The organism is Bradyrhizobium sp. USDA 336 (genome assembly GCF_044908355.1).
Taxonomy (GTDB): Bacteria; Pseudomonadota; Alphaproteobacteria; order Rhizobiales; family Xanthobacteraceae; genus Bradyrhizobium; species Bradyrhizobium yuanmingense.
This window is the reverse complement of the sequence record NZ_JBIYDC010000002.1, coordinates 1-115,343: the sequence shown is the minus strand read 5'-3', so window position 1 is coordinate 115,343 and position 115,343 is coordinate 1. Positions and strand designations below refer to the sequence as shown.

Annotated in this window: 102 protein-coding genes and 3 pseudogenes; 30 read left to right on the top strand and 75 right to left on the bottom strand. The window is 63.0% G+C overall.

Annotation, left to right across the window (positions count from 1 at the left end; translation table 11 throughout):
- Positions 1–69 precede the first annotated feature (69 nt).
- Positions 70–534 carry a group III truncated hemoglobin gene (locus tag ABIA45_RS01245; protein WP_275515370.1) on the bottom strand — a complete coding sequence of 155 codons (465 nt, stop codon included), beginning with the start codon at positions 532–534 and terminating at the stop codon, positions 70–72.
- 139 nt (positions 535–673) lie between these two features.
- The gene (locus tag ABIA45_RS01240; protein ID WP_404650916.1) at positions 674–1,525 is read right to left on the bottom strand and encodes a 3-hydroxybutyryl-CoA dehydrogenase; all 852 of its coding nucleotides are present in this window, start codon (positions 1,523–1,525) and stop codon (positions 674–676) included.
- Positions 1,526–1,839: 314 nt separating this feature from the next.
- On the opposite strand from ABIA45_RS01240, the gene ABIA45_RS01235 reads away from it, so the two are divergent.
- The gene (locus tag ABIA45_RS01235; protein WP_036007971.1) at positions 1,840–2,538 is read left to right on the top strand and encodes an ABC transporter permease; all 699 of its coding nucleotides are present in this window, start codon (positions 1,840–1,842) and stop codon (positions 2,536–2,538) included.
- On the opposite strand, the gene ABIA45_RS01230 is transcribed toward ABIA45_RS01235, so the two are convergent.
- Positions 2,512–3,321, bottom strand: a complete 810-nt coding sequence (locus tag ABIA45_RS01230) for a substrate-binding domain-containing protein (RefSeq protein WP_404650915.1) — start codon at positions 3,319–3,321, stop codon at positions 2,512–2,514. The two genes, ABIA45_RS01235 and ABIA45_RS01230, sit on opposite strands and share 27 nt — an antisense overlap.
- A 457-nt stretch (positions 3,322–3,778) precedes the next feature.
- Between ABIA45_RS01230 and ABIA45_RS01225 the strand changes: the two genes are divergently transcribed.
- Together ABIA45_RS01225 and ABIA45_RS01220 are read left to right on the top strand one after the other, a co-directional pair.
- A complete protein-coding gene (locus ABIA45_RS01225; protein ID WP_404650914.1) occupies positions 3,779–4,912 on the top strand; it encodes a hypothetical protein in 1,134 nt (377 codons plus the stop codon).
- A 268-nt stretch (positions 4,913–5,180) separates the two neighbouring features.
- Positions 5,181–7,190, top strand: coding sequence for a putative bifunctional diguanylate cyclase/phosphodiesterase (locus ABIA45_RS01220; protein WP_404650913.1), 2,010 nt, complete (start codon positions 5,181–5,183; stop codon positions 7,188–7,190).
- A 7-nt stretch (positions 7,191–7,197) separates the two neighbouring features.
- Here the strand turns inward: ABIA45_RS01220 and hutU are convergent, their stop codons facing one another.
- From hutU to hutI, 3 genes are read right to left on the bottom strand one after another with little or no spacing between them, the layout of a single operon-like run.
- Positions 7,198–8,868: a urocanate hydratase gene (gene hutU, locus ABIA45_RS01215; RefSeq protein ID WP_404650912.1), complete on the bottom strand. Its 1,671-nt coding sequence runs from the start codon at positions 8,866–8,868 to the stop codon at positions 7,198–7,200.
- A gap of 10 nt (positions 8,869–8,878) precedes the next feature.
- Positions 8,879–10,438 (bottom strand): histidine ammonia-lyase, encoded by a 1,560-nt coding sequence (gene hutH / locus ABIA45_RS01210; RefSeq protein WP_404650911.1) that lies wholly within the window; start codon positions 10,436–10,438, stop codon positions 8,879–8,881.
- On the bottom strand, positions 10,435–11,649 hold the full coding sequence (gene hutI, locus ABIA45_RS01205) for an imidazolonepropionase (RefSeq protein ID WP_404650910.1): 1,215 nt from the start codon (positions 11,647–11,649) through the stop codon (positions 10,435–10,437). The genes hutH and hutI overlap by 4 nt, the downstream gene beginning before the upstream one ends.
- An 87-nt stretch (positions 11,650–11,736) precedes the next feature.
- Between hutI and ABIA45_RS01200 the strand changes: the two genes are divergently transcribed.
- From ABIA45_RS01200 to ABIA45_RS01170, 7 genes are all read left to right on the top strand, one after another.
- The gene (locus ABIA45_RS01200) at positions 11,737–13,095 is read left to right on the top strand and encodes a formimidoylglutamate deiminase (RefSeq protein ID WP_404650909.1); all 1,359 of its coding nucleotides are present in this window, start codon (positions 11,737–11,739) and stop codon (positions 13,093–13,095) included.
- Complete coding sequence (gene hutC, locus ABIA45_RS01195; protein WP_404650908.1) at positions 13,092–13,817, top strand: histidine utilization repressor; 726 nt, start codon at positions 13,092–13,094, stop codon at positions 13,815–13,817. Before ABIA45_RS01200 ends, hutC begins: the two co-directional genes overlap by 4 nt.
- Before the next feature lie 105 nt (positions 13,818–13,922).
- Complete coding sequence (locus ABIA45_RS01190; RefSeq protein WP_271544085.1) at positions 13,923–14,867, top strand: ABC transporter substrate-binding protein; 945 nt, start codon at positions 13,923–13,925, stop codon at positions 14,865–14,867.
- A 61-nt stretch (positions 14,868–14,928) separates the two neighbouring features.
- Positions 14,929–15,702 (top strand): ABC transporter permease, encoded by a 774-nt coding sequence (locus ABIA45_RS01185; protein ID WP_404539217.1) that lies wholly within the window; start codon positions 14,929–14,931, stop codon positions 15,700–15,702.
- A complete protein-coding gene (locus ABIA45_RS01180) occupies positions 15,699–16,484 on the top strand; it encodes an ABC transporter ATP-binding protein (protein WP_036041970.1) in 786 nt (261 codons plus the stop codon). The genes ABIA45_RS01185 and ABIA45_RS01180 overlap by 4 nt, the downstream gene beginning before the upstream one ends.
- Positions 16,477–17,709: a Zn-dependent hydrolase gene (locus ABIA45_RS01175; RefSeq protein WP_404650907.1), complete on the top strand. Its 1,233-nt coding sequence runs from the start codon at positions 16,477–16,479 to the stop codon at positions 17,707–17,709. The genes ABIA45_RS01180 and ABIA45_RS01175 overlap by 8 nt, the downstream gene beginning before the upstream one ends.
- Before the next feature lie 117 nt (positions 17,710–17,826).
- Positions 17,827–18,987, top strand: coding sequence for an MFS transporter (locus tag ABIA45_RS01170; protein ID WP_404650906.1), 1,161 nt, complete (start codon positions 17,827–17,829; stop codon positions 18,985–18,987).
- Positions 18,988–19,057: 70 nt separating this feature from the next.
- Here ABIA45_RS01170 and msrA read toward each other — a convergent pair whose 3' ends face one another.
- The 5 genes from msrA to ABIA45_RS01145 all read right to left on the bottom strand — a co-directional run bounded on the left by msrA (position 19,058) and on the right by ABIA45_RS01145 (position 23,145).
- Positions 19,058–19,573 carry a peptide-methionine (S)-S-oxide reductase MsrA gene (gene msrA / locus ABIA45_RS01165; protein WP_036008049.1) on the bottom strand — a complete coding sequence of 172 codons (516 nt, stop codon included), beginning with the start codon at positions 19,571–19,573 and terminating at the stop codon, positions 19,058–19,060.
- Positions 19,574–19,700: 127 nt separating this feature from the next.
- Positions 19,701–20,123: an OsmC family protein gene (locus ABIA45_RS01160; RefSeq protein ID WP_036029314.1), complete on the bottom strand. Its 423-nt coding sequence runs from the start codon at positions 20,121–20,123 to the stop codon at positions 19,701–19,703.
- Between the two features lie 21 nt (positions 20,124–20,144).
- Positions 20,145–22,466: a molybdopterin guanine dinucleotide-containing S/N-oxide reductase gene (locus ABIA45_RS01155; RefSeq protein WP_404650905.1), complete on the bottom strand. Its 2,322-nt coding sequence runs from the start codon at positions 22,464–22,466 to the stop codon at positions 20,145–20,147.
- Positions 22,467–22,647: 181 nt separating this feature from the next.
- Positions 22,648–22,827 (bottom strand): hypothetical protein, encoded by a 180-nt coding sequence (locus ABIA45_RS01150; protein WP_036008060.1) that lies wholly within the window; start codon positions 22,825–22,827, stop codon positions 22,648–22,650.
- 123 nt (positions 22,828–22,950) lie between these two features.
- Positions 22,951–23,145, bottom strand: a complete 195-nt coding sequence (locus tag ABIA45_RS01145) for a hypothetical protein (protein ID WP_404650904.1) — start codon at positions 23,143–23,145, stop codon at positions 22,951–22,953.
- 87 nt (positions 23,146–23,232) lie between these two features.
- Between ABIA45_RS01145 and ABIA45_RS01140 the strand changes: the two genes are divergently transcribed.
- Positions 23,233–23,748: a ferritin-like domain-containing protein gene (locus ABIA45_RS01140; protein WP_036008066.1), complete on the top strand. Its 516-nt coding sequence runs from the start codon at positions 23,233–23,235 to the stop codon at positions 23,746–23,748.
- A gap of 64 nt (positions 23,749–23,812) precedes the next feature.
- Here the strand turns inward: ABIA45_RS01140 and ABIA45_RS01135 are convergent, their stop codons facing one another.
- The 4 genes from ABIA45_RS01135 to ABIA45_RS01120 all read right to left on the bottom strand — a co-directional run bounded on the left by ABIA45_RS01135 (position 23,813) and on the right by ABIA45_RS01120 (position 29,371).
- Positions 23,813–24,670, bottom strand: coding sequence for an SDR family oxidoreductase (locus tag ABIA45_RS01135; protein WP_157283994.1), 858 nt, complete (start codon positions 24,668–24,670; stop codon positions 23,813–23,815).
- A gap of 105 nt (positions 24,671–24,775) precedes the next feature.
- Positions 24,776–24,934 carry a hypothetical protein gene (locus tag ABIA45_RS01130; RefSeq protein ID WP_271544068.1) on the bottom strand — a complete coding sequence of 53 codons (159 nt, stop codon included), beginning with the start codon at positions 24,932–24,934 and terminating at the stop codon, positions 24,776–24,778.
- Between the two features lie 280 nt (positions 24,935–25,214).
- Positions 25,215–28,319 (bottom strand): efflux RND transporter permease subunit, encoded by a 3,105-nt coding sequence (locus ABIA45_RS01125; protein WP_404650903.1) that lies wholly within the window; start codon positions 28,317–28,319, stop codon positions 25,215–25,217.
- The gene (locus ABIA45_RS01120; protein ID WP_404650902.1) at positions 28,316–29,371 is read right to left on the bottom strand and encodes an efflux RND transporter periplasmic adaptor subunit; all 1,056 of its coding nucleotides are present in this window, start codon (positions 29,369–29,371) and stop codon (positions 28,316–28,318) included. Before ABIA45_RS01120 ends, ABIA45_RS01125 begins: the two co-directional genes overlap by 4 nt.
- Positions 29,372–29,660: 289 nt before the next feature.
- On the opposite strand from ABIA45_RS01120, the gene ABIA45_RS01115 reads away from it, so the two are divergent.
- Both ABIA45_RS01115 and ABIA45_RS01110 read left to right on the top strand, forming a co-directional pair.
- Positions 29,661–30,389 carry a response regulator gene (locus ABIA45_RS01115; RefSeq protein ID WP_271544063.1) on the top strand — a complete coding sequence of 243 codons (729 nt, stop codon included), beginning with the start codon at positions 29,661–29,663 and terminating at the stop codon, positions 30,387–30,389.
- Positions 30,386–31,636, top strand: coding sequence for a sensor histidine kinase (locus tag ABIA45_RS01110; protein ID WP_404650901.1), 1,251 nt, complete (start codon positions 30,386–30,388; stop codon positions 31,634–31,636). The genes ABIA45_RS01115 and ABIA45_RS01110 overlap by 4 nt, the downstream gene beginning before the upstream one ends.
- A gap of 31 nt (positions 31,637–31,667) precedes the next feature.
- Here the strand turns inward: ABIA45_RS01110 and ABIA45_RS01105 are convergent, their stop codons facing one another.
- On the bottom strand, positions 31,668–32,909 hold the full coding sequence (locus ABIA45_RS01105; RefSeq protein ID WP_404650900.1) for a patatin-like phospholipase family protein: 1,242 nt from the start codon (positions 32,907–32,909) through the stop codon (positions 31,668–31,670).
- A 221-nt stretch (positions 32,910–33,130) separates the two neighbouring features.
- Positions 33,131–33,955: a DUF3313 domain-containing protein gene (locus ABIA45_RS01100; protein ID WP_271544057.1), complete on the bottom strand. Its 825-nt coding sequence runs from the start codon at positions 33,953–33,955 to the stop codon at positions 33,131–33,133.
- A 410-nt stretch (positions 33,956–34,365) separates the two neighbouring features.
- Between ABIA45_RS01100 and ABIA45_RS01095 the strand changes: the two genes are divergently transcribed.
- The gene (locus ABIA45_RS01095; protein ID WP_271544055.1) at positions 34,366–35,088 is read left to right on the top strand and encodes a response regulator transcription factor; all 723 of its coding nucleotides are present in this window, start codon (positions 34,366–34,368) and stop codon (positions 35,086–35,088) included.
- A 51-nt stretch (positions 35,089–35,139) separates the two neighbouring features.
- On the opposite strand, the gene ABIA45_RS01090 is transcribed toward ABIA45_RS01095, so the two are convergent.
- The 20 genes from ABIA45_RS01090 to ABIA45_RS00995 all read right to left on the bottom strand — a co-directional run bounded on the left by ABIA45_RS01090 (position 35,140) and on the right by ABIA45_RS00995 (position 54,401).
- The gene (locus ABIA45_RS01090) at positions 35,140–35,385 is read right to left on the bottom strand and encodes a hypothetical protein (protein ID WP_271544053.1); all 246 of its coding nucleotides are present in this window, start codon (positions 35,383–35,385) and stop codon (positions 35,140–35,142) included.
- Between the two features lie 109 nt (positions 35,386–35,494).
- Positions 35,495–36,082 (bottom strand): hypothetical protein, encoded by a 588-nt coding sequence (locus ABIA45_RS01085; RefSeq protein ID WP_404650899.1) that lies wholly within the window; start codon positions 36,080–36,082, stop codon positions 35,495–35,497.
- A gap of 664 nt (positions 36,083–36,746) precedes the next feature.
- Positions 36,747–37,730, bottom strand: coding sequence for a dihydroxyacetone kinase subunit DhaK (dhaK, locus tag ABIA45_RS01080; RefSeq protein WP_271544048.1), 984 nt, complete (start codon positions 37,728–37,730; stop codon positions 36,747–36,749).
- Between the two features lie 36 nt (positions 37,731–37,766).
- Positions 37,767–38,180, bottom strand: coding sequence for a hypothetical protein (locus ABIA45_RS01075; protein ID WP_271544302.1), 414 nt, complete (start codon positions 38,178–38,180; stop codon positions 37,767–37,769).
- Between the two features lies 1 nt (position 38,181).
- On the bottom strand, positions 38,182–39,801 hold the full coding sequence (ptsP, locus tag ABIA45_RS01070) for a phosphoenolpyruvate--protein phosphotransferase (RefSeq protein WP_271544046.1): 1,620 nt from the start codon (positions 39,799–39,801) through the stop codon (positions 38,182–38,184).
- A gap of 1 nt (position 39,802) precedes the next feature.
- Positions 39,803–40,105, bottom strand: a complete 303-nt coding sequence (locus ABIA45_RS01065; RefSeq protein WP_063710681.1) for an HPr family phosphocarrier protein — start codon at positions 40,103–40,105, stop codon at positions 39,803–39,805.
- A gap of 31 nt (positions 40,106–40,136) precedes the next feature.
- Positions 40,137–40,529, bottom strand: coding sequence for a dihydroxyacetone kinase phosphoryl donor subunit DhaM (gene dhaM, locus ABIA45_RS01060; protein WP_036041954.1), 393 nt, complete (start codon positions 40,527–40,529; stop codon positions 40,137–40,139).
- On the bottom strand, positions 40,526–41,149 hold the full coding sequence (gene dhaL / locus ABIA45_RS01055) for a dihydroxyacetone kinase subunit DhaL (protein ID WP_271544042.1): 624 nt from the start codon (positions 41,147–41,149) through the stop codon (positions 40,526–40,528). The genes dhaM and dhaL overlap by 4 nt, the downstream gene beginning before the upstream one ends.
- Positions 41,150–41,162: 13 nt before the next feature.
- Positions 41,163–42,185: an ABC transporter ATP-binding protein gene (locus tag ABIA45_RS01050; protein WP_128263255.1), complete on the bottom strand. Its 1,023-nt coding sequence runs from the start codon at positions 42,183–42,185 to the stop codon at positions 41,163–41,165.
- Positions 42,178–43,275: an ABC transporter ATP-binding protein gene (locus ABIA45_RS01045; RefSeq protein ID WP_404650898.1), complete on the bottom strand. Its 1,098-nt coding sequence runs from the start codon at positions 43,273–43,275 to the stop codon at positions 42,178–42,180. Before ABIA45_RS01045 ends, ABIA45_RS01050 begins: the two co-directional genes overlap by 8 nt.
- Before the next feature lie 10 nt (positions 43,276–43,285).
- A complete protein-coding gene (locus ABIA45_RS01040) occupies positions 43,286–43,489 on the bottom strand; it encodes a hypothetical protein (protein ID WP_157284013.1) in 204 nt (67 codons plus the stop codon).
- Positions 43,486–44,448: a carbohydrate ABC transporter permease gene (locus ABIA45_RS01035; RefSeq protein ID WP_404650897.1), complete on the bottom strand. Its 963-nt coding sequence runs from the start codon at positions 44,446–44,448 to the stop codon at positions 43,486–43,488. The genes ABIA45_RS01040 and ABIA45_RS01035 overlap by 4 nt, the downstream gene beginning before the upstream one ends.
- Positions 44,445–45,368, bottom strand: a complete 924-nt coding sequence (locus tag ABIA45_RS01030) for a carbohydrate ABC transporter permease (RefSeq protein ID WP_404655596.1) — start codon at positions 45,366–45,368, stop codon at positions 44,445–44,447. The genes ABIA45_RS01035 and ABIA45_RS01030 overlap by 4 nt, the downstream gene beginning before the upstream one ends.
- Before the next feature lie 123 nt (positions 45,369–45,491).
- On the bottom strand, positions 45,492–46,850 hold the full coding sequence (locus ABIA45_RS01025; RefSeq protein WP_404650896.1) for an ABC transporter substrate-binding protein: 1,359 nt from the start codon (positions 46,848–46,850) through the stop codon (positions 45,492–45,494).
- Between the two features lie 490 nt (positions 46,851–47,340).
- Positions 47,341–47,976 (bottom strand): pyridoxamine 5'-phosphate oxidase family protein, encoded by a 636-nt coding sequence (locus ABIA45_RS01020; protein ID WP_271544035.1) that lies wholly within the window; start codon positions 47,974–47,976, stop codon positions 47,341–47,343.
- A gap of 39 nt (positions 47,977–48,015) precedes the next feature.
- Positions 48,016–49,311, bottom strand: coding sequence for an ArgE/DapE family deacylase (locus tag ABIA45_RS01015; RefSeq protein WP_109142916.1), 1,296 nt, complete (start codon positions 49,309–49,311; stop codon positions 48,016–48,018).
- Positions 49,308–50,996, bottom strand: coding sequence for a dipeptide ABC transporter ATP-binding protein (locus ABIA45_RS01010; protein ID WP_404650895.1), 1,689 nt, complete (start codon positions 50,994–50,996; stop codon positions 49,308–49,310). Before ABIA45_RS01010 ends, ABIA45_RS01015 begins: the two co-directional genes overlap by 4 nt.
- Entirely contained in the window at positions 50,993–51,826 is an 834-nt protein-coding gene (locus ABIA45_RS01005) for an ABC transporter permease (protein WP_271544031.1), read from the bottom strand. The genes ABIA45_RS01010 and ABIA45_RS01005 overlap by 4 nt, the downstream gene beginning before the upstream one ends.
- A complete protein-coding gene (locus ABIA45_RS01000) occupies positions 51,826–52,827 on the bottom strand; it encodes an ABC transporter permease (protein ID WP_271544029.1) in 1,002 nt (333 codons plus the stop codon). The genes ABIA45_RS01005 and ABIA45_RS01000 overlap by 1 nt, the downstream gene beginning before the upstream one ends.
- Positions 52,824–54,401, bottom strand: a complete 1,578-nt coding sequence (locus ABIA45_RS00995; protein ID WP_271544027.1) for an ABC transporter substrate-binding protein — start codon at positions 54,399–54,401, stop codon at positions 52,824–52,826. Before ABIA45_RS00995 ends, ABIA45_RS01000 begins: the two co-directional genes overlap by 4 nt.
- 211 nt (positions 54,402–54,612) lie before the next feature.
- On the opposite strand from ABIA45_RS00995, the gene ABIA45_RS00990 reads away from it, so the two are divergent.
- A complete protein-coding gene (locus ABIA45_RS00990; RefSeq protein WP_057026658.1) occupies positions 54,613–55,473 on the top strand; it encodes a helix-turn-helix domain-containing protein in 861 nt (286 codons plus the stop codon).
- Here ABIA45_RS00990 and ABIA45_RS00985 read toward each other — a convergent pair.
- Positions 55,403–55,747, bottom strand: a complete 345-nt coding sequence (locus ABIA45_RS00985) for a hypothetical protein (RefSeq protein ID WP_404650894.1) — start codon at positions 55,745–55,747, stop codon at positions 55,403–55,405. The genes ABIA45_RS00990 and ABIA45_RS00985 overlap by 71 nt on opposite strands.
- Positions 55,748–56,026: 279 nt before the next feature.
- On the opposite strand from ABIA45_RS00985, the gene ABIA45_RS00980 reads away from it, so the two are divergent.
- Positions 56,027–56,881, top strand: coding sequence for a L,D-transpeptidase family protein (locus ABIA45_RS00980; RefSeq protein ID WP_404650893.1), 855 nt, complete (start codon positions 56,027–56,029; stop codon positions 56,879–56,881).
- 264 nt (positions 56,882–57,145) lie between these two features.
- On the opposite strand, the pseudogene ABIA45_RS00975 reads toward ABIA45_RS00980, so the two are convergent.
- Together ABIA45_RS00975 and ABIA45_RS00970 are read right to left on the bottom strand one after the other, a co-directional pair.
- A pseudogene (locus tag ABIA45_RS00975) lies at positions 57,146–57,576 on the bottom strand (type III glutamate--ammonia ligase); the annotation flags it as partial.
- Positions 57,577–57,704: 128 nt separating this feature from the next.
- Complete coding sequence (locus ABIA45_RS00970) at positions 57,705–58,931, bottom strand: aminotransferase class III-fold pyridoxal phosphate-dependent enzyme (RefSeq protein ID WP_128263212.1); 1,227 nt, start codon at positions 58,929–58,931, stop codon at positions 57,705–57,707.
- 273 nt (positions 58,932–59,204) lie between these two features.
- Here ABIA45_RS00970 and ABIA45_RS00965 point away from each other — a divergent pair.
- Positions 59,205–59,909: pseudogene (locus tag ABIA45_RS00965) on the top strand (GntR family transcriptional regulator); the annotation flags it as partial.
- 109 nt (positions 59,910–60,018) lie between these two features.
- Here the strand turns inward: ABIA45_RS00965 and ABIA45_RS00960 are convergent.
- The 13 genes from ABIA45_RS00960 to ABIA45_RS00900 form a co-directional block, all read right to left on the bottom strand.
- Complete coding sequence (locus tag ABIA45_RS00960) at positions 60,019–61,695, bottom strand: N,N-dimethylformamidase beta subunit family domain-containing protein (protein WP_271544021.1); 1,677 nt, start codon at positions 61,693–61,695, stop codon at positions 60,019–60,021.
- 80 nt (positions 61,696–61,775) lie between these two features.
- Positions 61,776–64,037 (bottom strand): N,N-dimethylformamidase beta subunit family domain-containing protein, encoded by a 2,262-nt coding sequence (locus tag ABIA45_RS00955; RefSeq protein WP_404650892.1) that lies wholly within the window; start codon positions 64,035–64,037, stop codon positions 61,776–61,778.
- Positions 64,027–64,377, bottom strand: a complete 351-nt coding sequence (locus tag ABIA45_RS00950) for a hypothetical protein (RefSeq protein WP_128263209.1) — start codon at positions 64,375–64,377, stop codon at positions 64,027–64,029. The genes ABIA45_RS00955 and ABIA45_RS00950 overlap by 11 nt, the downstream gene beginning before the upstream one ends.
- Positions 64,378–64,425: 48 nt before the next feature.
- The gene (locus ABIA45_RS00945; RefSeq protein WP_271544018.1) at positions 64,426–65,493 is read right to left on the bottom strand and encodes an ABC transporter substrate-binding protein; all 1,068 of its coding nucleotides are present in this window, start codon (positions 65,491–65,493) and stop codon (positions 64,426–64,428) included.
- A gap of 22 nt (positions 65,494–65,515) precedes the next feature.
- Positions 65,516–66,322: an ABC transporter permease gene (locus ABIA45_RS00940; RefSeq protein ID WP_128263207.1), complete on the bottom strand. Its 807-nt coding sequence runs from the start codon at positions 66,320–66,322 to the stop codon at positions 65,516–65,518.
- Positions 66,319–67,197 carry an ABC transporter permease gene (locus tag ABIA45_RS00935; protein WP_404650891.1) on the bottom strand — a complete coding sequence of 293 codons (879 nt, stop codon included), beginning with the start codon at positions 67,195–67,197 and terminating at the stop codon, positions 66,319–66,321. The genes ABIA45_RS00940 and ABIA45_RS00935 overlap by 4 nt, the downstream gene beginning before the upstream one ends.
- On the bottom strand, positions 67,194–68,303 hold the full coding sequence (locus tag ABIA45_RS00930) for an ABC transporter ATP-binding protein (RefSeq protein ID WP_275511678.1): 1,110 nt from the start codon (positions 68,301–68,303) through the stop codon (positions 67,194–67,196). The genes ABIA45_RS00935 and ABIA45_RS00930 overlap by 4 nt, the downstream gene beginning before the upstream one ends.
- A gap of 98 nt (positions 68,304–68,401) precedes the next feature.
- Positions 68,402–69,190, bottom strand: coding sequence for a shikimate dehydrogenase family protein (locus tag ABIA45_RS00925; protein WP_404650890.1), 789 nt, complete (start codon positions 69,188–69,190; stop codon positions 68,402–68,404).
- A gap of 13 nt (positions 69,191–69,203) precedes the next feature.
- Positions 69,204–69,851 (bottom strand): class II aldolase/adducin family protein, encoded by a 648-nt coding sequence (locus ABIA45_RS00920; protein WP_404650889.1) that lies wholly within the window; start codon positions 69,849–69,851, stop codon positions 69,204–69,206.
- Complete coding sequence (gene otnK / locus ABIA45_RS00915; protein WP_404650888.1) at positions 69,848–71,134, bottom strand: 3-oxo-tetronate kinase; 1,287 nt, start codon at positions 71,132–71,134, stop codon at positions 69,848–69,850. The genes ABIA45_RS00920 and otnK overlap by 4 nt, the downstream gene beginning before the upstream one ends.
- A gap of 201 nt (positions 71,135–71,335) precedes the next feature.
- Complete coding sequence (locus tag ABIA45_RS00910) at positions 71,336–71,926, bottom strand: NADPH-dependent FMN reductase (RefSeq protein ID WP_404650887.1); 591 nt, start codon at positions 71,924–71,926, stop codon at positions 71,336–71,338.
- A gap of 70 nt (positions 71,927–71,996) precedes the next feature.
- Entirely contained in the window at positions 71,997–72,662 is a 666-nt protein-coding gene (locus ABIA45_RS00905) for a VOC family protein (protein WP_404650886.1), read from the bottom strand.
- A gap of 40 nt (positions 72,663–72,702) precedes the next feature.
- Positions 72,703–73,737: an alpha/beta fold hydrolase gene (locus ABIA45_RS00900; RefSeq protein ID WP_275511540.1), complete on the bottom strand. Its 1,035-nt coding sequence runs from the start codon at positions 73,735–73,737 to the stop codon at positions 72,703–72,705.
- Between the two features lie 321 nt (positions 73,738–74,058).
- Here ABIA45_RS00900 and ABIA45_RS00895 point away from each other — a divergent pair, with 321 nt between their 5' ends.
- From ABIA45_RS00895 to ABIA45_RS00885, 3 genes are all read left to right on the top strand, one after another.
- Complete coding sequence (locus ABIA45_RS00895) at positions 74,059–74,907, top strand: enoyl-CoA hydratase/isomerase family protein (protein ID WP_275511541.1); 849 nt, start codon at positions 74,059–74,061, stop codon at positions 74,905–74,907.
- A 71-nt stretch (positions 74,908–74,978) separates the two neighbouring features.
- Positions 74,979–75,242 (top strand): hypothetical protein, encoded by a 264-nt coding sequence (locus ABIA45_RS00890; protein WP_404539145.1) that lies wholly within the window; start codon positions 74,979–74,981, stop codon positions 75,240–75,242.
- A 15-nt stretch (positions 75,243–75,257) separates the two neighbouring features.
- The gene (locus ABIA45_RS00885) at positions 75,258–75,974 is read left to right on the top strand and encodes a hypothetical protein (RefSeq protein ID WP_275511542.1); all 717 of its coding nucleotides are present in this window, start codon (positions 75,258–75,260) and stop codon (positions 75,972–75,974) included.
- A gap of 8 nt (positions 75,975–75,982) precedes the next feature.
- On the opposite strand, the gene ABIA45_RS00880 is transcribed toward ABIA45_RS00885, so the two are convergent.
- A complete protein-coding gene (locus ABIA45_RS00880; protein WP_404650885.1) occupies positions 75,983–78,868 on the bottom strand; it encodes an ATP-binding protein in 2,886 nt (961 codons plus the stop codon).
- Positions 78,869–79,312: 444 nt separating this feature from the next.
- On the opposite strand from ABIA45_RS00880, the gene ABIA45_RS00875 reads away from it, so the two are divergent.
- The 7 genes from ABIA45_RS00875 (at position 79,313) to ABIA45_RS00845 (ending at position 85,037) form a co-directional block, all read left to right on the top strand.
- Positions 79,313–80,614, top strand: a complete 1,302-nt coding sequence (locus ABIA45_RS00875) for an epoxide hydrolase family protein (protein ID WP_404650884.1) — start codon at positions 79,313–79,315, stop codon at positions 80,612–80,614.
- Between the two features lie 59 nt (positions 80,615–80,673).
- On the top strand, positions 80,674–81,087 hold the full coding sequence (locus ABIA45_RS00870; RefSeq protein ID WP_157284049.1) for a cupin domain-containing protein: 414 nt from the start codon (positions 80,674–80,676) through the stop codon (positions 81,085–81,087).
- Between the two features lie 119 nt (positions 81,088–81,206).
- Complete coding sequence (locus ABIA45_RS00865; RefSeq protein WP_404655594.1) at positions 81,207–82,157, top strand: alpha/beta fold hydrolase; 951 nt, start codon at positions 81,207–81,209, stop codon at positions 82,155–82,157.
- Between the two features lie 57 nt (positions 82,158–82,214).
- Complete coding sequence (locus tag ABIA45_RS00860) at positions 82,215–83,021, top strand: SDR family NAD(P)-dependent oxidoreductase (protein WP_404650883.1); 807 nt, start codon at positions 82,215–82,217, stop codon at positions 83,019–83,021.
- Between the two features lie 28 nt (positions 83,022–83,049).
- The gene (locus ABIA45_RS00855; protein WP_271543990.1) at positions 83,050–83,583 is read left to right on the top strand and encodes a YkgB family protein; all 534 of its coding nucleotides are present in this window, start codon (positions 83,050–83,052) and stop codon (positions 83,581–83,583) included.
- Positions 83,584–83,671: 88 nt separating this feature from the next.
- Positions 83,672–84,610, top strand: a complete 939-nt coding sequence (locus tag ABIA45_RS00850; RefSeq protein WP_404650882.1) for a hypothetical protein — start codon at positions 83,672–83,674, stop codon at positions 84,608–84,610.
- A 4-nt stretch (positions 84,611–84,614) separates the two neighbouring features.
- Positions 84,615–85,037 carry a hypothetical protein gene (locus ABIA45_RS00845; RefSeq protein WP_404539122.1) on the top strand — a complete coding sequence of 141 codons (423 nt, stop codon included), beginning with the start codon at positions 84,615–84,617 and terminating at the stop codon, positions 85,035–85,037.
- A 617-nt stretch (positions 85,038–85,654) separates the two neighbouring features.
- Here the strand turns inward: ABIA45_RS00845 and ABIA45_RS00840 are convergent.
- The 11 genes from ABIA45_RS00840 to ABIA45_RS00790 all read right to left on the bottom strand — a co-directional run bounded on the left by ABIA45_RS00840 (position 85,655) and on the right by ABIA45_RS00790 (position 98,054).
- Positions 85,655–86,362 carry an ABC transporter ATP-binding protein gene (locus ABIA45_RS00840; RefSeq protein WP_271543986.1) on the bottom strand — a complete coding sequence of 236 codons (708 nt, stop codon included), beginning with the start codon at positions 86,360–86,362 and terminating at the stop codon, positions 85,655–85,657.
- A gap of 1 nt (position 86,363) precedes the next feature.
- Positions 86,364–87,107 carry an ABC transporter ATP-binding protein gene (locus ABIA45_RS00835; RefSeq protein ID WP_275511549.1) on the bottom strand — a complete coding sequence of 248 codons (744 nt, stop codon included), beginning with the start codon at positions 87,105–87,107 and terminating at the stop codon, positions 86,364–86,366.
- Positions 87,104–88,147, bottom strand: coding sequence for a branched-chain amino acid ABC transporter permease (locus ABIA45_RS00830; protein WP_404650881.1), 1,044 nt, complete (start codon positions 88,145–88,147; stop codon positions 87,104–87,106). Before ABIA45_RS00830 ends, ABIA45_RS00835 begins: the two co-directional genes overlap by 4 nt.
- Complete coding sequence (locus ABIA45_RS00825; RefSeq protein ID WP_271543981.1) at positions 88,140–89,030, bottom strand: branched-chain amino acid ABC transporter permease; 891 nt, start codon at positions 89,028–89,030, stop codon at positions 88,140–88,142. The genes ABIA45_RS00830 and ABIA45_RS00825 overlap by 8 nt, the downstream gene beginning before the upstream one ends.
- A 77-nt stretch (positions 89,031–89,107) precedes the next feature.
- Positions 89,108–90,418: an ABC transporter substrate-binding protein gene (locus ABIA45_RS00820; RefSeq protein WP_275511551.1), complete on the bottom strand. Its 1,311-nt coding sequence runs from the start codon at positions 90,416–90,418 to the stop codon at positions 89,108–89,110.
- Entirely contained in the window at positions 90,372–91,178 is an 807-nt protein-coding gene (locus tag ABIA45_RS00815; protein WP_271543978.1) for an enoyl-CoA hydratase/isomerase family protein, read from the bottom strand. Before ABIA45_RS00815 ends, ABIA45_RS00820 begins: the two co-directional genes overlap by 47 nt.
- A 28-nt stretch (positions 91,179–91,206) precedes the next feature.
- Positions 91,207–92,751 carry an AMP-binding protein gene (locus ABIA45_RS00810; RefSeq protein ID WP_275511552.1) on the bottom strand — a complete coding sequence of 515 codons (1,545 nt, stop codon included), beginning with the start codon at positions 92,749–92,751 and terminating at the stop codon, positions 91,207–91,209.
- Positions 92,744–93,262, bottom strand: coding sequence for a (2Fe-2S)-binding protein (locus tag ABIA45_RS00805; RefSeq protein WP_404539112.1), 519 nt, complete (start codon positions 93,260–93,262; stop codon positions 92,744–92,746). The genes ABIA45_RS00810 and ABIA45_RS00805 overlap by 8 nt, the downstream gene beginning before the upstream one ends.
- Entirely contained in the window at positions 93,259–94,074 is an 816-nt protein-coding gene (locus ABIA45_RS00800; RefSeq protein ID WP_271543971.1) for a xanthine dehydrogenase family protein subunit M, read from the bottom strand. Before ABIA45_RS00800 ends, ABIA45_RS00805 begins: the two co-directional genes overlap by 4 nt.
- Positions 94,071–97,082, bottom strand: a complete 3,012-nt coding sequence (locus ABIA45_RS00795; protein WP_404650880.1) for a molybdopterin cofactor-binding domain-containing protein — start codon at positions 97,080–97,082, stop codon at positions 94,071–94,073. Before ABIA45_RS00795 ends, ABIA45_RS00800 begins: the two co-directional genes overlap by 4 nt.
- A gap of 132 nt (positions 97,083–97,214) precedes the next feature.
- Positions 97,215–98,054, bottom strand: a complete 840-nt coding sequence (locus ABIA45_RS00790; protein ID WP_271543967.1) for an AraC family transcriptional regulator — start codon at positions 98,052–98,054, stop codon at positions 97,215–97,217.
- A gap of 488 nt (positions 98,055–98,542) precedes the next feature.
- Between ABIA45_RS00790 and ABIA45_RS00785 the strand changes: the two genes are divergently transcribed.
- On the top strand, positions 98,543–99,736 hold the full coding sequence (locus ABIA45_RS00785; protein WP_404539105.1) for an FAD-binding oxidoreductase: 1,194 nt from the start codon (positions 98,543–98,545) through the stop codon (positions 99,734–99,736).
- Between the two features lie 169 nt (positions 99,737–99,905).
- Here the strand turns inward: ABIA45_RS00785 and ABIA45_RS00780 are convergent, their stop codons facing one another.
- From ABIA45_RS00780 to ABIA45_RS00740, 9 genes and pseudogenes are all read right to left on the bottom strand, one after another.
- Positions 99,906–101,228: an NAD(P)/FAD-dependent oxidoreductase gene (locus ABIA45_RS00780; protein WP_404650879.1), complete on the bottom strand. Its 1,323-nt coding sequence runs from the start codon at positions 101,226–101,228 to the stop codon at positions 99,906–99,908.
- Positions 101,229–101,640: 412 nt separating this feature from the next.
- Positions 101,641–102,321, bottom strand: a complete 681-nt coding sequence (locus tag ABIA45_RS00775; protein WP_271543961.1) for an aspartate/glutamate racemase family protein — start codon at positions 102,319–102,321, stop codon at positions 101,641–101,643.
- Positions 102,322–102,713: 392 nt separating this feature from the next.
- A pseudogene (locus ABIA45_RS00770) lies at positions 102,714–104,177 on the bottom strand (aldehyde dehydrogenase family protein).
- Positions 104,178–104,199: 22 nt separating this feature from the next.
- On the bottom strand, positions 104,200–105,369 hold the full coding sequence (locus ABIA45_RS00765) for an alanine racemase (RefSeq protein ID WP_404655593.1): 1,170 nt from the start codon (positions 105,367–105,369) through the stop codon (positions 104,200–104,202).
- 26 nt (positions 105,370–105,395) lie between these two features.
- Entirely contained in the window at positions 105,396–106,268 is an 873-nt protein-coding gene (locus ABIA45_RS00760) for a GNAT family N-acetyltransferase (protein ID WP_271543957.1), read from the bottom strand.
- Positions 106,269–106,789: 521 nt separating this feature from the next.
- Positions 106,790–107,668 (bottom strand): ABC transporter permease, encoded by an 879-nt coding sequence (locus ABIA45_RS00755; RefSeq protein ID WP_128263189.1) that lies wholly within the window; start codon positions 107,666–107,668, stop codon positions 106,790–106,792.
- A gap of 31 nt (positions 107,669–107,699) precedes the next feature.
- Positions 107,700–108,650, bottom strand: a complete 951-nt coding sequence (locus ABIA45_RS00750; protein WP_128263188.1) for an ABC transporter permease — start codon at positions 108,648–108,650, stop codon at positions 107,700–107,702.
- A 74-nt stretch (positions 108,651–108,724) separates the two neighbouring features.
- Positions 108,725–110,392, bottom strand: a complete 1,668-nt coding sequence (locus ABIA45_RS00745; RefSeq protein ID WP_275511561.1) for a peptide ABC transporter substrate-binding protein — start codon at positions 110,390–110,392, stop codon at positions 108,725–108,727.
- A 37-nt stretch (positions 110,393–110,429) separates the two neighbouring features.
- Positions 110,430–112,094 (bottom strand): ABC transporter ATP-binding protein, encoded by a 1,665-nt coding sequence (locus ABIA45_RS00740; protein ID WP_404655592.1) that lies wholly within the window; start codon positions 112,092–112,094, stop codon positions 110,430–110,432.
- Positions 112,095–112,750: 656 nt separating this feature from the next.
- Here ABIA45_RS00740 and ABIA45_RS00735 point away from each other — a divergent pair.
- Both ABIA45_RS00735 and ABIA45_RS00730 read left to right on the top strand, forming a co-directional pair.
- Positions 112,751–114,076 carry an NAD(P)/FAD-dependent oxidoreductase gene (locus ABIA45_RS00735; RefSeq protein WP_404650878.1) on the top strand — a complete coding sequence of 442 codons (1,326 nt, stop codon included), beginning with the start codon at positions 112,751–112,753 and terminating at the stop codon, positions 114,074–114,076.
- A 113-nt stretch (positions 114,077–114,189) separates the two neighbouring features.
- Positions 114,190–114,666 (top strand): Lrp/AsnC family transcriptional regulator, encoded by a 477-nt coding sequence (locus tag ABIA45_RS00730; RefSeq protein WP_027544593.1) that lies wholly within the window; start codon positions 114,190–114,192, stop codon positions 114,664–114,666.
- A gap of 30 nt (positions 114,667–114,696) precedes the next feature.
- Here ABIA45_RS00730 and ABIA45_RS00725 read toward each other — a convergent pair.
- A partial coding sequence (locus tag ABIA45_RS00725; RefSeq protein WP_404650877.1) for an aminotransferase class III-fold pyridoxal phosphate-dependent enzyme occupies positions 114,697–115,343 on the bottom strand: 647 nt, incomplete at its 5' end.

Genomic DNA, 115,343 nt, shown 5'->3' with positions numbered 1-115,343 from the left:
AGATCCGATGATGGAGGAATTGCTGCGATGCCACGACGGATGCGGAATCCCACCCAGGCATCGTGTCCTTCACGACCTGAGCACGTGACGCGGCGAAGCGATGCGGCCCGCAAGTGTTGCCGACGCCATCTCAAAGCTGTCGGCGATACGACGCGCCTTGTCGATGAACAGCGCAGCCGCCGCCGGCGGGCAGACCTCGCGCGCGGTCTGCTCGAACAGATCGAGCCAGCGATCGAAATGGCCGCCGGCCAGGCTGAGCGGCAGGTGTGCCCGCATCGGCGAGCCATGATAGCGGCCGCTCATCAGCACGACCGACGACCAGAAATCCCTGAGCTTGGCGAGATGCTCGTCCCAATTCCGCACGACGCCGAAGACGGGCCCCAACAGCGCGTCCTCGCGCACGCGTCCGTAGAAGCGGGTGACGAGTTCTCCAATCATCTCCTCGGTGATTCCGGTGCGCTCGATCGCATCCTGGGTCAGCAGGCTCCGCCGCGCGGCCGCAGCTTCCCGCTCGGCCTTCAGTCGATCCGACATGATCCTTTGCTATCCGTTCCGTTGTTCCCGCGAGCCGCCCGTCCGACATTGTCAGGCCTATCGCACGCGGCGTCTTTGTCGCAGCGCAAATTGCGGGATCTGGCGACGGACGCCAAGGCGCCCGCCGCCAATGCCTTCATCAGGCGGTATAAGTGTAGAAGCCCTGCCCGGTCTTGCGGCCGAGATGGCCGGCATCGACCATCTCTTTCAGCAGCGGCGCTGGCCGATATTTAGGATCGTTGAAGCCCTTGTAAAAGACCTCCATCACCGAAAGCATGGTGTCGAGCCCGACGAGATCGGCAAGTGCGAGCGGCCCGATCGGATGGTTGCAGCCGAGCTTCATGCCCGCGTCGATCTCTTCCGCCGTCGCGATGCCCTCCTGGAGCGCGAAGATCGCCTCGTTGATCATCGGACAGAGGATGCGGTTGACGGCGAAGCCCGGGCTGTTCTTGGCCGTGATCGCCACCTTGCCGACGCGCTTGGCGAAATCCAGCGCCTTGGCATGGGTGTCGTCCGAGGTCTGCAGGCCGCGGATGAGCTCGAGCAGCGCCATCACCGGCACCGGGTTGAAGAAGTGCATGCCGATGAAGCGGTCGGGACGGTCGGTCGCGGCGGCGAGCTTGGTGATCGAGATCGAGGAGGTGTTGGTCGCGATCAGCGTGCGCGGCGACAGGGTGGCGCAGAGATCCTTCAGGATCTCGACCTTGAGCTCCTCGTTCTCGGTCGCGGCCTCGATGACGAGGTCGCAATCCGACAGCTTCGCCCGGTCCGTGGTGCCGGTGATGCGCTTGAGCGTCGCCTCGCGGTCGGCCGCCGACATCTTCTCTTTTTTGACCAGCCGCTCGAGGCTTCCGCCGACGGTCGAAAGGCCGCGGTTCACCGCCGCATCGGAAATATCGACCATTACGACCGAGAGGCCGGCGGCCGCGCAGACCTGCGCGATGCCGTTCCCCATGGTCCCTGCCCCGATGATGCCAACGGTCTGGATCATTGCGTCACATCCTTCATCCTTGCGGGCGCGCCAGTCGCAGCCCGGCTCCATTGTTCCTGCATTAGGGTCTAGCACCGCCATTGGGCCGGCGCGACCCGATCCTGTTCCTTAGCGCATCCGAGGCCGGAAGAAAGCCGCCCGCGGGGCCGCCAGGTGCCTCGATTATGGGTCCTTCGCGCGTTTACCGATCATCCTGAGCCCTTCTCCAACGGCTCCGGCGGGGCTGCCCCCCCCTGGCCCCTTGATTATGGCAGCGGCAGCAGCGAGAAGGGCGGCGCGGGGCTACCGCGGAACAGGGGCTTGCCCGAGACCGGATGAACGATTTCGCACGATCCATCGGTGCCGCCTTTGCGCTGATCGGCGACGCCGACACCGAGCTATTGGGCATCGTCGCCCTGTCGTTGCGGGTCAGCCTGACCGCCAGCATCCTGGCGCTCCTGATCGGCGCCCCCTTTGGAGCCCTGCTTGCGATCACCCGCTTCCGGGGACGCCAAATCATCATCATTCTGACCAATGCCCTGCTCGGGCTTCCGCCGGTCGTGGTCGGGCTCGCGCTCTATCTCTTGCTGTCGCGGTCCGGCCCGTTCGGGGCGGCGGGCTTGTTGTTCACGCCGGCCGCCATGGTGATCGCGCAGACGCTGCTGGCGACGCCGATCGTGGTGGCGCTGGTGCACCGGCCGGCAAGCCTGTTGTGGGCGGAGTATGGCGACCTGGCGCGGATCGACGGGCTGTCGGCCCTGCGCAGCATGGCCCTGCTATTCGCGCTCGGCCGGACCTCGTTGCTGACGGCCTTTCTCGCCGCGTTCGGGCGCGCCATTGCGGAAGTCGGTGCCATCATCATCGTCGGTGGCAACATCCGCGGCTTCACCCGCACGATGACGACGGCGATCGCGCTGGAAACCAGCAAAGGCGAGCTGCCGCTGGCGCTCGGGCTCGGGCTGATCCTGCTCGCTCTCAGCGTCGCGGTGTCGACCGTCGCCTTCGTCCTAGTTGGGCGCGTTGGGGAAAAATAGCTGCTCGCCGCCAATCTTGTACCCGGCGATCGCTTGCTGCCCTTGCGGCGAAACCAGCCAGTCGACGAAGGCCTGTCCCTCCTTTGCCTTCACGTTCGGATGCTTTGCAGGATTGACTAGCATGACGCCGTACTGGTTGAAGAGCCGCTTGTCACCCTCGGTCAGGATGGCGAGTTCGCCACGGTTCTTGAACGACAGCCAGGTGCCGCGGTCCGACAGGAGGTAGGCATTCGACGACGAGGCCATGTTCAGCGCCGGACCCATGCCCTGGCCGATCTCCCGGTACCAAATGTCCTTGCCGGCACTGAGGTCGACGCCAGCCTCCTTCCACAGTCTCAGCTCGGCCGCATGCGTGCCGGACTTGTCGCCGCGCGAGATGAACGGCGCCTTCGCCGTCGCGATCTTGCGCAGCGCCTCGGCCGCGTCCTTGCTGCCTGAGATCTGCGCCGGATCGCTCTTGGGGCCGATGATGACGAAGTCGTTGTACATGACGTCGAAGCGCTTCACGCCCTGCCCTTCGGACATGAACCTGTCCTCGGCAGGCCTGTCATGGACGAACACCACGTCGGCGTCGCCGCGCCGCCCGATGTCCAGCGCCTGGCCGGTGCCGACGGCGACGACCTTCACGCTGATGCCTTCGGCCTTCGCGAACAGCGGCAGCAGATGACCGAACAGCCCCGACTGTTCCGTCGAGGTGGTTGAAGCTACGGTGATGGTGCGATCCTGTGCGGATGCGATTGTGGACCAGAGCAGGACCGCTCCGATGGCAACAAGCTTCCTCATGCGACGTCCTCGGCCAGACAATGACGGTTCTGAATAGCGACTCGCGGCGACGACGGGAACCCCAAGCTTGGATTGCAACGAGAGTTGATGCGCGCGGTGCACCTCGTCTGGCAAAAAAAGCGCGCCGGCGCGCGCTAGGCACGCCTGCAAAACAAGAAGTGAAAAACAACCCCATGCACAGTAGCGATGGGGTTGAAAGGCTTGAGTATTTTCGGTGTTACCGAAGACGCGCTTGCGGCGTCGGGCAAAACAGGGGTATTATTGCATCATCGGCTGCTGTGCGGGTTGCGTAACTCGGGCGGATGCGCGCTGGATGCGCGGATGTTCTGCAATTGGTCCACCTTACATTGACACGGATGTGACGGCCGGGGCAGGTTTTCACATTGCTGACGAATCAGCGATTGCCTCACGCCGAGCACCTCTTGGACAACTCCCAGTGCTTTCGAGACTGATATCGTTGCTGCGCCGCATCCCTGCGGTGAACTGGGCGTTTTCCCGACTCCGGCCTGTGCCGCACAGCGGCAACATTGAGGTCGCGCCGACCGCCACGGACGCTTCGCCCGCCATCATCGAAGACGTCGAGGTCCCGGCTCAAGCTCCAAGCGCCGAGATCAGCACCGCCCCGGTGCGCGACGACGCTGCCCCCGCCACTAAGGCTCTGGTCGCGGAGAACGATGCGGCTGTGTCTGTCGTCGCTGAGAATCCGTCCGACGAAATCCGTATCAGCGGGGACTCCTCTCCGGCGACGGTGCCGGAAATCGAGGCGCCCGCGACGCCGCCAACCTCCGAGGAGGTGCTGGCTGCATCGGCCGGTGCGGAGAGCGAGCCAGTTGCAGCCTCTGATCTCGCCATCGTTGACGATGATGCATCGCCTGCTGAGATTCCTGCAGAGGTCGACTCCGCCGTCGTAGAAGAGGTTGTGATTTCGTCGGCGGAGGTCGCGACCGCCTTGACTGATGTCCCTGATGTCATCATCGAGGCAGCCTCCTCGCCCGACGTTTCCGCCGCCGTCGATCCGGTCGCCGTCGAAGAAGTCGAGCTTCTCCGCGCCGAGGCCGATAGCGTCACGACTGATGCCTCCGAAGCCAGCGCCGACAGCGAACCGGCGCTCGTTGTCGAAAGCCCGCAAGTCCCTACAAACGATGTTCCGCTCGCTGCGGCGACTAACAACTCCTTGAGCGGTGTCACCGACATCGAGCCGGCTCCGGCTCTCGCGTCTCCTTCGCCAGAGATCCGCAACGTCCCGAAAGTTCGCGCGAGAGCCGCAGAGCCCGCCGACCGCGCGGCGCTGATCCGGCAGCGCTGGGCGGAGAGCGGAATCAGGATGTGGAATCCGCGGCTGCACGGCACCGGCGAAGCCGCGCTGAACATCCAGGGAAGCATCGGGCTGCTGCCCCCGGCACCCGGCGAGACAATGCCGCGCTACGACAAGCTGGAATTCAGGATGCTCGGCGGACAGATCGTCTGTGAGGGCGTGATCGTCGAGGCACCGGTTCAGGCGAGCCATCGGAGCTTCACGCAGCTTGCCGAGCCGCGGACGAGCGAGCGCGTCCGCGAACCGGCGCGCGAGCGCCAGGCCGTCCTCGCCTGATCCGACCGTGGCCATGTGCTAGGCTGATGTCGCGCATGGGCGATAGCAGGCGGTAGCTGCAGCGATTTCGGGCGATCTGTGCCTGAGACGTGCGCACGCTGCGGCCGGATATCCTTAACGGGACCTCACCAATGCACGCGATCGGAAAATCGTAAGGCAGCGCGCAACCAGTGCTGGCCTGCCCGGGCCAGAATTGATCTAACGGGCCCTTTACCCCTGCCGTGCAAGATTGCCCACGTTTTTCAGGGGGTCTGGGGCTCGTATTGCAATGCCTATTGCCGATTTGAAATCTCATCTTGCCGCCGCGATGCGATTGTTTCGCGTTCCTGCCGACAATCCGGACTTGACGCGGGCGCAATTCGACGCCTTCTCCAAGCAGATCCCGCTGCTCTACTTCATCCTCATCAGCAACACGATTGCGGTCGCCTACACCTATGTGAACGTGGCGCCGGACTGGCTGACGATGATCGTGCCGGCCGTGTTGACGGTGCTCGCGGCCTTACGGACTTTCTGGTGGCTACGCCAGCGCCGGCTGGTGCGCAGCGATGCGGACATCCTGCGCAATCTGCGCGCCACCAACTGGCTGACCCTGCCGATCGGTGCCGGCTTCACCGCCTGGTCCTTCGCGCTCTACCCCTACGGCGATCCCTTCGCCAAGAGCCAGGTCGCGTTCTACATGGCGGTCACCGTGATCGGCTGCATCTTCTCGCTGATGCATCTGCGCTCGGCGGCGCTGATCGTGACGCTGATCGTCGACGTGCCCTATGTGCTGTTCTTCTTCGCCACGGGCGAGCCGACGCTGAAGGCGATCGCGGTCAACAACCTCCTGGTTTCCGGCGCGATGGTGACGGTGCTGTTCATCTACTATCGCGACTTCGCCGATCTCGTCGCCAGCCGCAAGTCGCTGCTCGCGCAACAGGCGGCAACGCAGGCGCTCTCTGACGAGAACTTCCGCCTTGCCAATCTCGATTCACTCACCGAGCTGCCGAACCGCCGCCGCTTCTTCGCCGAGCTGTCGAGCGCCTTCACCGATGCCGAACGCAGGAACGTTCGGATCGCGGTCGGCATCATCGATCTCGACGGTTTCAAGCCGATCAACGACAATTACGGCCATTCGGTCGGAGACCGCGTCCTGATCGAGGCCGGCCGCCGCATCCGCGAGGTGTGCGAGGGCTTTGGTCCGCAGCGGGTCGAATTCGCCCGATTAGGCGGCGACGAGTTCGGCCTTGTCGTTTGCGGCGACCCCGACGATGCAGACCTGCTGCGGCTGGGCCAGCGCATTGGCGACCAGGTCAGGCTTCCCTACCAGCTCGACACTGCCCATACCGGGCTGTCCTGCTCGATCGGCTTTGCCTCGTTTCCCCAATCGGCAACGACCGCGGAAGCACTCTATGAATGCGCCGACTATTCACTTTATCACGCCAAGCGCCATCTGCGCGGCCGCACCGTGATCTTCTCGAGCGAGCTCGAGGCTGAGATCCGCAGTCGCGGAGTCATCGAGAATCTGCTGCGCACCGCCGATTTCGGCACCGAGATGGACCTGGTGTTCCAGCCGATCGTCGATGCTATGAGCGAGCACACCGCCGGCTTCGAGGTCCTGGCGCGCTGGCGCAACGCCCGCCTCGGCCTGGTCTCCCCGGCCGATTTCATTCCGGCCGCCGAGCGCATCGGACTGATCCGGCCGCTGACGCAAGCGCTGCTGGTGCGCGCGCTCGCCATCGCCAGGACATGGCCCGATCACATCCGCCTGTCGTTCAATCTCTCAGCCCACGATGTCTGTGCGGCGGAGGGCATCCTGCCGCTGATCTCTATCATCGAGAAGAGCGGGCTGCCGCCGCACCGGATCGATTTCGAGATCACCGAGACCGCCGTCACCTTCGACTTCGTCCGCGCACAGCAATCGATCGCAACGCTGAAGGCAATGGGCTGCGGCATTTCGCTGGACGATTTCGGCACCGGCTATTCGTCGTTGAGCCACGTGCACCGGTTGCCGCTCGACAAGATCAAGGTCGACCGCAGCTTCGTTTCCGACATCAACGAGAATCCCGTCAGCCACAAGATCATCAAATCGCTCACCGGTCTCTGCGACGACATGGAGATCGCCTGCGTCGTCGAGGGCGTCGAGACGCGTGCTCAGCTCGACACCTTGCGCCGCCTGGGATGCGACTTCATCCAGGGCTACTATTTCGCCAAGCCGATGCCGGCCGATGCGATCGGCGACCATCTTGCGAAGGAGAGCCGGCGCCTCGACGGCACCGGGACCAAGGTCGTGGCCTGAGCCTCGTCTACTCCGCCAGGCTCGGCAGATCGAGCCCCTTGTCGCGCGCGCACTCGATCGCGATGTCGTAGCCTGCATCGGCGTGGCGCATGACGCCGGTGGCGGGATCGTTCCACAGCACGCGCTCGATCCGCTTCGCAGCCTCGGGCGTGCCGTCGGCGACGATCACCATGCCCGCGTGCTGCGAATAGCCGATGCCGACGCCGCCGCCATGATGCAGCGACACCCAGGTCGCTCCGCTGGCGCAATTGAGCAGCGCATTGAGCAGCGGCCAGTCGGAGACGGCATCCGATCCGTCCTTCATCGCCTCGGTCTCGCGGTTGGGGCTCGCCACCGAGCCGCTGTCGAGATGATCGCGGCCGATCACGATCGGCGCTTTCAGTTCGCCACGCGCCACCATCTCGTTGAAAGCAAGGCCGAGGCGATGGCGATCGCCGAGGCCGACCCAGCAGATGCGTGCCGGCAGGCCCTGGAATTTGATGCGCGCCTTTGCCATGTCGAGCCAATTGTGCAGATGCTTGTCGTCAGGCATCAGCTCCTTGACCTTGGCATCGGTCTTGAAGATGTCCTCGGGATCGCCCGACAGCGCGGCCCAGCGGAATGGCCCGACGCCGCGGCAGAACAGCGGGCGGATATAGGCGGGCACGAAGCCGGGAAAATCGAACGCGTTCTTCAGGCCCATATCTTGCGCCATCTGGCGAATGTTGTTGCCGTAGTCGAGCGTCGGAATGCCCTGGGCGTGGAAATCCAGCATGGCCTGGACATGCTCGACCATCGATGTCTTCGAAGCGCGCTCCACTGCCTTCGGATCGGACGCGCGCTTGGCTTCCCATTCGGCAAGCGTCCAATCCTTCGGCAAGTAGCCATTGATGGGATCGTGCGCGCTGGTCTGGTCGGTGACGATGTCGGGCTTGACGCCGCGGCGCACCAGCTCAGGGAAGATCTCCGCGGCGTTGCCGAGCAGGCCGACCGAGACCGCCTTGTTCGTCTTCGCGGCGTCCGCCATGATCGCGAGCGCTTCATCAAGCGTTGCGGCTTGCCGGTCGAGATAACCGGTCCGCAGGCGCATCTCGATGCGGCTCGGCTGGCATTCGACCGCAAGCATCGAAGCGCCGGCCATGGTCGCCGCCAGCGGCTGCGCCCCGCCCATGCCTCCCAAGCCGGCCGTGAGAATCCATTTGCCGGCGAGGCTGCCGCCGTAATGACGCCGACCGACCTCGACGAAGGTTTCATAGGTGCCCTGCACGATGCCCTGGCTGCCGATATAGATCCAGGAGCCCGCCGTCATCTGTCCGTACATCATCAGGCCCTGGCGATCGAGCTCGTTGAAATGATCGAGCGTCGCCCAATGCGGTACGATGTTGGAATTCGCGATCAGCACGCGCGGTGCATCGGCATGGGTGCGGAACACGCCGACCGGCTTGCCGGACTGCACCAGCAGCGTCTGGTCGGCTTCGAGCTTGCGCAAGGCCGCAACGATCCGGTCAAAACTCTCCCAGTCGCGCGCGGCGCGGCCGATGCCGCCATAGACGACGAGCTCGCTCGGACGTTCCGCGACGTCAGGATCGAGATTGTTCATCAGCATGCGCAGCGGCGCTTCCGTGAGCCAGCTCTTGGCGCTGATGTCGCTGCCGCGGGGAGCGCGGATGGTGCGGTCATTGTCCAGTCGGCGGTTCATGTGGGCCTCTTCAGACGAGTCTCGGAAACGGATCGGTGGGAAGCTGGGCGAGCGCGGCAGCTGGAAGCGCATCGGCCTCGATCAATGCAGCGGCCTTGGCGAGATCGCCGGCCATGTAGCGATCGGCGCCCAGTGCGGGCACCTGCTCGCGCAACGCGGCAATGACGGCGACCAGTGGCGCACTGGTTGCATGCGGCGCGCGCAGCGTGATGCCCTGAGCCGCGACCAGAAGCTCGATGCCGAGGATGGCGGCGAGATTGTCGGCCATGTCGGACAGGCGCCGCGCAGCATGCGCGGCCATCGAGACATGGTCTTCCTGATTGGCGCTGGTCGGCGTCGAATCGATCGAGCAGGCGAGCGCACGCTGCTTGTTCTCGGCATAGAGCGCGGCCGCCGTCACCTCGGCGATCATGAAGCCGGAATTGATGCCGGGATCTGGCGTGAGGAACGGCGGCAGTCCGAAATTGAGCGCGGGATCGACCAGCGTCGCGATGCGCCGCTCGCTGATCGCACCGATTTCCGACAGCGCGAGCGCGATGGCATCTGCGGCAAACGCCACCGGCTCGGCGTGGAAATTGCCGCCGGAGACGATCTCTCCGGTCTCGACCAGCACCAGCGGGTTGTCGGTGACGGCATTGGCCTCCACGATCAGCGTGCGCGCCGCCTGCGTGATCAGATCGAGCGCGGCACCGGCAACCTGTGGCTGGCAGCGCAGGCAATAGGGATCCTGCACACGCTCGTCGCCTTCCAGGTGAGAGAGGCGGATGTCGCTGCCGTCGAGCAGCGCGGTCAGCGTCGCGGCCGCCGCGATCTGGCCGGCATGGCCACGCAGCGCCTGGATTTCGGGGCGGAACGGTGCCGTTGACGCCATCGCCGCATCCACCGACAGCGCGCCGGTCACGAGTGCGGCGCGGGCGAGGCGATATGCACGCAGCACGCCCGATAGCGCGTAGGCGGTCGAGAATTGCGTGCCGTTGATCAGCGCGAGGCCTTCCTTGGGCCCAAGGGTCAGCGGGGTGAGGCCGGCGGCGGCGAGTGCCTCGCTGCCGGATACGATCTTGCCTTCGATGATCGCCTGCCCTTGGCCGATCATCACGGCCGTCATATGCGCAAGCGGTGCCAGATCGCCGGAGGCGCCGACCGAGCCCTGCTGCGGCACCAGCGGATAGACGCCACGGGCCAGCATGTCCTGCAACTGCTCGATCACCGCGCGGCGCACGCCGGAAGCGCCGCGGCCGAGCGAGACGATCTTAAGCGCCATCATCAGGCGGACGATGGGCTCCGGCGTCGGCTGGCCGACCCCGCAGCAATGCGAGACGATGAGGTTGCGCTGGAGCAGCGCGGTCTGGTCCGGCGGAATGCGCTTGGACGCCAGTTTCCCGAAGCCGGTGTTGATGCCGTAGACGGGGACGTCGGCCTGCGCGGCCTGCGCAACGATCAGCGCAGCCGCATCGACACGTGGCCAGAACGAAGGATCGAGCACGACGGGGGCGCCTTCGAGCACGCGTGAGAGATCGTCGAGGCTCACCGTTCCCGGCTTGACGACGATCGCCGTTTCCTGCCTCGTCATTGCCCCCTCCATACCCGCTTGTGCAGCGGATTGAAGCCGATGCGGTAGACCAGCTCGGCGGGCCGCTCGATATCCCAGATCGCGAGATCGCACCATTTGCCGGCATCCAGTGTGCCGGTCTCATGCAGGAGGCCGAGCGCCCGCGCGCCTTCACGGGTGACGCCGGCGAGGCACTCGGCCACATTCATCCGGAACAATGTCGCGCCCATGTTCATCGCGAGCAGCAGCGAGGTCAGTGGCGAGCTGCCGGGATTGCAGTCGGTCGCCAGTGCCATGGCAACGTTATGCTTGCGGAACGTCTCGACCGGGGGCTTCTGCGTCTCGCGAATGAAGTAGAACGCGCCGGGCAACAGCACCGCCACCGTGCCGGCCCTCGCCATTGCGGCAGCACCGGCCTCGTCGGTGTGCTCGAGATGATCGGCCGAGAGCGCCGAGAATTTCGCCGCAAGCGCAGCGCCGCCGAGATTCGAGAGCTGGTCAGCATGGAGCTTGACCGGCAGTCCAAGTCCCCTCGCCGTTTCGAACACCCGCGCAGTCTGTTCGGCGGAGAATGCGATGCCCTCCATGAAGGCATCGACGGCATCGGCGAGGCCCCCGTTTGCGACCGCCGGCAGCATCTCCTTGCAGACGAGATCGATGTAACCATCCTTGTCGCCACCCGCCTCGACCGGCAGCGCATGCGCGCCCAAGAACGACGTGCGGATCGTAACCGGCCGCTCACGGCCGAGGCTGCGCGCAGCCGCGAGCTGGCGCATCTCGGTTTCTGTGTCGAGGCCGTAGCCGGACTTGATCTCGACGGTCGTGGCGCCCTCGCCGATCAGCGCGTCGAGCCGCGGCAGCGCGCCTGCGACGAGCTCGGCTTCACTCGCCTTGCGCGTTGCCGCCACGGTCGAGACGATGCCGCCGCCGACGCGCGCGATCTCCTCGTAGCTTGCCCCCTTCAGGCGCAGCTCGAATTCGTGCGCGCGGTTGCCGCCATAGACAAGATGAGTATGGCAGTCGACGAGACCGGGCGTGATCCAGCGCCCCTCGCAATCGATCCGCTCGATCGCGTCAGCGTCGAGCGGAAAGTCCGCTTTCGCGCCGGCATAGGCGATGCGGCCGCCGCGTGCGGCGATGACACCATGCTCGATCTCGCCAAGATCGGGACGATCGACCCGCATCGTCGCGAGGCGGGCATTGTGCCAGATCCGGTCGAAGCGCTCTGCCATGCGGGTATCCATTCGCCCAGGGGATGCTTGACTTATATGTATAGACATATAATCGTAAGACGGTTCTGTCCAGCCGGCGTGTAGATCATGACCCGACTGCATTTCGCTTCCGCGCTCCTGCCTTCGGGCTGGGCCAATGACGTGCAGGTGGTGATCACCGCCGGCGCGATCGCGGCGGTGACACCGGGCGTGGCGCCGGCCGCGGGCGACGAGCGCCATGCCATCGCGCTTCCGGGACTTGCGAGCCTGCACAGCCACGCGTTCCAGCGCGGCATGGCGGGCCTTGCCGAATTGCGCGGCGATTCCACCGACACCTTCTGGACATGGCGCGAGACGATGTATCGCTTTGCGCTGGCGATGACGCCCGACGACGTCGCGGCTGTGGCGACGCTGCTCTATGTCGAGATGCTCGAGCAGGGTTTTACCCGCGTCGGCGAATTCCATTATCTGCACCACGATCGCGACGGCTCGCCCTACGCTGACCCCGCCGAGATGGCCGCGCGGATTGCACAGGCGGCCGAAGCCTCGGGCATTGCGCTGACGTTGTTGCCGAGTTTCTATGCGCATGGCTCGTTTGGAGGCGCAGCGCCGCATGCCGGGCAGCGCCGCTTCATCTGCTCGGTCGATCAGTTCGCCGCATTGATGACGGCGTCGCGCCAGGCGATCAGCGCCTTGCCCGGCGCCAATATCGGCGTCGCGCCGCACAGTTTGCGCGCGGTGACGCCGGACGAGCTCGCCGCCATCATTCCACTCACCGAGGGCGGGCCGGTGCACATCCATGCCGCCGAGCAGGTGAAGGAGGTCGAGGATTGCCTCGCTTGGTCGGGCCGCCGTCCGGTGCAATGGCTGCTGGAGCATGCGCCCGTCGATCAACGCTGGTGCCTCATTCACGCGACCCACATGACGAGTGAGGAAGTGACGGCGTTCGCCAAGACCGGTGCGGTGGCGGGCCTTTGTCCCATTACGGAAGCGAGCCTCGGCGACGGCACTTTTTCGGCGCGGGAGTTTGTCGACGCCGGCGGCTCTTTCGGCGTCGGTACCGATTCCAACGTGTTGATCGGCGCCGCTGACGAATTGCGCCAGCTCGAATATGGTCAGCGGCTCAAGCACCGCCAGCGCAACGTCCTCTCCGGCGGCGCAGGCCGCTCGACGGGACGCTCGCTGTTCGACGGGGCGCTCGCCGGCGGCGCGCGAGCGCTGGCACAACCGGCCATCGGCCTTGTGCCCGGCGCACGCGCCGACATCATCACGCTCGACACGGCGCATCCATCGCTGGCGGGACGCGCGCAGGATGCTATCATCGACGGCTGGATCTTCGCCGCCGGCGGCGCCGCCGTGGATTGCGTCTGGGCCAGCGGCCGCAAGGTGGTCGAGGGCGGTCAGCATGGATTGCGCCAAGCCGCACGCGAACGCTTCAACGCATCGATGCGGAGGCTCGTCGCATGAGCCTCGTCACCGATGCCGACAAGCCGACGCTCTATAAGCGCATCCGCGCCGACATCGAGCAGCGGATCCTGACCGGCGAGTGGCCGCCCGGCCATCGCATTCCCTTCGAGCACGAACTGGTCGCGCGCTACGGCTGCTCGCGCATGACCGTGAACAAGGCGCTGTCTGAGCTGGCGCAGGCCGATCTGATCGAGCGGCGGCGGCGCGCCGGCTCGTTCGTGCGCCGGCCGCAGCATCAGTCGGCGGTGCTCAAGATCGCCGACATTCGCGCCGAGATCACCGCGCTCGGGCGCAGTTACGGCTACGAGCTGATCGGCCGCAAGCTGCGCGCGGCGACGGCCGCCGATCGCGACCGGCTCGGCGTGAAGAAGGCCAACAAGGTGATCGCGATCACCTGCCGGCATAGCGCCGACAAGGTCCCGTTCGCGGTCGAGGACAGGCTGATCGATCTCTCGTCCGTTCCTGACGCCGCAACCGCGGATTTCTCGCGCGAGCCGCCCGGCTCCTGGCTGCTTCACCATGTCCCATGGACCGAGGCCGAGCACACGATCAGCGCCATCGTTGCGGACTACCGCGCGGCGGAAGCGCTCGCGATCGCCGTCGGCGCCCCCTGTCTCGTGATCGACCGCTATACCTGGCGCAGCGCACGCACGATCACCGCCGTGCGCCTGCTCTATCCCGGTGACTCTCACCGCCTTGTCGCGCGATTCAAGGGAGGCTGAGAGGATATGTCGGCACAAATCGTGCAACGCTTCGCGGAACCGCCCATATGGGCCGGCAGAGATCAACAGGACGTCAAACCATCGATCGGCAAGAGGACGATAATCATGCGTAATTCGACAGTATTTGCGACAATCATTGCTCTCGCGGCCTCCACTCCGGCGCTCGCCCAGGACGTCAAGGTCGGCATCGGCATTTCCGGATGGACCGGCTTCGCGCCCCTGACGCTGGCGAAGGAGGCCGGCATCTTCAAGAAGAACGGCCTCGACGTCACCATCAAGAAGATCCCGCAGAAGGACCGCCATCTCGCCATCGCCTCCGGCGACATCCAGTGTGCGGCGACCACGGTCGAGACCTGGATCTCCTGGAACGCCAACGGTGTTGCGACCAAGCAGATCTTCCAGCTCGACAAGAGCTACGGCGCCGACGGCATGGCCGTGCGCAACGACATCGCCGCGATCAAGGACCTGAAGGGCAAGACCGTCGCCGCCTCCGCGCCGGGCACCTCGCCTTATTTCGCGCTGGCCTGGATGCTGAAGAAGAACGGCCTCACCACGAAGGACGTCACCGTCGTGAACCTCGAGCCGGCGGCGGCCGCGCAGGCCTTCGTCTCCGGCCAGAACGATGCAGCGATGACCTATGAGCCATATCTGTCGACCGTGCGTGCCGCGCCGGACAAGGGCAAGATCATCGCCACCACGCTGGATTATCCGATGGTCATGGACACGTTCGGCTGCACGCCGAAGTTCCTGACGGAGAATGCCAAGGCGGCCAAGGCGCTCGCCGACAGCTACTTCGAGGCGCTCGAGATGATCGCCAAGGACCAGGCCAAGTCCTACGAGATCATGGGCGCCGACGTGAAGCAGACCGCCGAGCAGTTCGGCAACTCGGCGAAATACCTGCGCTGGCAGGACAAGGCGGCGAACCAGAAGTTCTTCGCCGGCGACTTCCTGACCTTCAACAAGGAGGCCGCCGAGCTCCTGCTCGAGATCGGCATCATCAAGGCCGTGCCGAAGGTCGAGGACCTCTACGACGCGAGCTTCATCAAGTAACTTTCGCCAAGCTGCCGGTTCCGCCTCAGGCGGAGCCGGCGCACCATTCGGATACAGTTTGATGCGTCCCCTGGATCCCGTGACATCGAAGCAACGTGCGGCATATGGCCTGGCGTTCTTCGTGCTGTTCGTCGCCCTCTGGTCGTGGGCGACGTTCGGCGGCCATGTGTCGAAGACTTTCCTCGCCAATCCGCTCACCATGGTGCAGGAAGGCCTCGAGCTGCTCACCAAGCACGGCTTCCTGTTCGACATCGGCATGACGATCTGGCGCGTCGTCGGCGGCTTTGCGCTCGCGGCGATCATTGCGGTGCCGCTCGGCGTGCTGATGGGCGCCTACAAGCCGGTCGAAGCCTTCCTCGAACCCTTCGTCTCATTTGCACGCTATTTGCCCGCCTCGGCCTTCATCCCGCTGCTGATTCTGTGGGCCGGCATCGGCGAATTGCAAAAGCTGCTCGTCATCTTCATCGGCTCGGTGTTCCAGGTCATCCTGATGGTCGCGGTGACGGTCGGCGCCACGCGGCGCGATCTGGTCGAGGCCGCCTACACGCTGGGCGCCAGCGACCGCGGCATCATCCGCCGCGTGCTGCTGCCTTCCTCCGCGCCGGAGATCGCAGAAATCCTGCGGCTGGTGCTGGGCTGGGCCTGGACCTACGTCATCGTCGCCGAGCTGATCGGCTCGTCCTCGGGCATCGGTCATATGATCACCGACAGCCAGGCGCTGCTCAACACCGGCCAGATCATCTTCGGCATCATCGTGATCGGCTTGATCGGCCTGATCTCGGACTTCCTGTTCAAGGCGTTCAATGCCTGGCTGTTTCCCTGGAAGCTCGCATGACGATTCTTAGGATCGAGCAGGTCTCGCGCACCTTCCCCGCGCGCCACGGCAACGCGCCGACCAGGGCGCTGGAGCCGACCGACCTCACCATCGGCAACAACGACTTCGTCACCATCCTCGGTCCCTCCGGCTGCGGCAAGTCCACGCTGCTGCGCATCGTCGCCGGCCTCGACCGTCCGACCGGCGGCCGCGTCACGCTCGACGGACGCGAAGTGACCGGCCCGGGCGCCGATCGCGGCATGGTGTTCCAGTCCTACACGCTGTTCCCCTGGCTGACGGTGCGCGAGAACATCGCCTTCGGCCTGCGCGAGCGCGGCGTGTCCGAGGCGGAGCGACACAAGATCGCCGATGCCTTCATCCGCCAGGTCGGGCTGTCCGGCTTCGAAAACCATTGGCCCAAGCAGCTCTCCGGCGGCATGCAGCAGCGCACCGCGATCGCACGCGCGCTCGCCAACGACCCGAAAATCCTGCTGCTCGACGAGCCGTTCGGCGCGCTCGACAATCAGACCCGCGCTTTGATGCAGGAAATGCTGCTCGGGATTTGGGAGCGCGACCAGAAGACGGTGCTGTTCGTGACTCACGACATCGAGGAAGCCATCTTCCTCGGCAGCCGCGTCATCGTCATGAGCGCGCGCCCCGGCCGCATCAAGGCGGACATTCATGTAGACCTGCCGCATCCCCGCTCCTACAAGATCAAGACCACGCCGGAATTCGTCCAGTTGAAGGAACGGCTGGTCGAGGAGATCCGCACCGAGGCGCTGAAGGTTGCCGAACATGCCTGACACCCAGCCCCGCGCCGACGGCCATCGCGTTCTTGCCGACCTCCACGCACTGCGCGCCTTTGGCGCCTACAAGACCGGCGTGCACAAGCCGACCTTCTCCGAGCCGCACAAGCTATCGCTGGAATGGCTCGTCCAGAAGCTGCCCGAGGCCGAGCTATCCGCGACGATTGACGGCATCGGCAATGTGTTCGGGACGAGCACGAAGTCGGGGCCGAAGCTGCTGGCGGGCTCGCACCTGGAAAGCCAGAATTATGCCGGCTGGCTCGACGGCCCGCTCGGCGTCGTCTATGCGCTCGAGGCGGCGCGCGTGCTGAATGCCGACGCTTCCCTGAACGGCGCGGTGGAAGTTGCCGCCTGGTGCGACGAGGAGGGACATTTCGGTCATTTCCTCGGCTCGCGCTCCTATGTCGGACAGGTGAGCGAGGCCGACATCGACGCGGCCCGCGACCGCACCAGCGGCCGCACCATGCGCGATGCCCTTGCCGACATGGGGCTGGCGGGGCGTCCGCGCATCACTGCCGAGCCGGGACGGCACGTCGGCTATCTCGAGGCGCATATCGAGCAGGGCGACACGCTCGAAAGCGGGCAGCTGGCGATCGGCGTCGTGACGTCCATTGTCGGCATCTGGCAGTACCAGATCAATTTTACCGGCGAGCAGAACCATGCCGGCACCACGCGCATGGCGGTGCGCAAGGATGCGGGCCTGGCGCTGGCCAAGTTCTGCGTCGCGATCGACGAACGTTTCCCGACGGCCTGCGGCCCGCGCACGGTCTGGACCACCGGCCGCATCACGCTCGATCCGGGCGCGCCGAGCATTATCCCCGGTGGCGCCGAGATGCTATTCCAGATCCGCGACGACGACCCGTCTGTGATCGCGCGGCTGGAGCAATTGCTGCGGACCATGGCGGACGAAGCCAGCGCAAATGGCCCCTGCACCGTCACGGTGACGAAGCTGCGCACCGGCGCACCCGCGATGATGAATGCGGGCTTTCAGGACGCGATCGAGGCCGCGAGCAACGTCGTCGCCGGTGGTCGTTCCATCCGCATGCCGAGCGGCGCCGGCCACGATGCGCAGATGCTGGCAACCGTCATGCCCGCCGGCATGCTGTTCGTGCCGTCGATCGGCGGCATCAGCCATCATTGGACCGAGAACACGGCGGATGCCGACATCGTGACGGGCGCAGAGGTGTTCGTCGAGGCGTGCCGGCGGATCCTCGGGGGCTAGGTCGAGGCATGCAGCCGTTGAGCGCCTGCCACGACCATTCGAGCAGGGCTCTGCCATAAAGCCGCGGCAATCCTCGGGCCTGTCGACCGTCTCCTCCCCTGCTTCCCCGGAGTTCCCATGTCTTCTGCCGACCGGCCGGCAACCCGCCTTGCGACGCGGCTTGCCTTCCTCGTTGCGGGCTTCGGCATCGCGTGCTGGGCACCCCTGGTGCCGTTCGCGAAGGCGCGGCTCGCCGTCGACGACGGAGTTCTCGGCCTGCTCCTGCTCAGCCTCGGCATCGGCTCGGTCGTGGCGATGCTGCTGACCGGCGTGCTCAGCGCGCGCTATGGCAGCCGGCCGATCATCGTCGCGGGCGGACTCGGTCTGACGCTGGTGCTGCCGCTGCTCGCGATCGCAAGCTCGCCGCTGGCGCTGGCGCTGGCGCTGCTTGCGTTCGGCGCCGCGCTCGGCTCGATCGACGTCGCCATGAACATCCACGCCGTGGAGGTGGAGCGCGCCGCGCGACGCCCGCTGATGTCCGGCTTCCACGCCCTGTTCAGCATCGGCGGCTTCGCCGGTTCCGCGCTGATGACGGCGCTGCTCTCTCTGCAGCTCGGCGCGCTCGCCTCGACGTTGATCTGCTCCGTGCTGATGCTGATCGCGATGCTCGTGACCTGGCCGCGCCTGCTTCGCTCGGTGCAGGTGCAGGAAGGCCCATTGTTCGTGCTGCCGCATGGATCGGTGCTGCTGCTGGCGCTGCTCGGCGCCATCACCTTCCTGGTCGAAGGCGCGATGCTCGATTGGGGCGCGCTGCTCGTGATCGGCGCCGGGCTCGTCAGCGAGGCACAAGGCGGCATCGGCTATATCGTGTTCTCGATCGCGATGACGATCGGCCGGCTCGCCGGCGATGCGGTCGTTGCGCGCATCGGAGATCGTACGACGTTACTGTGGGGCAGCCTCATTGCGATCGCCGGCTTCGTGGTGCTGCTCACCGCGCCCGTGGCGGCGGCCGCCATCGGCGGATTCCTGCTGATCGGGCTCGGCGCCTCGAACCTCGTGCCCGTGCTATTCCGCCGGGCGGCGCAACAAACGGTGATGCCCACGGGACTTGCGGTCGCGGCGATCACGACGGCAGGTTATGCAGGCATCCTACTCGGCCCTGCCGGCGTCGGCTTCGTCGCACAGCTCGGCGGACTGCCGCTGGCATTCTGGCTGCTGGCCGCCTTGATGGGTCTCGTCACGTTGACGGCGGGGATCGTCACCGCGGAGCAGCGCCGGGCCTCGCATGCCGATGCGTGAGCGGACTCGCGTCGACTTTGACCGATGAGGAGGTGGACCGCCACAGGCGGCGAGCCACCTTCTTCAGGCTCTAGCCTCCGACTGCGGCAGCGCGCCGCGGCAGCTTCCAGCCCGGCCGGATGAAGTGGCAGGTGTAGCCGTCAGGATAACGTTCGAGATAGTCCTGATGCTCGGGCTCGGCCTCCCAGAACTCGCGAGCGGGCGCGACCTCAGTCACCACCTTGCCGGGCCACAGGCCGGACGCCTCGACATCGGCGATGGTGTCTTCGGCAATCCGCTTCTGCTCCTCGCTGGTGTAGAAGATCGCCGATCGATAGCTCGTGCCGATATCGTTGCCCTGACGGTTGAGCGTGGTCGGATCATGGATCTGGAAGAAGAACTCCAGCATGGTCCGGAAGCTGGTCCTGGCCGGATCGAACACGATCTCGATCGCTTCGGCATGGCCCTCGTGATTGCGGTAGGTGGCGTTCTTGACGTGCCCACCGGTGTAACCGACGCGGGTGGAGATAACGCCCGGCTGCTTGCGGATCAGATCCTGCATGCCCCAGAAGCAGCCACCGGCCAAAACTGCGCGTTCCGTCGTCATGTGATGTGCTCCCAATGATCGCTCAAAAGCTTGTCCATCATATAGGCTTTCGGCCGCCCGGCCGAAAGCCGCGCGTTGACGCCCACCCGGTCGCCTGGACCCGATGGACCGGAAGCAGGCGCTCGCCCTAGACCAGCTTGGCGTCGAGCGTGATGGCGGCGTTGAGCACCTTGGACACCGGGCAGTTCTTCTCGGCCTCGCCGGCGAGCCGGGCGAAGCCGGCATCGTCGAGACCAGGCACTTTCGCCCGCAGGGTCAGGGCGGATTTGCTGATCTTGAAACCCTTGCCTTCGGGCTCGAGCGTAACGGCGGCTTCGGTCGACAGCTCGTCCGGCGTGAAACCCGCCATCTGCAGGCCGAAGGCGAGCGCCATGGTGAAACAGCCGGCATGGGCCGCGGCGATCAACTCTTCGGGATTGGTGCCCTTCTCGTTCTCGAAGCGGGTCTTGAACGAATAGGGCGTCCCGGCAAGCACGCCGGATTCGCTCGACAGATGGCCCGTGCCATCGCGACCAGTGCCCTTCCAGACTGCTGTTGCCTTGCGGATCATCCAAAGGTCTCCTTGTTTTGCCTAAACCGGATCGAACGCGCGGATCGGCGGTAGATTGCCGGTGAACTTCTCCACCTCGACGGTCGTCAACTGGCCGGTGCAGCCCTGCGCCAGGGACGAGGTGCCGACGTCGCGGGTCAGCACGTTCGGATTGCCGTGAACGCAGAGCGGCGCCTCGTCTTCCGGATCCATCGGATCGTACCACGCGCCGGTCGGCAGCTGAACCACGCCGGGCGCGATGCCGTCGGTAACGCGGACCGCGGCGAGGCACGCGCCGCGCGCGTTGAACAGGCGGATGATGTCACCGTCCTTGATGCCGCGCGCCTGTGCATCGACCGGGTTCATGCGCGCGACCTCACGGCCGCGATGCTTCGAGCCCAGCGAATGTCCGCCGAAATCGAGCTGGCTGTGCAGGCGCGTCACGGGCTGGTTGGCGATGAGGAAGCACGGTGCCCCCGGCTTGGGAACATCGGTCTTGTCGAGCCAGACCGGATGTCCGGGACAATCCGCATCACCGTGCCCCGCGATCTTGGCCGAGTAGATCTCGATGCGTCCGCTCGGCGTCGGCAAAGCGTGATTGATGGGATCCTCGCGAAAGCGGCGTAGCCAGCCGCCGTCATCGGGCTGCTGCGGCACGACCAGGCTGCCGCGCGCCCAGAATTCTTCGAAGCTCGGCGCTTCGAGGCCGCGTTTGGCAAGCGATGCGCGGGTCGGCTCGTAGAGATGCTCCAGCCATTGCCGCGACGTGCGCCCTTCGGTGAACGGCTCGCGCGCCCCAAGACGCTCGGCGAGATCGGCGAAGATGTCGTAGTCGTCGCGGGCGAGCCCGAACGGCTCGGCGATCCGGTGCATCGCGACCATCAGGGGATCGTTGGTGGAATAGCCGATGTCCTCGCGCTCCAGCGTCATCGTCGCGGGCAGCACGATATCCGCGTGGCGGGCGGTGGCGGTCCAGGCGAGCTCGTGCACGACCAGCGTGTCCACCTTCGCGAAGGCCTTGCGCAGGCGGTTGATGTCCTGATGGTGATGGAAGGGATTGCCGCCCGCCCAGTAGACCAGACGAATATCCGGATAGGTGCGCGTCTCGCCGTTGTAGCGATACGTGGTGCCGGGATTGAGCAGCATGTCGGCGATCCGCGCCACCGGAATGAAATCGGCTACGCCGTTGCGGCCCTGCCCCAGCGTCGGTCCCGGCACGTCGTTGACGCGGCGGCCGTAATAGCCGATCGCACCCAGCGAATAGGCATAGCCGCCGCCGGGAAGGCCGATCTGGCCGAGGGCCGCCGCCAGCACCATGCCCATCCACACCGGCTGCTCGCCATGCTCGGCGCGCTGCAGCGAATGGGAGACGGTGATGAGCGCGCGCTTTCCGGCAAGGCGCCGCGCCAGCTTGCGGATCGCATCCGCACTGACGCCTGAGATCGCGGCGGCCCATTCGGCGTGCTTGGCTTGCCCGTCGCTTTCGCCGTTGAGATAGCGCAGGAAGATTGCCCAGCCCTCAGTGTAGCGGTCGAGGAAGGCCTGGTCGTGCAGGTTCTCACTGACCAGCGTATGGACGATGCCGAGCATCAAGGCAGTGTCGGTGCCGGGCACGCAACTCATCCATTCGGCGCCGGCCTCGACCGGCAGATCGTCGCGCAGCGGACTGACCAGGATGAACTCGCAGCCGCGCGCCCGCGCCGCCGCCATGGCGCCGCGCTCGACATGCTTGCTGATCGAGCCGCCGGCCACCATGGAGTTCTTCAGCGCCATGCCGCCGAACGCCAGCACGATGTCCGTCTCGGCCGCGATCTGCTCCCAGGTGACGTTGCGCTTGGTGATGTCCTCGTAGCCGGCCAGGATCTGCGGCAGCAGCATCGAGGACGCACCGGACGAATAGGTGTTGACCGAGCGCACATAGCCGCCCAACGCGATATTGAGGAAGCGATGCACCTGGCTCTGGGCGTGATGGAAGCGCCCGGCGCTCGACCAGCCATAGGAGCCGCCGAACACGGTGCCGGGTCCGCGGGTGTCGCGAATGCGGCCAAGCTCGTCGCCAAGGAGATCCAGTGCCTTCTCCCAGCTGACGGAGACGAACTCGTCGCGGCCGCGGCGATCGTCGGGGCCCGGCCCGCGCTCGAGCCAGCCGCGGCGGATTGCCGGCTGGGCGATGCGCGCCTGGTGGCGGAGCGCGCCGGGAAAATTGTCGATGATGCCGTTCGGATCGGGATCGCCCGCATAGGCCCTGACCTCCAACCCGGCCGCGCCCTGGCGCGCGGAGAACACGCCCCAATGCGAGGTGTGCGGCTTGAAGCCGTCCGACAGGTCAAGACCGGGGTCGGGGAAACCAATCGTATCGTCCATCTCTGATCCTTATTCCGGCGGCGTCGGCATGGGTGGTAGTATACCGATCCGCTCCGGACGTCGTCGAGATCAGGGTTGACGGGAACGCTGGCCTGCCCCGCGCAAAGCCAGCCTCAAGGCCGTTGACACTCCCGAGCGTCGTCGAGCGCGTCATGTCGCTCGTTTTGGCGCCGACGCTGCATCATCCACGTGCGCAGCAATCGACCAGCAGATTCCAGATCCGCTGCGTCTCTTCTCTCTTGTTCGCCTCCGGCACGTTCTCCGCGCTCGACCGATCGAACGCGGCGATGGTGTGGGGTTGGCGAGGCACGATCCACCGCTCCGAAATCGGGTCGTACCATTTGCCGATATTCTCAGTCACGTCGGTCGACTCACAGGTTGACAGGCTCGGGCGATGCGCCCCGCGCGGTCCTCGTTGGAGCCCGTGTGGCGCCACCCGATTCACCAATCAGGAGATCGCATGTTCGTTCCCAGCCCGCCGGCGTCAGCCCGGCCGGGCCGGATGCAGCGTACGCGGATGCCGCTCGTGCAGCAATCGCGCCAGCTCCTCACGCTCGGTGTCGCGGCCCTTCATCGCGGTCTCGAACAGTGCCTCCTGGATGTCGCGAGGCATGTCGCCCCATACGTCCATCGCCGCACGTCCGAGCAGGCCCACAAAATGATGCACTCCATCGCTCATTCGGCTCTCCCGATCTGCACACGGGAATGGAACAGCGGCGGCCGCTCCGCGTTCCACTGCCATCATTGTGAAAAGGAGACGTCTTTTATGGGATTCTTCACCAAGGACATCCAGTCGATGGAAGACCTGCTGCTGCACGGGCTCCAAGACATCCACTACGCGGAACAGCAGATCCTGAAGGCGCTGCCGAAGATGATCGACAAGGCCACCAACAGGGATCTCGTCGCCGGGCTGAAGGCGCATCTGGAAGAGACCAACAAGCAGGTCGAGCGCCTCGACAAGGTCTTCGCCAAGCTCGGCAAGGAGCCGAGCGGCACGCATTGCCCGGCCATCGACGGCCTGATCAAGGAAGCCGACGAGACCGCCGGCGAGATCGAGGACAAGGCCGTGCTGGACGCCGCGATCGTCGCCAACGCACAGGCGGTGGAGCATTATGAAATGTGCCGGTACGGCACGCTGATCGCCTGGGCGGAAGAGCTCGGCCACGACGACATCGTGCGCTTCCTCACCACCAATTTGAACGAAGAGAAGGCCGCCAACACCAAGCTGAACACGGTGGCCCTGCGCAAAGGCGTCAACGCCAAGGCGTCCAGCGCGGCGTGATTGAAAGCTACTGATTGAGAGTGGCGGCGCCGTTAGTGCGGTGCCGCCACGGTGCTCGCCCGGATCAGATGAACGGCTTGCCGCCGGTGACGGGCAACGTCGCCCCCGACGTGTAGCTCGAAAGCGGATCGGCCAGCATGACGTAGGCGGTTGCGAGCTCGGCCGGCTGGCCGGCGCGCTGCATCGGCACCTGCTTGCCGAAGTTCTTGACCCTTTCCTCCGACATGGTCGAGGGAATCAGCGGCGTCCAGATCGGCCCCGGGGCCACCGCATTGACCCGGATGCCCTTTTCGGCCAACATCTGCGCAAGCCCGCCGGTGAAATTCTGAATGGCACCCTTGGTCGTGGCGTAGGCCAGCAGGCTCGGATTCGGCATGTCGGAGTTCACCGAGGCCGTGTTGATGATCGCGGAGCCCGGCCGCATGTGGGGGACCGCGGCTTTGGCCAGATAGAACATGGCGTGGATGTTGATCTCGAATGTCCGCCGCCATTCGTCGTCGCTGATATCTGCGACGTCCTTGAACGTCGCCTGATGGGCGGCGTTGTTGACGAGGATGTCGATGCCGCCGAGCTCCTCCACGGTGCGACGCACGATGGCGCGGCAATGTTCGGGATTGCTGATATCGCCCGGGATCAGGACGGCCTTGCGTCCCTCCCGCTCGACCAGCGCCTTGACCTCGGCCGCATCCTCGTCTTCGTTCAAGTAGGAGATGACGATATCCGCGCCTTCACGCGCATAGGCGATCGCCACCGCGCGGCCGATGCCGCTGTCGCCGCCCGTGATGATGGCCTTCTTTCCGGCAAGACGGCCGGCACCCTTGTAACTCTCCTCGCCGTGATCCGGTCGCGGCTGCATGGCGCGCGTCGAGCCCGGCATCGGCTGCTGCTGCGCAGGATAAGGCGGTTTTGGATAATTGGTCATGGACAACTCCCGGCGTTTGCTGCGCTAACCAAGCGCCGCCGGAAGTGTTCCTGCCGTTGATTCCGTCATCGCACAGCGTGGCCCCCCAGAGATCCGATTACGACGTCATCTCTCACACACCCTCCGAGCGGGTGTGACGATAGGCTTGCCGGGCTCCGCCCACAGGAACCCATTCGAGAACGGCACGCCCGGATAGGCTGCAGCAAGCCGGCGGTTGCCGCCGTCGACGTCGTCGCGACCATCCAATGCGTCGCGATCGTTCAACGCACCCTCCTGTTTCTCGCGAATGCCGGGCTGCCCCAGCGGCTTGCGGAACTCTCGGCTAGAAAAACTCCCGAGGATCGCTCACCATGGCGTCACCTTTGAGGACCATGTTGCGGAGAGCATCTTGAAACTCGCAGGTGTTTTAAGTGCGCCAAGATATCCCAAGCAATCGGACACGGACTTGACACCTGTAGCCAAATCGAACGAGCGGATTTCTTATAGCCGAGATCGGCAAATGACGACGGATCATTAAAGCGGCTGGAATCGAACCCTGCGTGCGTCACGGCGCGCTTCGAACGATCTCACCGGTTCGCGCGACGTCTCTCCGAAAGATCTTTCCTGCCCAGCGCTGCAGATCGTCCATCACCGTGTAGAAGGCAGGTACGTACATAAGACTGAGAAGGGTCGAGCTGAACAATCCCCCGATCACGGCGATCGCCATAGGCGCCCTCCTCTCGGCATCCGCGCCCATGCCCAAAGCTATGGGCAGCATGCCGGCGCTCATCGCTATCGTGGTCATGACGATCGGCCGAGCTCGTTTCCGGGCCGCGTCCAGCAAAGCCTGCGTGCGGTCAAGGCCGCCATCGCGCCTGGCGACGATCGCGTACTCGACGAGAAGAATCGAGTTCTTCGCCGCAATTCCCATGAGCATCAGCAGCCCGATCATGACCGGCAGAGAGATCGACATCTGCGTCATCAGCAACGAGCCGAGAGCCCCTCCGATCGACAGCGGCAGCGCTGTGAGAATGGTTACCGGCTGAACGAACCCGTTGAAGAGCAGCGCGAGGACGACGAAGAGCAGAACGATCGCCGACCCGATCGCGAGCTTGAAGCCGTCGAACAGCTCCTGCATGCGTTCGGAATCGCCCGCGGGCTTGTAGGATACGGCCGACGGCAGCCGCTTGATCGAAGGCATCTGGGCGACCAGGTCTTCCGCCTCGCCTACCGTCAAACCACTTAATTCTGCTTCGACCGTCTCGCTTCTGGTGCGATCGGTCCGGTCGATCTGGAGCGGACCTGAGCCGAAGCTGATATCGGCGACAGACGACAAGGGCACCGGCTTCTCGAAAGTTGGCACCTGCAGCATCGACAGGCCCGCCATGTCGGAGCGAGCAGCGTCGTTCAGCAGAATGCGAACGGGAATTTGCCGCGAGCCCAGGCTGAACTTTGACAGGTTCTGGTCGATATCGCCTACGGTGGCGATATTGACAGTCTTGGCGATCGCGGTCGTAGAAACTCCGAGGAGAGCGGCCTTGTCCGCCTTAGGGGTTATCTGCAGCTCAGGCTTGGCGAAACTGCTCATGACTCTCGCGCGTTGGAATCCCGGAGTTGCGCGCATATCCTGGGCCAATCGGCCTGCCGCATGGGCAAGTGCTGCGGCATCATCGCTCAACAACGACACCTGGATTTTCGCACCGGAGGAGCCGTCCTCGCCAAGGCGGATCCGGACGCCCGGAATGATCGAAAGTTGACGGCCGATCGAAGCTTCGAACGCCTGTTGGGAGAGGGTTCGCTCGGCTCTCGGAACGAGATTGATCGTAACGGTCGATCTCCTGACCTCTCCCACCGAGGTGGACAGGTCTCCCGGGCCGGAAAGTATCGAAGTCTCGGTTCCGACGGCGGCATAGACGGAAGCGACTTCAGGTCTCGTCCTAAGCAGGAACGTGACCTTTTGCGTGGCAGCGTCCGTTTCCTGCAACGTCGCACCCGGCGCCAACTCTACGCTGAGGATCGTGCGGCCTCGATCGGCCGCTGGCATGAAGTCGGTCGGAAGGGACGGAATGATAGATAAGGACGCGACGAAGAATATGACACCGGCGACGATGGTGATCCATCGATAGTGCAGCGTCCAGGTCAGCATCAAGGCATAGTACCGCACCCACGCCGGCTCGTGATGCTCTCTTCCGGTCGTCTTCAGGAGAAAGGCCGCCATCAACGGCGTAAGCAAGCGAGCGACCACGAGAGAGAAGAAGACAGAACTGCAAACGGCGATCGAGAAAGCCTTGAAGAACTGTCCCGGAATGCCCGGCATCAGACCGACCGGCGCGAAAACCACGATGATGGCGAACGTCGTCGCAACCACGGCCAGGCCAATCTCGTCGGCCGCACCGATGGCGGCCTCGTATACGGTCTTTCCGGACTGCCTGATGTGCCGGACGATGTTCTCGATTTCCACGATGGCATCGTCGACAAGAATGCCGACGACCAAAGCAATCGCCAGAAGAGTGATGTTGTTCAGCGATTGGTCCAGCGCATACATCACCGCGAAGGTTGGCATCAACGAGAACGGTAGCGCAGCGCTCGAGATCAAGGTCGCCCGAATATCCCGCAGGAAGATCCATACGACCAGAACTGCGAGCAACGCTCCCAACAGGAGCGCCTCGATGGCGGCGTCGTATCCCTCGATGACCGCATCGGTCGAGGAGGTCACTTCCAGGATCCGTACGCCACCGTACGCAGCGGCGAATTCGGCCATCCGCTTCCTGACGGCTCGGGTCACTGCAAACTCTCCGGTCCCGACGGCGCGGTAGACGCTGAACCCCACGACTTCCCGACCATTGAACCGGGACCTCTGTCGCGGTTCGGCCCATGAGCGCTCGACGGTTGCGATTTCGGACAGCTTGACGCTGCGGCCGTCGCTGAAGGCCAGGCGCATCTCCTTCATGGCCGCGACGTCCGGAGCGCTTCCCACAGTACGAATGACTTGCTCCGATCCCCCCAGCGTCGCACGACCGCCGGGCTGAGTGATGTTGCGGTTTCTCACAAGGTCGGAAACTTCCGCGGCGGTCAGTCCCAGAGCCAGCAATCGGTCGAGATCGAGCTTGATGGTGATTTCCGCATCGACGCCGCCGGATCTGAGGATCTTGGAGACGCCGGGGACCGCAAGCGCTGCTTTGGCGATGTCGTTGTCTATGAACCAGCTCAACGCGTCCGGAGCCATCATCGGAGCGTCGACGATGAACGTCAGGATCGCCTGTCCCGTCGCATCGACACGCCGGACCATGGGATCGAGCGTTCCTTGCGGGAGCTTCGAACGGACCGATACGACGGCATCCCGGACGTCGTTCGTCGCCCGATCGATATCGGTGCCGATCGCGAACTCGACCATGGTCATGGACAGTCCCTCGTTTACGATCGAACGAGTCCGATTGACGGTACCAAGCCCTGCGACGCCGTCCTCGACGAATCGGGTGATTTGCGCCTCGATTTCAGTCGGCGCTGCTCCAGGCCAGGCAACGCTGACCGTCACCGTCGGAATGTCCATGTCGGGCATATTGTTGAGCCGGAGCTTCGAGAAGCCGACGGCCCCTGCAAGGGTGAGCAGCACGAACAGAATGATGGTCGCGACGGGATTGCGGATCGCCCAACCGGAGATGCCGTTCATCGCAGCGCGCCGCCTTTGACCGAGGCAGTCTTCACGTTCACGAAATCACCGTCGCTGAGGAGACCAGAACCTTGGGTCACGATGCGATCTCCAACCTCCAGTCCACGCAGGACTTCCACGTCATCCGATTCCTTGGCGCCGATTCCGATCTCGACCAACGACACCAGACTGTCGCGTCCGATCTTGAAGACGTGAGCCTTCGCTTCGCGCCAGACCAGCGCCTTCAACGGAACAGTCAACGCAAGCTTTCTTGCGGCCGAAATCTCGACCCGAGCGAACATCCCTGGCTTGAGATTCGTTCCGTTTGGCAGGGCGACATGAACCGTACCTAAGCGCGTCTTCGGATCCACCACCGGCGAAACGAGGCGGACCGATCCATGCTCGGATCGCCCACCGGGGCCGAGCACCATCACATGCTGCCCTGCCGCAGCAGCGAGCAGGTCGGTTTCGACCACGCGGGCATCGATCTCGATGCGATCGTCCTGGATCAATCGGAACATCTCGACTCCGGCTTGAACCACCTGGCCGATCGCCACCGATCTCGAGGCGATCGTTCCCGCAGCGGGAGCGACGATGACCGTCTGACGTTGCCGTGCCTCTGCTTCGTCGAGTTGGGCACGAGCCGCTTCCAGCTTGGCCTCGGTCGTCTTGACGAGCGTCTCGCGCTGCTCGATGGCTTGCGCGCTCATCACCCCCGAGGACACCGAATGCGCGCGCGCAGCATCCGATCGGGCAATGGCAAGGCTCGCTTCCAGTTCGCCGATCGCGGCCTTCTGCTTGGATATCGCCGCAGCTGTCAGATCATGGCTGAGGCGCGCCAGTACCTGCCCCTTCACAACGACGTCGCCTTCGTCCACGGCGACCTCGATCACCGCCAGCCCACCCGCTTCAGAGCTGATCGGGATTTCACGCCACGCCACGACGTTGCCTGTCGCGGTGATCGTCCTGGTGACCTCCGATCTCTCGACCGATGCGGCCACGACGGTCATCGCGAATGAGAGACTTTCGGCATGGACGGTGGAATGGCAGACCAGAGACGTCATGATCGCCATTGACGTCAGGCCCCGATGGATTCTCTTCATATCAGCACCTTCCTCCCGCGCCCCCGTCGACTCCCGAACGCCTCGCCGGCCACACTTCCGCGAAGGGCCGACGACCACTCGGGTAGGACGTGGCGTTTGCTCGCTTAGTACAATTTGTGTCGGATCGTCTCTGGAGGGTGCCAGTTTGTGTCGAAATGTTGCTAGGTTGGTGCCTCGGCGCCTTTCGTTACGAGTTCCGGCTTTTTTCGCCCCTGTTTACCGGTAAAACCGCGCTTCCGAGCCACTGTGAACGGCATCCATGAACGAACACACTCCTCAGATCCTAGTCGTCGACGACGATCCCGAGATTCGTAAGCTTCTTGCCCGCTACATCGAAAGCCAGTCGCTTCGCGTCGTCCTGGCATCGAGCTGCAGCGAGATGCGCGAGCGCCTTGCCGCCGGACCGGTGGATCTCGTGGTCCTGGATGTGATGCTTCCGGACGGCTCCGGGCTCGACGCCTGCCGCGATTTGCGAGCGAAACGGAACATGATCCCCGTCATCCTTCTGACGGCGCTCAAGGAGGATGTCGATCGCATCGTAGGTCTGGAAATGGGAGCCGACGATTATCTCGGCAAGCCGTTCAATCCGAGAGAACTGGTCGCCAGAATTCGCGCCGTCTTACGACGCCGCTCAGAAAGAAGTCTTCGATCTCAAGAAGCAAGGAAGTACCGATTCGACGGCCTTACGGCCGATCCGCAGTTGCGCAACGTGACCGATGCGCAGGGCAATGCTCTCGAACTGACCGGCGCGGAATTCGACCTGTTGCAGGTCTTTCTCGACAGACCGGGACGTGTGCTTTCGCGCGATCAACTCCTGGACCTTACGCGCGGCCGAGAGGGAGAGGTCTTCGATCGCTCCATCGATGTCCTCGTCAGCCGGTTGAGGCGTAAACTGGACACTTCCGGAATGCCGCCCCTTTTCAAGACAGTTCGCAACGGCGGTTATCAGCTCGTCGCGAAGGTCGGGGTGCAGGACTTTCCGGCGTGAACACCCTGCGCGCCAAACTCGCCGTCCTTCTCACCGTCGTGATCATCTCGGTGGTCTGCATTCTGACCGGGATTCTCGTCTACCTGTTTGATCCGCCCAACGAACGGGAGGCAATCACTCCACTCGTCGACCAGGTAGAGTTATTGACCCGAGTTGGGCAGGTCGCTCCCAAATTGGTCATCGTTCAACAGGCCGCAGCGGGCGGTGAAGTCGAAACCAATCTCACCACTTGGCTGCGCGACGCGCTGATGGCCCGCGGGATCCCCCGCGACGTCATCGTGTCCCGCAGGGACGATCTTGCTCTCCTGTCCATTCCGGTTGATCAAGGATGGATCGTCACGCAAATCCCTGACTTGCCTCCCGCGGGCGGCGTCTTCCATCTGCTTTTGATTTGGCTCGCGCTGACCACGCTGGGCACGATGGCGGTCGCTCTCTTTTTCGCGAACCGGATGGTCAAACCTCTCGTACTTCTCGAACGCGCGATCGAAACCGTAGGCCCGGACGGTGTCCTTCCCGAACTGGCCATGACAGGACCGGCGGAGGTGCGGGTCGCAGCCAGAGCGCTGAATTCTCTGTCTTCCCGGCTGAAGGCGGCAATGGAAAGCCGAATGCGGCTGGTCGCGGCAGCGGGCCATGACTTACGGACACCGATCACCCGTATGCGCCTGCGTGCCGAGTTCGTCACGGATGAAGAGGACCGCCAGATGTGGCTAAAGGATATCGACGAGCTGGAAAAGATCGCGGACAGCGCAATTCTTCTCGTGAGAGAGGACTCCGGCAAGTCGGCACCTGAGCCGATCCGGCTGGACATTCTCGTTTCCGACCTCGTGGACGAGCTTCGAACGCTATCTTACGACGTCACTCTGACCAGCTCTGCGGCGGCGACCGCACTCGCGAATCGCACAGGCCTGAGCCGCGCCTTCAGGAATTTGCTCATAAATGCATCCACGCATGGTAAGCGGGCCCGGGTCGCCGTCCAAAGCAGCGCGAAGGACATCGTCGTTGTGATCGACGACGACGGTCCGGGGATTCCGCCCGATCTCATCGCGCAGGTTTTCGAGCCGTTCTTCCGCGTCGATCGGGCGCGCACAAAGCAGTTCGATGGTGCCGGGCTCGGTTTGACGATCGCGAAAGAGATCGTTCAGCGCGCAGGAGGCAGCATCAAGATCCAGAACGGATCACCACGGGGGCTGATCCAGACCGTGACGCTGCCGGTTACGCACTCGTTTCCGGCGGAGCCACACTGACGGGTGCCCCTTTAACCCCGGCGGGACACATTTACCGGAGCTCCGCACTCTGGCTGGCGGGGGGCGAGGCCGAACTGGAGAGGTGACCCAGCGGCTTCGGATTCTTCGCGATTCCCGGGGGTGCCTTTATCCACCGGTAGCCTTCGAAACCGGAACGATAGCCTTCGGTGTACAACGCCTGCATATATCCCTGCTCAAACGACGCCTCCCTCGTCGCTCGAAAGGTCGACGGAATTGCCGCAAGGTTGAAGTCGGTACCGTCGATCTCGGCCTTCGCATAGATGCGATAGAGGTCGCCGATGCTTTGATTCTTGATCAGGGTGGAGATCGACCTCAGAGAAATAGAGAGAATGCCCGGTTCTACGGCTTCCCATTCCGGGCTGATCTTTCCGTTTCGGATGATGAAAAGGCGTGCAGCAGCTCTCTTGGTTGGGACGTCGGTGCGAATGATGGTCGAAGGTCGCGGCACGAAAACCTGCTGAGTCACGCCCCCATCGACATGAAGTTCCTCGTAGGTGCGGTCTGCAACACTGACCTTGATGCGGACGGGAGGAAAGGCACCCGGCACAGAAGCGGAAGCCAGCAGGATCTTTCGGAAGAGGGGCAGGGCTTGCGGATGATTGCTCATGGCTATGCGTCCCACATCCCATAGAACGGGACGCTGCGCGTCCAGATTCGTCGTTCCGATGAGCAACACTCGACCCCTTCGCCGCTCCATCGCGATATCGCGGAGGAATTGATCATCAACATACTTTGCTATCAGACTCTCGAGCGGGGAGCTGTCGACCAAGCCCGATCCGAGCAATGGCGCCACGACGCCGGGATCGTAGATATCGCTGCGCTCGTACCTCGTGAACACCTCTTTCAATGCTGCATCTCTGCTCCGCCCCAGGTAGACGAACGGCGCAGTCAACGCGCCGGCGCTCACCCCGGTGACCAGATCGAACTCAGGTCTCGTGCCGGCATCACCCCACCCGACCAAGAGACCGGCACCGAAGGCACCGTTGTCGCCTCCGCCAGATATTGCGAGAATGTTGAGCTCATCCGATTGTTGGCCGAGACGACCATGAGCGGCATTCGGCTTGCTCCGGATTTGTTTGATTGTAGACAGGGCGGCAAGCGCCTCGGGCGGAGCGTCCCCCCATACCCGAATGTTCGGCATCCCGGTGAGTTCGGCCTCGTCAATGAGCCGTTTCGGAACCACATCGCGCGGGAACAGGGAGGCACATCCGCAAAGAAGGCCGGTCATCAGAAACAGCGCGGCCACACGCATCACTGATCTCGATGTACACATGGTCTTCGGTATCTGAGGACGCCTAATACGACCTCCGAGCGAACGGGTCGTCCACCTGAAGGGCTCGACGATAGATGCTCGATCGGCCGACACGGGGCACGGGGGCCGTACACGACGACGTGGATGACCATCATCGTAGGCGACCTTCGCGATCGAGCCGCAAAGGCCGCGTCTGCCGATCCGGCCGTCCTCGACCACCACTACTTTCGTGTTTCCGCTGGACCGTCATCGGTCCATTCGGGAGGAAGGCCCAATTTGCCGCCGACCAGACCGGCGATCCCAGGAGCCCGGCCATAGGTTTCGCACGCCGCATACTTGGGAGCGAGACCAATATTCGAGCCGACCTTTTCCAAGGACGGGATATCGATACTAAAGCCCTCGAAGGGACTTTCACCCTTGTTGAGCATCTTAGCGAAGTCGTCGCCGAAGTCCCGAGCGAGATCGTAAGCGTCACTGGCTTTCGATGCTCTCGGCGTGCTGAAAAAGGCGTTCGCCCCTCTTCCCCAGATCATGGCGGCTTGCTGCCGCCCCGTGACGTCGACGGCTTCGGCCTCGATGGACAAGTCTCCGAGTCCAACCGGAATGCGGGGCACTGGAATCGGAACGGCCGTGTCCACGAAGCTTGTACCGAGCTTCGCCGCGGCCGAGACGCCCGCGGCGACTTCATCAGTCGGCGTCGCACGCGTAATGGCCGCACGCACGGTCAAATCCGCCCGTTGATCGGGCGACACCACTCTGAATCTGTCGCTCAAATTGATGCACAAGGCGCGGCTTACCGTATTGGCAACAAGGATACGTTGCTCATGGGTTAGCGCAGGCGCAACGTGGGCAGGGAATGCCGTCGATGCGACATTGATCGTCTTCGCCGCCGCTACCTGCTCTTTCTTCACCTGAAGACGGGACTTGGTGATCTTTCCATCCGACTGCTTCAATCCTTCGTAGGAGGACAGCCCGTTGCCCTGGACCAGCGCGGGAGTCGCGCAACCGGGCAACAGTGCAAGGATGGGCAGGAGCGCCAAGCGCATCGACTTGTTTCGGCCCGTCGCCGCCAACTGCCTCCAACCCGCCGCGATCGCGGGGCATACTCGGTTGTCCGAGGCCAAGCCGCCCTCGAATTTCGCACCCGTCCGGCCGTACGGCAGCGCGAAGCGAAGCAGGCGCGATGCGCAATATCCGAGCGGCCACCGGCGTTGGTACGGAAACGACGGATATGAACCAGGATGGTTAAGACCGGCGGCGGAGCGCATTCAGACCCCCTTATTGTGAACCCTGCGCTCGTGATAAACGGGCTACATGGCTCGGAATCTGGCCGCTGATGACCTAATGTTGCTGACCGACCGCGATTTGTGTCGAAAGATGTCCAGTCCGAATTGAGGACAGCCTTCGTTACAAATAATACCCTTCAGCCTGTTCCAACCGGACTAAACCGGCGCTCATGCACATTCCCCAAATCCTTGTCGTCGATGATGACTTAGAGATCCGCAAGCTCCTTGCTCGCTACATCAAGGAGCAGGGCTTCCGGGTTCAACTCGCGTCCCGCTGCGCGGAGGTACGTGAACGGATCGCCACGAATCAGATCGATCTGGTCGTACTGGACGTGATGCTCCCGGACGGGTCCGGACTCGATCTTTGTCGCGATCTCCGGTCCTCACGATCGCGGATTCCGATCATCCTGCTCACTGCACTGAAAGAAGAGGTAGATCGGATCATCGGCCTGGAGATCGGCGCCGACGACTATCTCGGCAAACCGTTCAACCCGCGTGAACTGATCGCCCGTATCCGCGCTGTGCTCCGACGGGGCGACGATGGCCGCCCCTCTCACGGCGGGAAAGGTCGCTACCTCTTCGAAGGGTTCGTCGCCGATCCTTCCGCCCGGTCGGTGGTCGCTCCGCAAGGCACCTCGATCGATTTGACCGGGGCGGAGTTTGATCTCCTCTTGACGTTTCTCGACCGTCCCGGCCGCGTTCTGTCTCGCGACCAACTGCTCGATCTGACCCGCGGGCGCGATGGAGACGTCCTGGACCGCTCCATTGATGTACTGATCAGTCGACTTCGGCGCAAACTTGCAGAGAGCGGCGCAAACCACATCTTTAAGACGGTGCGCAACGGCGGCTATCAGCTCGCCGCCAAGGTTAGCTACCTGGACGAGCACTCCTGAGCCTGCGGTCGCTCAGTCGACCTCCGTCTGCGAGCGAAGCCTACCTCTGCATCATTTCGGCAGAGCTGCGAACGACTGCCCTTCGCAGCGGTCGACGATCACCGACAGTCGCGCCTCAACGTAGCGGTTGCCTTCGAATAGCACCGCATAAGGACGCCGCTTTGACAACTCCGTGGCGCCGCTTCGCAAACATATGATCCAAGGAACGGAGGAGATCGGATGGGCTCGGATAGGCTCTGAGAACTCGACAGGCTCCTTCAATTGGGCTTCGGCGGCGACTTTCTTCAGCGAGCCCATGACTTTCGACGGCTCCGGAGCCATCGGCGAGCCTTTGGGCTGCACAGCGCACGACGTCAACAGCACACATGCGAGCCATGAGAGAGATCGCGTCGGCACTTTGTTCGCGTCATCGCGCATCGCGCGTAAGATCGATGGCGACCTCGGATACCCAGGCTCCCGGCGACTCCATGACGAAGGATTGGCGGCTTCCTTTCGTACGAACGACGAGCAACGCCGTGATCTTGTCGCCCTCGATGCGGGCATCGATCACGCCATTCTGATTTTTCCCATAGACCTTGCCCCCGACGCGGTACTGGCTTTCAAACCAGTTTCCTGAAAGCTCCGAGCCGCTTTGTTCGATCGTGGCGCCCAGATCCATCTTGTACGCCTCGCTCGCGCAGCGCACATTCATCCTGACGGATTGGCCTTCGTTCTTGGGCACGTAGTCGACCTTACAGCGAACCCGCTCCCGGGGGCCGTCCTTGGGCTTCATCCAACCACTGCCCGACCATGAACCGGCGACGCTATTGAAGCTCTCCTGCCCTAATGCAGGGGATGCGGCGGCGACGGCCATCAGCATCCAAAAACCGAGCCGTGGCATATTCAACCGGCGCGTTGTCAGGATTCTCATTGCGCCGACTATTGCGACAGTCATCTGCCCTCCTTCTAGAACCTTGATCGTCGCTGCAGGCTTCGATCCATTGGTCAGCTGCACACCGCGCACCGCCCCGCGAACATCAAGCTCTTCGACGCTGCAGACCTCGCTTTCCCGCTCTCGCAAAGCTGAACTACCCGACGAACGTCCGATCTTGATGGAATCGAGCGTCGCCCTTCTCCCGACCCGCGCTCGTTATCCAGACACCTGGATCCAAATTGGGCCGCGTGTGACTGAACGTTTCTGCGCGTCGGCATGTTGAGTCAAAAGATGTCAGAGCGGCCGAGTCCCTGATTGGACCGGGTGCATCAGATAGGCGCGGCGACCGAGACGAACGGCCTGAGGTGATGGATACGGGCCGGCGGCGGCGCTGGTTCGGGGACGAGAAGCTCAAGATCGTCTTGGAGAGCTTACAGGCGTCGCCGCAACAGCGCGGCGATATGGAGTTTCGCGTTCATCGCTGCTGCAATGGCGACGCTCGTTTCGGCCGGAGCCGAGGGGGCCCGCCGATCATTTCCAGCGCAAAGCACTCATTGGACCCCGCGCCTGGGACGGACAGGGAAATAGCTGCCTACCGCCCCAAAAAAGAAGCCGTGTCCAAGGGACACGGCAAGTTTCAGGGAGGGTGAACCGGGAGAATTCCCGATACATGCGTGAGGCGTGGCCCCGGCCGATCGTCCGCCGGAGCACGATCGAAATCATCAGCAGCCATTCGCAGCCGCCATCACCATTTCAACGCGGCCGTGCGCACGGGATGGTCCCACAGCGCCCGGGTCTCGGTATCGAGCAGGCTCACGGTGAGCGAGCACCCCGCCATGTCCAGCGAGGTGACATAGCTGCCGACCAGCGAACGGGCGATGCGCAAGCCGCGCTTTTCGAGCATCCGCCGCGCCGCGTTGTACATCAGATAAAGCTCGATCGCGGGCGTTCCGCCAAATCCATTGACGAGCAGCAGGGCTTCGTCGCCATCGCGGGCGTCGAGATCCCCGGCAATGGCAGTTGTCATCTCAAAAGCGATCGCGTCAGCGCGCTCCAGCTTGACGCGGCGGCGTCCCGGTTCGCCATGGATGCCGACACCCACTTCCATCTCGTCCTCGGCGAGCACAAAGGTCGGCGTGCCTGCAGCCGGAACCGTGCAACTCGTCAGTGCCACCCCCATCGAGCGCGTCCGGGCGTTGACGCGCTCGCCGAGTGCAACGCAAGCCTGGAGGTCAGCCCCCTTCTCGGCCGCCGCGCCGACGATCTTCTCGACGATCAGAGTGCCGGCCACACCGCGGCGGCCGATGCTGTGGGTGGAATTCTCGACCGCGACGTCATCGTCGGTGACGATGGTGGCCGTGCGACCCTCGGAAATCTCGGCCGCCATCTCGAAATTCATGCGATCGCCCGCATAGTTCTTCACGATGAAGAGCACGCCGGCGTCGCCCGAAACGGCCTGCGCCGCCTCGACGATCTGGTCCGGTGTCGGCGAGGTGAAGACCTGTCCCGGACAGGCCGCATCGAGCATGCCATAGCCGACGAAGCCCGCATGCAGCGGCTCGTGCCCGCTACCGCCGCCGGATACGAGCGCGACCTTCCGCGAATTGAGCTCGCGGCGCCGCACGAATTTCCGCTCGGGCCCGAGCGTCACGAGATCGGCATGCGCCGCAGCCAACCCGTCGAGGCTCTCCGCGAGCACGCCATCGACCGAATTGATGAACTTTTTCATGTTCTCCTCCCCTCTTCGTCGCTCTGAGCTTGGCGCTCATTTTTCGCGTATGATCGCACTCAAACGCCGCGCGAATTCCTGCAGCAGCGCATCGAGCTCCGCATTGCGCTTCGAGGTGCCGAGATCCGGCAGGTGCAGCGTCAGCGTCCGTTCATGCGCCCCCTCCGTCAGGCGGCCGATCCGGCGCGGGTGCGCACGGGTGTAGGCACGAAGGAACGCCGCCTTCGCCTGCGGCGGGAAATGGCAGACATCGAAGATCGTGTTCAGGTGCTGCACGGGAATCGGCACCGGATAGGCCGGGTTGCTGATCTGGCTGACGAAGCTGCGGTTCTTGCCCATGGCATGGGCCAGACGCAGCCGCATGCCTGACGGGCGGCTCTCAAGCACCTCCTTGAAGATGCGCTTGTAAACCGCAACGGCGCCCGCCTCGGCCGGTTCATCGGTCGCCATATCAGCCAAGTCCGCCTCCGCTGCTCAAGCGGTCGATTGTCTGTTTGATCTGCGCCAGCGCCGACGCATTCACCGACAATTCGCGCAGGCCGCAATTCAGGAGCGCGGGCAGACAGCGCGGGTCGCTCGCCATGTCGCCGCACAGGCTGACGCTCGTTCCGGCGCGACGTCCGTGCTCCGCGGTTCGCGCTATCAGTTCGAGGAGGGCCGGATGCAAGGGATCCATCAAGGGGGCGAGAGCTCCATTGGAACGGTCGCATGCAAGGACATATTGCGCGAGATCGTTCGATCCGATCGAGAAGAAGGAGGCCTTGAAGGTCGCGATCGCCAGGGCCGCCGCCGGGACCTCGACCATGATTCCCAGCTCCGGGAGCATCGCGGCAATGCCCTCGGCCTGCAAGCGCTGCACGATTTCGGCGAACAGCTTCCGTCCGCACTCGAACTCGTCCGGCGCCGTGACCATCGGAAACATGACCCTGAGACTTCCATGCACGGCCGCACGCGCCAGCGCGCGGAGCTGCACGCTGAATATCTCGGGGCGGGCGAGGCAAAGCCGCAGGCCACGCACGCCCAGAAAGGGATTGGCCTCACCGTCGATGGTGAATCCAGGCACCGGCTTATCGCCGCCGGCATCAAACGTGCGAATGGTAACCGGGCGTCGATCGGCCCAGCGCAGGACGGCAGCATAGGCGCGATACTGCGTCTCCTCGTCGGGCAGGCCGCCGCGCTCTGCGAGCAGAAACTCGGTGCGCATCAACCCAATGCCGTCAGCATATTGTGCGTCGGCATGATCGAGATCCTCGACGCGCTGGATGTTGATGAACAGCTTGATCCGCTCCCCGCGCCATGATGCGGTCGGCCGTCGCAGGATCGCCCGCGCGGACGCCCGGCTCTTGCGATGAATTTCGCGCCGCTTCTCGAACAGCCGCAGCTGCTCGGCACTGGGATCGAGCTCGAGCGTAGCGCCCTCGCCATCGAGCAGCGCCGTCGCGCCGATCTCCGGAATGGCGCCGAGCTGCACGACCATGGGGATGCCCCGCGCGCGCGCTAGCATCGCGACATGACTCGTGGGGCTACCGCGCAGGAGCGCAAGACCACCGCCGGCCGACCAGTCGATCTCCAGGAAACGCGAGGGCGGCAGATCGTCGGCGCAAACGACGGCACCGCTCGGTATCTTGGGGGCCTCGCCCCCGCCTCCGCGCAAGATGCTGATGATGCGGTCGCGTAGATCCGCAAGATCGGAGCAGCGCGCCTTCAGATACTCGTCCTCGGCCGAATTATAGTCTGTAATCTGCTCGTCGAGCGCGGAACGCCATGCGACGTCGGCGGCATCGCCCTCGCTTATCGCTGTGAATATCGCTTCGATGAAATCCTCATCCTCCAGCAGCGCGACCTGGAACTCGAGAATCTGCGCGGCCTCACCTCCCGCGATCGCGGCGAGCTCGGCGATCTGCCCGCTCGCCGCGTCGATCGCCTTGCGAAGATCGAGCGCCTCCTCGACCAGCGAGCCTGCGATCCGCTCGCCGTTCGTGCCTGCATCGACACGGACGAGCGGGCCGTGGGCAAAGCCGATCGAGGCGGTCCTGCCGCGAAAAGCCAGTCCGGCGGCGCCTCCCTGCATGCTATGACGCCTCGTCCGGAAAGTCGGTTGCGATCAGGTTGACCAAGGCGGCGACGGCAGCCTGTGCGTCGCTGCCCGACGCCTTGATCTCGATCGTGCTGCCGTGAGCCGCGCGCATGGCCATGATCTTGGCCACGCTCTTGGCATTGATCCACTCGGTCGCGCCCGCGACCCGGACGGAAATCTGGGCCTGGAACTTCTTGGCCAGCTTGGTCAGCTTGACCGCCGGGCGTGCATGCATGCCCACCGCGTGCACCAGCCGCACATTCTCGGTGAAAATCTGGCCGTCCGCTTTATCCAACATCGTCTTATTCCATCATCGTTTCGCCGACGCATCAGTCGGCAGAGAGTTCCTCGGCCACGGCCTTGACCTGGGCCAGCGAGCTGCCGCCCGCCGCCTCGGTCGCCGCCATCACGGCGCCCTCGACGATCGGCGCGTTGCATACGACAACGAGATCGCGGCGTGCCGGCTCCAGCATTTCGACCGCCATCTCGCTGTTTGTTTCGGCACCGCCGAGATCGACGAGGATCGCGACGCCTTTGGCCGACCAGGCATCGTTGATGGCGTCGACAATCAGCGACACACTGGTGCCGAGCCCGCCATCGGGATTGCCGCCGCAGAAGGCCACCTTGACCTCGCTGCCGACCATCTGCCGCACCATGTCGGCGGTGCCTTTGGCGATATCCTTCGAATGCGAGACGATCACGATCCCCACGGCATCAGTCATTGCTTTCCCTCCAGGCTCGCGCATACCGCCTGCACGAGAATACAGCTCGAGCGCGCGCCGGGGTCGATATGACCGACGCTGCGCGGCCCGAGAAACGACGCCCGCCCCTTGGTGGCCCGCATCGGCGCGGTCCGCTCGACCGCCTCTGCGGCCGTTGTGCTGACCCGCGCGATCAGGTCCGGTTGGCCGGCTGCATTCTTCAGCGTCTCCAGCACGGGAACGAGCACGTCGAGCATGGTCTTTTCACCGGCGTGCGAACGGCCGCGGGCGCTGACGGCGTTCACACCGCTGCCGAAGACATCAGCGATGTCCTCAGGCAGATGCTTGTCGTGCGAGAGGGCCTCGCCTGCGGCCAGGAAGAAGCTGCCGTAAAGCGGGCCGGAAGCACCGCCGACCGTCATCACGAGCGTCTTGCCGATCGTCTTCAAAGCCTCGTCGAACGGCTGTTCGGAGATCGCATCGAGCTTGCCGAGCACGGCTTCGAACCCGCGCTTCATGTTGAATCCGTGGTCGCCGTCGCCGATCGCCTGGTCCAGGCTCGTGAGCTCCGGCGCGCTGGCAATGACCCGCTCTGCGGCCAGCTTGACCAGCGATTTGAACGTCTCGGGTTGCAGCGACATCGCGTTTGATCCTCTAATGAACCGCCGGGAGGCGCTGCCCGGCGCCGTCGAAGCAGAGCGGTTGCACCAGATCCAGCTCGACCTCCTGACCGGCATGCAGCGGTTGATGCGGATCCGCAAGCGTGACCAGCATCTCTCCCTTATAGTCCAAGTGAACGTGATTCTGCTCGCCGAGGTGCTCGACCCGGTGCACGCGGCCGACCATCGGCCCGCCATTGCGCGCCGCGAGGCGAAGGTGCTCGGTGCGAATACCGACTGTCTCCGTTCCCGGCGGCAGCGGCACGTCCGACAACAGCCGGGCGGGGAGGAAATTGATCTGGGGCGTGCCGAGGCGCGAGGCGACATAGCTCGACGACGGTCTCTCGTAGATTTCCCGGGGCGTGCCGAGCTGGAGCAGCTCGCCGTCCTTGATCACGCCGATCCGGGACGCCATCGTCATGGCCTCGACCTGATCGTGGGTCACGTAGAGGATGGTCGCACCAAGCTCGAGCTGGATCCGCTTGAGCTCCAGCCGCAGCTCGGCACGGAGCTTGGCGTCCAGCGACGACAGCGGCTCGTCCATCAGATAGATCGAGGGATCGCGGACCAGCGCACGACCGATTGCCACCCGCTGCATCTCGCCGCCCGAAAGTCGGGTTGCGCGATTGTTCAGCTTGCTTGCGATGTGCAGCAACTCCGCCGTCTGCTCGACCCGCTTCTTGATGATGGGCTCCGATACCCGTCGCGCGGGCGAGCGCAACGGAAACGCAAGGTTGTCATAGACGGTGAGATGCGGATAGAGCGAATATTGCTGGAAGACGAAGGCAATATCGCGCGCTCCCGGAGGAGCCAGCGTCACGTCGCGTCCGTCGATCATGACCGAGCCGGAATCGGGAGTCTCGAGCCCGGTGATCAACCGCAAGGTCGTGGTCTTGCCGGCACCGCTCGGTCCGAGCAGCACCATGAATTCTCCGTCGTTCACCGAGAGCGAGAGCTCGCGCACGGCCGCCACCGCGCCGAAGCGCTTGCTGATGTTGCGTAGGGCGACGTCAGCCATGGTCTACGCTCCCCGAGGTGGCAGTTCGTATCGCAAGGCCGCTGACGACGTCGAACAACGCGAGTCGTTCCGAACGGAATTCAAGGCCGACCCGCTCGCCGATCCGCACGGGCGTGCTGGAAGGCAACCGCGCCGCAATGCGTCCATGTGCGGTGTCGACGGTGACAATCTGGGTTGTCCCAAGATACTCGGCGCCAAACACCTCGCCGCGGACGGGTGCCGCGTCGGCGAAGCGGATATGCTCCGGACGAACGCCGAGTGCCATACCGGCGCTGGCGCGATCCTCTCGGATCTCCGGCACCGCGATGCTCGTGTCATGGAAGCTGATCGTCCGATCGCCGGAGCGCAGACCTGCCTCGAAGCGCAGAAAATTCATGGGCGGCGAGCCGATGAAATCGGCCACGAACATGCTCGCGGGCCGATCATAGATCTCCTGCGGCAGGCCGATCTGCTCAACGCGTCCCTGGTTCATGACGGCGATCCGATCCGCCATCGACATCGCCTCGAGCTGGTCATGCGTCACGTAGACGGTGGTCGCCCCGATGCGATCGTGCAGGTCGCGGAGTTCGCTGCACATCAGATGACGAAACTCGGAATCGAGCGCGCCCAGCGGCTCGTCCATCAGAAAGGCCTTTGGCCGCCGCACCATGGCGCGCCCCAGCGCAACGCGCTGCCGATCGCCGCCAGACAGCTTCGACGTCTTGCTCGACAGCAGATGCTCGATTCGCAGCAGTTTGGCTGTCTCCTGCACCCGCTGGTGAATATCGCGCCGGGCCATGCCCTGGCACTTGAGCGGAAAGCCGATATTCTCGGCGACGTTCATGTGCGGATACAGCGCGAAAAGCTGAAACACGAAGGCGATATCGCGCGCGGATGCGCGCTGGAAGGTCACGTCCTCATTGTCGAGCAGGATCTTGCCCTCGGTCGGCAGCTCCAGGCCCGCAATCATGCGCAAGGTGGTGGTCTTGCCGCAGCCGGAGGGGCCGAGCATCGCAAAGAAAGCGCCATCGTCGATCGTGAAGTTGGAGCCTTGTACGGCCGCAAACTGATCGAACGACTTGCGCAGGTTTTCGACGCGGATCTGTGCCATGTCTGCCGCCCTATTCCGGAAAATGGCTCACGACGACGTAGCCGAGCGTACCGGCGAGGATCGTCACGAAGGAATAGCTGTAGAGATCGATCGACCAGGGTTGCACCAGCATGACGATGCCTCCCCCGATCAGGGTCATGGCAGCCGTCTCCCAGGGTCCGCGTCGGAACCAGCGAGAGACCACGCCTTTGGCGATTGCAGCAGAACCGCTCATTTGCGCACAGCTCCGAAGGTGATGCCGCGCAGCAGGTGCTTGCGCAACAACACGGTGAACAGGACGATCGGCACGACGAACAGGGTGGTGGCCGCGGCAACGGCCGGCCAATCCTGCCCGCCCTCCCCGATGATGAAGGGGATGAAGGGCGGCATGGTCTGCGCCTCGCCGCTGGTCAGGAGAACCGCGAAGGCATATTCGTTCCAGGAGAAGATCAGGCAGAAGATCGCGGTGGCCGCGATACCAGTGACGGCTTGCGGCAACACAACCTTGCGCAGCGCCTGCAGCCGCGTGTAGCCGTCAACAAGAGCGGCCTCCTCGTATTCGCGCGGGATCTCGTCGATGAACCCCTTGAGCAGCCAGACCGCGAGCGAGACGTTCACGGCAGTGTAGAGCAGGATCATTCCGAGCCTGGTGTCGGTCAGATTGAGCTGCCGGTACATCAGATAGATGGGGATTGCGACCGCAACGGGCGGCATCATGCGCGTCGAGAGAATGAAGAACAGAAGGTCGTTAGCCAGGGGAATGCGGAAGCGCGAGAAAGCGTAGGCCGCGAGCGTGCCGAGAAAGACGGCCAGGAAGGTCGAGCCGAACCCGATGATCAGCGAGTTGACGAAACGCGGCACGACCTTCGACGGTCCGGCAATGACCATGTCGCGCTGGCGCACGAGCTTGTCGTACCACGTCTCCGGCGGCGGCAGCTCGGCGATGAAGTCAGGCGTCTGCCGGGTGCGCACAGTGAACAGGTTCACAAAGCCTTCGAGAGTCGGCTCGAAGATCACCTTGGGCGGATATGCGATCGCGTCGCTCTGCGATTTGAAGGCGGTGGCGACGATCCAGACCAGCGGCAGGATCGTGATCACGGCGTAGAGGATGACGAGGCCACCCGCCACCATCTTTGCGCGCGGCGACGCTTCGACAATGGAGTGCGCGGTGGACTTGGTGAGGGCGGCGGTCATCGTTGCTTCACCTTGTTGAGGGCTTTGACGTAGATGTTGGCCGCACCGAACACGGTCACGAACAGGATGATGGCGAGTGCACTGGAATAGCCGGTACGCCATTTCTCGAACGCGGCGCGCTTCAGCGTGATCGACACCAGCTCGGTGGTCGAGCCCGGGCCTCCGGACGTCAACAGATTGACCATGTCGAACATCTTGAAGTTCTCGATCGCGCGGAACAGCACGGCGAGCATCAGGAATGGAAAGGTCATCGGCAGCGTGATCGACCAGAATTGCCGCCAGGCCGAGGCGCGGTCGACTTCGGCCGCCTCGTAGATGTAGTCGGGTATGGAGCGAAGCCCGGCGAGGCAGATCAGCATGACGTAGGGCGCCCACATCCAGGTGTCGACCAGCACGATGGTCCAGGGCGCGAGCGAGACCTGCCCGGTCATGCTGAACGAGCTCGGCGGCACGCCGGTGAACAGGCTGATCACGTAGTTGAATGGCCCGATCTGCGGCTGCAACAGCAGCGTCCAGAAGTTGCCGACCACCGCCGGCGACAGCATCATCGGCAGCAGGATGATCGTGGTCCAGAAGCTGTGACCGCGAAACTGGCGGTTGATCAACAGCGCCAGGCCATAGCCGATGATCACCTGCAGTGCCACCGACCAGATCACGAATTGCGCCGTGGTCTGGAGCCGGAACCAGACGTCCTCGTCGGTCAAGATGTCAGTGAAATTGTCGAGGCCGACGAAGCGCAGCGGCAGATAGGACATGCTGAGATTGAGGCTGGTGAAGGACAGCCGGATCATCCACAGCAGCGGAAAGATGTTGATCGCCAGCAACAGCGCGATCGTCGGCGCCACGAACAGCCATGCGATTGTTCGGTCCGACAGTCCGCGGACAGGTCGCCCGGTGCGGGTTTTGGCGGGCTCGCTCATGCCGGGAAACGTAGCATCGTCAGGTTGAAGGATCGTGGTCATCTTGTCCATCGGCTGGCTGGCTCGGGTTCCCCGAGGCGCACACGCCCCGGGGTACCGTTTCGTCGACGCGAGGCCTACGGCCTATTGCGAGGCGACCTGCTTGCCCTGCTCCTTGAAGACCTTGGTCCAGTCCTTGACGAGGAGATCGAGCGCCTGCTGCGCCGTGCCCTTGTCGGCGACGACGTAGTCATGCACACGCTTCTGCATGTCGAGCAGCAACTGGGCGTAGGATGGCTCGGCCCAGAAGTCCTTGACGATGCCCATCGACTCCAGGAATTGAGGCGCGAACGCCGCGCTTTTCGGGAAGTTTGGTGCGTCGACTACGGCCTTCAGCGCCGAGTAGCCACCCAGCTGCCACCACTTCTGCTGCACGGCGGGCTGCGCGAACCATTTGATGTAGGCGAGCGCGTCGTCCTTGCGGTCGGAGGTCGCGACCACCGAGATCCCCTGCCCGCCAAGCTGGGTGAAGTGTCCGTTCGGCCCGGACGGGTTGACGAAGAAGCCTATTCTGTCGCCGCCGACATTCGGATCCTTGTAGAGGCCGGGAAAGAAGGCGAACCAGTTCATCTGCATCGCCACCTGACCGGACTTGAAGGCGTCGAGCCCCTCCTGCATGTAGGCGTTGGTCATGCCCGGCGCCGTGCAGCACTTATAGAGCTCCTTGTAGAACTCGAGCCCCTTGCCGGCGTCGGCCGAATTGACGACGCCCTGCATCTGGTACGGCTTCTTGGGATTGTCGTAGCTGAAGCCGTAATTGTAGAGCACGTTGGTCACGCCCATGGTGATGCCTTCGGAGCCGCGCTCGGTGAAGATGTAGGCGCCATAGACCTTCTTGCCGTCGATCTCGCGGCCCTGGAAGAACTGCGCGATCTGCTTCAACTCGTCATAGGTCCTCGGCGGCGCCAGATCGCGGCCGTACTTCGCCTTGAACGCCGATTGGATATCCGGGCGCGAGAACCAGTCCTTGCGATAGGTCCAGCCGACCGCATCCGCCATGGCCGGCAGCGCCCAATAGTTCGGCGAGTTCTTCGGCCACTGCGAATAGCCGACGACCGTCGCCGGGACGAAGTCGTCCATCGATATCTTCTCCTTGTCGAAGAAATCGTTGAGCTTCACGTACCACTTGTTCTCGGCCGCGCCGCCGATCCACTGACTGTCGCCGATAATCAGGTCGCAGAGCTTGCCGTGGGAGTTGAGCTCATTGAGGAAGCGATCGGCATAGCTCGTCCACGGGACGAACTCGTATTTCATCTCGATGCCGGATTGCTTGGTGAAGTCCTTGCCGAGCTCGACCAGCGCGTTGGCTGGATCCCATGCCGCCCAGCACAGCGTGAGCTGCTTACCTTGGGCCGCAGCTTCGCCTCCGCCAAATCCCCCCAGCAGGGCCACCCCAAGAACCGTGGTGGCCGCCGAGCCTCTCAACCAATTGAATGTCCGCATATCCGTTTCCTCTCTCGTTGAAGCATCTGACCCGCTTGGCGCGTCCTGCCGGAACGACGCCAAGACCCTGAAACCGAGTTTGAGGAACGATGAGTGAAGGACGAGACGGGCCGCTTCCGGAGATGGCTCCGGAATGGCTTGGGCTCCTCCCACACATCGGCCCGATGCGTGATGTTTAGTTTTTTGTAACACTAAACGTATTACTAAATTTCGGAGATCGTCAAGCCTCGTTTGTCGCGAGTCCGGCGAAAGACCCGCGGCGCTGGCGCGCAAGCGGGATGTTCGCAGTCGCAGCGAAAATGCCGGAAGATCTTGCCGAATGCGATCGCCGATGTCGCCCGGCAGGAGAATCCAGCCCACCCGAACAACAGGAGAGCAGGAAGGTCGGCCATAGCCGCGTGTTTAGCAAACTACTTTACTGAATGTTCAATGAAGCGGGCGCGAGGAGCCGCCTAATCGTCCGAAAGCTGACGATGCCGCTCCGTTCGGACTAGTAGAGCCTCGTACGGTATCCTTCTTCCATCGTCTTCTCGGCCTCTTCGACCGCGATGGCGACAGTCTGCTCGGCGATGATCCGGCCGAGCGTCGGGAAACTGTTGCGCTCGACCTGAGCAGCCGGATTCCAGAGCTTCGAGCGCATCAGCGCCTTGCCACAATGAAAATAGGTTTCCTCGACATGGATCTTCAGCCCGATGATTGGGACCACGTTCTGCACCGCGAGCGGCGTCAACAGCTCGGCATCCTGCGAGATCTCGGCGCGGCCATTGACGCGCAGGGTCTCGTTGATCCCCGGCACCAGGAAGATCAGGCCGATGCCGGGGGAAGCGATGATATTGCCGAAGGTGTCGACGCGGTTGTTGCCGCGCCGGTCCGGGATCAGCAGCGTCTTGTCGTCGAGCACGGCGACGAAGCCCGGCGCATCGCCGCGCGGGCTTGCGTCGGCATGACCGTTGCCGTCGCTGGTGGCAAGGACGAGGAACGGGGAGAGCGCGATGAAGTCGCGACAGAACCTGTCGAGATGGCTGAGGACCTTCTTCTCGGCGAGCGGGCTGAGCTGCCCGAAATGCGCGCGCAGATCCTCTAGCGTCTTGACCGGCGGCTTGCCGCCTGCACCCTGGCTGTCCATTCGCGAACCTCCCTCTTTGCGGTGAGTTTCTTCTTTCGGCTAATTGGCCTCGATGCCGCACCAGCTCGCGGTGAACAGCGCAAGCGCCTTGGTGACGCGCTTGACCGAGGCGAGATCGACGCGCTCGTTGAAGCCGTGCGCGCCTTCCATTGTGGCGCCGAAGCAAAACGCAGGCACGCCGAAATCGAGACCATAGAAGCGCGCATCGGTCAGTGCGGTTGATGAGAAGCTGGTCAGCTTGCGGCCGAACACATGCTCGTAGACCGGAGCGAGAACCGCCTCGCTTTCCTGAATCTCCGTCGCCTCGTAGCCCGGCGACAGGAAGCCGGACCAGACGATCTCCGGCGGATTGTTGGCGAGGAATGGATGCGAGCGCGCCGCCTTGGCGACGAAATCCACGATCTCGGCCTGGGCGTCGGCGATCTTCCAGCCGGGCAGCACACCAATGCGGCAATCGACATCGCACCAGGCGGGCACGCTGGAGGCCCAGTCACCGCCCTTGATGATTCCAGGATTGAAGTTGAGCGGATGCTCGACCGATTTGAACGAGGGGTGCGTCTTGGCGCGCTCGTTCCATTCGGCCTCGAGACCTTCGAGCTTCTGGATCAGGTGGATTGCAGCCTTGATCGCATTTGAGCCGGTGCCGGCTCGTGCGACATGGACTGGTATCCCGCGCACTTTCAGGCGGAACCAGATCACGCCGACCTGGGCACGCATCAGCTTCTCGTCGGTCGGTTCGGGCAGGATGCAGACATCTGCACGATAGCCGCGCTGAAGTGTGGAGAGCGCGCCGAGACCGGTGCTCTCCTCCTCGATCACCGATTGCAGGTGGATGCGGCCCTTGGGCCTGTAGCCCGCGGCCTTGATCGCATCGAGCGCGTAGAGCGCCGAGATGGTACCGGACTTCATGTCGCCGGCGCCGCGACCATAGAGCCAACCGTTCTCGACCACCGGCTGAAACGGTGGCCGCTCCCACATGTCGAGCGGACCTGCCGGCACGACGTCGCAATGGCCCTGAAGGATCAGTGAGCGGCCCTCTTCCCTGGCCGGCCGGAAGGTGCCGACGACGGAGCGGGCACGCGAGAAATCGGTCTCGACCGGACCGTAGCCCGGCAGCGCCTTCAGATCGTCCTGGTTGATGACCCAGTCATCGACCTCGTAGCCGCGATCGCGCAACAGCTTTGCGAACATGTCCTGACAGGGCGCCTCCGCCGCGCGCGTGCTCGGGATCGCCGTGAACGCGATCGTGGTGTCGATCTGCTCGTCGAAGGCGGCATCCACAGCGGCCTCGATGCGCTCGCGCGCGCCGGCTGGAAGGGGACGGCTGTCGGTCATGAATTCATCCTTGCTGTCGCTAGTGTGCCGGTCACGCTGGCAAAGCCCGGCTGGTCAAAGAAATCGCGGCCCGGGATCGCATCGAGCAGGTCGCGTGTGTAGGCGGCTTGAGGGGCCGTGAAAACGTCCGCGGTCGCGCCCTCTTCAACGATGCGCCCCTTCTGGAGCACGATGACGCGGTCGGCGATCTCGGCGGCGATCCGCAGGTCGTGGGTGATGAAGATCATGGCGAGCTTCATCTCCTGACGGAGCTCGGCAAGCAGCGCCAGCACCTGAGCCTGGACGGAAACGTCAAGCGCCGACACGGCTTCGTCGGCGATGAGCACGCGCGGCTTGAGTGCCAGTGCGCGCGCAATACAGATGCGCTGGCGCTGGCCCCCAGAGAATTCGTGGGGGTAACGATCGGCGGCGACGGCGTTGAGGCCAACTCGCACCAGCAGCTTCCTCGCCTGCTCCATCGCTTCCGTGCGCGACGTGCCAAAGGCCATCGGTCCGCGCGCAATGGCATCGCCGACCTTCTGGCGCGGATCGAGGCTCGCAAACGGATCCTGGAACACGATCTGGAGCTGTTTTCGCGCCTGGCGGAGCGCCTCGCCGCGGAGCTGGCGCAGATCCTGGCCGTTGAAGCGGATGACACCGCCATCCGGCTCGGTCAGACGCATGATCATGCGCCCGAGCGTCGACTTGCCGGACCCGGATTCGCCGACGACGGCGAGCGTCTCGCCCTCGTACAAGGTCAGCGAGATGCCGTCGGCCGCGACGACCTCGCGCGGCGGCTGCAACAGGCCGCGCTTGACCCGGAATGTCTTCTCAAGACCGATGACTTCGAGCAGCGGTGTAGGATGGACCGCGGTGCGGCGGATCTCGTCGAGCCGCGCCTTCGGCACGGCATCGATCAACTCGCGGGTGTAGTCAGCCTTAGGACTGCGCAGGACTTCCTCGACCGTCCCCTGCTCCACCACCTTGCCGTGACGAAGCACCACGACGCGGTCGGCGACATCGGCAACGACGCCAAAATCATGGGTGATCAACAGCACGCCCATGCCGCGGTCGCGTCGGAGATCGTCGATCAGGCGCAGGATCTGACGCTGGGTGGTGACGTCGAGCGCTGTGGTCGGCTCGTCAGCGACCAGGAGCGCCGGACGGTTGGCCATCGCCATCGCGATCATGACGCGCTGGCGCTGGCCGCCGGACAGTTCGAACGGATAGCTCTTCTCAAGCAGCTTTGGATTTGGCAGGCCGACCTGCGTCAGGAGCTGCTGCACGCGTTCGTGCACCTCGATTGTCGACGGCATCGGCTTCTGATGGGTGAGGATCATCTCCTCGATCTGCCTGCCAACCCGCTTGAGCGGGTTCAGCGAGGACAACGGCTCCTGAAAGATCATCGCGGCTTCGCCCCCGCGCAGGCGGCGCAGCGCCTGCCGGTCGAGCTTTGCCGGATCTTGTCCTGCGACAGTCACGGCGCCCGCGGCAATATTGACGCTCTTCGGCAGCAGCGACAGCACCGCATGGGCGATCATCGACTTGCCCGAGCCGGACTCGCCGACGAGACAGACGACCTCGTTGGGCTTGACCTCGAAGGAGACGTTCTCGACCGCGAACGGGCGATCGCCGCCTTCGGGCAGCGCGATCGAGAGCCCCTCGACCGACAGAACGGGTGCCATGGCTTGCACGGCCTCGCTCATGACCGGCGCCTCGATACACGCGGATTGAGCACATCGGAGAGACCTTCGCCGAACAGGTTGATGGCAAGCACCGTGATGAGGATCGCGAGCCCCGGAAACACGCTCATCCACCAGGCATTACGGATGACGGTGCGGCCGGCTCCGATCATGAAACCCCAGGACATCAGATTGGGATCGCCAAGGCCCATGAAGGACAACGCGCTTTCGAGTAGGATGGCGGTGGCGACCGTCAGGGAGGTCACGACCAGGATCGGCGAGATCGCATTGGGCAGGATATGGCCGAGCACGATCTGCAAGGTGCTCTCGCCCTGGCACAGCGCGGCTTCGACGAACTCACGATTGCGCAGGCGCAGGAACTCGGCGCGGGTGAGCCGCGCCAGCGGCGGCCAGCTCACGGCGCCGATGGTCAGGATGATCGTCAGCAGCGACGGGTTGAAGGTCGCGACCAAGAGGATCGCGAGCACGAAAGCGGGGATGGTCTGAAACAGCTCGGTCACCCGCATCAGCACGAGATCGACCTTGCTGCCGAAATAGCCGGAGATTGCGCCGATCGTGACGCCGATCACCATAGCCGCCATGGCCGAGGCGATGCCGATGACGAGCGACACGCGGGCACCATAGGCAACACCGGCCGCAACGTCGCGGCCGAGCGTGTCGCCGCCGAGCAGCAGGCCGTCCTCGCCGGGCGGCGTGAACGGCGCGCTGACCATTTCCCAGGGCGAGACCGGAAAGACGATGGGCGCGATGAGCGCGATGACGACCACGACAAGCAGCACGACGAGGCCGACCATGCCGCTAGGATGACGCAGGAAGGCGCGAGCCGCATCCATCACGCAGCTCCTGTCGTCATGCGGGGATCGATCAGCCTGTAGATCAGATCGGTCAGCAGATTGAGCACGATGACCACGATTGACAGAATGAGAAAAATGCCGAGCAGCACGGGATAATCACGCTGGAGCAGCGCATCGAAGGTCAGCCGGCCGAGGCCCGGCCAGGCGAACACCGTCTCGATGACCACGGCGCCGCCGACCAGCGCGCCGGCCTGCATGCCGGCCACGGTGACGACGGGCACCAGCGCGTTGCGCAGCATGTGGCCGACCACAATGCTGGGCCCGGACAGGCCCTTGGCGCGCGCGGTCTTGATGAAGTCCTGCTGGGCGACCTCGATGATCGAGGACCGCATCAGCCGGGCATAGATCGCGAGATAGATAGCCGCCAGCGAGGTCACCGGCATGATCATGTGCTTGGCGATGTCGAGCACATGCTCCAGCGGCGAGAGCTTCACGTTGATGGTCTCGTAACCGAACGGCGGCAGCCAGCCGAGTGTCACGGAGAAGACCAGCACCAGCATCAGCCCCAGCCAGAACACCGGCGTCGCATAAAGCACCAGCGACAGCACGGTGAAAACCGTATCGAGCACGCTGCCCGCCGCCAGCCCCGCGAGCGCGCCGAGGGTCGTGCCGATCAGCAGCGCGAGGCAGAAGGCCGTCACCGTCAACAGCAGCGTCGCCGGCAGCCGTTCCAGGATGAGATCGACCACCGCGCGGCGCTGGCGGTAGGAATAGCCGAGGTCGAGCCTGACGACGCGGCCGAGATAGCTTGCCAGCTGCACCGCGTAGGGCTTGTCGAGCCCATATTCCTTGCGCAGATCTTCCAGCAGCTTCGGATCGGACGCGCCGGATTGGCCGGCCATGACCTGGGCGGGATCGCCAGGGGCGGCCCGCACCAGCACGAAGTTGAAAGTGGCGATGACGAGGATGACGGCGAGGAGCTGGGCAATCCGGCTCAGTGCCATCAGCCCGATCGTCGCCGCGCTGCCGAGACGGATCACGATTTGTAGACCGACCCGAAAGTTTCGTGCGAGCCGATGCCGGTCGACACGATGTTCTTGAACGCCTTGTCGTAGATGATGGGATATTCGAGCTCCAGCGTCCAGGCGACCGGCACGTCCTCGACCAGGATCTGCTGCACCTTGGAATATAGCTCCAGTCGCTTGGCCTCGTCGAGCGTGACGGCGGCCTCGTCGAACAGCCTGTCGACCTCAGGGTTGGAATAACCTTCGGTGTTCGAGAACAGGATGCCTTTCTTGATGTTCGACGACACGTAAGTGCGGGAGACGCCGAGCGCGGGATCGCCGAGCTGGTAGAGCAGGTTTTGGGTCATCTCATAGTCCCAGTTGCCGACCTTCTCGGCCCAGCCGGCCATGTCGGTGCCGACGAGAACGAGATCGATGCCGACGCGGGCAAAGCTCTGGCGGAAGAACTCGCCGGCGCGCTGATAGGATTCGCCGTAAGGCGGCACGATGTATTTGATCTCAGCGCGCTTGCCGTTGGTGTCGGGCTTGAGCCCCATCTCATCGAGCAGCGCCTTGGCCTTGTCGATCGAATAGTCGTAGCGCTTGACCTTGCCGTCGTAGAATTTCGTCTTGGACGAGATCGGGCCGGTCGCGACCTTGGCGCTGCCGAAATAGACCCGCTTGGCGAGCGCGTCGCGGTCGATCAGGTGCATCACCGCCTGCCGGAAGCGCTTGTCGTTCATCGGCGCGATACGGTTGTTCATCTCGAGCCACTGGTGCGGCGCGAAATACTCATAGCCCTTGGTGGTGACTTCGAGGTTCTTCTGCGCCTTGAATCGCTGCACGTCGAAGAACTCGACGTCGGTCCATTGCGCGAGTTGCACCGTGCCGTTCTCCAGCGCCAGCGCGCGTGATGCCGAATCCGGGATGATGCGGTAGATGATCTCATCCAGGTACGGCTGGTCCTTCAGATAGTATCCTTCATGGCGCACCAGATGGACATGCGAGCCGCGCACCCATTCCTTCAGCTTGAATGGGCCGGTGCCGATCGCCTTGTCGTTCAGCGGGTTCTTGCGGTAGTCGGTGCCTTCATAGATGTGCTTTGGCACGATCGGCGCCGAGGTGCAGTCAAAGCAGCCGAGGAACGGCGCAAAGGGCTGCTTCAGCTTGAACACGACGGTGAGCGGATCGGGCGCCTCGGCCGAAGCGACGCGCGCAAAATTCTGCCGCGCGCGCGGATGCGTCTCCGTCAACACCTTCATGCAGCTGAACACGACGTCCTCGGACGTCATCGGCTTGCCGTCGTGGAAGGTGATGTTGGGAAACAGCTTGAACGTATAGGTCAGCCCGTCCGGCGAAATCTCCCAGGACTGCGCCATGCCCGGCATCGGCTTGAGGTCAGCGCTATATTTGAGAAGACTCTCGTAGATCTTGCCGCCGAGCGTCAGCGTCGGCTGTTGCTGGTTGAAGGCGGTGACCAGCAGCGGCGGCTCGGGCTGGATGATGGTGTTGAGTGTTCCACCGCGGGTCTGGCCGGCCGATCGCGTGATGCCGAAGGGGATAGCGGCGCCGGCGGCCAGCATGGCCTGGGTGAATTCGCGTCTGTTCATCGAGCTCTCCGTGTCGCATATCGGCGTGAGAAGGACCTTGCCAGACGCCGTATTCGGCTTTGACGAATCTGACCGGCGCGAGCATTGTTGCCAAACGCCCTGTCCCGCGCTACCTGATCGGGGACAAGAACCATCGCGATCGGGCCATATCTGGCCCGGAAGATGCATAAGAGCCTTGCAGAAAAGGACTTGGATCGGGAGTTCACGACACGTGAAAGTCGTAGCGCGGCGAGATGTGACTGGCGAATTGCGAACCTGCAGCAAACAGGAGGGCCCCGCAGCGGCCGCCAACTATGCCGGACAACTTCAGACGATCGCGCGGCCGGTCGCCGCGATGACCGCAACTTATCCGAACGAGAGCACCAGCACGCGGCACGCGCATCGGCGCGACCAGTTCATCCTGCAGATCACCGGCGTCACGGCGATGATGACCGAGCGCGGTCATTTCGTGGTTCCACCCGGGCATGGTTTATGGATTCCGGCCGGCGTTGTACATCAGTCGCGCGCCTGGGGTGAAGTCGAGGCCCAGACGATCTATGTCACGCCTGATCGCCGACGAGGAACGTCGGAGACGTGCCGCCTGATTCGCGCATCCTCGCTCGTCGAAGCCCTGATGGACGAGGCGGTGCGGATGCCGCAGACCTACGACCAGGACGGACGCGACGGCAAGCTTCTCGAACTCCTGCTCGCCGAGATCTCACACATGCCGGAGGTGACGCTTCACGTGCAGGTGCCACCGGACCCCCGCCTTGCGGCGATCTGTAAGGCAGTGCTTGGCGACCCCTCCTCGGACCTCACGCTCGACGACTGGGCAGACAAATGCAGCCTCAGCCGGCGAACGCTGACGAGGCTGTTCCGCCGCGAGACCGGTCAGAGCTTTTCAGTGTGGCGACAACGCGTGCGGCTCCTGGAAGCTTTGGCACGCCTGGGCGCAGGCGAACCCGTCACATGCGTAGCGCTGGACGTGGGCTATGACAGCCCGAGCGCATTCGCCGCCATGTTCAAGCGCGAGCTGGGCGCTGCACCGCGGCATTATCTTCGCTGGACAGATCAAGAAGTCGTGCTGCGCTAGTCGCTAGCGACGACGTCGGTTCGTCAAGATGAAAGCCGCGCTGAGACAGCCATCTTGTAGTAATGGTGGTCGCGCCAGCGTGTGCGTTCGCCGGTAGCGGGGACCATCTTGCAGCAGAACCATGATGTGTCATCGCGTGCTGAAGCGTACAGGCGCCGTGATGGATCGCCTGGCGCCCTGCCGGAGGTGCCGGCGAGGTACGGTGCACCAGCGCGATCACCTCTCGGTCGAGTTCAGCTGAGCCTGCCGAACGGGCGAGGCTTGCGGAGAGCACATTGCCTCGAGGTCGTGCACTCCGTAGACGATGTCGTCCGATTGATCCATAGTATTGCAATCGAACGACTTGTGTTGCGCCTTCGCGTGCTCGCCGGACGCGGCGTCGAACCGCTGAAACAGCGTCCGGTGGTTCGGCGACATCGGGGGCAGAATGATGAGGCTTTTCCGGCGAATGCGATGGTGTCGGAGCGGAAGTCGGTCGAGGAGGCTACGATGTTCGTCGGATTTGAGAAATAGCGGCGCGCGGCGGGCTGGAGGTACAGCAGTGATATGCGCCATGGTCCGACACGCAATTGTGCTGGCGGCGGCTTTTGCCGCTGCCTTGACACCTGCCACATGCTTCGGCGAAAGCAGCAAGCCGCTGCCCGCCAAGGCGACGCAGGAATTGCCGGCCGAGCTGCTCGCGCTGCTCGAACAGAAGAAGATGCCGAAATATTCCCCTATCCTTGTGCGTCTCTTCAAGGACGAGGCAGAGCTCGAAGTCTGGAAGCAGGACACGGCCGGCCGTTTCCAACTCCTCAAGACCTATCCGATCTGCCGGTGGTCGGGCGATCTCGGGCCGAAATTGTACGAGGGCGACCGACAGGCTCCGGAAGGGTTTTATACAGTTACGCCTGAGTTGATGAACCCCAACTCCAATTTCTATCTCTCGATCAACCTCGGCTATCCGAACAGCTTCGACAGGGCAAACAAGCGAAACGGCAGCTTCCTCATGATCCACGGCGACTGCTGGTCGAGCGGTTGCTATGCCATGACGGACGAACAGATCAGCGAGATCTATTCGCTGGCGCGTGACTCATTCCGCGGCGGCCGAACATCGTTCCAGGTCCAAGCCTACCCGTTCCGCCTGACACCGGTGAATCTGGCGCGCCATCGAAACAATCCCAACCTGCCCTTCTGGCAAATGCTCAAGGTCGGCAACGATCATTTCGAGACGACACAACTCGAACCCAAAGTGGATGTGTGTAACCGCCGCTATGTGTTCGATGCGCAACCTTCCCCGAATTCGCCGCACCCTCTCGTGTTCAATCCGATCGAGAAATGCCCTCCCTTTGTCGTCAATCCGGAAATCGCGCGAAGGGCGCTGGAAAAAACGGCGCGCCGACGAGCGCGCGTACGCGCAATTGCTTGAAGACAACGTGCCAGTTGCCCCGATCTACAGCGGATTCGACGGCGGAATGAACAAGGCTTTTCTCGCACGGTACCCGGGCAGGGTGACGCTTGCGAAAGTGATGCCATATGCATCCTACCTGCCGCAATTGCCACCGATCCCCTGGACCGACAATGATGGTTCGTTGACGAGCAAATGGTTTGGTACCTGGTCCTCCAGATCGTCCGTGTGTGATACGGCGGGTGCCGGCTTCCCATCGCGCCAGTGCTGAACACCTGTTGCGACTCAACAGTCCAGAGTGCTGTCGCGCTCCCATTGGGTCAGATGGCGTGCGTAGTCGTTCCACTCCTCATGCTTCAGTTGAGATAGGCGGGTACGAACTCCCCGAGACGATCCCGCAGCACGCTTGAATGTTCGAGCGCTCGCAAGGCATCGAGCAGATTCATCGGAAGCCGTTTGGCCGAGGTCACGGTGTGCCCCTCGGTATACATGTTGATGTCGAGCCGCTTTCCGGGATCTCGCTTGTTGCTGAGGCCGTCGAGTCCGGCGGATAGAACCGCGGCCTGCAGCAGGTAGGGATTGGCAGCACCGTCGGCGAGCCGCAGCTCGAAACGGGCTCGGGAATTTCGGATCAAGTGGGTTCGGTTGTTTCCGGTGTAGATGACCGAGTTCGGCGCCCAGGTCGCGCCCGAGACCGTTCGCGGCGCGTTGATCTTCGCAATCTTGCGCGTCGAGCGACCCGCTGATTAAGAGACGGCGACGGGTAATGAACAATCAATTATTTACTGGTCGCACCACGGGCTTATCCGACCGAACATGGGCATTCATCGCACCATCATTCTCTTCAAAGTGCCGCCACAGTTGCAAAGCCGTGCTCCGCGGCCTCGAGTGCAACGGCGATGTCGGCCTCGGTATGGGCGGCGCAGAGGAACATGTTGTGCTTGGGATGGAAGTAGACACCTCTTGCAAGCATCGCGCTGCAAAACGCCGAACCTTTCCGATAGTCCGGGTCCCCTTCAAACAAAAGCGTCGGCATTTGCACTGGCCCCGATTGACGGATTGAAAGACCGAACTGATGGGAGCGCGTCTCGAGGCCATCACGCAGCGTTTGTCCGAGCTGCCCGAGGCGGGTCGGAACATCGTCCCTGCGTACTATCTTCAATGTCGCGACGGCAGCAGCCATGGCGACGGCGCCGGCCCAGAATGACCCCGTGACAAAGACCTGGGACGCAGCACGACGCAGCCAATCGGCTCCGGTCACAGCCGCCAGGGCATAACCATTGGCGATCGCCTTGCTCCAGGCGGACAAGTCGGGCCGGACACCAAGGCCTTCCCAGCTACCCGCGGCATTCAGGCGGAAGCCGGCGCGAACTTCGTCGATGAGCAGCGCGGCGCCCTTGCTGTCACAGATGCGACGCGCCGCACGGGCGAACTCTACGGTTGGAAGTTCCTGGTCGATCCCGAGATCGTGGCGAAATGCCGAAATTAGAATCCCGGCAAGATCATCACCCGCCGCCTTGGCCGCCGCGTCGAGGCTCTCGACGTCGTTGAATGTGAAATATGCGAGATGGGCGCGATCCTCCGCGGTCACACCGAGAAGCGACGGTGAGCACCACGGCACGGCACCATGATAAGCGCCCTTGGCGACGAGGATCTTTCGGCGACCCGTTGCAGCCCTTGCGATCGTGACGCACGTCGTCGTCGCATCGGTGCCGTTCTTCTGAAACTGCGTCCAATCGGCATGTCCCACCATATCGACGACAAGCTCGGCCAACTCAACCATGACTTCGCCCGGACCATTGAGGCAGTCGCCGTCACGCCGCTGACGCTCGGCGGCTTCCTCCACCTCGGGATGGTGGTGGCCGAGCAGGTTGGGACCCCAGCTGCACATGAAGTCCACGTAGCGGTGACCATCAACATCCCAGAGCACGCCGCCCTCGCCGCGGCTGAAGAACTGCGGATACGTCTCGGGCAACTTGGCCGCGTGGAGATGTCCCCACATCCCGCCTGGCACGACCTTCTTGGCGCGCGCCCGCAGGGCAGCATCCCTTGTCCTGATCAATTCCGGCATGCCTTCTTCTCCTCTAGTTTTGATATATCATATATTATGTTCTCGGTTACAAGGGGATTGTTGCTTTGCCTGACCCGGTCCGTCGAACCTCGGCTGGCGGAGCCCGACTCCGAGCTGACGAATTTGGGGTCTCGGGAGGACCTTGAAGTTTCTGTCGTAGAGGAAGCGCAGACGGTCGGCGCGCAAGAACGATCTCCTATATTATATATGAAATGGATTCGAACCGTGTCGGCGCGGATAGCCGAAACGGCCCAGACCTTTCGGGGACCGAGAATGGTTGACGTTGAACAGAGACCTGGCGAGGGAGGCGTGGGCCCGGTGGCTCGCGACAGCCTGACAAGCCTGGTTTACAACAATCTGCGCCAGGCGCTGATGGAAGGCCGGTTCTGGCCGGGCCATCGCTTCAAGATCCGTGACCTTGCTGCGACCATGAACGTGTCGGAGACGCCCATTCGCGAAGCCCTGATGCAGCTCGTGCGCGGCCGCGCGCTCGAGATGCAGGCGGGACGCTCGATTATGGTCGCCCACATGACGGCCAAGCAGTATATCGAGCTCAGGACCGTCAGGCTGTTTCTCGAGGGACTTGCCGCCGAGCACGCAACCACGCGCATCTCGGAAGCCGATATCGACAGGATGGAGGCCACTCACCGCGAGCTGATCAGCGCGGAGAAGGAGCATAGATGGTCCGACGCCGTTCGCGCCAACTGGCAATTCCACCGCGGTCTCTATGATGGATCGGGGCTTCCCGAAGTGCTCGCCATCCTCGACGATATCTGGATGCGGAACGGACCCCTGTTGAATTTCCATTACCCGCACGCCCCCCCGACCTATCCCAACGAACACCAACATCTGTCGGTTCTCAAGAATCTGCGGCAGCGCCGGCCGGACAAGGTTCGCGAGTCGATCCAGGCCGACATGATGGAGGGTGGCCAGAATCTCGTCCGGCTACTGGAAAAGCATGGCGGTACGCGCTTCATGACTCCCGAGACGGCCGTCGACGACGACGTCGAGATTGAAGCGACGAAGACGCGCGCCGCGCCAGCTGCCAAGGCAGCAGGCGCGAAATCCAGGCGTCGTTGAAAGCTGCTCACGCGGAACGGGGCGCAGTGAAGCGATCCAGGATGTTGCGGGTGATCCGCTGCGTGAACGGATCGCCGCGCTTCAGCCCCATCACCCATTCGCAGGTCGCGGCTGTCAGCACCTCGCCCTTGCCGCGGGTCATGTGCACCATCATGCCGGAGCCGTATTTGTAGCGGGCCAGACCCTCGGGCGTGACCTCGCCGGTGATGCACTCCACCAGGCCTTCGTGGTCGCTGCTGCGTACGTAGTAGCGGAAGCCCTCACCCTGCGGCTCGTCTTCCGCCAGGACGGCCGGCGCCATCGCCAGGATCTGGATGGTCTCGGGCTGCCCTTCGACCGGAACCGGAAAAGGAAGACCGTTGCGGAACGTGTAGTCCAACCCGTCGACCTCGTAGGCGAAGATGTGCTGCTTGTCGCCGAAGACGTCGGCATAGTGCAGTCCCGTGCCGGCAAACGCCCAATGCTCCGGGCGATAGACCGTAAAGCCTCTTTGGCCGTTCGGCGCAAATCCGCCCCAGGATGCGTAGAGGCCGTGCGCGCCGTTCACGCCGACCGTCGAGGCGCCCGGCCAACGGACGTTGCGATCTTCCCAGGCAGACGTCATCAGGCGCGCGCGGTCCGTACCGACGATCGGATCCTTGTGGATGGCTTTGAACTTGTAGCAAACTTGGCGCTTGCCGTCGTCCTCGAGCCGGATCTGCCACAGGAAATTCGCGCCGAAGCGCGCGAGGCGCCCGCCGCCCTCCACATAGCGCTCGATCGCCTCGCGCATCTCCCATGTCCAGTACTCGTCATGGCCGATGATGGTGACGCAGGGGTAGGCGTCGAGCAACTCGGGCCGGTAGTGAAGATCGGTCTGGGTGATCATGTCGAGCGCGTAGCCTTCCTTCTGCGCCCAGAGCACGAAATGCCGGTCGTACTGGGCCCAGCCCGCCGCCGCGTAATACTGGCCAAAGCCGTTGGAGAAGGCCCACTCCTTCATCGGGTAGCGGGGCGCGTCGCCCATCTCGGGCGCGGGATCAGCGCAGATGCGCGGTGCGCCGGACGGCAGCCAGACCATGCCGCGCGTCCATGGCCGCTGCAGCGACAGCACCGGCGACGGCTCGTCGCTGTCAGGACCTTCGACGCCGAAATAATGATTGGCACCGCCAAAATCATTGTAGGCGGTCCAGGTGCCCGTCGGCAGGATCATCAGTATTTTCGCGCGCCGCGTCTTCTCCGTCGGCCGCACGACGAAGAAATGGTGCTGGATGAAGCGGGCCCCATTCGCTCGCTCGCACGACGAGACCACACGATAAAAGCCCGAGCGCAGATCCGGCGGCAGCGTCCATCGGTGAGCGACCGGCCAGTTGCAGCCATTGCGATAGGCATCGGACGGCGTAGCCGCGAACACGCCGTCAAGCACATCGATCTCATGCACCATCTCGGGCTCGAGACCGTCGCGATAGATCTGCAACCGCCAGACCTTTGCTGTTGCCGAGGAGCGAAAGACAACTTCGTCTCCCGGGTCGTAAGACATCGCATCGGTATAGGTGTAGACTTCCGCAACAGAGGGATCGCCGCGCGGAACCTCATACCAGGGCTGGCTGGCCCAGTGCTCGTCCGCATGCATCGGGCGCGCCTTGCGGGGAGCGACATTGACGGATCCCAATTCAGGCGGATGAAACTCAGGCTTGTCCGACATGACAGCCTCCCTGGTTCGAAAAGCCATCTCTGGCGGCGAGATGGCGGCTTTGCATGTTGGGCCGAAATCGAGGCTGCAGTCTAGGTTTTGGCAGGCATGACGAACGGCCTCGGATCGAGAAACCGATTCACGACGTTCAACGTGATGGTGCTGATGTTGTTGTCATAGTTGTTGTGACCCAACGACATGCCGTAGGTGATCGATCCCGTCGCAAAGACGGCGCCGCCATGGGCGGTCTCGAAGAACACCATGTCGGCGCGCACCAGCGCATTTTGCGTGCCGTCGAGACCGTCGACCACGGTGCGAAACTCCTCCGGTGTGGGCAGCGCGCCCGCGCCCAATCCTTCGGATGTCGCGATCCGCAACGCATGCGGCGGCGTTCCGAGTTCGAGATCGTATCGATCGATCTCGCTGCCGACGGCACCATTGTAGCGAAATCCAAAATCACCGAATTTTTCGTGACGGCCTGTGCCCTCGAAGATGAACGCGACACGCGGATCCTCGCTTTCGGCCGTGCGCAGATAGTAGCCGCAGGTATCGTTGATCATGGCGGAGAACCCGACGCCGACCAGCTTCTGCGGCGCAAAGCCCGAATGCCGCCACAGCGATCCCGGCTCCCCGGTGCCGGCTAGATGCACTTCGCCGGGCTCCGATTCCCAGGTGCGCGTCCCGGCCATGCCGCGGCGAACCTCCAGCGCGGCGGGCGCGGCCGGGTGAAAGCCGCAGCGCCAGTAGAATGCATTGCCTCCCATCGAGATGTGCCGCCCGCCGGCGTTCTGATACGCCATGATCGCGTTCATCATGTTGAAGCTGAAATATTCGGGATGGGTCGGCGTCATCATGACCCGGTAAGGAGCGAGCGCCCGCGCTCCTTCCCGGTCAAGCTCGACATCCGTGATCAGATCGTAGGCGATCCCCTTCTCCTCGAGCCAGTCAAGGATATGGGTGTCGTTGATCAAATTGAACCAATAGCCGCGCGGACGCATGTTGAGGATGGGCCGCAGCCAGGAGCTGTAGGCCCGCCCCGAGCCGTCGACATGGCAATCATAGGTCGACTGGCCGATCTCCGGGTTCTCCTGCATGAAGACGTCATCTTGCGGCAACCACAGAACGTGCTCCATCAAAGTCTCGAAGTGAACCTGATAGAGACGCAACGCGCTGTTGGCATAAGCCAGATATGTCGCGATCGAAGCGACCACCACCAGATCCGCCCGCCGGGACGCCTTGCCGGGCGTCACGAAGAAGGTGACGTAGCTTTCGCAGTCCCGGTCTGGATTGTCACCTCCCGAGGTCAGCCGGAGCGCGTAGACGCCTGATCGCCAGTGGGCTGGCACATCGAGCGTGCAGGTTGTCTGCCATTCGCAATCGTAGATATCGTCGCTGTGGAAATGAATCGCCGCATACTCCTGCGGCGACAGCCGCCAGTCGTGAACGGATCCAGACCATTGAAAGCCGGTCACGCCCCTGCGGGGCAGTTGGTGGAGGCTGCCGTGCAGGGCGTTCGGTGAAATATCCTTGATCGACAGTGACGAGATGCCGTTTGCGAAATCCCAGAAGGCGACAAGCCCTGCATCGCTTGCTCCCGTCCGCAACCGGCCGTCGAATACCCGCAGCGCCTCTGCGCTCAATGGACACGAAAAGACCCGCGGAGCTTCAATCTTGCCATCGAAGTGCGAGGTATATTGGCGATCGCCATTCGCATGATGGGCCGCGATCAGGAACGGCAGGCCGGAATCGAGCGCGGGCGCTTGCGGCAGGGCAAACGATTTCGAATAGGCAGCGACTGGCCGAACGCCATCTGCCGGAACGATCAGCGATAAGGAGACCGATCCCCCCGCAAGGTCAAGCGCGCACGATACGAATGCCCAGACGCGCGGGCGCAGCTTGACGTCGAGGGCAAAACGCGCCGGCGTACCGCTCACCTGGCCCAGCACCAGCACCAGATGCCCCTCCTCGTCGAGTTCGAGCGCGTAGCCGCACGCCGAGCGCTCGCACCAATTTCCCATCACGGCCTTGGCATTGTCCGCGATCCGCGTCGGATACACGTAGGCCCCGAAACACCAGTGCCCGCCGGTCGGGACCAGTGCACCGTCGTGGTCAATGACGACGTTGGATCCCGGCCGGATCGGCTGGTCGAGGCAGGCATGCTCACCGTCAATGGGGCTCGTTATCACTTCATATTTGAAGCCAGGGCCGTTGCTGTCGACATCGCCGCAGCGCAGCCTGAGCACCTCGACCTTCACGCTCGGCCGCTTGCTGCTGAGCTGAAATCTGACGGGCTCGCCTGCCGGGACGCTGATGCGATCCGGATAGCCGAGATATTCGTTGGTCCTATAGATCACCGGAAATCTCCGCAGGCAGCGTCGTTCCCGTCATTTCCTGCCAACGCAGTTTGAAGACATGCCACTCCGCTTCAACAAGGGAGGTGAAGACGCGATCATCGACGAAAGGCATGGGATCGCCGCGACGCTTGGGGATGCGCGACAGCCGCCAGGCCTTGCCAGGTTCGAGCACGATCAGAACAAGCCGTCCTTCCGGCTTGCCCCAGCGCATCCGGGCCAACAGCTTGCGGAGTTCCGGGCTATGCGCTCCGAGCGGACTTGCGCGGAACTCCTTGACGAGATCGAGCCTTCCGGGATCGATCACGTAGCGCAGCGCGCCGGGGTCACTGGTGTGATCCATGCTCGGTCCTCACTTAGAAGCGCAAATGGCGGGAGACGCTAATGCGGCTTAGCGAGTCAGCCAGGCCATCCACCGCTCGCGCAGTTCGTTACGATGCTCGCCGATCCAGGCGAAATCGGGCTTGACCAGCTTTTCGTAGTTCTCCGGAGAAGTCGCGTAGAGATTGCGCTCCTCCGGCTTCAACAACTCGATGGCCGACTTGCTGGCCGTCGCATAGTTGACAGCGCGCATGAACGGCACATGCGCATCGGAGCTCGCATAGAAGAAGTCGAGATAGGCCATGGCGGCTTTGAGGTCGGGCGCACCCTTGAGAACAGCCATGTAACCGGTGTCGCGAATGGCTTGGTCCCAGGACATGGCAACCGGTACGCCCTCCTTCACCACGGCGAGCGCGCGGCCCGAATAGCTCATGGCCATGACGACCTCGCGGCTGCGCATGATCTGCTGCACCTGGTCGCCGGTCTTCCACCACACCGCGACATTGGGACGGATCTCGTCCAGCTTCTTGTAGGCGCGATTGATGTCCAGCGGGAAAAGCTGCTCCGGCTTGACGCCGTCGGCGAGCAGCGCGGCTACCGGCACCCACCAATCGCTGTCGCCGGTGTCGGGGAGCCCTCGCGGCCCGGGAAACTGCTTGACGTCCCAGAAGTCCGCCCAGGTCTTGGGCGCTTTGTTCTTGAACGTTTCGGTATTGTAGGTGATCAGCATGCCGCCGGTCGTGCGGGCGACGCCGTAGGGCTGACAGGCGTCGGAGACGCCGAACTTCTGAACGTTGGGCAGTTTCGCACAATCGATCTTCTCGAGCATATCGGTGCGTCCGACCAGGTCGGGACCTGTTGCCGTGACGATGTCGAACTCCACCTTGCCGGTTCGCTGCATCGCCTTGGCGCGCGCCCACTGATCGGGCACCTCGATTGCGACCGGGACGATTTCGACATTCTTGGCCTTTTGGAAGGGATCGTAGAAATATTTTGCGAGGGTGTTGCCCATCAGGCCACCGGTCGTTGCAATCACCAACTGGTCTTCCAGTTTTTCAGCGGCAGCCGGCAACGCTCCGGAAAGAACCGAGGCAAGCACGACAGCTGCCGAGTTCCACATCCAACCTGTTTTCAGCATCGACGATCTCCTCTCTGGCTTCTCACTGGCTCGCTATCCGGGTAACGCTGCGGGATCGGAGGACCTGGGCCCCCAGCAGAATCAAAATGGACAAGACGATCAGCAGCGTCGCGATCGCGGGAATCACCGGCGTCAGGTTCTGCTCGATATCCTCGAACATTCGACGCGGCAGCGTCTTCTGTCGCACACCGGACAGAAAGAACGATACCACCGGCTCGTCGAAGGAGATGATGAAGGCGAACAGCGCACTGCTGACGAGATTCGGCAGGACGAGCGGCAGCGTGACCAGGCGGAAGGCTTGAAAGCGTGTCGCGCCGCAGCTCATGGCGGCCGCCTCCAGATTGGCATCGACCTTTCCCAAGGCGGCGGCCATCGTGAAAACGACGAAGGGCAAGGTGAGCACCGTATGCGCGAGTACGAAGCCCGGAATCGTGCCGGAGAGTCCGATCGTCTGAAAAAACAGATAAAGGCCGACGGCGAGTGCGATATGCGGCACAATGATCGGCCCGATCAGCAGGATCTGGAAAGCGGTGACCAACCGGCTGCGGCCGCGGATCATTGCATAGGTCGCGGCTGTGCCGATGACCGACGCGAAAAGAGCGGTCAGCAAGGCCACCTGCACGCTGAGCCAGGTGGCGGCACGCCATTGCCTGCTGTCAAAATATTCCGAGTACCATTTCAGCGTGAAGCCGGACGGCGGAAATGCCAGATAGTCGTTCTGGCTGAACGACATTGGGATGACGATGACCAACGGCACGATGATGAAGGCCAGCACGGCATAGACATAGGCCGCCAGCGCGAGTGATCCGCGGTCGGTCGGCGGCTTCATGAGGCATTCCCCATCAGCCGGTCGAAGCGAAGCGTCTTGCTGAAGATGACCGCAAGCAACGTCACGAATACGGTCAGTACCCCGACCAACGCTGCAGCGAAGGGCCAATCGAGGACCTCACGGATCTGCTTTGAGACGAGCGTCGAGATCATCATCTCCTGCGGCGAACCGAGCAGGGCGGGCGTGATGAAGAAGCCGATTGCCGTGAGGAACACGAGCAGCGAACCGGAAACGACGCCCGGCAGACTCAAGGGAAGGATGACCTCCAGAAAGGTCCGCAGGCGCGTTGCGCCGAGCACGGCGGCCGCACGCGCATAGTCGCTCGGAATGCTGCGTAGTGCGCCGTAGATCGGCAGGATCATGAACGGCAGAAGCACGTGGGTCATGGCGATGACCACGGCGCTCTGGGTATAAAGCAGCTTGAACGGCTGTGACGTCAGACCGAGAGACATCAACGCCGAATTGATCAGCCCGTTGCGCTGGAACAGGAATGACCAGGCGGCGGTGCGTACCAGGACGCTCGACCAGAGCGGCAGGATGACACAGACCGCGACAAGGGCGGCGACCGTTCCCTTTGCCCGGCTCATGTAGTAGGCCACCGGGAAGCCGAGGACCACGGACAAGGCGGTCACCAGCGTCGCGGTCCAGAGCGTGCGCATCAGGACGCGCATGTGAACCGGGTTTTCGACGACGCGCGCGTAATTCTCCAAGGTCGGATGCGGCTCGAGAATGCTGATCACCAGGAGCTGCAGGATCGGATAGACGAAGACGAAGGCGACGAGGGCGAAAAATGGCAGCAGCAGCAACAACGTCGACAGGCCACTCAGCCGACGGCCATCGGAACGCCAGAAATGCGATCGCCGCGCCTCCATCATTGCCGCTCTCCCCGGTAGAGCAGCATCGCCTCCGGAGGGATCGCGAAGGACGCAACGTCGCCTGGGGTCAAAGAGCTGAGCTGCGAGGCGCCGGGGATTCGCGCCCGCATCTCGGTGCCGTCAGGCAGACGTCCGATCAGCAGCAGCGCCGCCCCGGCATAGACGATGTCGCTCAACGTCACAGCGATGACTTGCCCGCTGGAGCCGGCGCCGAACTGCAGCCGCTCAGGCCTCACGGCCAGCACCGCGGCCTCGCCGGCTGCAACCGGCTCAACGGCCGCCGTGGCCGGCAGACGCCATGTTTCACCCCATGGAAGAGCCACGGAGATGTCGTCGCCGACGCTTTGGACGGCGACGTCGACGAAATTCATCTCACCGATGAAGCCGGCAGTAAAGAGATTCGCGGGCCTTTCGTAGAGCTGGCGCGCCGGCCCGATCTGCTGGATCTTGCCGTCCCTCAGGACGGCGATCCGGTCGGCCATGGTTAGCGCCTCGCTTTGGTCGTGGGTGACGAAGATGACGGTGATGCCGAGCTCGGCGTGCAATCGCTTGATCTCGAGCTGCATGTCTTCGCGCAGATTCTTGTCGAGCGCACTGAGCGGCTCATCCATCAGCAGGACGCGCGGCTGATAGACGATGGCACGCGCGAGCGCCACGCGTTGCTGCTGGCCGCCTGAAAGCTCATTCGGGCGACGGTAGCCATAGCCTGCCAGCCGCACGGTCGCGAGCGCGGCTTCGGCGCGCGCGTGACGTTCAGCCGTCCGGAGACCGCGCATCTTCAGGGGAAAGGCAACATTGTCGAGAATCGACATGTGCGGGAACAGCGTGTAATTCTGGAACACCATTCCCAGATTGCGTCTGTTCGAAGGAACATAGGTCAGGTCTTCGGAATCGACGTGAATGGTGCCGCTGGTCGGGAATTCAAATCCTGCGACGCTCATCAGGATCGTAGTCTTTCCGGAGCCGCTTGGTCCGAGCAGGGCGACAAACTCACCGGCAGCAATATCGATATCGACGCCATCGACGGCGGATACGGCACCGAAGCGCTTCTCCAAGCCACTGATGCGGATCGATGCGCCCGACGCCGATTGTCTGGCCGATGCAATATCCACGGAGCCTCGCTTCCTTCTGTCTGCCTCGATGCGGGCGACCCTTGCACCCAATCCAAAGCCGCCGGCCTCGATATAATATTTGATATATCAGGCTATCGCGCGATGAACCCGGCGACAAGGGCCATCTGCGCATCGAGCATCGGCTTTCCGCCGATGACCTTTGCGCCCTGCGCAGCCGCCCTTGCGAGAAGCCGCGTGACGGCAGGATTGACGATGATGTCGCTGACGGTGGCGTCGGGACCGACGCCTTCGATATCCAGCGGAAGCGGGTCGTCCGGTTTCATGCCGAGCGACGTCGTATTGACGATGAGATCGAATGCGCGTGCCTCCGCACGACCGGCGCTGACCTTCGTCGCGGGATAATGCGCAGCGACGGCGGCCGCAAGCGCGCGAGCTTTCTCCTCATCCCGGTTCATGATCATGAGTTCGCGGGCGCCGGCCTCCGCCAAGCCGAATGCAGTTGCACATCCCGCGCCACCAGCACCGACCTGGAGCACCTTCCGATCCCGAACCGCGACGTCATGCTGAGCGAGGCTGACGATGAATCCCCTCGCATCCAGATTGTCGCCAACGAGACTTCCTTCGGCCGTTCGCTTGACGAAGTTGACCGCGCCGATGCGCCGAGCCGCCTCCGTCATGTCATCCAGATGCTCGGTCACGCAGGTCTTGTGCGGGATCGTGACGCCGAAGCCGAAGACGTTGCGCATCAGCCTGATGCTTGCAACGACGTGGCCGAGATCGCCGGGCAGGACGTGGATCGGCGACACCGCCAGGTCGTCGCCGATCGATCCGAAATAGGCATTCATCACCGCACTCGCCCGCACATGATCGATCGGGTCGGCGAGCACGAACATGATCTTGGTCCTGCCGGTGATCTCCATGAAGCTGTCCTTCTCAGGCCGGCAAATCGGCGCGGCCGTAACTGCCGTAGCGCTCGACCACCCGCGCCATTTCGTCATCGGCAAGGATCGCGGGTTCGCCGGCCTGACAGGCGAGCAGATACTGGCGGGCAAGGGTTTCGAGCTTCACGGTAAGGTCGAACGCCGCCTGCAGCCCTTTGCCCACGGCAATCATCCCGTGGTTCGCGAGCAGACAGGCCTTGCGCTGTTTCAGCGCGGCGACGGAGCCCTCGGCGAGAGTCCTGGTGCCGAATGTGGCGTAGGGTGCACAAGGCACATCATTTCCACCAAAACTGGCGACCATGTAGTGGAATGCTGGAATCGGCCTTGCGAGGCAGGACAGCGCGACGCAGCAGTCGGCATGGCTGTGCACGACCGCGTTGACATGCGGATAGGCGTTGAGGATCGCCAGATGCATGTGCCATTCACTCGAGGGCAAGCCGTCTCCAACCACCGTTCCATCGCGCTTCAAACGGACGAGACCGTCGATCGTCGTATTGCGGCTATTGCCGCCCGTCGGTGTAATGAGAATGTCTTCTCCGATGCGAGCGCTGACATTTCCGCTGCTGCCGTGATTGAAGCCCTTGGCTTCCAGGCGCGCTACAGTCTCCAGCACGGATTGCCTAAGTTCGCGTTCGTTCAATTCACCGCCTCCGGATTCAACATCGCTTCGAGCGTCGTCGCGAACAGGTCGACAGGGCCCAGCTTGCCGGACTTCAGGCAGAGGGCCACCGGATCCTCGTCTTCGGTCACCGCAGTGCCGATGCCGGGCCCGCCATAGGGACCGACCCGCAAACGCCGAATGCCGAGCTGTTCGACGATCGAACCAGACGTTTCGCCACCGGCCACGACGAAGCGCCGCACGCCGACACCGCGAAGAGAGACAGCAAGCCGACCAAGAATGGTTTCGGCGAGTTCCGCCGCGCCTTCTCGGCCGTACCGCTGCTGAGCCATTTTAACGGCCTCCGGAGCGCCCGAGGTGGCGAAGCCAACGGGACCGCGGCCCAGCCGCGGCCGCGCCCAGTCGAGCGCATCGCCAACCGTCGCCGCCACATCTTCAGCGTTCAGAAGATTGATGCGAAGCAAGGGATGGCTCTTCTCGAATTCAGCAAGTTGCTCCAACGTCCGCTCAGCGCAACTCCCGGCGAGGACCACGCCGCCGCCGCCAACCGCGCGCAGACTGGGCGGCCTCCTGTCGGCGGCGACGAGCCCGCGCGCCTTCCAGATGTCCGGGTAGTGCTGCACGATCGTCGCGTTGCCCGTCATCAGCTTCCAATCGCAAGTGAGCGTGGCAAGCGTATTGAGATCCCGATCGTAGATCGCATCTGCAATGAAGTAGCGGATACCCCGAGCCGCCGCTTCCGCGATCACGCGTCCGGCCAAGTCCGCGCCGGCGTCGACCTGCGAATGCGCCAGAAGGCCAACCTTGGCCCGCGTCTGGCGCTGCAGAACCCGCACGAGATCGGGATCGGTCATGGGTGTCAGCGGGTCATTGCGTTTCGGCGAGTCCGAGATCAGCTCGGTCCCGAGAAACAGATGACCGTTATAGACGGTCCTTCGAAGCGCGGGAGAAGCCGGGCAAAAGGCGGTGTATTCGGCGCTGGTTAGCTGCATCAGCAGGTCGGAGACCGGACCGATATTTCCCTGGTCGGTGGAATCGAACGTCGCACAATATTTGAAGAAGATTTGCCTGACGTCCCGCGCGAGCAGCGCCCGTGTCGCCTTCGCGGTCATACCGACGGCTTTGTTCGCGGGGATCACCCGCGTCTTCTGCGCGACCACGATAGCCGGCACATCGCCGCAGCTGCCGACGAGATCGGGGTCGGTGACAAATCCGCATTCGATTCCGGCAGCGACCAGCATGGCGGCCGTTTCCATGCCGCCCGTCAGATCGTCCGCCACCACCCCGAAGATGAGCTTCGTCATGCGTCTCGCAGATCTCAAGCAGATATCTGCGAATTCTGATACATGATATATCAAATATGTGCAATACCGCCCGCCGCTGGAGACATATCCGACATTGACGATGCGGTACTGTACCTCGACGGCGTGTTCGGGTGTTCGGACTAGTTCCGGTCAGACGAGTCGTTTTGATAGCCGTGGCGCGATCATCTCCCTACGTCGCATTCAGTACGGTGGCGCCTTGCGCTGTCGCTGTGCCTTGCCGGCCTCCACCCACCACATCAGATCGTCGGCAAAGCGGGGAAAGGACTGCTCGAGCGCCTTGCCGCCCTCACCGGTCGGCTGGCCGTCGGCCGAGAGGGTCTGACCGATCGGCCCGACGGCGATCGTGCTCGAGATCACCACCATGCCCATTTCGGACAATGTGCCGTGCCAGGCGGTGGCGGCGCGCGCTCCGGCCAGACGCCCGGCCGAATAGCTGACGATCGCAGCAGGCCGCCAGAACCACTCCTCCAGGAAGTGGTCGGTGAGGTTCTTCAATCCGGGTTGAACGCCCCAGTTGTATTCGCCGGTGACGAAGATGAACCCGTCCGCCGCCTTGATCTTCCGTGCGAGTTGCTCGAGCGTCGCGGGCGCCTGGCTCTTCGGGTATTCCTTGTACATGCGGTCGAGAATCGGGAGGTTGATCGCCTTGGCGTCGATCAGCTCGGCGTCGTCACCTCGGCGGCGCAGCTGGTCGACAACGTACTCTGCAAGCCGGATACCCATCCGGTCGGAACGATAGGAGCCGTAGAAGACGAGGATTCGATTGCTCATGGGCATTACTCCGCAGCTGACTTCTGAAGCTGCGGTCCGCTGGCGAGCGGCGGGCCGCAGCTGATGATGGTTACTCCGGCAGCGGCTTGCCCGCCTGCTCGTTGACGATGTATTCCGCGTACCAATCCGGCCAATTCACGTCGTGCTCGCCGGTGAGCTTCTCATGCTCGCCGTGAGCGGTCGCCGCGCGGCGAAGCGTCGCTGCGAGGTCAGATACCGACGCGAAGTTCGTATCACCTTCGACTCGGCCCGGCAGACGGCTGGTGACTTCCTGCAGCACCCAGCCATTGCCGTCCGGATCGCTGAATGACGCGAACGATTGATAGGTGCGGCGCTGCGGATCCGGGCCACTGATCCGGACGCTCCCGAACAGATAAGGCTCATCGGTGCCGGTGTGGACGCCATCGCCGCCGTGAAAGACCTCGCTGACCTTGACACCGCGCGCAAGCAGCTCCTTCCGGGCAGCCTCGATGTCGGACACGATCAGGTACAGGCCCTGGGCAGAGCCCGGCTTGGCCGGCGTGACATTCTTGCCGAAGATCACCGAGGTGCCGGAGCCCGGGGGCGTGAACTGGACAATGTGGAAGTCGCTACCGTTGGTGAACTCGGCGTCAAAACGCCAGCCAAGGTTCGCGTAGAATTCCTTGGCGCGCGCTACGTCCGAGACCGGGATGACGGCTAGCTCGAACTTCATGTCCGTCGAACGGACCTCGGCGGGATTAACTGCTACTGTCATGGTTCTCTCCTGGTGTGTGTGGTGAATACGGACGCCGCGATCACACCTGCGCGGCGACGTCGAGAATGGCCTGTGCGAAAGCGTTCGGCGCTTCCTGGGGAAGATTGTGTCCGATGCCGCCGGTGATGTGCCTGTGCCCGTACATGCCGGTGAACTTCTTGGCGTAGACGGCGGGTTGGGGATGCGGCGCGCCGTTGGCGTCGCCTTCCATGGTGATAGTCGGCACAGCTATGGTCGGCGCCAGCGCGAGCTGCGCCTCGAGTTCGTCATAGGCCTCTTCGCCGTCGACCAATCCAAGCCGCCACCGATAATTGTGGATCACGATCGCGACGTGATCGGGATTGTCGAAGGCCTTCGCGCTGCGCTCGAAGGTAGCATCGTCGAACTCCCATTTCGGCGATGCAAGCTTCCAGATCAGCTTCGCGAACTCGCGGCGGTGCTTGCCGTAGCCGATGCGGCCGCGCTCCGTGGCGAAATAGAATTGGTACCACCACTCAAGCTCGGCCTTCGGCGGCAGCGGCACTTTGCCGGCCTGCTGGTTGCCGATCAGGTAGCCGCTGACGGAGACCATTGCGCTGACGCGCTCTGGCCAGAGCGCTGCCATGATGTTGGCGGTGCGCGCGCCCCAGTCGAAGCCGGCCACGACTGCCTTCTCGATCTTCAGCGCATCCATCAGCGCGATCATGTCCGCTGCAAGCGCCGAAGGCTGGGCGTTGCGGGCGCTTGCAGCGGAAAGAAAGCGGGTCGTCCCGTAGCCGCGCAGATACGGCACGATTACGCGATAGCCCTGGGCGGTCAGGAGCGGCACGACCTCGGCAAAGCTGTCGATGTCGTAGGGCCATCCGTGCAGCAGCAGGACCGCTGGCCCGCCTTCTGGGCCGTTGTCGGTATATCCTACGTTCAGAATGCCGGCGTTGATCTGCTTCAGATGCCCAAGGGACGCACTCGTTGCATCTGCAGCTTCGGCGACTTGGCTCAGGTGCGCGGCTGCGGGGCCGGTTAAGCCAATGCCGGTTGCGAGCGCAGCAGCGGCACCGATGAACGCGCGGCGAGTCTGGTTGACGTCCTTGTGCATGGTCTTTGCTCCCGTTGAGGCGTCGTCTTTCGAAAGACATCGGCCTCGTGTGAAAGCGGTATGCACCGGGTCCGGCACGTTGGCTCGTTAAGCGTTGTTAGACGTTGTCAGCGCGATTCGGCCGGTCAGAGCCGGGAGGAATTGATTGCCCCGGGGATCGGTATCGCGGTCCGTGCGGGTTCTAAAGCCAGGGCCCAGCCTAAGCGCATGAATGGACGAAGGTTTTGTCGTCTACCGCAACGTCCAACACCGTTTAACAACGCCTAACGAGCGTTCTGAGAGTTCATGGGGGAAGGTCGGTGAGCAACCAAGGAGTGCATTATGACCCACCTAGAGAAGACATCTGCCGCGCCACGTGTCCGGCTCGAGCAACGCCTGCCCTCTTATTGGCGAGTCACGTTCAACCATCCGCCGCTGAATATTTTCGGTCCGGAAAGCATCCCACAGCTTGATGAAATCATTGCGGCCTTAGAAACCGATGAGAAGGTGAAGGTCGTTGTATTCGACAGCGCTGTCGAAGGCTTCTTCCTGACGCACTACGACTTCCTCGCGCCCCTTGAGGACTCGACGAGTATCCCGCCCGGACCGACCGGGCTGCAAGCTCTTCCCGATATGCTGGTACGGCTCAGTCGCGCGCCGGTCGTCTCGATCGCCTCGATCCGCGGGCGGGCGACGGGCGTCGGCAGCGAACTCGCGTTAGCGAGCGACATGCGCTTCGCGAGCCGCGAAAGGGCCATTCTTTCGCAATGGGAAGTTGGTGCCGGCCTCGTACCCGGTGGTGGGCCGATGGCGCGGTTGCCTCGCCTGGTCGGGCGCGGACGCGCGCTGGAGATTCTTCTCAGCGCCGACGATATTTGCGGCGAGCTCGCCGAGCGGTATGGATACGTCAATCGATCGCTTGCGGATGCGGAGCTCGACACCTTCGTCGATGCGCTAGCCATGCGGATCGCATCTTTTGACAAGCAGGCCATCGTTGACACCAAACGCTTGGTCGATGCGGCAAGCTTGCCTGCGGATTCGGACATTGCGCCGGAGTGGGACGCTTTTGTTGCCTCGCTCGGACGTCCTGCCGCTCAGGCCAGGATCAAAACGCTGATGGCACGCGGCTTTCATCGGCCGGGCGATGTCGAGAATCGCCTAGGACACTACGTCGGTCAGCTCGGCAGCTAAAGCCTACGCCACAGTCGAAGATGTAAGCGCGCGATGTGCGCTTCATCTGGCAATTCTCAGGAGATCGCCTCATGACCTTCACCATCCAAGTTGGCGAAACTGCACGCAGCGCCGATGCCGATGGCGGCACGCCGTTACTCGGGGTGCTGCGAGATGTTCTCGGCAAGGCCAGCTCCAATTCGGATACGGTGCGGCGCTGTTCGCCGCCCGCACGGTTCAAATTGACGGGCCGCCACGCGGTCATGCGTCAAGCCGTTCGACAGCAGCGGCAACACAGGTCACGACGATCGAAGCTGATCGGCAATGCTGATGCTGGCGCAGAAGCAAATATTTGAGCTGGGAGACGAAGAATGCTTCCGTTATTGAAAGACGCGATCGAGGCCCATGGAGGCCTGAACCGCTGGAAATCTCACTACACGCTCACCGCGACCATCGTCAGCGGCGGCGACCTTTGGGCCCTCAAGGGCGTCCCGCAGGATCCGGTCGCGCGGACCATGCAGGTCGAGTTGCATCGGCAATGGGCATCGGTCGCGCCGTTTGGAAAAGGCAGACATACCGCCTTCACATCCGATCGCATCGCCATTCTTGCCGAGGATGGCAGCATCGTCGCCGAACGATCCGATCCCCGCGCTTCGTTTGCGCGGCACGATCTGCGAACGAGTTGGGACCCGCTGCATCGCGCCTACTTCAACGGATACGCGCTCTGGACTTACCTCACCACACCGTTCCTGCTCGCCATGGACGGTTTCAAGGTCGAGGAAATCGAGCCCTGGCGCGACGGAGCGGAAACTTGGCGCGGCTTGAGGGCCACCTTTCCCGCGGAGATCGCGAGCCATAGCTCTGAGCAGGACTTCTATTTCGGCGAGGACATGCTCATCCGCCGGCACGACTACCACGTCGATATCGCGGGCAGCTTCCCGGCGGCGCAGTACGTATCCGACCACGTGAACGTGGACGGCATCTGGATTCCGACCCGACGCAGGGCTTATCTGCGCGCGGATGGCCTGAAGCCGATGCTCGATACGCTGATGGTGTCGATCGACCTCTCCGACTTCCGCTTTGGCTGACGCAGCGGCTACGCCTCGCCCAGCAGTTCGCGTGCAGCCTTTAGATCGGCTGTTTCGAACCCTTCCGTGAAGCGGGCGTAGGTCTCGGTCAGTCCGTCCAGCGGCTTCGCCTTGCGCTGCTTGCGTCGAAGGCGGGCCAGCGATGTTTCCGTTCGCAGCCGCCACGACAGCGCGCCCTGCTTCTCTGCCAGTGCGATCGAGGCCACCAAGCTTGCCTCTGCCGCGTTCGTGTCACCGCCGCGCGCCTCGAGTTCACCGCGCAGGCGCAGAAGCTCCGGTGCGTCGAAAGCCGCTCCGGCCGGCTCGATGCGGGCGATTGCCTCATGCAGGATGCGCAGCCCCTCCGCCAATTGACCCAACTCTGCCAATCCCTGTGAAAGCTCGGAGATGAAGGCAGATGCATACAGTTCGTAACGATCCGCATGCAAACGTGCCAGCACGTTTTGCAGCAATTCGATTCCTGCTTTGCGCTCACCGCGCGCGATCATTGTCTGCGCTCGAAAACCGGTGGCTACGGCCTGATATGGCGCCAGTGCGTGGCTCGCGGCATGAGTCGAAATACGTCCGGCCATCTGCTCGACTGAAGACCAATCCCCGATCCAACCATAGAGTGATGCAGACCAGCACAAAGCGATGCAATGCATCACCGCGTCCTGTGGCGCTGCCTTAATGATAGAGTGAACGCATTCGACCGCCCGATCGGGGAACCCAAGCAGCCATAGCACGCGCGCGAGCGGTACCTGTGGCATTCTCGCGTAGGCGAAATGACCGGGTTGAGCCCCGCGGAGCGCACCGGCATCCGAAAGGCCCTCGTCGAGATGCAGTTGCGCAGTTCTCTGATCGCCTATCAGGTGATAGGAAACGCCGACTAGTGCTTTGGCTCCGACAAGACCGGCCTTGTCGCCGATCTCACGCGCAACACGTTCCGCCTCGAAAGCAGTGGGAAGCAGTTCGCGGAAATCACCAGTGCGCCGATAGAACATATTCAAACGCGCCAGCAGACGAAACTTGTTGGGGCGGTCACCCAGCGCCTCGGCAATTTCGAGGCCGCGGCGCAGCGCCAGTTCAGCCTGATCGCTGTTGCGCTCGGTAAACATGAAAGCGTGTCCGAGCGTTGCCTGAAGCTCCAGTTCCCACGCACTGCCGCGGGTCGAATCATCGAGCATCGAGAGCGCGCGGCTCGACCATAGGCGCCCTTCGTCCAGCAGGTTGAGCTCGACGAACAGCCTGGCGCAGGCGCCGGCGAGCGGAACGCGCAGTCCAGCGCCATCATCATTGGCGAAAGCCCATTGCAGCGCGGCACGCGCATCGGAAAACAGCAGCGTCCGAGCTCGCGAACTCGAGGCTTGGTTGCCAGCGCCTGAATCCGTCGCCGTCGTTTCGAGCGCGTGCTGGATATAGCGGGCATGCCGGCGCGCGATGCTCGTCGCTTCACCGCTGTCAGCGAGCTTTTGCGTGGCATAGGCCCTGGTGGTGTCAAGCAGCCGATAGCGCGTGACGGGGGCGTCAGGCCGCACCGAAATCAGCGACTTGGCAACGAGTTGCTCCAACGACTCCACTATACGCTCGACCGGGTCGCCCTCCTCGCCTGCGACCATAGTTGCTCCCTGCAAGGTGAAAGGAGCGGCGAAGATGGCAAGGCGACGCAGAACGATACGCTCGCTCTCGCTGATCAGACCATAGCTCCAGTCCAGCGTTGCACCGAGGGTTTGATGGCGCGGAGGCGCCGTCCGCCGGCCGCGCCACTCCAGCTTTAGCCGGCCGTCGAGCAGCGTCACTATCTCGCGCAATCCATGCGTGCCGACCCGCACGGCGGCGAGTTCGATCGCCAGCGCAATGCCATCGAGCTTGCTACAAATCTCCGCGACAATCTCGGCATCTTCGTCGGCGATTTCCTTGCGATGACCCGCCGCGGCCGCCCGCTCCGTGAACAGGCGCGCAGCCGGGTAGGCCAGCATCTCGCGTGCGCTCAGCCTCGCCCCCTGCGGCGGCCCCTCGAGCGGGGCGAGCTCGAAGATCTGCTCGCCTTCTACAAGCAGCGACTCGCGGCTGGTGACGAGAATGCTGACACCAGGCGCCTGCTGGTGGATGCGCTCCGCCAGCGCCGCAATCGCCTCGACGACATGCTCGCAACTGTCGAGTACCAGCAGCAGGCGCCGGTTGCGCAGGTGACCGACTATGTTTTCCGTTGGATCAGAATGGTGCACCACGAGCCCAAGGGCCCAGGCCACCGTGCCGGCGACAAGCGCCGCATCCTTCACCATGCTGAAATCGAGAAAGCGAACCTGACCTTCGAATCGGGCCGAGAGTTCGTGGGCCAGCGCGATCGCAACGGTGGTCTTGCCGATGCCACCAGGGCCCCTGAGCGTGATGAAGCGTTCGGCTAGCAAACGCTGCGCCACTTCCCGCACAACGTCATCCCTCCCAATCATCCGCTCCAGGCGGGGAGGCAGGACTGGCACAGACGCCTCAGGGGCGCTCGGCGCCTGCTCAGGAGGTGAAACCACCGGAAATGCGTCTGCGATGCGCTGCACCGGTGCGACGAAGCAATAGCCGCGGCTCGGTACATTGGTGATATAGCGCGCCCCCTCCTTGCCGTCACCGAGCGCCTTGCGAAGCTCGGCGATATGCACTCGCAAACTAATCTCTTCGACGGCAAGGCCCGGCCACGCGTGGGCCAGCAGCTCATTCTTCGACACGATATCGCCAGCCCGGCTGACCAACAGCAGCAGGATATCCAGCGCGCGGCTGCCCAGCTTGACGGGCACCCCGTCCTTCTCAAGCAGCCGCGTCTTGTCGTGAAGGGAGAACGGTCCGAAGGAGGCGATGCCTGCGTCGTGCGGAGCCCTCACGAGATTGGCGCGAGAACCGCTCGTTGTGTCAAGCCCGGTCACTTGCGCTCACCCTTGTCGATTGCTGGTTTGCGGAATTCACTGTACCGCGTCTGCCCCCATCAAGCTTCCCTTTTCTTTCGGGGAAAACCACCGAAAGCCCGGCGATCTGTGTGCGGACAACATCGTTATCGGAGGTTTTGCAGCTCAAGAAGAAGCTGCACGTTGTGAGGTGCAAGTGAGTGCAACGGAGGGAGCGGCACTTCCAGTACCGCTGATCCGGCCAAATTGTCACACTCACCACGACCAATCGCTGCCGGACCCCAGTCATGGATCTTGACATCGGCAGGCATGTGGTTGCCGCGTAGCGAATTTCTTCAACGTAAACAATTGGTAACAGCGTCTAACAACACCTAACAAGCTATTTTCCGGCTCTCCGGCGACATTCAAGCCACGGGCGGTGCGCGAACCAGATGGTCAACGCCCGGTCAGGCAAGGGAGAGCAAGATGGACAGGCCGCACGTTTACGAAGTTATCGACCAGGATCGGCGCGCCCTGCTCGGCGGCGCTGCGATGGGTATTGCGATTGCCGGCACCGCTGGCCTGTTTCCTCTTCACCACGCTCTGGCTGAACCGAACGATGTAATTCGCCCGTTTCGTGTCAACTTCCCTGATGAGGCACTGAGCGATCTTCGGCGGCGCGTCGCTGCGACACGCCTGCCCGACCGGGAGACGGTCGATGACGGATCGCAGGGCCTTCAGCTCGCCGCGTTCAGCGAACTTATGCGCTCCTGGGCCACTGAATACGACTGGCGCAAAGCCGAAGCCAGGCTCAGCGCCCTGCCGCAGTTCACAACGACAATCGACGGCGTCGACATTCACTTCATCCATATCCGCTCACGTCATGCGAACGCGCTGCCGTTGATCATGACGCACGGCTGGCCGGGCTCAGTGTTCGAGCTGCTCAAGACTGTTGGTCCTCTGACCAACCCAACGAGCCATGGTGGACGTGCAGAGGACGCATTCCATCTTATCCTACCGTCGATCCCCGGCTTCGGCTTTTCCGGCAAGCCGAGAAGTCTCGGATGGGGGCCGGAGCGCATCGCACGAGCCTGGGCCGAACTTATGAATCGCCTCGGCTACGACCGCTATGTCGCCCAGGGCGGCGACTGGGGCGCGCCGATCTCAAGCGCAATGGCGCGACAGGCTCCTGCAGGGTTGCTCGGCATCCACATCAATCTGCCGGCGGCCGTGCCGTCCGAGATCGCGGCGCTGCTCGCCACCGGCGCAGCTGCTCCGCAGGATCTCTCGTCGAAGGAACGAGCCGCGTTCGACGCACTCTCAATCTTCTACAAGAGATATCGGGCCTATGCCGCAATGATGGGAACGCGGCCGCAGACCATCGGCTACGCGCTGACCGACTCTCCCGCCGGGCTGGCGGCCTGGATGTTCGACTACAACAACGCCGAACCGCTTCGCCTGCTCACGCGCGACGAGATGCTGGATGACGTCACGCTTTACTGGCTGACGAACACGGCTGTTTCATCCGCGCGCATCTACTGGGAGACGGCGGGTCAGAGCGTCATTCTCTCCTCCGCGCAGAGGACAGCCGAAATCGCGCTTCCCGTCGCGATCTCCGTCTTCCCGGACGAAGTGTACCGCGCTCCGGAGAGCTGGGCCCGCCGCGCCTATCGCAACCTCATCTACTTCAACGAGGCCGACAAAGGCGGACATTTCGCTGCGTGGGAACAGCCCGAACTTTTCTCCCGGGAAGTCGCCGCGGCGTTTCGGCCGCTCCGTCAATACTGACCCCAACCAGACACTCCCAATCGCTGCGCAAAATCAACCTGAACGAGGACGAGACTCAAATGAAAGCACTTCGCATCATCGTCGCGGCTGCGGCGCTGCTCGTTGCCAACGGTTCGACCTTGCCCGTGGCGCGGGCCCACGAAGTCAGTCTGGGCGACATCAAGCGCACCAACCTGCTCCGCAATGATCTCAGTGCTGCTGGACGCGAGGTCATCCAGGTGCTCGTTGAGTTCGGCCCGGGCGTGAGCGCGGTCCGGCACTCGCATCCCGGCGAAGAACTCGTCTACGTCACCGAAGGCGCCTTGGAGTATCAGCTCGACGGCAGGCCGCCGCTGACCGTCAAGGCCGGCGAGGTGCTCTTCATTCCGCACGGAACGCCGCATGCGGTGAAGAACATCGGCTCCGTCAAGGCCGCCGAGCTTGCCACGTACATCGTCGAGAAGGGCAAGCCGCTTCTGATGCTGAGCGAGTGAACAGCTCAGGAAGGCCAGGCAAGCGGCAAGACGACTGCGACACACGCGACCTTCGCATTTGGGAGACCGACATGATCAGTATCTCGGAGAGAATCGACCGATGTCACCGCGGCGTAGCGATGGCGGTCGCGGCGGCTACGGCACTCGGCGCTCCCATACCCGGCTCTTTGGGTGCGCCGGCACGCGCCCAAACTCCTTCCGAACAGGAACAGAAGGTCGACGTCGGCTTCATCGAGATCGACGAGGACATCACGCTCCGGAGAATGGTGGTCCACAACGCGAACCCGAAGGGGACCGTCCTCTTCCTGCATGGATTTCCGGAAACGCTGTACGCCTGGAAAAGTATCTCTCTTACCCTCGCCGACGACTACGAAGTCCACGCTTTCGACTGGCCCGGCTTCGGGTTTTCCTCGAGGCCGAAGGTCGACAGGTTTTCGTACGCCCCCAAGGACTACGCGCGCGTCTTGAACGACTACATACGCAAGGCGGGCATCAACACATCCAAGCTTACGATCTACGCGACTGACGTCGGAGCTCTGCCGGCTCTTCTCCTGGCTCAGGAGAAGCCCGGCATCGCGACGTCGATCATCGTCGGCGATTTCGCCCCCTTCGACAGGTCCCACTACATGTATGCGAGCCTGCAGAGCCTGAAGGCTGGCCCTTCAATGGATAAGGCTCGGGACCAGCTGAACAAGAACCGCGACGACATCCTCGAAAACGCGTTCAGAAGAGGCCTGCCCAAGGAAGCGCAATTCGATGTGCCGCGCGAATTCAAGGACGACATGTCACGTGCCTGGGGCCACGGCGCAATAACGACAGCGGATGCCTTCTCGTACTACTACGCGCACTTTACGCGGGACCAGAATCACTTCGAATCGCGTCTGGAGCAACTCGCGATCCCGGTGAAGGTCGTGTGGGGCGAGAACGACCTCTACATCAAGAAGGAGATGGGGATCGAGCTCGCCGACAGAATTGGCGCCGGGCTGACGCTCCTTCCCGGTATCGGGCACTACCCTCACCTCCAGAACCCCAAGCAGACCATCGACGAAGTTCGCGCCGCATTTCGGTAGATTATCCCAGAAGTATCAAACCCCAACGCGCCAGTGGCGCCAACAAGGAGAAGTGCAATGTCCATCTCTCTCAAAGGTGTCGCGGTCATTACAGGCGCCTCCGCCGGGATCGGTGCAGTTTATGCCGACCGGCTGGCTCGCCGGGGCTACGATCTGATTCTCGTCGCACGCAACGAGGCTCGGCTGGACCAGCTGGCGACGCGCATCGCCGGCGCCACGGGCCGTATGGTCAAGACTGTTGCCGCGGACCTGAAAAACAAGGCGGACCTGAAGCGGATCGAGGCGATCGTCGCCACGGACCCCGCCATCACCATGCTGGTTAACAACGCAGGTGTCGGCGGACTCGAGCCGCTGTTGCAGTCCGACGTCGATGCCATGGAGAAGATGGTCGATCTCAACGTGACCGCACTGATGCGGCTTACCTATGCCGCGGCTCCCGCGCTCGTTGCGCGTGGAGGCGGCGCGATCATCAACATTGCCTCAGTGGTCGCCATCGCACCGGAAGTCCTGAACGGCGTCTATGGCGGAACGAAAGCGTTCGTCCTCGCCCTGGGCCAGTCGCTTCAGAAGGAACTGACTGACAAGAACGTGCGTATCCAGACCGTCCTGCCCGGCGCGACAGCGACCAACTTCTGGGATGCAGCCGGCGGCGCCGTCGACAATCTGCCGTCCAACATCGTCATGACGTCGGATGACCTCGTCGACGCGGCGCTCGCCGGCTTCGATCAGGGTGAAGTCGTCAGCATTCCCTCGCTTCCAGATGCAGCGGACTGGGCCAACTACGAAGCGGCGCGGCAGAAGCTCATACCAAACCTCTCCCTCAGCTCAGTTCCGGCGCGATACCGAATCGCGGCTGCGGCGTAACACGTGCTCAACAAATTGGAGACCAACCATGTCACTCTTCAATATCCCGATCTCAACGCCGCGCCTTGCCCCGCTCGCCATTGCCGGTTGGCGCGATCACGCGCGCCATGTGCTTATCTACGCCGAACCACTCAGCCGGTTCGGCCTCTATGCATCGCTCGCGATCATCTACGCCTGGTTCGGCGGGATGAAGTTCACCGATTACGAGGCCCAGGGGCTGGTGCCGCTGGTTGAGAACAGCCCGTTACTGAGTTGGTTCTATGATTTGTTCTCGGTCCGCGGCTTCTCCACCTTCCTTGGGCTCCTCGAACTCAGCATCGGGCTGCTGATCGCCCTCAGATTGGCGAGTCCGATCTTCTCCGCTGCCGGTGGTCTGCTCTCCGCCGGACTCTTCGTTGCGACACTTAGCTTCATGCTCTCGACGCCGGGGGTCGTCGTGCCGGAGCTCGGACCGCCCGCGATCACCGTCGCGCCGGGTCAGTTTCTTTTGAAGGATGTCGGCCTGTTCGCCGCCTCGTTCTGGGTGTTCGTCGACTCAATCAAGACTGTGGTTGGCAGGTGAGCAGGCCACTTTCGGAAAACAGCATCAGCACCTCCATGCAACCGAAGGAGAACACGACCATGAAAATGCGACATCCTAAGTGCAGCCTATGCTGCCATTGCCATCGCCATGGCGACACCTGCCGCCGCCCGTGGTATCGGCGAAACGGTTACGCCGCACTTTCAGCAGACGATACCCAACATTCCCGGCAAGCCGCTTTCATCTGGCGTTGTTTACCGGGAAGCGCCAGACCGACCGTGGCGATCTCCGGCAGGGAGGAAAGCGGGCGTCTTCGATCAGAGTATCTATCGGCGACACGCGCGAGTTGACCACCCGAGCAGCCCGCGCGATTGCGAAGGAATATCTGGCTCAGATCAGCAGAGGACAGCATCCGAAGACGGCGAAGCAAGATGGAGAGACTGGCGCCGGCCAGGCTGGGAACGAGGCGAAAATCGAGGTTTCGACTGTCACCCTCAGACAAGCATGGCAGCGATATCGGGAAGCGCACTTGATCCGAAAGGGTCGCAGTGAAAAGACCATAAGCGGTTATCGCGATCAGGTAGAAGGCCTCTTTGCGGAATGGCTCGATACTTCGCTAAGCGAACTCGCGATGGATCCTGCTCGCGTTGCCAGAAAGCACGACGACATTACGAAAGAGAACGGTCCGTATATCGCAAATGGCTGCATGCGAACGCTGCGCGCAATCTACAATCATGCTCGCAAGACCAGCAGATTTCTGCCACGCGACAACCCAGCAGACGCCGTCGATTGGAATGAAGAGAAGCGCCGAGATACCGGCATGGGCGCGAGCGACTTGACCGAATGGTTCCGGGAGTTGGCTGCCCTCGAAAATCCGGTCCGTCGCGAATTCCATCTGCTCACGCTGCTTTGTGGATCTCGGACTACAGCAGGTGAAGCCGAGTCACGTCGACTCTCGCCGCCGAACTCTACACATCGAAAAGCCAAAGGGCGGCAGGAAGCGAGCGTTCGACGTCCCACTCTCCCGAGAAATGATGCTGTGTCTCATTCGGGCGATACGCTTCGGTAGGCAGATGTATCCGCTGCAGTCGCGGAAATGGATCTTTCCCGGCGACAGTGAGTCGGGCCATCTTGCCGAAACAAAAGAGGATCGCGATACCCTTTCGAAGTGGGGTAACGATCTTCGCCAAACATTCCGGACCATTGCCACAGCTGCTGGAGTTTCAGAATTCGACGCAAAGCTGCTAATGAACCAATCAATCCCAGGCGTGAATGCCGGCTACGTTACCCGACACAAGCTGCTTGAGGACCATCTGCGCAGCCAGCAACAAGCAATCGGCACTGCTGTGTTCTCCGCTATCGGCAAAATGCTTACGAAGGACGCCGCCTTGCGAGATTGGCTCGGACCCTGCGCAAGCCGATGTGTAACCGGCGGGCACCAGATGAAGCGAGCCGATCTGGGTGAGGATCTAGACAGAATTTGGCATGTAGCCTGAACGCACGCATAGGTCCTGGCCACCGGCAACGCGGCGCCTTTCCAAATGCCTAGTTTCCAAACGAACAGCCGAAGTGGAGCGGTAGGTCTGGGAGTTCTGCAGCAACGTCTGCCCTGAGCGAACGCCAGAATCGCGGAATCAAGATCAGTTTGAATATTCAATGATTCCAATGAACATTTGGAAAAAATGGCCGAATTCGCCTGCAATGATATCAATTGCTTGGCAGGCGTTTCCAAATAAGGAAGCGCCTCTCCCAGCGAGGGATGGCATTCGAACGGCACCGACCTGCTCAGATTTGGACCCAAAATCAAAATGTGACCATGATCACTAGTGATCATGATCATAAATGATCATGTTCAATTTACTGGCAAGCGGAAGTTCTTCCTTCCCGGTCTTTCACCGCACGACCGGGGCAGGATTATCGATATCTCCAGGTGGTGAAGCTTGTTTGAGCCTACGCGCGAGGAGTGTCGTCAAACGCCGTCTGACCATCATGAACGTTCGAAAGCGCCCGAAACAGACGTCCTTCCACTTAACTCAATTCATCCGGGGGCGACTTCATCCACTATGCTCCTCTTTTGCGACGGGAGTTGGTGGTGATCAGTTTGGTATCGTCCTCATACCGCGATTAGCTGCATCAGCCGGGTGCAATCGGTCTCGACGCCTGCCTCGCCGCTGAATACGATCTTTCCGCGTTCGACCACATGGAAGCGGTCGGCGACCGACAGGGCCTCATGTACGTTTTGCTCGACCAGCAACACGATTGCCCCCCGATCGCGCAGTTCCCGCACGATTGCGAAGACTTCTGCAACAATCATTGGCGCCAGGCCTTCGCTTGGTTCGTCGATCAACACGAGACGTGGCTCACCGACCATGACCCGCGCCATTGCCAGCATCTGTTGTTCGCCGCCGGATAGTGTCGTGCCGAGCTGATGCCGTCGCTCGCCCAGACGCGGAAAGCGACCGTAAATCGCATCAATCGCACGGTGCTCCTGCTGTCTCGAACGCCCCCTCACCTGCAGCAAACCCAGCGACAGATTTTCCTCAACAGTCAACCCTGGAAAGATGCGGCGATCCTCCGGCACAAAGCCGACGCCAGCATGACAGACGCGATCGGGTGAAAGGCCGCAAAGTCCGCGCTCAGCGAGCGTGACCGTGCCGGCACTCGCTGTCACCCAACCGGCGATAGTTTTGAGCAATGTCGTCTTTCCGACGCCGTTGCGCCCAAAGATGCCGATGACTTCACCGGCCCTAGCGTCGAGATCGATGCCCTGGATGATGTGACTGAGACCGTAGTGGGAGTGCAATCCGCGAATGTCTAGCATGTCAGCGATGCCCGAAATAGGCGGCCTGAACGGCCGGATCAGATCGCACTACGTTTGGAGGACCTTCGGCCAGCTTGCGACCCTGGTGCATGACGACAACATGGTCCGACAGGCTCATCACAAGACCGATATCGTGCTCGATGAGCAGAACGGTCACGTCCTCGGTCAGGCTGCGCACAAGGACCGCCGTGTCCCGCGTATCGGCATGGCTCATGCCCTGTGTCGGCTCGTCGAGCAGCAAGATCTTGGGTTCGGATGCGAGACAGACTGCTATTTCCAGCCGGCGCTGATCCCCGTGCGAGAGATTGCCGGCGAGTTCGTCGCGGCGATGCGCCAGCGCGAAGCGCTCGAGCATTTGCTCGGTCTTCTCCATGGCGCGGCGCGAACGGCGGATTGGCAACAAGGCGCGCGATGGCGGTTCGAGCAGCTGCGCCGCGAGCCGCAGGTTTTCCGCAACGGTCAACTCGAAGAAGAGGTTGGTGATCTGGAACGAGCGGGAAAGACCTGCGGCCTTCTTCTGCTCGGCAGAATCCCGTGTCATCTCGACGCCGTCGATCATGACCTTTCCGCTTCTGGGCCTCAGGGCGCCACTGATCAGGTTGAACAAGGTGGATTTGCCGGCACCGTTGGGACCGATGATCGTGGTAATGCGATGGCGCTCGACGGAAAAGCTCACATCGTCGACCGCCTTGAGGCCGCCGAATGAGATGCCGAGACCACGAACGTCGAGGACATGCGGGATCATGACACGCTCCCGGATTTGACGATCGCGGGGGAAACCGCGGACGCGGCGACCTCCTGAGATGGCGCGCGGGCGATTCGGCGTTCAATCCAGGGCCTTGTGAAGCCGACGAGCCCCTTCGGCAGGAACATCACGCAGAGCATGAACAGCAGGCCGATGACGATGAGATGATGCTCCGTCCAGCTGCCGATGATCGATTTCAGGATGACGAGCAGCACCGCACCGTAGATCGCGCCGATGAGCGTACCGACACCCCCGAGGATCACCGAGATCACCGCGTTCCCGGAAGTGGCGAAGAACATTAGCTCGGGCGAGACAAAACCCCGCAGCACCGGATAGAGCGCGCCAGACAGCCCGGCCACGAGTCCTGCGAAGATATAGACCGCCATACGCGCCCGCCACACCGAATAACCAAGGAAGGGCACTCGCCTCTCGTTGGCTTTCAGGGCCATCAGCACCCGGCCGAAGGGCGTCTCCAGCAAATAGGCACTCAGTCCATACAGTCCCATGATGATGGCCAGCACGATCAGAAAGAACCCGACCGGATTGCCAGCCGAGATCGCGACAGGGCCGAATTGGATCTGGACAACGGGAATGCCGATCATGCCGTCAGAAGCGCCCAGTTCGCGCGTGTTGTAGACGATCTTGGCCACGACTTGCGCCATGCCAAAGGTGATGAGGGCGAAATAGACACCGCGAACCCGGTTCGCGATCAGGCCGCCGATCGTGGCGGTAACGAGCGTCGCAAGACCTGCGGCAGCCATGGCCAGCCAGAACGAGGGAGCAGTCATCAATGTCAGGGCCGAAACATAGGCGCCGATGCCAAAATAAAGCGCCTGCCCCAGCGACAGCGCGCCCGAATAGCCGAGAAGAAGGTCGACTGACAGAGCGAGTCCAGCGAAGATCAGCGCTTCGGTACCGAGGCGGAGGTAAAAACTGTCGTCCAATGCAGCGCCAATGCCCGCGAGGCCCAACGCCGCCGCGAGAAGCAGAAACGCGAGTACATGGCTCGCACGCATGGAGACAGCGAGCCGATCAAGCATGTCCGAGCCTCCCGAACAGGCCTTGAGGGCGGACCATGAGGAAGGCGACCATCGTCCCGAACACGATGGGATCCGTCCATATCGGCGAAATAACGAGGCTCGCGAGCGCCTGCACCTGCGTCAGCAGCAGCCCGGCAAACACACACCCCCAGATCGAGCCCATGCCGCCGACGATGACGACGCTGAAGGCAAGCAGGATGAAGTCCCGCCCCATGGTGGGAAAGACCGAATAGATTGGCGCGAGCAGCACGCCGGCGAGCCCCGCGAGCGCTACGCCGAACGCGAAGGTTCCCGCATACACGACCGAGACCGGCACCCCCAGCGAGGCCGCCATATGGCGATCGAAGGCAGCTGCACGGACCATGGCGCCGAGGCGCGTGCGGTACACAACATAGGCGACGCCGCCGATGATCGCTGCTCCCACCGCGAGAAGGAAGAGACGGTAGCTTGGCACGAGAATTCCGAACCACTCCGTTGCGCCCGGAATGGGTGTCGGCGGGCGCTGCGTGTTCGCACCAAAGATCACTTTCAGCCCATCCTCGACAACGAGGCCCAGGCCAAAGGTAACGAGCAGCGTGGTGACGTGGCGGTCCTTCGAGTCGAAGACCGGACGGATCAACAGCCGCTCTGCCACCATACCGAGGGGAATCATCAAGATCGGCACCAAGACCAGCAGAAACCAGAAACCGACGCCCGCGGCTCCAAGCGCCACCGCTGCATAGGCTCCCACTGCATAGAATTCGCCGTGGCTCATGTTGATGACGTCCAGCATACCGAAAATGATGGTGAGCCCCAGCGCAACAAGAACAACAGCAACGCCGAGCGTCAGCCCGTTCAGGATCTGCGGTGCCAACACAAATTGCAGATAGTCTATCGGTGACATGGACGTCGTCTCCAGAGATCATGCTCCGCCCGCGCTCGCCCGGACTCACGGGAGAGAACGCGGACGTTTCCCTTGGTTCAGAATCGTGTGCACGCGTCGGGTCCGATCGCCTTATCCGCAGCCACACTCGTGACGATGTCGAATTTGCCCTTGCTTACGCGCACCACATACATCGGCTGCATTGCCTGATGGTCGCCGGCCCTGATCGTCTTGTCGCCCTGCGGCGTCTTCCAGGTCAGTCCCCTCAACGCATCGCGTACCTTGTCGGTTTCGGTTGAGCCCGCCTTCTCGACCGACGCTTTGTAGGCAAAGAGGACGCCGTAACTGTCGGCGCCGTAGAGGTCAGGGTCGGCCTTGTTGGCGGCGCGGAACGCCTCGACGAATTTCTTGTTCTCGGGCGTATCAATCTGAGTTGAATAACCCACACCGGTGGCGAAGCCCTCCGCCGCGGCCCCGATCGCGCCGATGTTCTGAGAGGTCACGGTGCCTGAGGCGCCAACGACTGTCAGGTTCGACAGCATGCCGAAATCCTGCAACTGGGTCAGCAGTCGCACCGTGTCGTTCCCCGCAACCGAGGTATAGACGACCTGCGGGCGGGCAGCCCGGATCTGGCCGAAATACTGCGTGTAATCCTTGGAATCGAGTGGCGCGAACACCTCGCCCATCGACTGGGCGCCGCTCTTTTCGGCGTTGGCCTTGAAGGCGGCGACGGTGGAGCGACCCATTTCATAATCGGGCCCGAGATAGAATACCTTCGACTTCGGCTTCTCCTTCTCAAGCCAGGCGGCGAGCGCGACCGACTGCTGCTCAGCGCGGGCGTTCACGCGAAACATGTTCGGCGAACATTTGTCGCCGGTAATCGAGTCGGCGAAGGAGACAGTCGTAGCGGCAAGCCTGTTGTTACGCTCTGCGAGCTGCGCGACGGCGAGCGTCGACCCCGAATTCACCGTGCCGGTGAGAAAGTCCACCTTCTCGACCTGGAACAGCTTCTCGGCCTTCTGAACGGCAACGGCCGGATTGGCTTCCTCGTCCTCGAAGATCAGGGTGATCTGCCGTCCTGCAATTCCGCCTGCCGCGTTGATATCCTTGGCAGCCAGCTCCAGTCCCCAGCGGACCTGCTGCCCAATAGGCGTATACGTGCCGGACAAAGGGGTGACCACGCCGATCTTGAGCGGTCCAGCCTGCGCCAGTGCGGCATTCGAAAGCGCGGTGGCGGCGAGCAGCGCGCTCGCAGCGGCTAAAATGCTAAACGGATTCATATTCGCTCCCTCTATGGTCTTGTTTATGAAAATTTCCGCCGGAAACGACGCGCGGTGGCTAGCCACCACGCGCCGGAACGGTTCAACTGCCGATGAATTTCGGGGGACGTTTCGCGTTGAAGGCTTCAACGCCTTCCTTGAAGTCGTCCGACTGGCGTAGGCGGCTGTAGCAGTGCCCCTCGAGCTCGATCGCAATGGCCAGCGTCGAATCCTCGGTGTCGTTCAGGAGCTTCTTCGCAGTCCGCTGCGCCAGTGGCGAGAACGTGCGAAGCTCGTCCACCAAACTGTCGGTAGCCTTCTCCAGTTCCGCATCCGGCACGCATTCAGTTGCGATGCCCCACTCCAGCGCCTGCTTCGCCGAGATGCGCTTGGATCGCATCACGATGTCCTTGGTGCGGGTGATGCCGACCATCTTCTGCAGCCGCGCCGAACCGCCCGATCCCGGAATTTGCCCAAGCTTCTGCTCCGGTAGCGCATACTGCGTGGTCTCCGACGCAATCCGGAAATCGCAGGCGAGCGAGAGTTCGAAGCCGACACCGAAGCAGTAACCGCGGTTGGCGACGATCACTGGCTTGGCGCAACGCGCCGGTGCAGCGATATTCCAGGCGAGTTTGGAGACATGTTCGGGACTTGCCTCCATGAAACCACCGATATTGCCGCCGCTGGAGAAATGCTCTCCCTCCGACCGCAGCACGATGATGCGCACGCGCGTATCCTCATCGAGCGTCTCGAAGCTCAGCCGGAGCTGATCGCGCTGCGGCATCGCCACGATGTTATACGGCGGGCGGACAAGGATGATGTCGGCGCGCTCATGTGCCTCATCGATTTCGACCTTGAAGCCGTTCAGCTTGGCAAGGCGGGAATCGGAAAATGTGTAGGGTGACGACATTTGTGGTTCCTTCTGTTGGTGATTGAGGTCAGGCGGTGCCTGGCGGCGGCAGGCGCTCGGTCTCGTATTCCCCGGCGACGAGCAGCCGCCGCAGCAGTTTGCCGACCGGCGATTTCGGAATGCCGTCGACGAAGACATAGCGGCGCGGCCGCTTGAAATTGGCGAGCCCGGAGGTGCGGCAGAACTGCTCCAGCTCGGCCTCGGATACGGGCTTGTTACGCTTGACGAAGGCGGCGACGATCTTGCCCCATTTCTCGTCGGCAATGCCGGCCACTGCGACCTCGGACACGGCGGGATGTAGCGACAGACAGCTTTCGATCTCGACCGGCGAGACGTTCTCGCCGCCGGTGATGATCATGTCGTCGACACGGCCGGTGACGTGGAGATCGCCGTCCGGATCGACGAAGCCGGTGTCGCCGGTGAAGTACCAGCCCTCGCGGAGCGCCTTGGCGTCTGCCTCGGATCGCCGCCAATAACCTTCGAACGCCTCATCGGTAGCGAGCAATGCGATGATCTCGCCCTCCTCGCCGACTGCGGCAAGCTCCGCGACCGAGCGCGCGTCGATCCGCACCACCTTGATATGTTGATTGATGCCCGCCTTGCCGGCAGAACCGGGTTTTGCCGGCGCATTCTGGTCGATCGTAAAGGTATAGATCTCCGAACTGCCGTAATGATTGACGAACAGTTCCGGCCTGAACGTCTCGTTTAGCTTTTTCAGCAATCCGTCGGTCATTGAGGCGCCGGCGAAGCCAAGCTTGCGTACGCTCGACACGTCGGTGGCGCCAAACGCCTCGTGGTGGACGAGTTCGTGATAAAGAGTCGGCACCAGATAGAGGTTGCTGACCATCTCCTTTTCGATCAACGCCAACGCCTGGCGGCTGTCATAGCGCGGCAGGCAGATGAAGGTACCGCCGATCAGCGACATCGCAAGCAGCGAGCGAACCCCCATCGTGTGATAGAGCGGCATCACGCCAAGGGTGCGCTCGCCGCGGCCATAAAGGTTTTGCGCGACATGGGCGATCGCCGCGGCCCGTTCCGCGCGATGCCGCCGCGGCACGCCCTTCGGCCGCGAGGTCGTTCCCGAGGTATAGAGCATGATCGACCAGGCGTCGGCGCCCACGCGCGGCTCGGCGTCGGGCGCGCTGCCCTCGATCATCTCGGCAAAGCTGAACGCCTCGCCTGTCCCAGGATCGACCGGGAAACGCCGCAATTGGCCGGCGCGCGACGATTGCCTGACGGCCTCCGCGGAGACGTCCTGGTAGAAAAGGGCGGACGCCTCCGAGTTCTCGATGCAAAAATCCAGCTCGTCGGCTTTGGCCCGCCAGTTGATCGGCGTGATGACGATTCCCGCGAACTGGCAGGCCCAATGCAGCGTGGCCGCCTCCCAGCGGTTCTGCAGCAGGGTGATGACGTGATCTCCCGGCTTCAGCCCGACTTGGTCGAACGATGCCACCAGCACCGAGATCTTCTCGTACCATTGCCGATAAGTGAGACGGAGATCGCCATCCACGAGCGCAATGGCGTTGGGATCGCGCGACGCGCTGGCAACGAAGCTGCTGCCGAGATCAAGCATCTGGGGTCTCTTCCGTGACGGTGGCAAGCTCCGCGGCCGCTTCCAAGGCCGCCTGAATGATCGGGGTGTAGCCGGTGCAACGGCACAGATGGCCGCTCAGGAGATCGCGAATACCGTCCTCGGTCGGCGCCTTGTGCCGACTCAGATAGTGGTCCAGCGACATCAGGATTCCGGCAGTGCAGAAGCCGCACTGGAGCGCATGGTTGCGCCGGAAGGCGCTTTGCAGCACGCCGAGCCGGTCAGGCGAGGGCGCGAGCCCTTCGACCGTCCCGATATCGCAGCCATCGACCTGCACCGCGAGGGCGAGGCAGGCACGCGTGAGCATTTCGTCGACGACGATGGTGCAGGCGCCGCAGACACCGTGCTCGCAGCCGACATGAGTGCCTGTCGCACCGAGCTCATGGCGCAGGAAGTCGGAGAGCAGCATGCGCGGCTCGGCTTCCCCTTCGACGGGCTTGCCGTTTAGCGTGATGGAGACGGGATGGCGGGCATTAGCGACTAGCCGGGTCATTGCAGCACCTCGCCGATCAGCTCGCGGCCGATCATCCGCACCAGGTCACGGCGATAGCGCGCGGTTGCGTGGATGTCGTCGCGGGCATCGAGTTCGTAGGCAAATCCGTTGAGGGCGTCGTCGAGCGCGCTGCCCTCGAGTCGCGGCCAGTCACGCGCGGTCGGGACGTCCGCAACGCCCCCCACGGCGAAGCGGATGCCTGCAGGCGTCGTCATCGCCGCGCAGGCAACGATGGCGAAATCGCCGTGCCGCCGCGCGACCTCTCGAAACGCAAAGCGCGCTTGGCGGATAATCGGCAGAGATATACCTTCGATCAGTTCGTCATCCGCGCGCGCGGTCAGCATCATGCCGGCGAAAAAGTCCTTTGCCGCCACATGCCGCCGCCGCTTGGCGCTGCGCAGATGCACCTCGCCGCCGAGCGCGATCAACGCGAGCGGCATCTCGGCGCTGGGATCGGCGTGGGCGAGCGAACCGCAGATCGTGCCGCGACTGCGGGTCTGCTCGTGCCCGACCCATGGCAGCGCGAGTGCCACGAGTGGCAGGACCTCGGCGAGATCGGGCCAGGCCAACAGTTCGGCCTGGCGCACGCCGGCGCCGACGACGACGGCGCCCGCCTTCCGCTCGATATGACGGAGTTCGTTGAGGCGCATGATATCGATCACCCGCTTTGGCTTGGCGAGACGCATATTGAGCATCGCCATCAGCGACTGGCCGCCGGCCAGAACACGCGCATTGCCGCCTTCCTGCGCTAGTCCGGAAAGGACTTCGTCAGCGGTTTCGGCGCGGACATAGTCGAACGCGGCGGGCTTCATCGGCGCCCTCCGAACAGGCCTGCGAGTTTCGTCAGCCATGAGAACCGGGAGAAGCGGCCGGCCGCCCCGCCGCCGGCCTTGCGGGCCAATGCCGCGAAGAACTGCCCGATAATTGCCCGCGTAGCACCATCCAGCAGGCGGCCGCCGATGCTCGCCACCTTGCCGCCGATGGCGGCGTCATAGCTGTAGGTCAGGTGCGTGCCGCCCTTGCCGTCGGGCGCGAGCGTAATGCGTCCTTGCGCGCTGCCGAAGCCGAGCGCACCGTGGGCCGCTCCGCGCAATGTCACCGCGTGCGGTGGGTCGGGATCGAACAGCTCGACGTCGGCGCGATAGCGCCCGGTGACAGGTCCGATGCCAAGCGTCACGTCGGCGCGGAAATGCGTCTCGGAAATCTTGTCGACGCGCTGACAGCCTGGAATGACCGATTGCAGAGTCGCCGGATCGAGCAGCATGGCCCAGACCTGCTCCGGCGCGCCCTTCACGAAGGCCAGGCCCTCTCCGCGAAGCCGCCGGTCTCCCTGCCGCGCAGGCCTCGCCGTCGACCGCCCCGACGGCGGCGGCGGCTCGGCGCCGCGCACCAGCTCGGCAAGCCTTGCCGGCACCAGCGGCAGCGTGACATCGGCGAGCCCAAGCGCGTCTGCGACCGCGTTGGCGACGCAGACCGGCGTCGACATGCAATTGCCTTCGCCGACGCCCTTTGCACCGAGCGGAGTAAAGGGCGACGGCGTCTCCATGTGGATGATCTGCGGCTCCGGCACCTCGGTGGTGGTCGGCAGCAGATAGTCGGCCAGCGTTCCCATCAGGAAGCTGCCATCATCGGCGTAGGCATATTCCTCATAGAGCGCCGCGCCCAGGGCCTGCGCGAAGCCGCCGCGGATCTGCCCGTCCACCATGCCGGGATGCAAGATCGTGCCGCAATCATGCATGGTGACGTAGCGGTCGATGCGGGTTTCAAGAGTGGTGCGATCGATCTCGACGCCGCAGAAATCGAAGATGAAGCCGTGGCACAGCGACGAGTTGATGCGATCCTCGTCGTCGGGCGACGTCAGTTCCGGCGGCGTCCAGAACATGGTCTCGCGAATGGTTTGACCGACGTCGTCCGGAAGCGAGCCCGGCGACCAATGGCCGAGTGCAGCGACTCGTGAAAATGCGATCCGGTTTTCCGGATTATGCCGGGACGCGATGAAGCCTTTGGCGAACACGATGTCCGCCGGTTCGACATTGAGCTGACTGGCGGCGATGCGGGCGAGACGGCCCGCCACGCGCTCGGCCGCCAGTTTGGCGGTGCCGGCCACCGCCGCGGCGAAACGGCTGGCATAGTTGCCGGACGCGATCGACCAAGCGTCCTTGGTGGTGTCGATCTCGGCGTTGACCCGGACGTCCTTTGGCTCGAGGCCGAAGACGTCGGCGACGACTTGCGACAGCACGGTGCGATGGCCCTGCCCCTGCGGCACGGAGGCGACGTGAACGGTGACGCTGCCGACGGGATCGAGGCCGACGGTCGCGGTGGCCTGCGCGCCGTTCTTCGGCCCCGCCTTGCGGCGCTCGGCCGCCGTCAGCACGGTCGTGATATAGCCCATGTTGGACACGCTGGGCTCGACAACCGCAGTGAATCCGATCCCATAGAGACGCCCGTGCGCGCGCGCTTCATCGCGCCGCGCCCTGAGCTCCGCGAGTTGTCCCTGCTCGACAGCGCTCGCAATCGCCTCCTGATAGTTGCCGGAATCCAGCAGCGCACCGGTTGCCGTGCGATAAGGGAAGGCGTTGGCCGGAACCAGATTGCGCCTGATGACCTCGAGCGGATCAAGATCGAGGCCGATCGCGATTCGCTGCACCAAGCGCTCCAGCGCAAAGTAGACCTGCGGCCCACCAAACCCGCGGTTGAGCCCGGTTGGCGTCTTGTTGGTGACGACCACGCGGTTGTGGATCCTGACGTGGCGGATGTCGTAAGCCCCCGTCATATTGCCGTGCATGCGATAGAGGGTCGCCGGCTCGGGCGCGCGCAGATGCGCGCCGCAATCCTCGACCTGATCCCAATCGAGCGCGAGAATTCTGCCATCGACGGCAACGGCCGCCGACAGGGTCACGGCCCGGTTGGTCGCGGATACCGATGCGGTGAGGTGCTCGAGCCGATCCTCGATCCACTTGACCGGTCGGCCCGCGACGCGAGCCGCTGCTGCGATCAGCACGATGTACGAAAAAACGCCCTGCTTGACGCCGAAACTGCCGCCGGAATCCGGCGGCGTGCGAAGTCGGAGCCGGTTGCCCGGAACTTTCAGGGCGCGCGCGATCACGGTGTGGATGCTGAACGGCCCCTGGAAATTGGCCAGGATATCGAAGGCATCTTCGGCGGCATCGTGCGAGGCGATGACGCCGTAAGTCTCGATCGGCGTGCAGGAGTTGCGCGGATATTTGACGTCGATCGAGAAACGGTGAGGAACGTCCGCGAAAGCTTGCTCGGGATTTCCGTAGCGGAACGTGCGATCGCTTGCGAGATTTCTCGGAAAGCCGTCGTGCAGGAGGGGAGCCTCCGGCGCAAGTGCGCCGAGCGGATCGACGATGACGGCCCGCGGGCGGTACTCCACGGAGATCAGCTCGAGGGCGTCCTCGGCGCGGGCGCGGTCGGTCGCCACCACCACCGCCACCGGCTCGCCGACATAGCGTACGCGGTCGATCGCGATCGGCCAGCACTCGACGGGCGCTTTCACGCCCACGACGAGGCTCGACGTCACGGCCTTGACCTGCCTGCCGGTCAGAACGACCGCAACGCCAGGCAATCGCATTGCTGCTTCGGTATCGATTGCGAGGATATCGGCATGCGCATGTGGCGAACGCAGGATCGCGGCGTGCAGCGTGCCCGGTTGAACGCCGAGATCGTCGATGAAGCGGCCGCGACCGCTCAGCAGCGCGGCATCCTCGACGCGTTCGATCGAACGCCCGACCCACGGCCGCTCGTCACCCTTGCCCTGATCGATCGATGTTGCGGTTCGGACCGCGGCCTGCGCCATGTCCCGGCATACCTCCCGACGCGTTCTTCGACGCGACGCCGACAGTTGTCAGGAGGAGGGGTGCGGGCGCCATACCGCCCGCTCTCACGACTTACCAAATCGTCTCATTTGAAAGGCAGGTGCGCCGCAATATCAGCCCGCAAGACGCGAGACGTTGCGGAATTCGCGCGGGCTGACGCCGGAATGATCGCGGAAGAAGCGCGTGAAGTGCGCCGGCTCCGGAAAACCGAAGCGCTCGCTGAGTTCCCCGAGCGGGGTGTCCTCGCGCATCACCGCATCCAGCGCCCGTTCCATGCGCACTACATTGAGATAGATTTTTGGCGAGACTCCGAGCGAGGTCTCGAACAGGCGGAAGAACTGCGCGCGCGAGAGGCCTGCGCCCCTCACGAACTGATCAACGTTGGCGTAAGAATCCCTGCTCCGCATGGCATCCATCGCGCGCCGGATCCGCCAGTCGCAACTCACGGCGCTCATGCCGCGGATCGAGTTTGGAAAGCTGCGCCAAGGCGTGAAGCGCTCGATCACCGCGATCATGAGATTCGACAGCATCTGCTCATGGGCATGCAGCGCGTCCGGATGCGCCATCATATCGGCAGCAAGGTGCAACGCGAGCTGGCGGATGCGCGGAGAAACCTCGCCCGACGGTTGCTCGAAGAAACCGGGCGCACCGCTGGCGGCCCAACCCGGCCGGAACTCCTTTAGCCATTCGGGCTCGATGTAGAGCGCTAAGATCAGGGTTCGCGGCCGGTTGACGTCATGCACATAAGCGTGCGGCTTCCAGCCGTCGACGAGCACGGCCGTCGAGTCCATGAGCGGATAGACCCGCTCGCCCACTAGGAAATGCGTGTCGGCGCCCTCGACCTTGAGCAGGACATGGCAGTGATGATGGGCGTGACGGACCAGGGACCGGTCCATGTCGAGCAGAGCGACCCTGCCGAATGCACCATGAGCGATGCGCAGGGCCGTCGACATCAAGTACCTCCCTTCAGGCTTTCCGATACGAATTGATTGGTCTGTGGGGCGTTAACATACACGCGACCGACCGGCAATGTCATCCATCTCAATTGCTGCCTTGCAGCACGACTGGCTTCCGCAACAGTCTCGCAGTGATGGCGCTGACACTGTCCCCGTACTGGGCACCGTAGTAATGCTTGCAAACATGATAAGCACGCCGCCCGTATCGAGCGAGTAGGTGATGGGAGGAGCGGGCTAATCGGCGGTGAAATGTCAGGATCCTCGCAAACTTCTAGCGATCGCCGAGGACAGCACCGTCGCGAGCAAGTTTGCGGCGGAATCGCGCGCAGCGCGTGGCCCAAGTTCCGGAGCCGCGCGTTGATATTCTTTAACTGCGACGAGCGCACTTCGAGAACGAGCCCGCATGGTGGCAAGCAGCCGATCGCTCTCACTCCCCAACGACGCATCGGGAAAGACGACTCCAACGAGCCCCCAGGACAATGCGGTTGGAGCGTCAATCTCGTTCAAGCTATAGACGAGATGCGCCAGCGCTTTCGGGGGAATCTTCCGCATCGCAGCTGACATTGCTAGGTTCGGTGGAAGATCGCGTTCCATTCATACAGGACGCCGCGGCGGCCGCCGGACTTCTGCTGCCGCTCAGTCTCGGCGCGGAAGGGAGTTGCCGGATAGGCGGCAACATCGGCACCAACGCCGGCGGGCTGTCGGTGGTCAGGTACGGGATGACGCGCGATCTGCTGCTCGGAATCGAGGCGGTGCTGGCGGACGGCACGGTGGTCTCCGACATGCGCAAGCTGCGGAAGAACAACACCGGCTACGACGTCAAACAGCGTTTCGTCGGAAGCGAGGGGACGCTCGGCATCGTCACCGGCGCAGTGTTGCGTCTCGCGCCCTTGCCGACCCGCCGCGCGACCGCCTGGCTGAAGCTCGCGAGCGGCGCGCCGCTTGCCGAGCTTCTCGCTCTGGTCCGCCGCGAATCCGCGGATCTGCTGACCGCATTCGAATTCATGGCGGCCCGATCGATCGCACTTGCGACCGATACAATGACCGATCCGCCCAGCCTTGGAGCCGGCCCAGCAGGCGCTGTCCTCGTCGAGTTCGCCTCTTCCTCACGCCATCTCGATCTCGACGAATTGATGGAAGCCGTGCTGGCCGAGGCGATCGAGGCCGGATGGCTCGACGACGCATTGCTGGCGCAGAGCGGATCGCAGCGGACCGCGATGTGGCGGCTCCGCGAGACCATCCCCGAGGGGGAGAAGCGCCGGAGCGGATCAGTAAAACACGACACCTCGGTACCGCTTTCCTCCATTCGGCGCTTCCTGGATCTGGCCGGCGCGCAGGTGCGATCGTATGACGCCGACCTTGAGCTGTCCGTCTACGACCATGTCAGCGACGGCAATCTGCACTACAACGTGCTCGTTCCTCCCAATGTCGACCGGCTGGAGTTCACCAAGCGGATCGAAGGCAGCCTGTCGCTGCAACTCTACGACACGGCCGCGGCGCTCGGCGGCACGTTCAGCGCGGAGCACGGCGTCGGGCGGTTCAAGAAGCACCTTCTGGAGCGGTACGGCGATCCTGGGCGCATCGCGGCAATGCGCCGGATCAAGACCGCCTTTGATCCGGCTGATATCATGAACTCCGACGCGGTCGTTCGTCCGCTGGACGAGACACCCGGCTCTTGAACCACCGTCCGGCGAGCTGGCGATACTTTCGTCCAGGCCCAAACGCTGCGCCCTCGGCTAAGCCCCTGGATCATCCAAATCGCTTTCTAAAGAAAAAGCCACCCCCCAAGGAGTGGCTCAAGTTGGGGAGGAAACGTTCCTTCGGAACTGCCGACTTCCGGCTCGATCTTCAGATGGCGGAGATGTCCAGCTTCGAGCCGTCGACCAGACGCGACAGCCGGAACGGTGTAGGATCGACGCAAGGCGTGTCGTTGACGACAAGGTCTGCGGCCAGATAGCCGAGCCCCGGGCCCAGACCGAAACCATGACCCGAGCAGCCCGCCGCGAGGACGAGGCCTTTCACCCCATCCACCTGCGACACCACAGGCACCGCGTCCGGCGTGCAATCGACGAAGCCGCCCCAGGCGCTATCGATCTTGATTTCGCCGAGTTGAGGGAAGGTTTTCCGGACACTCTCCACCACTTGGCTCACCAGCCATTTCAAGGGCGGAGGATCCAGCACGCGATTCCGTTCGAAGATCCGATCATCGGTGGTCAGCAGGGCCGACATTGAATCCGGCCCCGACACGAACGAGTGGCCGACGCCGAGCCTGACGTTCTTCAGGCGACGCAAGAATTGCGGCATGAATTCCCGGCTATACCTGATGGCCTGAGGCGTAATCTCGAGGTTCGCCTTGCCGCTGATCGCAAGCGTATAGCTGCCGTCCAGTCGACGCGTGATGGTGCAGTAGGGTGTGGAGACCGCCTCGCCTATGTTGATTGTCGGGGTAGAACGCAGCGCGGTCTGCCGGATGCTCGCTTGGGGGAAACTGATGCCGAGCGGCCGAAGGAAGCGCGAGGACCAGGCGCCGGCGGCGCACAGCACCGCGCTGGTTCTGATGTAGCCCTTCTCCGTGTGCACGCCAGCAATCTTGCCGTTGGCCAAGTCGAGCGCCCGCGCGGCGCATCCTTGGTGGATTGTGGCGCCCAGAGTTCTGGCCGCTTCGGCGATAGCCGGCGCAGCGAGCGCAGGTTCGGCCTTGCCGTCCCGCTCCGAATAGGTCCCGCCCACCCATTTGTCGCGCGCTTCCGGGACGCGCTCGGCCACCTCCGCCCGGCTCAGCACGCGCGTGTCGACGTTGTACTCCCTGGCGATCTCGCGCCACTTTTCCCAGCCGGCGAGCACAGCCTCGTCGTGGGTCGCATAGACGAGACCGCAGCGACGAAATCCGAGGTCCCGATTAATATCGCGCGTGAGCTCGTCCCACAGCCGCATGGACAGCACGGAGAGCGGCAGTTCGCGCCGGTCGCGGTTCTGCTGGCGGCACCAACCCCAGTTACGGCTCGATTGTTCACAGGCGACGTGGCCCTTCTCGAGCAGCGCCACGGAGAGGCCGCGCTTTGCCAGGTAATAGGCGGCCGTAGAGCCGAGAATGCCGCCGCCGATGATGACCACGTCCGCCTCGGCGGGAAGACGCTCATCGCTGTGAATGCGCTCGACGTGGGGTGACATGTTCCACCGAACCTCGGCTGCCAGGAATGCGGAAGCAAAGTTCCGATCAACCCTTCATCGCATCGTGCGCGCAACAGAATGTGCTGAAATCATCTAGAACTTCGCAAGATGCTCGGGTTTTTGAGCGCTTGATTGATACGAGCTGCTCAAGCGCTATCGAATCCCAGTTCGGCGCAGGGGCGGCGCGACTGCTCGCCCGTTGGATCGCACTCGACGGCGTTTAGAAACTCCCGTTTGCGTCGCGATGGTCGGCGACGCGAAATAGCGGCATCGGAACGTCGACGCCAATGTCGTCGCCTTTGATGAGCGCGACGAAGGGGCCTTTGGCATGTCCTAATCAGTCTTGTTACAGGTGCTGCAATCGAAGGTTTTCGAGGATGGCGAACCATTTGCAGCCTCTCCCACCTGGTCCCTATCGCTGCTCTAAACGCCGTTTCACGTTTTCAACCCCAAGCACGGGGCTTGTCAGAACTGGAAGACTGTGGGCCGTGCCCCGCACTGCCCGAGCCATCGAGGCCTGCGCAAAAACGACCACATCAACCTTCTGCGACAGCCCTTCGAGAGCTTGACGGATCTGCGCGTCATGGGCTTCGACGTCCCCATCGGCGAGGAGTTGAAACGCTCCCTCAACAAGTACATGGTCGATCGCTATCGCCTTGCCCGCCTCGCATGCCTGGCGCTTCAGCAAATCCACTGTCGGCACCAGCGTTGTGGATAAGGTCGCTAGGACGCCTATGCGGTTTCCAAGCTCTACAGCGGCTTTGGCCATACCTTCATCAATACGGAACAGCGGCACAGGGCAGAGCGCCACAATGGCATCGACTGCCGGTCCGAGAGTCGAGCATGTGACGACAACCGCATCTGCCCCGGCGTCGGCTGCCGACCATACGTAGGTCGCGAGCCTCCGTTTCGTCAGATCGGAGAGCGACCCGCACTCAATGGTGTTTCTCAAGAGGCTCTCGTCGAGGATCGCGAACGGCTTCCAATCGGGCAAATGTTTTTTGGCGAGGCCCTCGAACTCGGAAACGACGCCGGAAACCGTATGGATGAACGCCACCGTTTTGGCGGAACCTCTCGTACTTTGAACTGACATATTTAATTTCCATCTAGTCGCTGAGAGCTGAGTTGGCGGAAATGGATGTTTGGACCAGTTGTTCAACCTGTGCAGCGTGAGAACCCTCTTCTGGCGGAGTTCAGCAGATGCTTAGAAGTTTCTTCCACTTCCTCACCTCCGCAAACGGCGATCTCCAGGTCTTGGACTGCAATACCTGGCCGTGATTTGCCGGAAGGATTGCAGCATAGCTTTGGGGGGACGTCCGGATACGGTCCCCAGGTCGAAAGGATGTTGTTGCGGCGGCAGGCGCGCTCCAGTGCGTTGTGAACGACGGCTGGAACGTTCTTCGGAGGTGAAGGCGCATCATCAAATAACCGGCCGATCGCAGCGCAGACCAGTTTTGTGCGGTGCCAAGCAGATGTTGCCAGCATTCATCGGTAAAATCCGAGGACGGCCTTCGTCTCGAGATACTCCTCCATGCCCTCGATGCCGTATTCGCGGCCGTTCCCGGAGCGCTTGTAGCCGCCAAAAGGTGCGTTGGGGTCTCAGTCGGGATAATTGAGATGCACTTGGCCCGACTGAATCTGATGGGCGACCGCCCGTACCGTCTCCATATCGGTGCCCTGCACTTGCGCGCCGAGGCCGTAGACAGTGTCATTGGCGATCGCGATCGCCTCGTCCACGGTGTCGTAGGGAATGATCGACAGCACCGGGCCGAATATCTCCTCCTGCGCGATCCTCATGTCGGGACGGACGTTCGAGAAGATGGTCGGCCGCGCATAGAAGCCAATCCGAAGATCGCCGGGCCGCCCGGGCCCGCCGATGACGAGCTTGGCGCCTTCTTCCAGGCCGACACCGATCATGGCCTGGACTCGCTCGAATTGTGGACGGTTCGCAATCGGACCATGAGTCGTTCTTTCCGCAAGGGGATCGCCGACCACCAGTTCTGAAGCGGCCGCTGCCGCCAAAGTCTCGACTTCTTCCATGTGCGAGCGAGACACGAGCATACGCGTCGGTGCGCTGCAGGATTGGCCGAGATTGCGGAAGGCGGCGCCGACGCCGAGAGGAACAGCACGGCTGAGATCGGCGTCCGGCAAGACGATATTCGGCGACTTGCCGCCGAGCTCCTGGGCAACGCGCTTGACGGTGGGCGCCGCCGCTTGCGCAACGAGAACGCCGGCCCGCGTCGAGCCGGTGATCGAGATCATGTCGACCTCTGGATGCGACGCCAGAGCGGCGCCAACGATCGGACCTGTCCCATTGACGAGGTTAAAGACGCCGGGCGGACAATCCGCATTGTCCATCAACTCCGCGAATAGCAAAGCGCTCAGCGGCGACAGCTCACTCGGCTTTAACACTACCGTACAGCCTGCTGCGAGCGCCGGACCGACCTTGGCTGTGATTTGATAGAGAGGCCAATTCCATGGCGTTATAAGGCCGCAGACGCCGATTGGCTCGCGCATAATCGCGGTGCTGCCGCGCGCGGCGAGGAAAGGATAATTCGCGAGATTTTCGCGGGCGACGCGGATATGTTCGGCGGCCAACGGCACCTGAGCGCGACGCGCGTAGCTAATCGCAGCTCCCATCTCGCAGGTAAGCGCCTGCGCGAACAGCTCCAGGCGCTCAAGAAGCAAAGCGTGAATCCGGTCGAGCAGCGCCGCTCTCTCAGCGGGCCGTGTCGCGGACCAGCCGGCGAAGGCTCGTCTGGCGGCTGCGACGGCGCAGTCCACGTCATCGTCATCGCCGAGCGCGACGTCAGCAATCGGCTGCTCCGTCGCCGGATTGACCACGGTTGCTGTTGCCGCGACTGATCCGATCGGCTTCCGCCATTCTCCGTCGATGTAAAATCTTCCGAGGGGGCCAGCTTCCGTCAGGTGTCGAAGGGGCGAGGTCATTGGAAGCGATCCTTTCGGCGGCCTACCAGCCGCGCATCCGGGGCCATCGCGCTTCGATCGCCTCGCTGCCGGCGGAGACGACGTTGTACAACTCGTGTTGCGAGGCCGTCGCACAGGCGTGATTGGGGAGAATCCTGACCTTCGCGCCGATCGGAAGGTCGGGCAAAGCGCCCGACGACCCGGGCCTGATGGCGAGGATGCCGTGCTCCTGGCTCGCTTGCGAAACGATCAGGTCCGGATAGACCTTGCCGGCCACGTCGCAGACCACACCATATCCCTGGTCGACCCGCTGCGCCGCGGTGCCGCGGTCGCGCGAGAGCGCCATCCAGCCCGCATCGACCAAAATCCAACCCTTCTCAGACTTGGTGCCGATCACGGTAGCGAGCACCGAGATGGCGATGTCCTCCGTCGTACAGACACCAACACCGTGCATGACCAAGTCGAAGAACATGTAGACGCCCGCCCGCATTTCCGTGACGCCGGTCAGGTCTTCGGCGAAATGCGCTGTCGGCGTCGAGCCGACGCTCACAATTGGGCATTGGTGCCCGGCTGCCCGCAAGGCTTCCGCGGCGGCAACCGCCACCGCTCTCTCATTCTCCGCGGCCGTGACGAGAGCCTCGGGCGTGAAGAGGCTGTAGGATTCGCCGGCATGGGTAAGAACGCCGGCAAGCTTGACGCCGGCCTCGCCTAGCGCGACCGCGACAGCAATGAGCTTTGGATTGTTCGCGGTCAACCCGCCGCGGTGACCATCGCAGTCGATCTCGATGAACGCGGTCGGTGTCACACCAGCGGCACGACCGGAGGCGCCCAGCATTCTTGCCTGCTCCGGCGAATCGAGCAGTACTTTAAGGTCAACGCCTGCTTTGCGCAGACGCATCGCTCTTTCAGCTGTGTGGGGCGCCAGACCCACCGCATAAGTCATGTCGCGAAAACCGTGCCGCGCGAAGTAATCGGCTTCCGCCAGGGTAGAGACAGTAATCGGCCCCGATCCGGACGGATCGGCGCGTCGGGCCACATCAATCGATTTCGCGGTTTTCATGTGGGGACGCAGCACGACGCCCCGCTCCGCCATGCGCGAGGACAGGCGGGCGAGATTCCGATCGAGCCGATGCTCGTCGAGCAGGAGAGCCGGCGTTGCCAACGTGCCGAGCGTTGCGGCCGTCTCGGAGTTCTGGTGATCCGTTCCGCTCATCTCCTCGCGTCGCACGTCGATGTCTCCTAGCCGAACGACTGATTGGGAATCGCAAACACGCGCGCCGGCCCGCGCGAAAGCGCCGGCGTGCCCAGGATCATGGTGGTGGCATCGCCGACCTGCTCCAGGCCGATGCCTTCAAGCCAATCCCCGAGTTGCGATGTGGCAGAGGTGTCGATGCGGACAAAAACACTGCCGAGCCGCGCGAGCGCAGCCTCGATCAGCGCCTGCGCATCGGTCGCGGTTTCGGCGACGACAGGACCGATGACATGCCCGCGGCCGAACAGCCGGGAAATGGCGTAGCCGCGGGCCGTGCCGTCGCGCTGCAGGACATAGCCATCACCGCTTTTGAGCAGCTTTTCGAGCATGTGTCGTCTCTCCAAGCCCGTAGCGTCGCGATCGAGTCGCATGATCGCCTCGAAATCCGAGGCAGCCATCGGCCTGACGAGCCCCGGCGGCGGCTCATGGCGTCCTCTAGGAAGTCCCTGATGCTGGTGGATGACCCCGACGGGGACGAAACCGCGCCGCTGGTAAAGCGCCTGGCCTTCGGCGGTCGAATTCAGCGCAATGCTTCGTGGACGCGCGGACGTCAACAACGCATCCATGAGCCGGGCCCCATAGCCACGGCCCTGAGCAGTCTTCGCGACGATGATCATACCAGCGGAAGCATGGGTCTCGCCATACGGCCACCATGCCGCGGTCCCGATCACCGTCCCAGCCCGCTCCAGAACAAAGCCTTGGCCCAGCTGTAGCGCGACATCCCAATCTTCGAGCCGATAGGGCCAGGACATTTCCTGCGAGAGCTTCAGGGCGCCCTCCAGATGCAACTTGGCGAACGGAACCAGCACTGCGGCTCGATCGTCGCGATCTCCGGCCTTGTAGGCTGCGGGCTTCATCATTGGTCGACGTTTCTCTTGCTCGCTGTACTTGTCGCCAGGACCTGATTGACGGTGAGGGCCACCTGATCCTCGCATCGTCCGCACTGTACGTTGCACCAGACAGCATTACACAATTGGACTGGAGCAAAGTTCGGCATAGAATTTCATTGTTCGTGGCTCGAGGCGGGCAATCTGCGGTCAGCGGCGGGCGCGCCAAGACGCCGTTCGAAGGCGGGCCGTCAGAGCTGCCGCGGCGCGGAGTTCGAAAGTCGGCGTCATACTTACCCCCAATCGTCGCTAGGGCGCCATTTCGGCGATCATCATGGGGATTTCCCCACGTAGCATACGCAACATGCGCTCGAAGTGACCCGGATCGTGTGGCTTTAAGAGCGTAGCATTGCGGGGCAGATATAAGTCCCAAAGGCGCGACAGTAAAAACCGAAACGCCGCAGCGCGCTGCATGGAAGTAGCAAGCGTTCCGAGGGAGCTAGTTTGCTTCTCTCATATCCTGCCGTGCTCAGCCGCGGCTTGGCGCGAGCTGATCAGATGTGGTCGTTTCGAACATCGAGGGCATCGCGCAAGCCATCGCCGATGAAGTTAAAGCTCGTCACTGCGATCGTAATCGCGGCGCCGGGAATGATGGCGAGCCATGGAGCGCTCGCCAGATATTGCTGGGCGCCGTTGAGCATGTTGCCCCAGCTCGGCAGCGGCGGCTGAATCCCATAACCTAGAAAGCTGATATAGGCTTCGAGAAGGATCGCGCGGGCAACCGTCAAACTGGCGGCGACGATGATCGGGCCCATGGCGTTGGGCAAGATCTCCCTGAACATGATATGCGTTCCGCTCAAGCCGAGCATTCGACTGGCCTGGACAAACTCGCGTTCGCGTAGCGAGCGAACCTCGGTCTCGACGATGCGGGCAACTTCCATCCATTTCGTGAGCGCAATGATAACCGTGATCATGAGGGGGCTCGGCCGCAAAGCTGCAGCCAGCGCCAGCACGAGAAAGATCGACGGAAAGGACAGGAACCCATCGACCGTCCGCATCAGGACTGCGCTGATCCAGCCGCCGCGATATCCTGCGACCACGCCGACCAGTGCTCCGATCACGATCGATATCAGCATCGCCGAAAATCCCACCAGCAGCGAGATCCGTCCTGCCATCAGCAGTCGAGCCGCCAGGTCCCGTCCGAGCGGATCGGTGCCAAGATAATGATTTCCGGTCATCGGAGGAGCGAAGCGTGCGCGCAAGTCAATGTTGAGAGAGTCATATGGCAGCAGATACGGGCCCACGACGCATGCCAGCGTCAGCAGCGTGATCATTGCCAGACCCAGCAGCGCCAGGCGATGGTTCATGAAGCGGTATGCCGCGCGGCTGTGCCACCATCGGCTTGGCGCTGTGCTTACGGCGAGAGCGGTCATAACGGTCGGCTCCTTGCAGGGCGTTGCGGATTCAAGCCAGACGTATGCGCGGGTCGACAATAGCGACGACGATGTCCGCAATCAGGTTTCCGAGAATGACCAGGACGGCGGAGAACATCAGCAGCCCCATCACGACCGGGTAGTCGCTGTAGTTGAGGCTGTCCAGAAACAGGCGTCCCATTCCCGGCCAGGTAAAGACGGTCTCGGTCACCAATGCGCCGGTCAGAATGCTGGGCAACTGCACTCCGGCCAGCGTGATCATCGGCAGGAGCGCGTTACCGACGACATGCTTCATCAAGACCCGGCGCTCGCTCACGCCTTTGGCGCGCGCCGTCTTCACGAAATCCTGGCTGATGGCGTCGAGCGTTGCCGTCCGCATGTAGCGGCTCCAGACCGCCACATGGACCAGCGACAGCACGATGCTCGGCAGGATGAGGTGATGCAGATAGTTCAGCGCCGAGCCGTCGCCGATCGTGTACATGTTGCCCGCTGGCAACCAGCCCAGCCGCAGCGAGAAGATGTAGATCCCGACGAGCCCGAACCAGAAGGTAGGAATCGACAGTGCGACCATGGCTCCGGCGGTCGCCAGATAATCGAACAGGGAATAACGGTGCGTGGCGCCACGAATGCCGATCCAGGTGCCGACCGCTATCGCGATCATCGTCGATGTGCCCATGAGAAGGAGCGTGGCAAAGACGTGCCGGCCGATGACCGTCAGCACCGGCGTGCCGCCGCGGAAGGAATGGCCCCAATCACCCTGAACGAGGCGCCACGCCCAATCGAGATACTGGATCCACAGCGGCCGGTTGAGCCCGAGTTGCTCCTTGATGCGGGCGATATCCGCCTGTGTCATCCCTGGATCGAGCCCCTGTTGCGACAGGGGGCCGCCCGGGCTGATGCTCAGGATGACGAAGCCGATCATCGAAACGATCACCAGCAGCACGAGGCTCTGCGAAAGACGGCTGAGCAGGAATGCGCGCATTTGGCCCTCAGTAACGTGATAGTGCCATTGGATGGCCGCCGGCCTTCCCGAAAGTTGAGCGGCGGCCGCCGTGCTCAAGCCGTCCGATACCAGCTCGCGGCATTCCACGATTCTGTGCGGGTGTTGGGGTTCGGTACCACGCCTCGAATCGCGCTCTTGCACCCATGGACGGACGTGCTCTGGTACAGCGGCATGAAGGGCAGGTCGCGACGGACCAGTTCCTGGACCTTGTGGTAGATCGCACGCCGCTCATCGGGATCGAAGGAGCGGGCGCCCTTATCGAGAAGGGCATCGACTTCCGGATTGGCATACTGAGCGGTGTTCGAGCCACGACCGCCTTTCGCAGCAATTGCCCGCGAATGAAATCGATTCGTCACGTCCGGATCGGCGCCGATCAGATAGGTGATGCCCGCGAACATCGTATCGAATTGCGACTTGACCCAGAAATCGCCGAAGATCACCGCTGAGGGCAAGTTCGATATCGTCATCTCGATGCCGATCTCGGCCAGTGACTGCTTGAGGAATTGCTGAACCTGCTCGCGCAGATGGTCGCCTGATGTCGCCGAATTCGCGAAGGACAGACGCACCCCATCCTTGGCGCGGATACCGTCGCGCCCCGGCAGCCAGCCCGCCTTATCCAGGATCTCTCGCGCCTGCTTCGGGCTGAACTCCTGAACCGGCAGGTTCGGATTATGATAGAACGATTGCCGCGGCATGAAGGTTTCCGTGGCGTTCGGCACGCCATAGTAGAGCCCTTCGAGGATCGCTTTCCTGTCGATGGCGGCATAGATCGCCTGGCGGACCGCAAGCTCTTTGAACTGCGGCCGCTCGAGGTTGAAATAGATCGTCTCGACCGAGGACCTCGGCACCAGCGTCACCACACGGTCCGGCAGCTTGCGGGCCTCCTGGTAATTGTCAGGCGTGATGTAAGCCTGACCGACGAGGTCGATGTCGCCACTCTTGAATTGAGTGTAGAGGACCGTGAGGTCAGGGATGTACTTGAAGACCAGTTGATTGATGTAGGGACCTTCGCCGAAATAGTCGGGATTGGCGACAAGCTCCAGATGGTCGCCTGCTACGCGTTTGCCCCATTTGAAAGCACCGGTGCCGACCGGAGCTTGATTGAAGGCGGCTGTGTTCGGGTCCGCCTCCTTCTCCAGGATATGCTTGGGGACGATGAAGGTTTCGGTCAGGAACGACAGGTAGGGCGCGAAGGCCTCTTCCATGCGCCAAGTGATCTCCTGTGGCGATACCACCGTGATGTCGCGGACAAGGGAATGACCCGCGGTACGCCAACTGCGGAATTTTGGGTTGGTGATGAGCTCGAGGGTGAATTTGACATCCTCGGCCGTGAAGGGAGCGCCGTCGTGCCAGCGAACGTTGTCGCGCAGGCGGACTCGCCATTTAAGGCCGTCCTCCGAGATACCGCCGTTCTTCTGGCTCGGGACCTCCGCGGCGAGATTCGGCTGGATGACGCCCTTGGGATCGACGCGGAACAGGGCATCGAAGACGGAGAAATGAACGCCATCGTCGACCTCGATCTTCACCATCAGGGGATTGAAGATCGTGGGCTCCTGGGAAAGCCCGACGATGATGCGGCCAGTCGGCTTTTCCGGACGAGTCTGGCCGTAAGCCGGCTTGCCGAGCAGGTTGGGCGCGAGCAGGCTGGCTGCCCCGCCCATGGCCATTACGCGCAGCGCGTCGCGTCGTGAGTAGCTCGAATTTCCAGAGCGTTTTGTCATCGTATCTCCCTCCAGATGGCGCTGTCCGCCGTGGCTCTCATGAACTTGCCGCTAAGGCCCGTGCGCCGCCCTGCTGCTCCCCGGGAATCGCTGCGACCAGTTCGCGCGTGTAGGCCGACTGCGGGCGCAGAAAAATCTGCGACGGCGGCCCGCTCTCGACGACCCGGCCCTTGTGCATGACCGCGATCTCATCACAGATTTGGCTGGCGACACGCAGGTCATGGGTGATGAAGATCATCGAGACGCCGGTCTCGCGCTGGATCTGGTCCAGCAGCTTGAGGATCTGCGCCTGGATCGACACGTCGAGCGCGGAGACCGCCTCGTCGGCAATCAGGAGCTTCGGCTTGAACATCAGCGCGCGGGCGATGCCTATGCGCTGACGTTGCCCGCCGGAGAACTCGTGCGGGTAGCGGCCGAAAGCTCCGGCATCGAGACCGACACGCGACAGCAGCGACCGTGCCTGGTCGCACGCCTTCGCGTAAGGCATTCCATGCGCGGCCGGACCTACGGTCAGGATCTGTCCAACCGTCGAGCGCGGATTGAGCGAGGCGAAGGGATCCTGGAAGATCATCTGGATTTGCGGCCGTAGCGGACGGAGTTCGGCCTCCGAGAGCTTGGCGACGTCGCGACCTTCGAACAGGATCCGGCCGTCGTCGCTGTCGAGCAGCTTGATCAACAGCCGGCCCAGCGAGGACTTGCCCGAGCCGCTTTCGCCGACGACCCCCAACGTGTGTCCGGGCGCCAGATCGAACGATACTTGGTTCACCGCCGGCACGATCCGCTGTTTTCCGAACAGCGCGCTGCCACTGCGGTAGGTCTTCACCAGCCCCTCGACCTTGAGGATCGGCTCGTTGGCCGGAGCTTCTACAAGAGCACGGTCTTCGCCCGTCAAGTGCGGGACTGCTGCGATGAGGCGCCTTGTGTAGGGATGACTGGGCGACTGCAGAACCTGGACAGCGCCGCCCTGTTCGACGATGTGCCCCTTCTCCATGACCAAAACGCTGTCGGCGATTTCGGCCACGACGCCGAAGTCATGGGTGATGAACATGACGCTCATCCCCTTGCGGCGCTGAATGTCGCGGATCAGCTTGAGGATTTGCGCCTGGGTCGTGACGTCGAGAGCCGTCGTCGGCTCGTCCGCGATCAGGATGGCGGGCTCGAGGGCCAGCGCCATGGCGATCATCACCCGCTGCCGCTGCCCGCCCGAAAGCCGGAAGGGATATTGGTGATACATGAGCTGCGGATCAGGCAGACCCACTTCAATCAACAAGTCTATGGCCCGGCTGCGACGCGAGGCCGGCGTGCCGACGTCGTGCGCAGCCATCACCTCCTCGATCTGCGCACCCACGGTCATCAGGGGATTGAGCGCCGAGAGAGGGTCTTGGAAGATCATCGAAACGACGCGGCCACGCAGGCTCCGGAGCTTGTCGGGCGGGAGGCCTACGATGTTCATTCCGTCCAGGTGGATCGCACCCGAGGAGACCCGGATCACCTTCGGCAGAAGGCCCATGATCGCGTTGGCGGTGACCGACTTGCCCGATCCGGATTCCCCGATGATACAGAGAATCTGTCCGCGTTTCAGATCGAAGGAGATGTTCTCGACGGCGTGGGCCCGCTCCATTCCTTTCGGCAGACTCACGGTCAGCTCGCGCACCGACAGCGCGACATCGGCGGGACTTGCCACCTGGATGCCAGAGACCATGCGAGCACCCTCCTCTTTCAAGCCAGTGCCGTCATCTTGGTGCGGCCGGCGCCTTCGGCTCCTTGCGCCTCCACGCTCCTTGGACAGGTCAATAATTCGCCGCTCAACTTGCCATTCCTTCATTGGAGGCTGCGACATGATTCAGGTCTCTTCGCGCAAGAAGCAAGAGCTGTTGCTCGGAGCGCAGTGCCGACCTGATCGGCCAACTCGATCGAAGCGAACCTCAGACGGCATCCACGTCATGGCTTGATCGCTTCCGCGAAGGCCTGTTCATGGACACGGCTCATGAAAGTTGCCTCTATGGACTTGGCCGATCGATCAGTTGGTTCTGTCGATCTTGACGATTTCAATCACCGCGGAGTCGCCGAAAGCCGGCATCCTGGCAGCACGAACTTCTGAAAACGAAGTCCGATTTGGCATTTCAATCTGCGCCGCCGGGCCTGTCGTGACCCCTGCCACGAAGGCGCGCGACGGATCGCAGGAACACGTGCATCAGTCTCGCCGCCTGCAAGCTGCGACGCAAGCAAGGTATTTTCGCAATATTAGCCTGCGTCAAAGGCAGTAAACCGCAGGATATTCGGTCTCACGACGAAAGTCCGCGGGGGCTGCCGCAATTCCTCGGTTACGCTACGGCGACCACCGGAGATCCCTGTCGGATGAGCGCGCCGCTCCTGCATATCGAATCCAGTCCGTCCCTTCCTCGTGAAGCGGACGTCGTCGTCATCGGCGGCGGCGTCGTAGGCGTGTTCACAAGCTACTATCTCGCGCGTCGCGGCCTCAAGGTTGCCTTGCTCGAGAAGGGCCGCGTCGCCGCCGAGCAGTCCAGCCGCAACTGGGGATGGTGCCGCCAACAGAACCGCGACGCACGCGAGCTGCCGCTTGCGACCAAGAGCCTCGATCTCTGGGAACGAGTTGCCCAGGAAACGGGTGAAGACACGGGCTTTCGCCGCTGCGGCCTGTTGTATTTGTCGAACGACGAGAATGAGCTGGCGGGCTGGGCCAAGTGGGGGGACTTCGCCAGGACCGTTGGCGTCACGACGCATATGTTGAGCTCGGAAGAGGCGAGCGGTCGGGGCAAGGCGACGGGTCGTAAGTGGAAGGGCGGCGTCTTCTCACCGACAGACGGGACGGCGGACACTTCAAAAGCCGTCCCCATCGCCGCGCGTGCGATCATGGCGGCAGGCGGTACCGTGCACCAGCTCTGCGCCGCGCGCGGCATCGAGCTCAGCGCCGGTCGGGTCAGCGGGGTGGTGACCGAGGCCGGCACGATCCGGACGAAAACGGTGGTGATGGCGGGAGGCGCGTGGGCTTCTTCGTTCTGCAACCAGCTTGGAATTCGTTTCCCTCAGGCATCGGTGCGCCAATCCATTCTCGCCGTGGCTCCTGGTGCAGCCGGCCTGCCTGATGCTCTGCACACTGCGCAGCTGTCGCTCACACGGCGCGGCAACGGCGGATACACGCTCGCCATCAGCGGGCGCGCGCGAGTCGATCCGACGCCGCAGCAGGTCAGGTTCGGCCGCGAATTCCTCCCCATGTTCGCCCGCCGCTGGCGAAGCCTCAGCCCCGGGGCCTTCGAGGGCATGCGGCAAGGCCACGAATCCCTGGCGAAATGGAGGCTCGATGAAGTGACCCCGATGGAGCTGAACCGAACGCTCAATCCCCGCCCCGACATGAGGCAGATTCGGCTGACGCATCGACGCGCGTGCGAGCTGGTCCCCGAGCTGCGGCAACTCGCGATCTCAAGCGTCTGGGCCGGCTACATCGACAGCACACCGGACGGCATTCCGGCAATCGGCGAAGTTGAATCCATTCCAGGCTTCATCCTCGCGGCGGGGTTCAGTGGCCACGGCTTCGGGATCGGGCCCGGCACCGGGCACATGATCGCCGACATCATCACCGGTCGGGCACCGATCGTCGACCCGCGTCCCTACAGGCCGGAACGGCTGAGAATGAGCGCCTGGGGCAAGGTCAGCGAGTTCTGAATTGCAGTTTCCGCCTCGTTGGGAAAAGCTGCTGGTTGATGCTATGAAGATGCATATGACGCTGAAAACTCAAAGCCCCGACGCCGTTGTCGGCCTCATCTGATGGCATTGCTATGAAGCTCGATAAGATCGACATCAGGATTTTATGCGAACTGCAGAAGAACGGGCGCATTTCCAACGTCGAGCTCGCAGAGCTGATAAATCTTTCGCCGAGCCCGTGCCTGATGCGCGTCAAGAGGCTCCAGACGGAGGGCTTCATCACCGGCTATTCCGCCCAGATCGATGTTGCCAAGCTCGGACAAACTCTGACGGTCTTCGCTGAAATCACCTTGAAAAATCACCGGCAGATCGATTTCGCGCGCTTTCTCACGACGATTGAAAAGATCGATTCCGTCGTCGAGTGCCATCTCGTTTCGGGCGGATACGACTATCTCGTCAAGTTCATCACGGCGGGGATCAGCGAATACCAGGCGGTCATGGAACGCCTGGTCGAGATGGATATCGGTATCGACAAGTATTTCAGCTTCGTCGTGCTGAAGTCCCCGATCGTGAAATCCCATCTTCCGCTCGAAAGCATCTTCAATGGCTAAGAACAATGGCGCCGACCGGCAGCGCAGCGATCATCCCTTCATCGCCGCACGGACGTCCTTGTCTTCGAGCGTTTGGTCGAGTGTAGTCTTTGTCCGCTCAATAATGCCATCGATGTCCCCATCCGTGCAGCACAGCGGCGGCGCATAGCCCAGCACGCCTTGCGCGAAGGCGCGGATCACGAGACCATTGTCCCATGCGCGGTCGAAGATGCGACGCGCCGCGTCGGCTTCCGCCGGCAGAGGCGTCTTGAGTTCCTTGTCAGTCACGAGCTCGATAGCAGCCAGCATACCGCGACCCCTGACATCGCCGACGAGCGGATGATCGGCAAGCGCGCGAAGACCTTCCATCAGGCGGTGCCCGGCCTTCCGGCCGTTTTCCAACAGGCCGTTTTCATAGAGATCAAGGCACGCGAGCCCAACGGCTGCGCTGACGGGATGCGCGGAATAGGTGTAGCCGTGGCCGACGGCCGCCTTGCCGGCGCCGTCGGCAATCGTGTTGTAGACGCCGTCGGACATGAGAACGGCCCCCATCGGCACGTACCCCGAGGTCAGCCCCTTTGCCGTGGTCATGAGATCCGGCACGACATCATCTTCCTCGCAGGCAAAGAGCGGACCGACACGGCCAAAGCCGGTGATGACCTCATCGGCCACGAACAGAATATCGTGCTCCTTGCAGA

Coding starts and splice junctions, on each gene's coding strand:
- ABIA45_RS01245 (WP_275515370.1), bottom strand. CDS start 534: ATGTCGGATCGACTGAAGGCCGAGCGGGAAGCTGCGGCCGCGCGGCGG.
- ABIA45_RS01240 (WP_404650916.1), bottom strand. CDS start 1,525: ATGATCCAGACCGTTGGCATCATCGGGGCAGGGACCATGGGGAACGGC.
- ABIA45_RS01235 (WP_036007971.1), top strand. CDS start 1,840: ATGAACGATTTCGCACGATCCATCGGTGCCGCCTTTGCGCTGATCGGC.
- ABIA45_RS01230 (WP_404650915.1), bottom strand. CDS start 3,321: ATGAGGAAGCTTGTTGCCATCGGAGCGGTCCTGCTCTGGTCCACAATC.
- ABIA45_RS01220 (WP_404650913.1), top strand. CDS start 5,181: ATGCCTATTGCCGATTTGAAATCTCATCTTGCCGCCGCGATGCGATTG.
- hutU (WP_404650912.1), bottom strand. CDS start 8,868: ATGAACCGCCGACTGGACAATGACCGCACCATCCGCGCTCCCCGCGGC.
- hutH (WP_404650911.1), bottom strand. CDS start 10,438: ATGACGAGGCAGGAAACGGCGATCGTCGTCAAGCCGGGAACGGTGAGC.
- hutI (WP_404650910.1), bottom strand. CDS start 11,649: ATGGCAGAGCGCTTCGACCGGATCTGGCACAATGCCCGCCTCGCGACG.
- ABIA45_RS01200 (WP_404650909.1), top strand. CDS start 11,737: ATGACCCGACTGCATTTCGCTTCCGCGCTCCTGCCTTCGGGCTGGGCC.
- hutC (WP_404650908.1), top strand. CDS start 13,092: ATGAGCCTCGTCACCGATGCCGACAAGCCGACGCTCTATAAGCGCATC.
- ABIA45_RS01190 (WP_271544085.1), top strand. CDS start 13,923: ATGCGTAATTCGACAGTATTTGCGACAATCATTGCTCTCGCGGCCTCC.
- ABIA45_RS01185 (WP_404539217.1), top strand. CDS start 14,929: ATGCGTCCCCTGGATCCCGTGACATCGAAGCAACGTGCGGCATATGGC.
- ABIA45_RS01180 (WP_036041970.1), top strand. CDS start 15,699: ATGACGATTCTTAGGATCGAGCAGGTCTCGCGCACCTTCCCCGCGCGC.
- ABIA45_RS01175 (WP_404650907.1), top strand. CDS start 16,477: ATGCCTGACACCCAGCCCCGCGCCGACGGCCATCGCGTTCTTGCCGAC.
- ABIA45_RS01170 (WP_404650906.1), top strand. CDS start 17,827: ATGTCTTCTGCCGACCGGCCGGCAACCCGCCTTGCGACGCGGCTTGCC.
- msrA (WP_036008049.1), bottom strand. CDS start 19,573: ATGACGACGGAACGCGCAGTTTTGGCCGGTGGCTGCTTCTGGGGCATG.
- ABIA45_RS01160 (WP_036029314.1), bottom strand. CDS start 20,123: ATGATCCGCAAGGCAACAGCAGTCTGGAAGGGCACTGGTCGCGATGGC.
- ABIA45_RS01155 (WP_404650905.1), bottom strand. CDS start 22,466: ATGGACGATACGATTGGTTTCCCCGACCCCGGTCTTGACCTGTCGGAC.
- ABIA45_RS01145 (WP_404650904.1), bottom strand. CDS start 23,145: ATGAGCGATGGAGTGCATCATTTTGTGGGCCTGCTCGGACGTGCGGCG.
- ABIA45_RS01140 (WP_036008066.1), top strand. CDS start 23,233: ATGGGATTCTTCACCAAGGACATCCAGTCGATGGAAGACCTGCTGCTG.
- ABIA45_RS01135 (WP_157283994.1), bottom strand. CDS start 24,670: ATGACCAATTATCCAAAACCGCCTTATCCTGCGCAGCAGCAGCCGATG.
- ABIA45_RS01125 (WP_404650903.1), bottom strand. CDS start 28,319: ATGAACGGCATCTCCGGTTGGGCGATCCGCAATCCCGTCGCGACCATC.
- ABIA45_RS01120 (WP_404650902.1), bottom strand. CDS start 29,371: ATGGCGATCATGACGTCTCTGGTCTGCCATTCCACCGTCCATGCCGAA.
- ABIA45_RS01115 (WP_271544063.1), top strand. CDS start 29,661: ATGAACGAACACACTCCTCAGATCCTAGTCGTCGACGACGATCCCGAG.
- ABIA45_RS01105 (WP_404650900.1), bottom strand. CDS start 32,909: ATGCGTGTGGCCGCGCTGTTTCTGATGACCGGCCTTCTTTGCGGATGT.
- ABIA45_RS01100 (WP_271544057.1), bottom strand. CDS start 33,955: ATGCGCTTGGCGCTCCTGCCCATCCTTGCACTGTTGCCCGGTTGCGCG.
- ABIA45_RS01095 (WP_271544055.1), top strand. CDS start 34,366: ATGCACATTCCCCAAATCCTTGTCGTCGATGATGACTTAGAGATCCGC.
- ABIA45_RS01090 (WP_271544053.1), bottom strand. CDS start 35,385: ATGGGCTCGCTGAAGAAAGTCGCCGCCGAAGCCCAATTGAAGGAGCCT.
- dhaK (WP_271544048.1), bottom strand. CDS start 37,730: ATGAAAAAGTTCATCAATTCGGTCGATGGCGTGCTCGCGGAGAGCCTC.
- ABIA45_RS01075 (WP_271544302.1), bottom strand. CDS start 38,180: ATGGCGACCGATGAACCGGCCGAGGCGGGCGCCGTTGCGGTTTACAAG.
- ptsP (WP_271544046.1), bottom strand. CDS start 39,801: ATGCAGGGAGGCGCCGCCGGACTGGCTTTTCGCGGCAGGACCGCCTCG.
- ABIA45_RS01065 (WP_063710681.1), bottom strand. CDS start 40,105: ATGTTGGATAAAGCGGACGGCCAGATTTTCACCGAGAATGTGCGGCTG.
- dhaM (WP_036041954.1), bottom strand. CDS start 40,529: ATGACTGATGCCGTGGGGATCGTGATCGTCTCGCATTCGAAGGATATC.
- dhaL (WP_271544042.1), bottom strand. CDS start 41,149: ATGTCGCTGCAACCCGAGACGTTCAAATCGCTGGTCAAGCTGGCCGCA.
- ABIA45_RS01050 (WP_128263255.1), bottom strand. CDS start 42,185: ATGGCTGACGTCGCCCTACGCAACATCAGCAAGCGCTTCGGCGCGGTG.
- ABIA45_RS01045 (WP_404650898.1), bottom strand. CDS start 43,275: ATGGCACAGATCCGCGTCGAAAACCTGCGCAAGTCGTTCGATCAGTTT.
- ABIA45_RS01040 (WP_157284013.1), bottom strand. CDS start 43,489: ATGAGCGGTTCTGCTGCAATCGCCAAAGGCGTGGTCTCTCGCTGGTTC.
- ABIA45_RS01035 (WP_404650897.1), bottom strand. CDS start 44,448: ATGACCGCCGCCCTCACCAAGTCCACCGCGCACTCCATTGTCGAAGCG.
- ABIA45_RS01030 (WP_404655596.1), bottom strand. CDS start 45,368: ATGAGCGAGCCCGCCAAAACCCGCACCGGGCGACCTGTCCGCGGACTG.
- ABIA45_RS01025 (WP_404650896.1), bottom strand. CDS start 46,850: ATGCGGACATTCAATTGGTTGAGAGGCTCGGCGGCCACCACGGTTCTT.
- ABIA45_RS01020 (WP_271544035.1), bottom strand. CDS start 47,976: ATGGACAGCCAGGGTGCAGGCGGCAAGCCGCCGGTCAAGACGCTAGAG.
- ABIA45_RS01015 (WP_109142916.1), bottom strand. CDS start 49,311: ATGACCGACAGCCGTCCCCTTCCAGCCGGCGCGCGCGAGCGCATCGAG.
- ABIA45_RS01010 (WP_404650895.1), bottom strand. CDS start 50,996: ATGAGCGAGGCCGTGCAAGCCATGGCACCCGTTCTGTCGGTCGAGGGG.
- ABIA45_RS01005 (WP_271544031.1), bottom strand. CDS start 51,826: ATGGATGCGGCTCGCGCCTTCCTGCGTCATCCTAGCGGCATGGTCGGC.
- ABIA45_RS00995 (WP_271544027.1), bottom strand. CDS start 54,401: ATGAACAGACGCGAATTCACCCAGGCCATGCTGGCCGCCGGCGCCGCT.
- ABIA45_RS00980 (WP_404650893.1), top strand. CDS start 56,027: ATGGTCCGACACGCAATTGTGCTGGCGGCGGCTTTTGCCGCTGCCTTG.
- ABIA45_RS00970 (WP_128263212.1), bottom strand. CDS start 58,931: ATGCCGGAATTGATCAGGACAAGGGATGCTGCCCTGCGGGCGCGCGCC.
- ABIA45_RS00960 (WP_271544021.1), bottom strand. CDS start 61,695: ATGTCGGACAAGCCTGAGTTTCATCCGCCTGAATTGGGATCCGTCAAT.
- ABIA45_RS00950 (WP_128263209.1), bottom strand. CDS start 64,377: ATGGATCACACCAGTGACCCCGGCGCGCTGCGCTACGTGATCGATCCC.
- ABIA45_RS00945 (WP_271544018.1), bottom strand. CDS start 65,493: ATGCTGAAAACAGGTTGGATGTGGAACTCGGCAGCTGTCGTGCTTGCC.
- ABIA45_RS00940 (WP_128263207.1), bottom strand. CDS start 66,322: ATGAAGCCGCCGACCGACCGCGGATCACTCGCGCTGGCGGCCTATGTC.
- ABIA45_RS00935 (WP_404650891.1), bottom strand. CDS start 67,197: ATGATGGAGGCGCGGCGATCGCATTTCTGGCGTTCCGATGGCCGTCGG.
- ABIA45_RS00925 (WP_404650890.1), bottom strand. CDS start 69,190: ATGGAGATCACCGGCAGGACCAAGATCATGTTCGTGCTCGCCGACCCG.
- otnK (WP_404650888.1), bottom strand. CDS start 71,134: ATGACGAAGCTCATCTTCGGGGTGGTGGCGGACGATCTGACGGGCGGC.
- ABIA45_RS00910 (WP_404650887.1), bottom strand. CDS start 71,926: ATGAGCAATCGAATCCTCGTCTTCTACGGCTCCTATCGTTCCGACCGG.
- ABIA45_RS00905 (WP_404650886.1), bottom strand. CDS start 72,662: ATGACAGTAGCAGTTAATCCCGCCGAGGTCCGTTCGACGGACATGAAG.
- ABIA45_RS00900 (WP_275511540.1), bottom strand. CDS start 73,737: ATGCACAAGGACGTCAACCAGACTCGCCGCGCGTTCATCGGTGCCGCT.
- ABIA45_RS00895 (WP_275511541.1), top strand. CDS start 74,059: ATGACCCACCTAGAGAAGACATCTGCCGCGCCACGTGTCCGGCTCGAG.
- ABIA45_RS00890 (WP_404539145.1), top strand. CDS start 74,979: ATGACCTTCACCATCCAAGTTGGCGAAACTGCACGCAGCGCCGATGCC.
- ABIA45_RS00885 (WP_275511542.1), top strand. CDS start 75,258: ATGCTTCCGTTATTGAAAGACGCGATCGAGGCCCATGGAGGCCTGAAC.
- ABIA45_RS00875 (WP_404650884.1), top strand. CDS start 79,313: ATGGACAGGCCGCACGTTTACGAAGTTATCGACCAGGATCGGCGCGCC.
- ABIA45_RS00870 (WP_157284049.1), top strand. CDS start 80,674: ATGAAAGCACTTCGCATCATCGTCGCGGCTGCGGCGCTGCTCGTTGCC.
- ABIA45_RS00865 (WP_404655594.1), top strand. CDS start 81,207: ATGGCGGTCGCGGCGGCTACGGCACTCGGCGCTCCCATACCCGGCTCT.
- ABIA45_RS00860 (WP_404650883.1), top strand. CDS start 82,215: ATGTCCATCTCTCTCAAAGGTGTCGCGGTCATTACAGGCGCCTCCGCC.
- ABIA45_RS00855 (WP_271543990.1), top strand. CDS start 83,050: ATGTCACTCTTCAATATCCCGATCTCAACGCCGCGCCTTGCCCCGCTC.
- ABIA45_RS00850 (WP_404650882.1), top strand. CDS start 83,672: ATGCTGCCATTGCCATCGCCATGGCGACACCTGCCGCCGCCCGTGGTA.
- ABIA45_RS00845 (WP_404539122.1), top strand. CDS start 84,615: ATGTATCCGCTGCAGTCGCGGAAATGGATCTTTCCCGGCGACAGTGAG.
- ABIA45_RS00840 (WP_271543986.1), bottom strand. CDS start 86,362: ATGCTAGACATTCGCGGATTGCACTCCCACTACGGTCTCAGTCACATC.
- ABIA45_RS00835 (WP_275511549.1), bottom strand. CDS start 87,107: ATGATCCCGCATGTCCTCGACGTTCGTGGTCTCGGCATCTCATTCGGC.
- ABIA45_RS00830 (WP_404650881.1), bottom strand. CDS start 88,147: ATGCTTGATCGGCTCGCTGTCTCCATGCGTGCGAGCCATGTACTCGCG.
- ABIA45_RS00825 (WP_271543981.1), bottom strand. CDS start 89,030: ATGTCACCGATAGACTATCTGCAATTTGTGTTGGCACCGCAGATCCTG.
- ABIA45_RS00815 (WP_271543978.1), bottom strand. CDS start 91,178: ATGTCGTCACCCTACACATTTTCCGATTCCCGCCTTGCCAAGCTGAAC.
- ABIA45_RS00810 (WP_275511552.1), bottom strand. CDS start 92,751: ATGCTTGATCTCGGCAGCAGCTTCGTTGCCAGCGCGTCGCGCGATCCC.
- ABIA45_RS00805 (WP_404539112.1), bottom strand. CDS start 93,262: ATGACCCGGCTAGTCGCTAATGCCCGCCATCCCGTCTCCATCACGCTA.
- ABIA45_RS00800 (WP_271543971.1), bottom strand. CDS start 94,074: ATGAAGCCCGCCGCGTTCGACTATGTCCGCGCCGAAACCGCTGACGAA.
- ABIA45_RS00795 (WP_404650880.1), bottom strand. CDS start 97,082: ATGGCGCAGGCCGCGGTCCGAACCGCAACATCGATCGATCAGGGCAAG.
- ABIA45_RS00790 (WP_271543967.1), bottom strand. CDS start 98,054: ATGTCGACGGCCCTGCGCATCGCTCATGGTGCATTCGGCAGGGTCGCT.
- ABIA45_RS00780 (WP_404650879.1), bottom strand. CDS start 101,228: ATGTCACCCCACGTCGAGCGCATTCACAGCGATGAGCGTCTTCCCGCC.
- ABIA45_RS00775 (WP_271543961.1), bottom strand. CDS start 102,321: ATGTCAGTTCAAAGTACGAGAGGTTCCGCCAAAACGGTGGCGTTCATC.
- ABIA45_RS00765 (WP_404655593.1), bottom strand. CDS start 105,369: ATGAGCGGAACGGATCACCAGAACTCCGAGACGGCCGCAACGCTCGGC.
- ABIA45_RS00760 (WP_271543957.1), bottom strand. CDS start 106,268: ATGATGAAGCCCGCAGCCTACAAGGCCGGAGATCGCGACGATCGAGCC.
- ABIA45_RS00755 (WP_128263189.1), bottom strand. CDS start 107,668: ATGACCGCTCTCGCCGTAAGCACAGCGCCAAGCCGATGGTGGCACAGC.
- ABIA45_RS00750 (WP_128263188.1), bottom strand. CDS start 108,650: ATGCGCGCATTCCTGCTCAGCCGTCTTTCGCAGAGCCTCGTGCTGCTG.
- ABIA45_RS00745 (WP_275511561.1), bottom strand. CDS start 110,392: ATGACAAAACGCTCTGGAAATTCGAGCTACTCACGACGCGACGCGCTG.
- ABIA45_RS00740 (WP_404655592.1), bottom strand. CDS start 112,094: ATGGTCTCTGGCATCCAGGTGGCAAGTCCCGCCGATGTCGCGCTGTCG.
- ABIA45_RS00735 (WP_404650878.1), top strand. CDS start 112,751: ATGAGCGCGCCGCTCCTGCATATCGAATCCAGTCCGTCCCTTCCTCGT.
- ABIA45_RS00730 (WP_027544593.1), top strand. CDS start 114,190: ATGAAGCTCGATAAGATCGACATCAGGATTTTATGCGAACTGCAGAAG.